Origin of the sequence: Streptomyces sp. NPDC086554, from assembly GCF_040686095.1 — a bacterium.
GTDB lineage: Bacteria > Actinomycetota > Actinomycetes > Streptomycetales > Streptomycetaceae > Streptomyces.
On record NZ_JBFBJK010000013.1, the window covers coordinates 170908 to 251964 of the forward strand.

General features: G+C 70.6%; 63 protein-coding genes and 1 tRNA gene (1 of these 64 only partly in view). 29 read left to right on the plus strand and 35 right to left on the minus strand.

Annotation, left to right across the window (positions count from 1 at the left end; all coding sequences use genetic code 11):
- The 3 genes in view from AB0O76_RS22965 to AB0O76_RS22975 are tightly spaced (each overlapping or abutting the next) and all read left to right on the plus strand, a layout consistent with a single transcriptional unit that may run on beyond the window.
- Positions 1-2545: the 3' portion of an amino acid adenylation domain-containing protein gene (locus AB0O76_RS22965; protein WP_365494237.1), read on the plus strand. It extends 1340 nt beyond the left edge of the window; only the last 2545 of its 3885 coding nucleotides appear in the window; its start codon lies beyond the left edge, outside the window; the stop codon is at positions 2543-2545.
- Positions 2542-2739 (plus strand): MbtH family NRPS accessory protein, encoded by a 198-nt coding sequence (locus AB0O76_RS22970; RefSeq protein ID WP_365494240.1) that lies wholly within the window; start codon positions 2542-2544, stop codon positions 2737-2739. The genes AB0O76_RS22965 and AB0O76_RS22970 overlap by 4 nt, the downstream gene beginning before the upstream one ends.
- On the plus strand, positions 2736-3377 hold the full coding sequence (locus tag AB0O76_RS22975) for a 4'-phosphopantetheinyl transferase superfamily protein (RefSeq protein WP_365494243.1): 642 nt from the start codon (positions 2736-2738) through the stop codon (positions 3375-3377). Before AB0O76_RS22970 ends, AB0O76_RS22975 begins: the two co-directional genes overlap by 4 nt.
- On the opposite strand, the gene fes is transcribed toward AB0O76_RS22975, so the two are convergent.
- Positions 3347-4624, minus strand: a complete 1278-nt coding sequence (fes, locus tag AB0O76_RS22980) for an enterochelin esterase (protein ID WP_365494246.1) — start codon at positions 4622-4624, stop codon at positions 3347-3349. The two genes, AB0O76_RS22975 and fes, sit on opposite strands and share 31 nt — an antisense overlap.
- Before the next feature lie 124 nt (positions 4625-4748).
- On the opposite strand from fes, the gene AB0O76_RS22985 reads away from it, so the two are divergent.
- Positions 4749-5588: a hypothetical protein gene (locus AB0O76_RS22985; RefSeq protein WP_365494249.1), complete on the plus strand. Its 840-nt coding sequence runs from the start codon at positions 4749-4751 to the stop codon at positions 5586-5588.
- Positions 5589-5600: 12 nt separating this feature from the next.
- On the opposite strand, the gene AB0O76_RS22990 is transcribed toward AB0O76_RS22985, so the two are convergent.
- The gene (locus tag AB0O76_RS22990; protein WP_365494251.1) at positions 5601-6056 is read right to left on the minus strand and encodes a MarR family transcriptional regulator; all 456 of its coding nucleotides are present in this window, start codon (positions 6054-6056) and stop codon (positions 5601-5603) included.
- A 103-nt stretch (positions 6057-6159) separates the two neighbouring features.
- On the opposite strand from AB0O76_RS22990, the gene AB0O76_RS22995 reads away from it, so the two are divergent.
- A complete protein-coding gene (locus tag AB0O76_RS22995) occupies positions 6160-6441 on the plus strand; it encodes a hypothetical protein (protein WP_365494253.1) in 282 nt (93 codons plus the stop codon).
- Between the two features lie 61 nt (positions 6442-6502).
- The gene (locus AB0O76_RS23000) at positions 6503-6637 is read left to right on the plus strand and encodes a hypothetical protein (RefSeq protein WP_365494256.1); all 135 of its coding nucleotides are present in this window, start codon (positions 6503-6505) and stop codon (positions 6635-6637) included.
- A 2-nt stretch (positions 6638-6639) separates the two neighbouring features.
- On the opposite strand, the gene AB0O76_RS23005 is transcribed toward AB0O76_RS23000, so the two are convergent.
- From AB0O76_RS23005 to AB0O76_RS23030, 6 genes are all read right to left on the minus strand, one after another.
- Positions 6640-6885, minus strand: a complete 246-nt coding sequence (locus AB0O76_RS23005) for a DUF6059 family protein (RefSeq protein ID WP_365494259.1) — start codon at positions 6883-6885, stop codon at positions 6640-6642.
- Between the two features lie 94 nt (positions 6886-6979).
- Positions 6980-8008, minus strand: coding sequence for a ketoacyl-ACP synthase III (locus AB0O76_RS23010; RefSeq protein ID WP_365494262.1), 1029 nt, complete (start codon positions 8006-8008; stop codon positions 6980-6982).
- Positions 8009-8045: 37 nt separating this feature from the next.
- Entirely contained in the window at positions 8046-8858 is an 813-nt protein-coding gene (locus AB0O76_RS23015) for an arylamine N-acetyltransferase (RefSeq protein WP_365494265.1), read from the minus strand.
- A gap of 39 nt (positions 8859-8897) precedes the next feature.
- The gene (locus tag AB0O76_RS23020; protein ID WP_365494268.1) at positions 8898-9707 is read right to left on the minus strand and encodes an arylamine N-acetyltransferase; all 810 of its coding nucleotides are present in this window, start codon (positions 9705-9707) and stop codon (positions 8898-8900) included.
- A gap of 6 nt (positions 9708-9713) precedes the next feature.
- Positions 9714-10712 carry an amidohydrolase family protein gene (locus tag AB0O76_RS23025; protein WP_365494271.1) on the minus strand — a complete coding sequence of 333 codons (999 nt, stop codon included), beginning with the start codon at positions 10710-10712 and terminating at the stop codon, positions 9714-9716.
- Positions 10713-10721: 9 nt separating this feature from the next.
- Positions 10722-11162, minus strand: a complete 441-nt coding sequence (locus AB0O76_RS23030) for a nuclear transport factor 2 family protein (protein WP_365494274.1) — start codon at positions 11160-11162, stop codon at positions 10722-10724.
- 205 nt (positions 11163-11367) lie between these two features.
- Here AB0O76_RS23030 and AB0O76_RS23035 point away from each other — a divergent pair, with 205 nt between their 5' ends.
- Together AB0O76_RS23035 and AB0O76_RS23040 are read left to right on the plus strand one after the other, a co-directional pair.
- Positions 11368-12048 carry an NAD(P)H-dependent oxidoreductase gene (locus AB0O76_RS23035; protein ID WP_365494276.1) on the plus strand — a complete coding sequence of 227 codons (681 nt, stop codon included), beginning with the start codon at positions 11368-11370 and terminating at the stop codon, positions 12046-12048.
- Between the two features lie 196 nt (positions 12049-12244).
- The gene (locus AB0O76_RS23040) at positions 12245-12946 is read left to right on the plus strand and encodes an SDR family oxidoreductase (protein WP_365494279.1); all 702 of its coding nucleotides are present in this window, start codon (positions 12245-12247) and stop codon (positions 12944-12946) included.
- A gap of 10 nt (positions 12947-12956) precedes the next feature.
- On the opposite strand, the gene AB0O76_RS23045 is transcribed toward AB0O76_RS23040, so the two are convergent.
- Both AB0O76_RS23045 and AB0O76_RS23050 read right to left on the minus strand, forming a co-directional pair.
- Positions 12957-13958 carry a ketoacyl-ACP synthase III gene (locus AB0O76_RS23045; protein WP_365494282.1) on the minus strand — a complete coding sequence of 334 codons (1002 nt, stop codon included), beginning with the start codon at positions 13956-13958 and terminating at the stop codon, positions 12957-12959.
- A 119-nt stretch (positions 13959-14077) separates the two neighbouring features.
- Positions 14078-14788, minus strand: a complete 711-nt coding sequence (locus AB0O76_RS23050) for a TetR/AcrR family transcriptional regulator (protein ID WP_365494285.1) — start codon at positions 14786-14788, stop codon at positions 14078-14080.
- A 119-nt stretch (positions 14789-14907) separates the two neighbouring features.
- Between AB0O76_RS23050 and AB0O76_RS23055 the strand changes: the two genes are divergently transcribed.
- The 6 genes from AB0O76_RS23055 to AB0O76_RS23080 all read left to right on the plus strand — a co-directional run bounded on the left by AB0O76_RS23055 (position 14908) and on the right by AB0O76_RS23080 (position 22154).
- Positions 14908-15552, plus strand: coding sequence for an NAD(P)H-binding protein (locus AB0O76_RS23055; RefSeq protein WP_365494288.1), 645 nt, complete (start codon positions 14908-14910; stop codon positions 15550-15552).
- Between the two features lie 548 nt (positions 15553-16100).
- Positions 16101-17267 carry a transposase gene (locus AB0O76_RS23060; protein ID WP_365494462.1) on the plus strand — a complete coding sequence of 389 codons (1167 nt, stop codon included), beginning with the start codon at positions 16101-16103 and terminating at the stop codon, positions 17265-17267.
- A 264-nt stretch (positions 17268-17531) separates the two neighbouring features.
- Positions 17532-18704, plus strand: coding sequence for a 3-deoxy-7-phosphoheptulonate synthase (locus AB0O76_RS23065; RefSeq protein WP_365494291.1), 1173 nt, complete (start codon positions 17532-17534; stop codon positions 18702-18704).
- Positions 18705-18784: 80 nt separating this feature from the next.
- Positions 18785-19555, plus strand: coding sequence for a 2,3-dihydro-2,3-dihydroxybenzoate dehydrogenase (locus AB0O76_RS23070; RefSeq protein ID WP_365494294.1), 771 nt, complete (start codon positions 18785-18787; stop codon positions 19553-19555).
- Between the two features lie 80 nt (positions 19556-19635).
- Positions 19636-20259: an isochorismatase family protein gene (locus tag AB0O76_RS23075; RefSeq protein ID WP_365494297.1), complete on the plus strand. Its 624-nt coding sequence runs from the start codon at positions 19636-19638 to the stop codon at positions 20257-20259.
- The gene (locus AB0O76_RS23080; RefSeq protein ID WP_365494300.1) at positions 20256-22154 is read left to right on the plus strand and encodes a chorismate-binding protein; all 1899 of its coding nucleotides are present in this window, start codon (positions 20256-20258) and stop codon (positions 22152-22154) included. Before AB0O76_RS23075 ends, AB0O76_RS23080 begins: the two co-directional genes overlap by 4 nt.
- Before the next feature lie 81 nt (positions 22155-22235).
- Here the strand turns inward: AB0O76_RS23080 and AB0O76_RS23085 are convergent, their stop codons facing one another.
- From AB0O76_RS23085 to AB0O76_RS23110, 6 genes are all read right to left on the minus strand, one after another.
- Positions 22236-23627: a lyase family protein gene (locus AB0O76_RS23085; protein WP_365494303.1), complete on the minus strand. Its 1392-nt coding sequence runs from the start codon at positions 23625-23627 to the stop codon at positions 22236-22238.
- Positions 23624-25600, minus strand: a complete 1977-nt coding sequence (locus AB0O76_RS23090) for an FAD/NAD(P)-binding protein (protein WP_365494306.1) — start codon at positions 25598-25600, stop codon at positions 23624-23626. Before AB0O76_RS23090 ends, AB0O76_RS23085 begins: the two co-directional genes overlap by 4 nt.
- Positions 25597-26787 (minus strand): FAD-dependent monooxygenase, encoded by a 1191-nt coding sequence (locus tag AB0O76_RS23095; RefSeq protein ID WP_365494309.1) that lies wholly within the window; start codon positions 26785-26787, stop codon positions 25597-25599. Before AB0O76_RS23095 ends, AB0O76_RS23090 begins: the two co-directional genes overlap by 4 nt.
- Before the next feature lie 8 nt (positions 26788-26795).
- A complete protein-coding gene (locus AB0O76_RS23100; RefSeq protein WP_365494312.1) occupies positions 26796-28367 on the minus strand; it encodes an AMP-binding protein in 1572 nt (523 codons plus the stop codon).
- A gap of 106 nt (positions 28368-28473) precedes the next feature.
- Complete coding sequence (locus tag AB0O76_RS23105) at positions 28474-29016, minus strand: SRPBCC family protein (protein ID WP_365494314.1); 543 nt, start codon at positions 29014-29016, stop codon at positions 28474-28476.
- Positions 29017-29087: 71 nt separating this feature from the next.
- Complete coding sequence (locus AB0O76_RS23110) at positions 29088-30074, minus strand: NADPH:quinone reductase (RefSeq protein WP_365494317.1); 987 nt, start codon at positions 30072-30074, stop codon at positions 29088-29090.
- Positions 30075-30158: 84 nt separating this feature from the next.
- On the opposite strand from AB0O76_RS23110, the gene AB0O76_RS23115 reads away from it, so the two are divergent.
- The gene (locus AB0O76_RS23115) at positions 30159-32000 is read left to right on the plus strand and encodes a non-ribosomal peptide synthetase (RefSeq protein WP_365494320.1); all 1842 of its coding nucleotides are present in this window, start codon (positions 30159-30161) and stop codon (positions 31998-32000) included.
- On the opposite strand, the gene AB0O76_RS23120 is transcribed toward AB0O76_RS23115, so the two are convergent.
- The 8 genes from AB0O76_RS23120 to AB0O76_RS23155 are packed head-to-tail and all read right to left on the minus strand — an operon-like array spanning position 31984 to position 47444.
- A complete protein-coding gene (locus AB0O76_RS23120; RefSeq protein ID WP_365494323.1) occupies positions 31984-33204 on the minus strand; it encodes a class I SAM-dependent methyltransferase in 1221 nt (406 codons plus the stop codon). The genes AB0O76_RS23115 and AB0O76_RS23120 overlap by 17 nt on opposite strands.
- Positions 33204-39200, minus strand: coding sequence for an amino acid adenylation domain-containing protein (locus AB0O76_RS23125; protein WP_365494326.1), 5997 nt, complete (start codon positions 39198-39200; stop codon positions 33204-33206). Before AB0O76_RS23125 ends, AB0O76_RS23120 begins: the two co-directional genes overlap by 1 nt.
- Complete coding sequence (locus tag AB0O76_RS23130; protein ID WP_365494329.1) at positions 39193-41121, minus strand: condensation domain-containing protein; 1929 nt, start codon at positions 41119-41121, stop codon at positions 39193-39195. The genes AB0O76_RS23125 and AB0O76_RS23130 overlap by 8 nt, the downstream gene beginning before the upstream one ends.
- A 5-nt stretch (positions 41122-41126) precedes the next feature.
- Positions 41127-42065, minus strand: a complete 939-nt coding sequence (locus AB0O76_RS23135) for a TauD/TfdA family dioxygenase (protein ID WP_365494332.1) — start codon at positions 42063-42065, stop codon at positions 41127-41129.
- 5 nt (positions 42066-42070) lie between these two features.
- The gene (locus tag AB0O76_RS23140) at positions 42071-42316 is read right to left on the minus strand and encodes a hypothetical protein (RefSeq protein WP_365494335.1); all 246 of its coding nucleotides are present in this window, start codon (positions 42314-42316) and stop codon (positions 42071-42073) included.
- Entirely contained in the window at positions 42313-42537 is a 225-nt protein-coding gene (locus tag AB0O76_RS23145) for an MbtH family NRPS accessory protein (protein WP_365494338.1), read from the minus strand. Before AB0O76_RS23145 ends, AB0O76_RS23140 begins: the two co-directional genes overlap by 4 nt.
- Positions 42538-46143: an amino acid adenylation domain-containing protein gene (locus AB0O76_RS23150; RefSeq protein WP_365494341.1), complete on the minus strand. Its 3606-nt coding sequence runs from the start codon at positions 46141-46143 to the stop codon at positions 42538-42540.
- Positions 46140-47444 carry an MFS transporter gene (locus AB0O76_RS23155; RefSeq protein ID WP_365494345.1) on the minus strand — a complete coding sequence of 435 codons (1305 nt, stop codon included), beginning with the start codon at positions 47442-47444 and terminating at the stop codon, positions 46140-46142. Before AB0O76_RS23155 ends, AB0O76_RS23150 begins: the two co-directional genes overlap by 4 nt.
- Before the next feature lie 329 nt (positions 47445-47773).
- Here AB0O76_RS23155 and AB0O76_RS23160 point away from each other — a divergent pair, with 329 nt between their 5' ends.
- The 8 genes from AB0O76_RS23160 to AB0O76_RS23195 all read left to right on the plus strand — a co-directional run bounded on the left by AB0O76_RS23160 (position 47774) and on the right by AB0O76_RS23195 (position 60436).
- Positions 47774-49102 carry a radical SAM protein gene (locus tag AB0O76_RS23160; RefSeq protein WP_365494348.1) on the plus strand — a complete coding sequence of 443 codons (1329 nt, stop codon included), beginning with the start codon at positions 47774-47776 and terminating at the stop codon, positions 49100-49102.
- Between the two features lie 31 nt (positions 49103-49133).
- Complete coding sequence (locus AB0O76_RS23165) at positions 49134-49949, plus strand: hypothetical protein (RefSeq protein ID WP_365494351.1); 816 nt, start codon at positions 49134-49136, stop codon at positions 49947-49949.
- Positions 49950-49954: 5 nt separating this feature from the next.
- Positions 49955-51811, plus strand: a complete 1857-nt coding sequence (locus AB0O76_RS23170; protein WP_365494354.1) for a radical SAM protein — start codon at positions 49955-49957, stop codon at positions 51809-51811.
- Positions 51808-52848, plus strand: coding sequence for a TauD/TfdA family dioxygenase (locus AB0O76_RS23175; protein WP_365494357.1), 1041 nt, complete (start codon positions 51808-51810; stop codon positions 52846-52848). The genes AB0O76_RS23170 and AB0O76_RS23175 overlap by 4 nt, the downstream gene beginning before the upstream one ends.
- A complete protein-coding gene (locus tag AB0O76_RS23180; protein ID WP_365494360.1) occupies positions 52845-56651 on the plus strand; it encodes an amino acid adenylation domain-containing protein in 3807 nt (1268 codons plus the stop codon). Before AB0O76_RS23175 ends, AB0O76_RS23180 begins: the two co-directional genes overlap by 4 nt.
- Entirely contained in the window at positions 56644-58515 is a 1872-nt protein-coding gene (locus AB0O76_RS23185; RefSeq protein WP_365494363.1) for a non-ribosomal peptide synthetase, read from the plus strand. Before AB0O76_RS23180 ends, AB0O76_RS23185 begins: the two co-directional genes overlap by 8 nt.
- A complete protein-coding gene (locus AB0O76_RS23190; protein ID WP_365494366.1) occupies positions 58512-59339 on the plus strand; it encodes a phytanoyl-CoA dioxygenase family protein in 828 nt (275 codons plus the stop codon). The genes AB0O76_RS23185 and AB0O76_RS23190 overlap by 4 nt, the downstream gene beginning before the upstream one ends.
- A 320-nt stretch (positions 59340-59659) precedes the next feature.
- The gene (locus tag AB0O76_RS23195) at positions 59660-60436 is read left to right on the plus strand and encodes a hypothetical protein (protein ID WP_365494369.1); all 777 of its coding nucleotides are present in this window, start codon (positions 59660-59662) and stop codon (positions 60434-60436) included.
- 79 nt (positions 60437-60515) lie between these two features.
- On the opposite strand, the gene AB0O76_RS23200 is transcribed toward AB0O76_RS23195, so the two are convergent.
- Positions 60516-60600: transfer RNA gene (locus tag AB0O76_RS23200), tRNA-Leu, on the minus strand.
- Positions 60601-60740: 140 nt separating this feature from the next.
- Here AB0O76_RS23200 and AB0O76_RS23205 point away from each other — a divergent pair.
- Positions 60741-62075 carry a DUF2254 domain-containing protein gene (locus AB0O76_RS23205; RefSeq protein WP_365494372.1) on the plus strand — a complete coding sequence of 445 codons (1335 nt, stop codon included), beginning with the start codon at positions 60741-60743 and terminating at the stop codon, positions 62073-62075.
- Positions 62076-62183: 108 nt separating this feature from the next.
- Here the strand turns inward: AB0O76_RS23205 and AB0O76_RS23210 are convergent, their stop codons facing one another.
- From AB0O76_RS23210 to sucC, 3 genes are all read right to left on the minus strand, one after another.
- Positions 62184-63737: an aldehyde dehydrogenase family protein gene (locus AB0O76_RS23210; RefSeq protein WP_365494375.1), complete on the minus strand. Its 1554-nt coding sequence runs from the start codon at positions 63735-63737 to the stop codon at positions 62184-62186.
- 133 nt (positions 63738-63870) lie between these two features.
- Positions 63871-64749, minus strand: a complete 879-nt coding sequence (sucD, locus tag AB0O76_RS23215; RefSeq protein ID WP_365494378.1) for a succinate--CoA ligase subunit alpha — start codon at positions 64747-64749, stop codon at positions 63871-63873.
- A gap of 11 nt (positions 64750-64760) precedes the next feature.
- Entirely contained in the window at positions 64761-65900 is a 1140-nt protein-coding gene (sucC, locus tag AB0O76_RS23220; protein ID WP_365494381.1) for an ADP-forming succinate--CoA ligase subunit beta, read from the minus strand.
- A 198-nt stretch (positions 65901-66098) separates the two neighbouring features.
- Between sucC and AB0O76_RS23225 the strand changes: the two genes are divergently transcribed.
- The 5 genes from AB0O76_RS23225 (at position 66099) to AB0O76_RS23245 (ending at position 74105) form a co-directional block, all read left to right on the plus strand.
- The gene (locus AB0O76_RS23225) at positions 66099-67796 is read left to right on the plus strand and encodes a thiamine pyrophosphate-binding protein (protein ID WP_365494384.1); all 1698 of its coding nucleotides are present in this window, start codon (positions 66099-66101) and stop codon (positions 67794-67796) included.
- Positions 67797-67806: 10 nt separating this feature from the next.
- Positions 67807-69039: a formyl-CoA transferase gene (gene frc / locus AB0O76_RS23230; RefSeq protein WP_365494387.1), complete on the plus strand. Its 1233-nt coding sequence runs from the start codon at positions 67807-67809 to the stop codon at positions 69037-69039.
- A 19-nt stretch (positions 69040-69058) separates the two neighbouring features.
- The gene (locus AB0O76_RS23235; RefSeq protein ID WP_365494465.1) at positions 69059-71203 is read left to right on the plus strand and encodes an acetate--CoA ligase family protein; all 2145 of its coding nucleotides are present in this window, start codon (positions 69059-69061) and stop codon (positions 71201-71203) included.
- A gap of 129 nt (positions 71204-71332) precedes the next feature.
- Positions 71333-72721, plus strand: coding sequence for an OFA family MFS transporter (locus AB0O76_RS23240; protein ID WP_365494390.1), 1389 nt, complete (start codon positions 71333-71335; stop codon positions 72719-72721).
- A 1-nt stretch (position 72722) separates the two neighbouring features.
- Positions 72723-74105: an OFA family MFS transporter gene (locus AB0O76_RS23245; protein ID WP_365494393.1), complete on the plus strand. Its 1383-nt coding sequence runs from the start codon at positions 72723-72725 to the stop codon at positions 74103-74105.
- A 69-nt stretch (positions 74106-74174) separates the two neighbouring features.
- On the opposite strand, the gene AB0O76_RS23250 is transcribed toward AB0O76_RS23245, so the two are convergent.
- The 7 genes from AB0O76_RS23250 to AB0O76_RS23280 all read right to left on the minus strand — a co-directional run bounded on the left by AB0O76_RS23250 (position 74175) and on the right by AB0O76_RS23280 (position 80819).
- Positions 74175-75212 carry a sugar phosphate isomerase/epimerase gene (locus tag AB0O76_RS23250; protein WP_365494396.1) on the minus strand — a complete coding sequence of 346 codons (1038 nt, stop codon included), beginning with the start codon at positions 75210-75212 and terminating at the stop codon, positions 74175-74177.
- Positions 75213-75378: 166 nt separating this feature from the next.
- Positions 75379-76761, minus strand: a complete 1383-nt coding sequence (locus AB0O76_RS23255; RefSeq protein ID WP_365494399.1) for a nucleotide pyrophosphatase/phosphodiesterase family protein — start codon at positions 76759-76761, stop codon at positions 75379-75381.
- Positions 76758-77927, minus strand: coding sequence for a metabolite traffic protein EboE (gene eboE, locus AB0O76_RS23260; protein WP_365494402.1), 1170 nt, complete (start codon positions 77925-77927; stop codon positions 76758-76760). The genes AB0O76_RS23255 and eboE overlap by 4 nt, the downstream gene beginning before the upstream one ends.
- A 3-nt stretch (positions 77928-77930) precedes the next feature.
- Positions 77931-78779: a TatD family hydrolase gene (locus AB0O76_RS23265; protein ID WP_365494405.1), complete on the minus strand. Its 849-nt coding sequence runs from the start codon at positions 78777-78779 to the stop codon at positions 77931-77933.
- Complete coding sequence (locus AB0O76_RS23270; protein WP_365494408.1) at positions 78779-79480, minus strand: EboA domain-containing protein; 702 nt, start codon at positions 79478-79480, stop codon at positions 78779-78781. Before AB0O76_RS23270 ends, AB0O76_RS23265 begins: the two co-directional genes overlap by 1 nt.
- On the minus strand, positions 79477-80442 hold the full coding sequence (locus tag AB0O76_RS23275) for a sugar phosphate isomerase/epimerase family protein (RefSeq protein ID WP_365494411.1): 966 nt from the start codon (positions 80440-80442) through the stop codon (positions 79477-79479). The genes AB0O76_RS23270 and AB0O76_RS23275 overlap by 4 nt, the downstream gene beginning before the upstream one ends.
- A complete protein-coding gene (locus AB0O76_RS23280; protein WP_365494414.1) occupies positions 80439-80819 on the minus strand; it encodes a hypothetical protein in 381 nt (126 codons plus the stop codon). Before AB0O76_RS23280 ends, AB0O76_RS23275 begins: the two co-directional genes overlap by 4 nt.
- Positions 80820-81057: the final 238 nt, after the last annotated feature.

The following is an 81057-nucleotide window of genomic DNA, read 5'->3' on the forward strand; positions in this document are numbered from 1 at the left end:
GGTGCCGCCCACCACCCTGATCGGCCCGATCGAGGCCCAGACGGTCCGCACCCCGGACGCCACCGCCCTCGTCTTCGGCGACCAGGAGCTGACCTACGCGGAGCTGAACGCCCGAGCGAACCGGCTCGCCCACCACCTGATCGAGATCGGCGTACGGCCCGGCGCGCTCGCCGCGGTGGCGGTGCCCCGCTCCCTCGACCTGGTGGTCACGCTCCTCGCCGTGCTCAAGGCGGGCGGCGCCTACCTGCCGCTCGACCCGGACTATCCGGCGGACCGCCTCGCGTACATGCTGGGCGACGCCGATCCCGCCTGCGTGATCGCGGACCGCGCCGACCGGGTGCCCGCTTCCGGCGTTCCGCTCGTCGCCCTCGACCGCCTGGACACGACGCCGTACGGGAGCTACGACCCGCCGCGCGCGCTCACCCCGCACCATCCGGCGTACGTCATCTACACCTCCGGCTCGACGGGCCGCCCCAAGGGCGTCGTGGTGCCGCACTCGGCGATCGACAACCGGCTGCGCTGGATGCAGCACGAGTACGAACTCGCCCCGGGTGACCGGGTGTTGCAGAAGACGCCGTCCGGTTTCGACGTGTCGGTGTGGGAGTTCTTCTGGGCGCTGCGGGTCGGCGCGACGCTGGTCGTCGCCGAGCCGGGCGGTCACAAGGATCCGGCGTATCTGGCCCGCGTGATCCGCGAACAGGCCGTCACCGTCTGCCACTTCGTGCCGTCGATGCTCCAGGTGTTCCTGTCCGAACCCGCCGCGGCGGACTGCTCGGGCCTGCGGCATGTCTTCTGCAGCGGCGAGGCGCTGCCGCGCGAGACGGTCCGCGACTTCGGGCGCGTCCTGGACGGCGTACCGCTGCACAATCTGTACGGTCCGACCGAGGCGGCCGTCGATGTGACGTACCACCCGTGCGCGACCGGCGCGACGGGCCCGGTGCCGATCGGCAAGCCGGTCTGGAACACCCGCCTTTACGTCCTGGACGCGGCGCTCCAGCCGTGCCCACCCGGCATCCAGGGCGAGTTGTTCCTCGCGGGCACCCAGCTGGCAGCTGAGTACCTGGGCCGGCCCGAGCTGACCGCGTCCCGTTTCGTCGCCGACCCCTACGGCCCGGCAGGCACCCGTATGTACCGCACGGGCGACCTGGCGCGCTGGACGGAGCACGGCGAGATCGAGTACCTGGGCCGCACCGACCACCAGGTGAAGCTGCGCGGCCTGCGCATCGAACTGGGCGAGATCGAGGCCGAGTTGGCCGGTGATCCGGCGGTGAGCGCGGCCAGTGTCCTGGTCCGCGAGGACCGTCCCGGCGACCAGCGGCTCGTCGGGTACGTCACGGCCGACGGGTCCGGAGTCCCCGACCCCGAGGCGCTGCGCATCCGTCTCGCCCGGACGCTGCCGGACTACATGGTGCCGGGCGCGATCGTGGTCCTCGACGACTTCCCGCTCAGCCCGAACGGCAAGCTGGACCGGCGCGCGCTGCCCGCCCCCGCCTTCGAGGGGTCCGCCGATGGCGGCCGGGTGCCGAGCGGCCACCGCGAGGAGACCCTCACCCGGCTTTTCGCGGAGATCCTCGGCGTGCCCCAACTGGGCGTGGACGACGTGTTCTTCGACCTTGGCGGCACCTCGCTGCTCGCGGCCCGGCTCGTCGCCAGGGTCCGCGACACGCTGGGCACCGAGCTCACCATCGGCACGCTCTTCCAGGCGCAGACCCCGGCGGCGCTCGCCGCCCTCCTGGACGCGGACGGCGGCGAGGCCGATCACGCCCTGGACGTGCTGCTCCCGCTGCGCGCGGGCGGCGACCGCACCCCGCTGTTCGCGTTCCACCCCGCGGGCGGCATCAGCTGGTGCTACTCGGGTCTGCTCTCGCGGCTCGATCCGGGCCAGCCGGTGTACGGGCTGCAGGCGCACGGACTGCACGGCGAGGGACAACTCCCGTCCTCGATGGAGGAGATGGCGGCCGAGTACGTGGACGCCCTGCGCGGCGTGCAGCCGCAGGGCCCCTACCGGCTGCTCGGCTGGTCGGTGGGCGGCGTCCTGGCGCACACCGTCGCCGTCCAGCTCCAAGAGGCGGGCGAGCAGGTCGAGTTGCTCGCTCTGCTCGACGCCTATCCGTCGGACCAGTGGCGCGACTCGGCGGTCCCGGCCGAGGCGGACGCCCTGACGGCGCTGCTCCGGATGGCCGGTTACGACCGGACGGACGAGCTGACCCGCGACGACGTCCTCGCCACGCTGCACCGCGAGGGCAGCGCCCTGGCCGGTCTTCCCGACCGGACGCTCACCGCGGTGATCGACATCGTGGTCAACAACGCGCGCCTGATGCGCGAGCACGACCACCGGGCCTTCGACGGAGACGCGCTGTTCTTCACGGCGTCCGCGCCGCGCGCCGAGGACTGGCTGACGCGCGAGGCATGGGGGCCGTACATCAGTGGTGAGATCGACAACCACGATGTGGACTGTCTGCACCCGGAGTTGACCCAGCCGCGGCGTCTCGACGAGATCTGCGCCGTCCTCGCCACCCGCCTCAAGGAGCTGGATCACGCATGACGACCACATCCGGCCCCTTCGACGCGGCCGGTCCCGACGACGCCGCCGAGCCGACGCATCTGGTCCTGGAGAACGCGCTCGGCGAGCACTCCCTGTGGCCTGCGTTCCGGCCGGCCCCCGAGGGATGGCGGACGGTGTACGGCCCCGAGCCGTACGGCCGTTGCGTGGCCCACCTCCAGGATCCGCCCGCGTGACGGATCTCCACCTCGTACGCCCGGCCCCGCTCCCGGACACCGACGTCTCCGTACTCGATGCCCTCGATGTACTCGACGCCGAGGAGCGGCGCCGGGCGGCGGCGTTGCGGCGCCCCGCGGACCGTGAGGTGTACGTCGCGGCGCACACCGCGCTGCGGCAGCACCTCGGCAGGTATCTCTCGGTCGAACCGGCGGCGGTGGAGTTCGTGCGTCTGCCGTGCCCCGGATGCGGCGGCCCGCACGGCCGTCCCGTCGTGGCCGGGGGCGCGGGCCCGCACTTCTCGCTGTCGCACACGGGCGGCCTCGCCCTGCTCGCGTTCGCGGACCGCCCGGTCGGCGTCGACATCGAGCTGCTGCCCGCGGCGAGCACGGTGGACGACGTGGCGGCATCCCTGCACCCCCGGGAGCGGGCCGAACTGGCCGCGCTCCCGGCCCCGGAGCGGCCGCTCGCCTTCGCCCGCTGCTGGACCCGCAAGGAGGCGTGCCTCAAGGGAACGGGTGCGGGTCTCGCCGGTGACGGATTGACGGCACTCCTTGTGGGGACGGGGCCCGCGCCGACGCCGGTGCCTGGCTGGACGGTGAAGGACGTGGCCACCGTCCCCGAGGGCTACGCGGCGGCGGTCGCGGTCGCCGCCTGAGCACCCAGAAGACCCACGAGCCCGTCCGCCAACTCGGTGCGCCAGCACAGGTAGTCGTGCCCGCCGTTGTACTCGCGGTACACGGCGTCGTCGTACCCCTTCTCCCGCAGGGTGTCGCGCAGCCTGCGCACGGCAGGGAGTGCCACCCACTCCTGCTCACCGGCCGAGAGCCAGAACCGGACGGGCAGCCGCTCGCTCGCGGCGATGCGGCCGGTCAGCCACTCGGAGCTGTCGAGGTCGGGGCCGTCGGGCCACCAGAAGGACCCGGACTGGGCGAGGACCCGGCCGAAGCGTCCCGGCGCGGCGACGGCCGCGTAGGCGGCGGTGAGGCCGCCGAGGCTCTGGCCCGCGACGACGGTGCGCGCCGGGTCGTCGGTCAGCGGAAGGCGCCCGGCCGCCCAGGGCAGCAGTTCGCGCTCGAGGAACCCGACGAAGCGTTCGTTGCAGGCGAGTTCGGCCCAGCGCAGGTCCGAGTCCAGGGACTCGGGAAGCAGCGCGACCAGCGGCGGGATGCGGCCGTCCGCGATGAGGTTGTCCAGGAGCGCGGCGACATCGAGGCCCGGCTGCCACATCTCGCCGTCCGTCAGGACGAGAACGGGCAGATCATCGCCGCCGCCCGGCGGCTCGTACACATGCACAGGGCGCTCGTTGCCGAGCAGCTCGCTGCGGACGGTGTGGGTGCTCACGGTGCCGCGCGCGACGCCATCGCGCCGCTGCCAGTCGTCGCCGCGCGGGGCGCCCGGCAGCTCGACGTACGGGACCGGATCGCCGCCCCAACGCCGGGTCAGGGTCCGGGAGTTCAGCGGGTCGCCCTGCTGCAGGGCGCGCAGCCAGGCCCAGTACTCGCCCGGCTCCCGCGGCCCTCCGCCCTCGTCCACGCAGAGGGAGTACGTGGCCCGCCAGTCGGCGCGCATCCGGATCGACCAGTGCCAGATGTCGGTGCCCGGTACGCGCTCCATCAGATTGCGCGGGAGGTCACGCGGATCGACGATCTTGTTCGGCAGCACGAGGACTGCGCGCGTCGCCTCGCTCCCCCGCCAGAGGAAGGTCACCACGCGGTGGTCGGCATGGCCCTGTGGATCGGGCTCGACGATCGGCGCCCCGCCCGCCGCCCGCACGGCTCCCCAGAAGTCGCCCCGCTCCACGGCCCGCTCCACCCAGGCACTGGACGCGCGCTCGACGGGCCGCGGACGTGCGATGCGGGGCGGCCGGCGGGTGGTCCCGTCGGGGGGAGCGGTCAGCGGCATGGGGAGGCCTCCAGGAGTCGATAAGGGTGACCTTACTTGAGAGGTGCCGCCGCAGGTCGTCCGGGCTCCGGCGCCCGCGGCCGGCGGTCTTGAAGGGCCGCCCGGCCGCTGTACATTGCCGCTTATGTCGATACCGAACCCGCCGCAGCCGGGCCCGTACCAGCCGAACCCGAACCCGTACCAGCAGCCTCCGGGCGCGGTGTCGCCTCAGCCCTACGGCCAGCAGCCAGGCCCGTACGCCCAGCAGCCGGGCCCCTATGGCCAGCCGCCGGCTCCCGTGGGCGGCCCGCCGGCGTCTCCGGCCGGTCCGCGCAGACCGACGCCGGGGTGGGTCTGGGGGCTCGGGGGCGTCGTCGTGGCGTCGGCGCTGTGGGCGGGGGCGCTCTTCGCCACCGGCAACCTCGGCTCGGGCGGCGGCGATGCGGACTTCGCCGGTCACCAGTACACGAAGAACCTCTGCGACGCCACGAAGCTCAAGGCGTTCCAGAAGGAGTACGAGCTCGACACGGACTCCACCGCGACCACGCACTACGGCTCCCGGCAGAAGGGGCTCGACCAGAGCTACTGCAGCCACAAGCTCAAGGACCCGGAGGCGGACGCCGACTCGTACGCGAGCACGTACGTCTACTCCACCGCCCGGTGGCACAAGGCGACCGACCCGGCGGGCGAGTTCGCATCGGAGTGGAAGGCGTTCGAGGACCAGTCGCAGAAGACGTACGGCTACACGACGAAGGCCGTGAGCGGCATCGGCGACGAGGCGTACCTGGTGACCGAGAAGAGCGGCACGGACAAGGACTCCCTCACCAGCATGACGCTCGCCGTGCGCGAGGGCTGGTTCACGATCCAGATGCACTGGAGCTCCTACGGTGCCCCGGACGACAAGGCCACCCAGCCGACGGAGACCGAGGTCCGGAAGATGCTGGAGACCGACACGCGCACGGCGATGGAGACCCTCAAGAAGTAGGAAACTCCCGGCTCAAGGGCGCGGCCAGGGGTGCCCTTCGAGCCGCTCGATGTCGCCGTTGAAGCGCTGTAGGTAGTCGGCGAAGGCCGCCACGTCCTCCGGCGCCCAGTCGCTGAACACCTTCTCCAGGCCTCCGGTGTAATCGGCGCGGTCGGCGTCGAGTTGGTGCTCGCCCTCGGCGGAGATGCGGAACTTGCGGGCCAGGCCGCCGTCGGGGTCGGGGATGCGCTCGACGAGTCCGGCGCGCAGCATGGCCGCGGTCTGCCGGTTGAGGGTGGATGCGTCGAGGCCGAAGGCATCGCTGAGCTGGCCGATGGACATCGGGCCGTCCATCTGGATGCGGCTGAGCACGACGTACGCACTGCGGTCGAGGCGCCCGCCGGTGGCGCGCGTCCGGGGGTTGTACAGGTGCGAGTGCCGCCCGAGCAGCATGGTCTCGAACTCGACCCGGCCAACGGGCTTTTCCATGTGAGGCATCCTCCGACTCCCGGCGCTTTACAGGGCAGGGCTGCCCTCACCGGCCCTGCCGCACATGATGCATCGTACTCGGCGTATGCATGATGCATGTCATATGCATAGTGCACATCAGCGTGCGGGCCGGCTCCAGGGCGAACCGAGCCACGCGACCCGCGAGCGCTGTCGCGCGGACCGCGAACGCCTGGTCCGGCAGCCGATGATCGCCCTGCTCAATGAGGTCGCGGACGCCGACCCCCGGTACGAGGACTTCTCCGTCTGGCACTACCGCACCGACTCCTGGTGGTGGCAGCACCAGAGCGCGGTGATCCGGCTCGGCCGCAAGATCGAGATCGGTCTCCGGTTCGCCCTGGACGGCCTGCGGATCCAGGGCGCCTGAACGCCCCCACGCGGCTATCCGACGAACCACTCCCCGTACGAACCTGCTGCGCCACCGTTCGGTGATCGCCGCCCGTCCCCTCGGCTGCGAGGAGTGGCTGCACACCCCCGAGGCGGTCGACCGGGTCCTCTCGGCCGCCGCCGACCTGGACGCCCTGCTGATGTGGCTGGTCCGCCACGTGAAGCAAGCCGCCTGACATCACGAGGGCGCCGCACGGCGGCCGGTCGGCGGTGTGAGTTCCTGGGCCAGGGACCGCTCGACGTCGGTCAACGGCACGTCGGGGACCAGCCGTTCGGGGCCGCCCGCGGGCGGCGGGCTCAGCGGCGGGGGCAGGATCAGGCCGGGGCAGTGGATCGGCGGCACCATCTGTGTGGCGCCGTAGGCCACCAGGCTGCGCCAGGCCGCCTTGACGCAGCGACGTACGAAGAACCTCATGCGGTCCATCCCTTCGAGCGAGCCGGGTGAGAGTGGGCGCGCGACGGCCTGCCGCCCCCGGCCCGGCCGGCGCCCCGGTGGTGCCGGCCGGGCCGGGCCGCCATCAGGACAGCTCGGCGGCGAGCAGGTCCTCGGGCAGGCGGAAGCAGAGCGCGCCGTAGAGGAATCCGGCGCCGATCGCCCCGATGGCGAGCAGGTCCCCCTGCCGGGCGAGGCCGTCGTGGGCCACCCGCCAGAGCGAGGTCAGCGGCGAGACCGATGCCGTGTTGGCCAACGTGTCCGCGGTGATGGGGACACGCTTGAGGTCGGCGCCGACGGTGCGCGCGATCTGCCGCACCAGCTTGGCGCTCGCCTGGTGCAGGGCGAAGCCGTTCACGTCGTCGACCGTGACGCCGGCCGAAGACAGCGTCTCGTTCAGGGACTTCGGGAGCCGGGTCATCGCCTCCCGAAGCACCACGCTGCCGTCCATGTGCAGATACGGCGTCAGCGGTGTCGGGGTCGGGGATCCCGGCACCTCCTGGTTCAGGCGCCAGGGCGTGGCCATCCGGACGGCGTCCGAGTAGGTGTTGCCCAGGTCGTAGCTGAGCAGGCCGTCACGGCTTTCCGACTTGCGCAGCACGGCGGCCCCCGCGGCGTCGCCGAAGAAGATGCGCGTGACGCGGTCCTGCGGGTCGGTGCCGCCGGAGCCGCGCTCGGCGCAGACGATCAACGCCGTCTCCAGGCCCGGTTCCTGCAGCAGGTTCGCGGCCATGTACATCCCGTACACGGTGGACGCGCAGGCGTGCTGGGTGAGGTCGACGATGCGCGGAGTCGCTATCCCGAGGCGCTCGGCGATGGTCACCCCGAGCGAGGGCATGACCCAGTCCGGCGTCGTGCACGCCACGACGAGCACATCGATCGCGGCGGCCTGCACACTGGCCGTGGCCAGCGCCTTCTCAGCGGCCTCGACCGCGAGGTCGGCCACGGTCTCCTCGGGGTCGAGGAAGCGGCGCTCCTTGATTCCCGTCTTCTCCTCGATCCACTCGGGCGTGGTGTCGAGCGAAGCGCACAACTCCTTGTTGGTGACCACCCGTTCGGGCAGTGCCAGGGCGACACTGCGCGGACTGACCGGCGTGAGTTCCCATTTGGGCATGACGACCTCCAATTCCGGTGCTGCGGTGCCGCGGCACCTACTTCTCCTCGAACGCCATGCGTACGGAGGAACTGCGATGGGGGCTCGGTGTGGGCCGCTCGTCGAAGCTGATGCCGAACCACTCCTCGTAGGCGGCGAGGACGGCGGCGTCGTCGGCGAGCTTCTCGGTCGTCGTCTCCTTGCCCCTGGTGATCGAGAGGACGTCGTCCTTCAGGAGGACCCAGCCGTCGTCGAGGGGAAGCTGGCAGAACATGTTCTGCAGGAGCAGGGAGTCGGGGCTTGTCCGGTACCACCAGATGACCTGGTCGAAGTCCGAGAGGGTCACCGGGTCGTCGTAGAAGCGGTACAGCGGCTTTCCGTTGCACAGCACGTCGGTCGAGCGGTCGTCGACGGCACGGAGGGAGAACTCGCCGTGCGGATCGGGCTGCGCGTCGGCGGTGTCCATGGCCAGGGGGTACCTGCTGCCCTTGCCGAATCCGGTGTCGACGATCCAGCGCCGGCCGTCGATCTCCGCCGAGACGAGGAGGTGGTTGTACGGGGCCTTGAGCTCGCCGCCGATCCAGACCCGCCCGTGGTGCAGCCGCACCGAGTAGCCGAGGGTCTCCAGGAGATAGAAGAACGACGTGTTGATCTCGCCGCAGCCTCCGCCGCGGCGCTGGTGCACGATCTTGTCGACGACTCGCTTGTCCTTGTAGTGGACCTCTCGGCCGAGTTGGTAGTCGAGGCTCTCGAACGGCACGGACAGCACATGGCGTTCATGGAGGTGGCGCAGTGAGTCCAGGTCGGGGCGGTCCGGGCGCCTGGCCGAGATGCGCTCCAGGTAGGCGGTCGTCGTCGATTCGTCCAGCATGGCGATTCCCTTGGGCGAAGTGGGTGCGTCAGTCCTGCGTCAGTCCTGCTCGAAGGAGAAGCGGAGCTTGTTGTTGGTGTGCGGTCCCGGCACGGGCCGTTCGTCCATCTCGATGCCGAACCACTTCGCGTAGGCGGCCACGACGGCTGCGTCGTCGGGGAGCTTCTCCGTGGTCTTCTCCTCGCCCGTGGTGAGGGTCAACTCGTCGTCCCGCAGGCTGACCCAGCCGTTCTCCAGGGGCAGCGAGCAGAAGATGTTCTGCAGGAACGGGGAGCCGGGGCAGGTCCGGTACCACCACATCGTCTGGGCGAAGTCGCTCAGGTCGGCGGGCTCCTCGTAGAACACGTACTGGGGGACGCCGTTGCGCAGCACCTCGACGCTGCGGTGGTCCTTGCGCTCGGTGGAGAACACACCGTGCGGGTCGTCCCAGAGGTCGTCGGAGTCGACGAGGATGGGGTGCCGGTTTCCCTTGCCGAAACCGATGTCCGCGATCCACCGGACGCCGTCGATGGCGATGGTCATCATCATGTGGTGGTACGGCGGTGTGGAGAACCTGCCGAAGCGGATCCGCCCCTGATGCACCGTCACATCGAAGCCGAGCCCCTGGAGGAGCAGGTAGAAGCCGGCGTTGATCTCGTAGCACCCGCCGCCGCGGCGCTGGTGCACGATCTTGTCGATGACCCGCTCGTCCAGGTAGATGTCGGCGCCCGAGTGGTAGTCGAGGCTGTCGAACGGCACCGAGAGCACATGGCGTTCGTGCAGATGGCGCAGTGCGGCGGCGTCGAGACGCTTGGGGGCGTCGGCGGAAATGCGGTCCAGATAGGCCGATACGGTCCGCTCGTCGAGCACGATGTCTCACGCTTCCTTTCCGCTGAGCCTCGGGAAGAGTCCCTCGGCGTTTCGGTGGTCGAGAAGGAGCCGCTCCTCGGCGTCGAACTTCCCGTGCGCCAGCACACCGTGGCCGGTGCCGAGGGTGTACGCCTCGGGCATGAGCGGGAAGTCGGAGCCGACCAGGATCCGGCTCGCGGGGGCGAACGAACGCAGGGCCGCCAGGGCGTGTGCGTCACCGGTCATCGCGATGTCGACGTACAGCCGCTGCAGCGAGCGCATGGGGTCCTCGGGCAGCCGCTCGGCGAGCGCCGGGCTGATGAGCCCTCCGGAGGCGAGCCGTCCCGCGTAGGAGGGGACGCCGCCCCCGCCGTGCGGCAGGATCACCGCGAGATCCGGGTACCTCTCGAGCGTCTGGTTGTACAGGAGTTGGGCGGCGACCCGGACCGTCTCGAAGGGGAACTCGTACCACGGTGCCGGCAGGTCCGGCAGCGGCCGGGCGCCGGCCGGCGGCAGCGTGGGATGGACGAACAGCGGCTTCTTCCGGCGCGCCGCCTCCTCGAAGAGCGGGTCCATCGCGGGGTCCCCGACGTACTGACCGCCGTAGTTGCTGACCAGGCCCACACCGTCGAGGCCGAGCACATCGGCGGCGTACGTGAACTCCTCGAGCGCCACGTCCATGTACGGAAAGGGAAGCACGGCAAATGCGCCGAACCTGCCGGGATGGTCGGCGACCAGACCGGCGAGGTATTCATTGACGCGGCGCGCGAATTCCGCGGCCGGTTTGGCCTCGAGATGGCCCGGAACTCCCGGCCAGACGCTCACCACGGCGGACCGAATTCCATGGCGGTCCATCATGGTGAGGCTGGCATCGACATCCCACGTCGGCTTGTCGATTCCGGGCAGCACGACCGGAATTCCCATGGCCGTGAGTTCATCGTGGTAGAAGTCCGGGAGGATGTGGTGGTGTACGTCGATGGCGCGCCGCCACGGCTTCCCGGTGGGTGCCTGAGTGTCGTCCCGCATGCCCGGCCCTCAGGCCTTGCTCGTGCCGGACGGGTTGCTGATCAAGCAGCGCCAGACTCCGTCGGCGCCACGTCGTGCGATGTCGGCGGCCGTGCCCTCGATCCGGACGTGCTTGCCGTCGGGGCCTGTGCCCTCGTGCACATAGTCGATGATCATCAGGGCCGTGTCGCCGACCGTGTAGGCGTGCCGCACCTTCAGGCTGATGGGAAGGCGGTGGGCGAGCGTCTCCTCGCCCGTGTCCCAGAGTTCGTCGCCGGCCTGGAATTTACCGGGGGAAAGGACGCGCATGGCCTGCGGGTCGAAAAGCATCCGCAGGATCTCGAGATTGCCGGCGTTGAATGCCTCCGCGAATGCACCGGGGAGTTGCATGAGGTCCGTCGGAAGTTCCGTCGGAAGTTCCGTCGGAAGGCCGGCCGGAAGGTCGGTCGCCTGATCGGTTGAATTCACCATGGCCGACAGCACACTGGCAGCACGGGAGGCCGCTCAACTCGGCACCCGCCAGTTTGTCAGGTCGCCGTCGTCATCGTGAGGATCGCATTGCACACCTGACGAAGTGTGCGGCCTCCGGCTATGCACACCCGTCGCGCGGAACTCATGATGCCGCACATACCGATCATGCCCTGGTGATCGAAAAGACGAGTGGCGAGGAGTACCCGTGACCAAGGTAGCCATCATCTTCCATTCCCGGAGCGGCAACGTCTTCCAGCTGGCGGCCGCGGCCGCCGCTGCGGCCGAGAAGGCGGGCGCCGAGCCGAAGTTGCTCAAGTTCGGCGAGCTTCCGGACCCGATGGTGCTGGACAACGACGCGTACAACGACCTGGAGACCGCGACCGCCGACATCCCGGTGGCCACGCTGGAGGACCTGCTGTGGGCTGACGCCATCATGATCGGCACCCCGGTCCACTTCGGCCTTCCGGCCCCGCAGTTGATGAACTTCATCGACCACTCGGGCCCGGTCGCCATCCCCGGCATGCTGGTGAACAAGGCCGTCACCGTGTTCGCATCGGGGTCCGCGGCGCACGCGGGCGCGCAGACGGCGATCCTCGCCGTGCACAACGCGCTGTGCCACTGGGGTTCGCTCATCGTGCCGAACGGATCGAGCGTGGAGATCCTGGGCTCGGAGCACAACGGCTCGCCGTACGGCACATGCAGCATCTCGCGGCACCTGGCGAACCATGTGCACGAGGACAACATCAAGGCGATCGAGTACCAGACCCAGCGGGTCGTGGAGGTCGCCACCGCCTACCAGATCGGGCTCAAGCAGACGGAGTCCGCCATCGACTACGTCAGCCTCGAGGACCTCGCCAGGAAGTTCCCGCACCTGTCGATGGACTGAGCAACGGCGGCACACCGACCGCGGAAAGCCCCACGACGACCGGCCCGGACGGGCCGGTCGTCACGCATGCCCGCACCCTTTCCTCCCGCGAACTCCCGCCCCTGCGTGGTACGTTGATCTGGTACCCGAACGTTGTACGAGTGATCGATCACTGTCCGTGCGAGGCATCCCCCACCGCCTTCCGCAGGAGGAAACCGTGAAGCTGGTCATCTTCGGCGCCAACGGCCCGACCGGCAGACTGGCCACAGAACAGGCACTCACCGAAGGGCACACCGTCACGGCCGTCACTCGCCGCCCCGACGCATTCCCGCTGAGCGACGCCCGGTTGGAGGTCGCGGGCGCGGACGTCCACGACGCCGCGGCGGTGGACCGTCTGGTGGCCGGGCAGGACGCCGTCGTCTCCGCGCTCGGGCTTCCGTACACGAAAGAGCCCGTGACCGTCTATTCCGACGGCATGACGAACATGATCAAGGCCATGGACTTCCACGGCGTCCGGCGCCTCGTCTGCGTCAGCTCGATCGGCGTCACCCCCGAGCACGCGCCGGGCGAGTCCTTCACCTTCCGCAAAGTGATCGCGCCCATGCTCCTGAAGATGGGCCGCACCCTCTACGAGGACATGGGCCGCATGGAGGACCTCGTGCGCGCCAGCGGCCTCGACTGGACGATCATCCGCCCCGCCGGCCTCTTCGACACCACGGACCCGACCGAGTACATCGTCGGCAAGCCGCGCACGCCGGGCCGGTTCACCGCCCGCAAGGACCTCGCGGACGCGCTGGTGCGCTCGGCGGTCGACCACCGCGACGCCGGCGAGATCGTCGAGGTCATCACCACGCGTGGCGTGCCCAGTTACGCCAGTGTCTTCGTGAAGGAAGCCCTGCACATCGGCAACAAGCGCTGATCTCGTACGCTCAGTACGAGATCAGGTTCAGCCCCATCGACATGCCCCCGCCGAACGCCGCGAGGAGCACCAGGTCGCCGGACGCCACGGCGCCCGAGCGGCTGAGGTGGTCCAGGGTGATGGGCACCGACGCGGCACCGGTGTTGGCGTACCGGGTGACGGTGCTTGCCACCCGCTCCTCGGGGATGTCCAGACGCCGGGCGAGCGATTCCATGATCCGGCCGTTGGCCTGGTGCGGCACGAAGTGCGCTATGTCGCCGGGGTGTACGCCGTTGTCCGCGAGGAACTTCTGGATGCCGGGAACCACCACGCTGTCGATGAACTCGGTCACGCCGCGCCCGTCCATCGTGAAGTGGTGCAGCCCCTCGCGCAGCGTCTCCTCCGTCGTCGGCAGGCGGCTCCCCCCGGCGCGGACCTGGATGAGCTCACGTGCCGCGCCGAAGCCGTCGAGGCGCGTTGAGAGCAGCCGGGCAGGGGCGCCCGGGCCCAGAACGACGGCGCCCGCTCCGTCGCCGAACAGCAGGACGGTGCGCCGGTCGTTGGGGTCGAGGATCCGTGAGTAGACGTCGGCACCGACGACCACCGCGTAGCCCTCGTCGGCGCCCGCCATCAGCCGTTCGGTCACCGACAGCGCGAAAGTGAAGCCGCTGCACACGGTGTTGACGTCAAAGGCCGCGGTTCCGTGCCCGGCCCCGAGCTCGTCCGCGACCACGGACGCCGTCGGCGGCTGCGGGTAGTCGGGCGTGGAGGTGGCCACGACGACGGCACCCAGCTCGGATGCGCTGATGCCGGCCTGCTCGAGAGCCTGCCGGGCGGCGGCGACGGCGAGGTCCGATGTCGCCTCCTCCGGCTTGGCCCAACGCCGTTCGCGGATCATCGTCTTGCGCCAGATCGCCTCCTCGGACACCCCGATCAGGTCGCTGATGTCCTTGTTGTCGATGACACGGCTCGGCACATAGGAGCCCGTGCCGAGGATGCCGGGACTCCCGGTGACCGCACCACATGTGATCATGATCTGCTCCGTAGTCGTCCTGATGTCACACATCAGAACAGTCGGCGCTCGCGCCACGGTCCAGCGGAACTTTACGGATCTGTCAGGTGGGGGGCCGCCGAGCGATCAATTTCAGCTGATCATGGAGTGCGGTCGATCTGCGCCTGGAGCCCGTCGAGGGCATACCGCAGACCGAGGTGGAAGTTCTGCTCCCAGTCGTCGTCGAGCAGGTACTCGTGGCCCGCCAGCGTCGGATAGGAGTCGCGGTGCCGACGCAACTGCTCCTGGGCCGCGACCCGTTCGCTGTCGGACCAGCACAGGCTCGACTGACTGGCGGTGGATCCCTGGAGGTGGCTGTAGAGCAGCCAGCACGCGGCCGTGACCGCCTTGCCCCGGAAGCCGACGCGCACCAGGGAGGCCTGCAGGAACTCCATCCAGGCGAGGAAGTTCGGTCCGATCGCGGGCCGTTGACGCAGCGGCAGGGCCGCCGACCAGGGGTGGCGCAGGAGCATGGACCGGCAGTCGGTCAGGAGCGCGACGATGTCCTCGCGCCAGTCCCCGGAGTCGTTGTCGGGCAGCGATGTCTCGCCAAAGATGGCATCGATCGCGAGGTCGATCACGTCACCCTTGGTCTTGATGTGCCAATACAGCGTCGTGGTGCCGACGCCGAGACGCTCTGCGAGGTGACGCATGGTCAACCGGTCCATGCCCTCCTCGTCGAGGAGCGCGACCGCCCCCTCGGTGATGCGCTCCAGGGTCAGCGGCGGCACCGAGCGCGGGACCGGCGGGCGCAGCCAGACGCTGCTCGCGACGTCCGCACCGGTCGAATTGTTCCCCCGTGGCTTGTTCACGACGATGCCACCAGCCTTTCCGGCTCTCGTGCTCTCTGCCCGGCCATGGTAGTACGTTGATCTATGTGATCGAGCGTTGTACCGGCACTGGAACAGTGTTCGGGCAGGAGGAGGAGAGTGTGAAGCTCGTGGTGCTCGGCGCCAACGGAGCCACTGGACGTCTGGTCGTCGCGATGGCCGTTGCGGCGGGCCACTCGGTGACGGCCATCGCCCGGCGGCCCCGGGAGTTCCCGTTCTTCGACCGGGAACTGCAGGTGGCCGAGGTCGACGTGCGGGACGCGGAAGCGTTGGACTGGGTCGTGGCGGGCCATGACGCGGTCGTCTCGGTCATCGGCGTACCCCCGACCAGGAGACCCGTCACCGTCTACTCGGAGAGCGCCGGCAACATCGTCAACTCCATGACCGCGCACGGGATGCGGCGCCTGGTGTGCGTCAGCTCCGCGGGCCTCGACCGGGCCGCGAGATCCACCAGGGCGCTGTCGCGCAGGGAGGCGCACCGCCGCGTCTTCCAGGCGCGGATGCTCGGCGTGCACCGGGACATGGGGCGCATGGAGAGCATCGTCCGGAGCAGCACGCTCGACTGGACGATCGTGCGGCCAGGGCGCCTCTGGGGCGCGGGCCGCACGGACTACCGGACCTCCCCGCACGCCCTGCCCGGCGCCCGTACGTCCCGCGGGGACCTCGCCGACGTTCTCCTGCGTCAGACGGCGCAGGACGGCCGGGCGGGCAGGACCGTGTACGTGTCCTCCGGCGAGCGCCGCTGAGTCGCCGTCAGTACGTCGCCAGGCCCGCCCTGAAGTCGCATTCCCGGGGATCGCCCTGATTCTTTCGGGTCGGCTGTGTCTTCTGCATTGTCCGGCGCTTTTGTGGTGCCGGTGTCCGACTCCGGGAGAGTGAAGCACCCGTGAAATGTCGTCAACGTGGCCGATAATAGTCCGTCACGTTCGACGGTATGCCCCTGTTCCCGACGGTGCGTTCTGCCTCTTCAGTGGTTGAGGTGACAGATGTCAATCACAACCGTGGAGGAATGCTCCGAGGCGCCATAACATCATGTCCGCTTTGGCGAGTTTTGCGGCCGCCGAGGGGAGGGGGGCGAGCTCGGACAAGTGGTGGCGTGGGTCGCACGCGACTAATGCGCGTCGCCACGAAGGTGCACAGGGAAACGGCACGAGCCATTAGAGGGCATTTGCATGCCTGACGGGAGTCGTATGTTCGGGGGTATCCTGTGACTGCAGCGCCTTTGCCGCTGACCACCACACAAACGGGCACAAGGGGAGCGAATAGATTCCTTGACGAAAGCGTCAGCGACGATGTGCTCCAGGAAATTTCAAAATCCCTTTTTGCGTCGCTACCCCGCACCGATCAGCGCAATAAGGGCGTTGCGTATGTGAAGGGCCTACTGAAGGTCACCGGACGTAAATCCATCAGGAACATCGCGAATCTCGTGGGCGGTCGGGCGACCGATCAGAGTTTGCATCACTTCATCAGCGAATCGACCTGGGACTGGATGCCGGTGCGCCAGGCCCTGTCCCGGTATCTGGTGCCGCGCCTCCCCGTGGAGGCCTGGGTGGTGCAGAACACGGTGATCCGCAAGGCGGGCCAGCACTCCGTCGGCGTCGACCGCCGGTTCGTCCCGGCCGAGGGCCGTGTCCTCAACGCCCAGCAGGCGGTCAGTGTCTGGGCCGCGTCGGGCGGGCGCAGCAGCCCGGTCGACTGGGGCCTCCATCTGCCCCGGGTGTGGATCGACGACGGATCACGCCGCAGCCGCGCCTCCATACCGGACACCGCCGAGGAGGAGCCGCTGACCGACCGGGCCGCCAACCTGTGCGTCGACATGATGACGGAGTGGGCCATGCCGGTACGCCCGGTGGTCCTGGACGCACGCGCCATGTACGTCCCGACCATCGTGAACCGGCTCGGCCGGCGGGGCATCCCCATGATGGCGCGCATCGACGAGTCGGTGCCGCTGGTCGTCACCGACCCGGCGCTGACCGGTCACCACGGCTCCGCGAAGATGCAGGCGTGGGAGGTGGCACGGGCGTCCAACGGCTACCGGCATCCCGTGCGTTGGCACCAGCCCGGCGTGAGCGGCGGCTTATGGACCGGGCAGCTGGCCACCGTGACGGTGAAGCTGCCCTCGGGGCGACCGGGCATCCTGCGGTCGGGAACGGGACGGCCGCTGACCCTGGTCGCCCTGTCCAGGCGGGGCCGGCCGCAGGATGTGCCGCAGCTGTGGCTCACCGATCTGACGCGCGTCAAGCCGTCCGTGCTGCTCACGCTGTGCACGCTGCTCGACCGCGTCGAGGACGACTACCTGCAGGTGTCCAAGGCCGTGGGCATCGAGGACTACGTGGGCCGGTCGTTCGAGGGCTGGCACCGGCACATGACCCTGGCATCGGCCGCGCACGCGATCACCGTGCTCGCCGCGGCGGCCGCTTCGGCCGGGCAGGGGGCGACCGGGGCACAGCTCGGCACCTGACGAAGTGCTGAGCGGCGTGTTGTCGCGTTCCTGGCGCCCATAACAGGATCAGTGCCATCGCAGGATCAGCTCCATCGAACGATCCGTTGCATCACAGCATGCCGGGGGCGTCGGCACCCCCGCTCCGTGACCCGCCCGTGGCGGCCGGAGCGGGGGCGGTGTCCACGCCCCGGCCAGGCCCGCGCACGGCGCTCCGTGCTGCCGCGTCCTCCCACCCATCCGCGTGACACATCTGCGCACCGGTCATCCCCTCAGGAGAGATCAGTGGACAACCCCGTGCTCGAATTCGGATCGAAGCAGGCCGGCCAGCAGCCGCGGTGGGACGACGAGGAGGCCGTACGACGGGTACGGCAGCGGCTCCGGGACGCTCCCGGCCTGGTCGGATCCGACGACGTACACGCACTGCGTTCGGCCCTCGCCGAAGTCGCCTCCGGCGCCGCCCATGTGGTGCAGGCGGGCGACTGCGCGGAGGATCCCGCCGAGTGCACCGCGGCCCATGTCGCCCGCAAGGTGGGCCTGATCGACCTGCTCGCGGACGAGATGAAGGCGGCCACGCACCGCCCGGTGGTCCGCGTGGGCAGGATGGCGGGGCAGTTCGGCAAGCCCCGATCGAAGCCGACGGAATGGGTCGGTGACGTGGAACTCCCGGTCTACCGGGGGCACTTGGTCAATGGGCCTGAGCCGAATGTGGGGGCCAGACGGCCGGATCCGCTGCGCATGGAGCGGTGCTACCGCGCGTCCGGCGAGGTGCTGCGTCACCTCGGTTGGCACCACGGTCCGGAGGAGTTACCCGCCGAGCCGCCCGTCTGGACCAGCCACGAGGCACTCGTACTCGACTACGAAGTGCCCTTGCTGCGTACGGATCCCACGGGCGCGCTCCATCTGTCCTCCACGCACTGGCCGTGGATCGGCGACCGCACCCGTCAGGTCGACGGGGCCCATGTCGCCCTGCTCTCCGCCGTGGCCAACCCCGTCGCCTGCAAGGTCGGCCCGGGCATGACCGCCGGTGAACTGCTCGCGCTGTGCGAGCGGTTGGACCCGGACCGGGTGCCGGGCAGGCTCACCCTGATCGCCCGGATGGGCGCGCAGCTCGCCGCCCGGGGTCTTCCGCCGCTGGTGTCGGCGGTGCGCGCCGCCGGGCACCCCGTCATCTGGCTGTGCGACCCCATGCACGCCAACACCGTCACCACCCCGGCCGGACGCAAGACCCGCTATGTGGAGTGGATCGCGCAGGAGGTACGGGGCTTCCGGGCCGCGGTCAGGGCGGCCGGCGGTGTCGCCGGCGGGCTGCACCTGGAGACCACGCCGGACGACGTGACCGAATGCGCCCCGAATCCGTCCGCCGCCGATCAGGTGCACGAGACGTACACGAGTCTGTGCGACCCGCGGCTCCGCCCGGATCAGGCGGTGTCCGTCGTCGCGGCCTGGCAGCCCTAGGCCCCAGGCCCAAGGCCCACGGCCCACGGCCCACGGCCCACGGCGGGAGCCAACAACCCTACGGACCAAGGAGAATTCACATGGAGGGAAAAGTCGCTCTGGTCACCGGAGCAGCGGGAGGGATCGGCAGCGCGGTGGCCCGTGCGCTCGCCGAGGACGGTATGGCGGTGGCCGCCGTGGACCGGGACGCCGAAGGGCTCGACAACGTCGTGCGGAAGCTGACCGCCGACGGGCTTGTCGCCGAGGCGTTCCCGGCCGACATCACGGATCGGGCCGAGGTCGACCGGATGGTCGACGCGGTCGAACGACGCCTTGGACCGCTTGACCACCTCGTCAACACCGCGGGCGTGCTCCGGCTCGGCGAAGCACGCCGGCTGTCCGCCGCCGACTGGGAGGGCACCTTCGCGGTCAACACCACCGGCGTATTCCACATGTCGCAGGCGGTCGTCAACCGGATGGTGCCGCGCCGTCAGGGCTCCATCGTCACGGTGGCGTCCAACGCGGCCGGCACCGCACGCACCCACATGGCCGCCTACTCGGCGTCCAAGGCCGCCGCCACCATGTTCACCAAGTGCCTCGGCCTCGAGGTCGCCGAGCACGGGATCCGCTGCAATCTGGTGGCCCCCGGCTCCACCGACACCCCGATGCTGACCTCGATGTGGCACGACGAGAGCGGGCCGCGCGGCACCCTCGACGGCAAGCCCGACGAGTACCGCCTAGGGATTCCGCTCCGCAAGCTGGCCCGGCCCGACGACATCGCCGACGCCGTCGTCTTCCTGCTCTCCGACCGGGCAGCGCACATCACCCTGCACAGCCTCACGGTCGACGGCGGCGCCACGCTCGGCGTGTAGGCCGCAGGACACCGACCGCACGTACGCGCCCGCACGCGCACCCGCACCCGCTGGTCCCGCCCATGTTCGAAAGGATCTCCATGACCGGCCTGCCCCTCATAGAACCCTACGAGCTGCCGAGCACCGGCGAGCTGCCCGAGGCCCTCGCACCGTGGACCGCCGAGCCGGACCGCGCGGTGCTCCTTGTGCACGACATGCAGGAGTACTTCCTCCGCCCGCTCCCCCAGCGCTTGCGGCAGCCGCTGGTGGACAACAACGCCCAGCTGCGCGAGAACTGCGCCTCGCTCGGCGTGCGCGTCGCGTACACGGCGCAGCCTGGCGACATGAGCGACGCCGACCGCGGGCTCCTCAAGGACTTCTGGGGCCCGGGCATGCGGGGGGACTCCGAACACCGCGCCGTCACCGAGGAGTTGGCGCCCGGTCCCGACGACTGGGTGTTCACCAAGTGGCGTTACAGCGCCTTCTTCCGCTCGGACCTCCTGGAGCGGATGCGCGCCCAGGGGCGCGACCAGCTGATCCTGTGCGGCGTCTACGCCCACCTGGGCGTCCTGATGACCGCGGTCGACGCGTTCTGCAACGACATCGAGACGTTCCTGGTGGCCGACGCGGTCGCCGACTTCTCGGCCGGGCGCCACCAGTTGGCCCTCGACTACGCGGCACGCTCCTGCGCCGTCGTCACCACGGTGAAGGAGGTCCTCGCATGACATCCGGCGCGTTCGACAAGGTGCTGGCGGCGCAGCCGCCGCCCTTCGCCCTGATCCAGCGTTCGACGCCGGACGGCGAGGCCAGGATCGACGTGCTGCTCGGCGAGGTCGACGCCTGGCCCGAGCTCGACGCGATCCCGCTCCCTGAGGAGCCGTCCGACGGCACGTCGGGCGGCACCTCCGACGGCACCAGTGCCCGGCACGACGTGCTGGCCCTCGTGCCCTACCGCCAGATCCGCGAACGCGGCTTCGCGGGCGTCGACGACGGCGCCCCGCTGCTCGCGCTGCGCGTGACCGAACAGGACACGGTGCCCCTCGCCGATGCGCTGGCCCACCTCCCCCGGGTGCCGACGGACCTCGTGGACGGCCGCTTCGTGCCGGACGACGGGACGTACGCCGCCACGGTGCGCGACGTGCTCGCCAACGAGATCGGCACGGGAGAGGGCGCGAACTTCGTCATCCGGCGCTCGTACCGGGCCCGGATCCGCGACTACACACTGCGCAGCGCGCTGTCCTTCTTCCGCAACCTCCTGGGGACCGAGTCCGGCGCCTACTGGACGTACGTCGTGCACACCGGCACGCGCACCTTCGTCGGCGCTTCCCCGGAGCGGCACGTCAGCCTCAAGGACGGCACGGCGGTGATGAATCCGATCAGCGGGACGTACCGCTATCCGCCCGCCGGGCCCGCGCTGCCCGGGGTCCTCGAGTTCCTCGCGGACGAGAAGGAGACCGACGAGCTGTACATGGTCCTCGACGAAGAGCTGAAGATGATGGCCCGCATCTGCGAGGACGGCGGCCGGGTCGTGGGCCCCTACCTGAAGGAGATGACCCGCCTCGCGCACACCGAGTACTTCATCGAGGGACGCAGCGACCGCGACCCGCGGGAAATCCTGCGCGAGACGCTGCTCGCCCCCACGGTCACCGGGAGTCCCCTGGAGAGCGCCTGCCGGGTGATCGAGCGGTACGAGCCCGAGGGGCGCGGCTACTACAGCGGTGTCCTCGCGCTCATCGGCAGGGACGAGCGGGACGCCCGCACCCTGGACTCCGCCATCCTCATCCGCACCGCCGAGATAGCCGGCGACGGGCAGCTCGACATCGGGGTCGGCGCGACGCTGGTGCGCCACTCCGACCCGGCCGCCGAGGCGGCGGAGACACGGGCGAAGGCGGCCGGTCTTCTCGCCGCCCTGGAGGGCGGGCGCACCTCCGGGTACGCCGAGCACCCCCACGTCCGTACGGCGCTCGCCGAACGCAACGCGTCGATCGCCCGCTTCTGGCTCGACGGGCGCGGTGCGCAGGTGCCCCGGCTGCCCGCCCTGGACGGGGCGAAGGTCCTGGTCGTCGATGCCGAGGACACCTTCACCGCGATGCTCGGCCACCAACTGGCCGCCCTGGGGCTTTCCGTGACGGTGCGCAGGTTCGACGAGGAGCACTCCTTCGACGCGTACGACTTCGTCCTCCTCGGACCGGGGCCCGGCGATCCGCGGGCCGACGGACATCCCAAGGTCGAACGGTTGCGCGCGGCCGTCGACACGCTCCTTGCCGAGCGCCGTCCGTTCCTCGCCGTCTGCTTCAGCCACCAAGTGCTGTGCACGCGGCTCGGGTTCGACCTGTTCCGCAGGGACACCCCGAACCAGGGCACGCAGCGGGAGATCGATCTCTTCGGTGCGCGGGAGTCGGTCGGCTTCTACAACACGTTCGAGGCCCGGTGGAACGAGGACAAGACGGAGTGCGCGGGCGTGGGGCAGGTAGAGCTGAGCCGGGACCGCGAGACCGGCGAGGTGTACGCGCTGCGCGGGCCGCACTTCGCCTCCGTGCAGTTCCACGCGGAGTCGGTGCTCACCCAGGAGGGCGAGCGGATCCTCGCCGAACTGCTTACCCACGTCGCCGAAGGGTGAGGAGCGAGGGGCACGGGGAGGACGGCGCGCGACACGGCCGGCCGGGTGGACGACCCGGCCGGCCGTTTTCTTTGCGTTCCGTCAGGAAGCGGGAGGGGCCGCGGCCCGCAGCGCCCGGTCGACGAGCGGCCCCGCGGCTCCGGTGTACCCGGTGGGGTCGCACAGCTCCGCGAGTTCCCCGGCGCCGAGCCCCAGGCCGGGTACGGCACCGAGGACATCGGCCAGCGTCCTGCCGCTCCCCTCGGCCGCACGGGACGCCTCGTCGAGCAGCCGCCTCGCCTCCGCCGCGCCCCGCAGAGGTGCGAGGGCGGCGGCGACGCGCTCGGCGACGATCCGGGAGCCGGTGAGACCCAGGTTCTCCCGCATCCGCCGGGGACTCACCCGCAGGCCACGGGCGAGCTCCACCGCCGTGTGGGCGGAACCGCCGGTCAGGCGGAGGCATTCGCGCAGCAGTTGCCACTCCGCGTGCCAGGCGCCCGCGGAACGTTCGTCCTCCGAGAGCAGACACTGCGTCAGACCCGTTGCGATGGGCGGGACTTGGAGAGCCGCGCTGCGCAGCAGCGTGGCCAGGACCGGGTTGCGCTTGTGGGGCATGGCCGACGACACACCCCGTCCCGGCCCGCCCGGCTCGGCGACCTCGGCGACCTCGGTCCTGGCCAGGGACTGCACATCGACCGCGATCTTCCCCAGCGCCCCGGCGGTGAACGCGAGGGCCGCGCCCAGGTCGGCCATCGGCGTCCGCAGGGCGTGCCAGGGCAGCACCGGCCCGGCGAGCCCCGTCTCGTCGGCGAACGCCTCGATCAGCCGGGCGGGATAGGCGTCGGCGGCAGGTCCGCCGAGCCGGGCCGCGGCCAGATAGCCGGCCAGGGTTCCCGCGGCGCCGCCGAGCGCCACGGGCAGGGACGCGTCCACGACGGCGAGGCGCTGATCGGCGTCGAGGACCAACTGACGCCAGCCCGCGGCCTTCAGGCCGAACGTCGTCGGCACCGCGTGCAGGGCCAGGGTGCGTCCCGCCATCGGGGTGTCGCGGTGCTCGGCCGCGTGGCGTGCCAGGGCATCGGCCGTCTCCGCGAGGTCCGACCGGATCAGCCGCAGGGTGCGCCGGGCCACCAGCATCGCGCCCGTGTCGAAGACGTCCTGGCTGGTGGACCCACGGTGCACGAACTCGGCCGCCGTCGGGGCGTCGGCCTTGACCGCGTCGGTCAGTGCCCGCACCAGGCCGACCACGGGGTTGGCGGTCTCCCGGGCCCCGACCGCGATCGCCCGCAGGTCGAGCCGCTCGGCCCGGGCGGCCCGGGTGATCGCCTCGGCCGCGGAGTGCGGGACCGCGCCGAGCCGGGCCTGGGCCCTGGCAAGCGCAGCCTCGGCGTCCAGCATGGCCTGCAACCAGGCCGTGTCGGACACCGCGGCCTCGGCCGGTGTGCCCGCCCGGACCGGGGAAAGGAGTCCGGCGTCGACGAGTGCGTCGGTCATACGATGACTCCCATGAGAGACGTGTCCCCTTCCCGAAGGGCCACGGGCCGCTGCTCCGGGGCCTGTCGGGCCGGGGCGAGGGACAGCACGGCGCGCGCGATGGCGTCGGCGTCCCCCAGGGTCACCGAGTCGACGCCGGGCCGGACGCCGGCGGCCGTCACCCAGTGCACCGATTCGGTGGGGACGCCGTAGGCGAACCGCCGCGGGTGCGGGCGACCCTGTCCGTCGACGACCCGGCACGGCCGCTCGGTGACGGCGAGGCCGCCGGTCTCGTGGCTGACCCCGCAGTCGCCGTCGATGCGGTAGGGGCTGCACTGCTCGGTGATCAGCAGATGCCGCAGCAGCGGATCGGCGGTGCGGCGTACGTCGGGCAGGGGCAGCCGCGCCTCGATGAGATGCCGGGACCGCACCTGCTCTCCGGGGACGAACGACGACTGCGCGACGAAGGCCCCTTCTTCGGTGTCGATCCATATCTGCGTGCCGGGTCCGGTGAGTTCCACGACGCCCGCCTCGATCAGCGCGGCCATCTCCTCGATCCGGGAGACCGGCGGGCCGATGGAGAGGAAGGCGTTGAGCGGCGTGTACCAGGCCTCCAGTTCGTTCAGATGGGATCCGCCCTCTAGGCCTCCGTGGTCGACCACGAGACGTACCTCGTTGCGCAGGTCCCGCAGCACGTCGAGGGCGGCCTTCAGCGGGCTGCTCACGTTCCCGGTCCGCGCCTCCCGTGCGTCCTGCCGCAGATACGCGAGCAGCCAGCTGTGGAACTGCTCGCGGTCGGCGAAGTCGTGCCCGAGCCAGGGCCTGGCCAGGCGGTCCCAGTCCCAGCGGTCGTCGGGGCCGATGGCGTGCTCGTCCAGGAGCGCCGCCCGGCGCGGTGGCGACGCCGCAAGGTAGCGCGAGACGAACGGCTCGGGATCGTCGCCCCGCGAGGTCAGCAGCGTCCCGTAGTAGACGCCTTCCACCTCCGCGGCGATCAGCGGCCACACGTCCGCCTCGAAGTGCACGCGCTCGCCCTCCTGGGCCCGCCCGCGCAGCCGGGCGATCACCGGTGGGGTGAGGAGCCGGGGGGTGTGGCGGCCGTACGCGCCCTTCTCGTTCTGTCCGCGCGCGTGGTAGGGAACCCCGCGGCGCGAACTGGCGTACAGCTTCGGTTCCCGGCCCGAAGGACGGTAGACGAGACGGTCATCGGCTCGTTCGAAGACGCCGCCGCGTCCGATGGTGAACAGGGCCATGTAGTCGAAGAAGTTGAGGCCGAGCCCGCGCAGCAGCACCGGCTCGCCGGGTGCGGCGAACTCCGTGTCCACGTCGGCGGGGTTGGCCGGAGTGACGTAGGTGAGGTGGTGGATGCGCGCCAGACTGGCGGTGCGTTCTTGACGGGCCGTCAACTGCGCAGGAAGGTGACCGAGCGCAAGGACCACGGCATCCAGGTCGTGGATGCGCGTGCCGTCCGCGAGCCGGACGCCCTGCGGTCCGCCGGGCGTACCGCTGGTGTCCGCCATCGCCACGGCCCGCGAGCGGTGCACCCGGACGGTGACGTGCTCGGGAGCGCGGGCGGCCACCCGCCGGAAGGAGTCCCGCAGATACTGTCCGTACAGGGCGCGGGTGGGATAGGAGTCGGGGCCGAGCGCGCGTGCCTCGGCGAGGATCTGCTCGTCGTACGTGCCCGGTTCGCCCCAGCGGGCCACGCCGTCGGCCCACTCGTACAGGCTCGGCCCCGGCTCGATGGGCCCCTCGATCCGGGTGTCGTCGTCGGTGAACACGGTGATCTGCGAGGCCACGGTGTTGGTGAGCAGGTGGTGCGACTGGTCCGTCCGCCAGACCGCGCCGGCGCCGGGGGCTGCCGGATCGACGACATGCACGGTCACCGACGCCTGCGACGGTGCCTTGCGCTCGTTGGCGCACAGCCGTTCCAGGACGCACAGACCCCGGGGTCCTGCCCCGACGATGCACACTTCGACCTGTCCGCCGCTCATGCCCGCACGCCCCGGGCGCCGGAGTCGGTGGTTCCGTGCATCCACGCGACGTGGTCGTGCAGTTCCGTCGCGGACATGGCGGACAGCATCGCGTTCCTCGCTCTCGCTTCGGGCCCTGCGGGGTGCCACAGGCGGGTGCTCGCCCGGGCGGCGAGCGTGATCCGTGCGGTGCGTTCACGCCGCTCGGCGGCGTACTTCTCGAATCGTTCGCCGATCGCGTCCGCATGGGCGTCGAGCAGGTCGCCGATGAGCACGGCGTCCTCCAGTGCCTGGCAGGCGCCCTGGGCGGCGTAGTGCAGCATCGGATGGGCGGCGTCGCCGAGCAGCGCGACCCGTCCGTCGGTCCAGCGGTCCACCGGATCGCGGTCGACGAGCGACCACGACTTCCAGTCCTCGCCCAGGGCCAGGAGCCGTCGGGCCGTGTCGCCGAGTCCGGCGAACGCGCTGTGCACCTCCGGCGCCGCCACCGGTACTCCGGCGAATGCCTCGGTGACCCCGTTCTCGATGCTCGGGGCGAGGTTGAGGTAGCGGCCGCCGGCGATCGCGTAGTGCACGAAGTGCCGTCCGGGGCCTGCCCACCAGGTGACGGCGTTCCACCGCAGCTCCTCGGGGACCCGCTCCATCGGGACCACCGTCCGGTACACGGTGATGCCCACGACGCGCGGTTCGCCGTCGCCGACGAGCTGCCCGCGGATCGCCGACCTGATGCCGTCGGCCCCGATCACCGCGTCACCGGTGACCCGTGTCCCGTCCGCGAGCAGGGCGGTCGCGCTCGCGTCGTCCTGGCGGTAGCCGGTGACCTGGCTCGCGGATCGCAGTTCGACCGCGCCCGAGCGGCGGCAGGCCTCAAGGAGCAGCCGGTACAGCTCGCCGCGGTGGACGACGACGTACGGGCTGCCGAACCGGCGGCGGTACTCGCCGGTGAGCGGCATGCTCGTCACATGCTCGCCGGACACCCCGTCCATGAACCGCAGTTCGTCGATGTGCACCGCGCAGTCGCGCACGGCATCGCCGACACCGAGTCGGTCCAGCGCGTGCAGGCCGTTGGGGGCCAGCTGGATCCCGGCGCCGATCTCGGCGAAGTCGGCGGAGCGTTCCAGTACGACCGCGCGGTGCCCGCGCCGGGCGACGGCGACGGCCGCGGCGAGGCCGCCGATACCGCCCCCGACGATGATCATCCTCGCCATGTCTGCCTCTATTCGGCCTGGGCGGCTGCCGTCAGCAGCTTCGCCAGTTCGAGACGCTTGATCTTCGTGGTCGCGGTCTGCGGCAGGTCCGCGAGCCGCCAGTGCACCGGGTCGGCCATCGCGGGAAGACCGGCCGCGGCCCTGCGCCACTCGGCGAGGCCCACGGGCTCGTCGTCCTTGGTGCACACCACGGGTACGGCGGCGCCGTCCTCGCTCGGCACGATGATCACCTCGGAGAGCCGGTCCAGCTTCGCGAGGAGGGCGTCTTCGGCCGCGAGGGTCGAGCCGAAGCCGGGGATCAGGTCGACCTCGCGGTCGAGCAGATGGAGGCAGCCCCGCTTGGTCCGGTAGCCCACGTCGCCCATCCGCCACCAGCCGTCGCTCAACTGCCGTGCGTAGCGCTCGGATTCACCCAGGTACGTCATGATGCGCCCGTCGCTGCGCACCTCGATGTGGCCGGGGTTCTGCTCCGACGGCGGCTGTCCGTCGCGGCTGACCACGCGGACGTCGGTCATCCCGGGGAAGGGCACGCCGACGCAGCGCCCGTCGTCGTCCGGCCGGTGCCGCCTGGTGAAGGCACGCACGACCGTGGGACCCACCTCGCTCTGCCCGTACAGCTGGCCGAACAGCGGTGCCCTGCGCCGCGATGCGCGGAGCAGCCGGTGGACGGTGCGCGGGTGGATGGCGTCGAAGGTGCTGCTGAACAGCTTGACGTTGGCGAGCGGCCCCCGCGGGTCGTCCGCCAACTCCTCCCAGCGCATGAAGGAGTTGGGGTGGGCCTCCAGGATGCCCGGGCGGAGCTGGACGAAGAGGTCGGCGGCCCGCTTCTGGTCGGAGTCGTTGAGTACGACGATGGGGAAGCCGTTGAGCAGGGAGATGGCAAGGGCGGTGAACAGCCGCGAGTGCACGAAGGAGACATGCATCGCGATGGTCTCGGGCTTGCGGATGACGGCCGCGATCGCCATCCGCTGCGGACGGTAGCGCGCCTGCAGGGTGCGTCCGGTGTGCACGGCCAGCTTGGGCACTCCGGTCGTGCCGGAGGTGTGGGTGATCAGCGTGGGGTGGTCGGGCGGCATGGTGACCGGATCGACGCGCCGGGCCCCCGCGAAGCGGGCGAGTTCGACGGCGCGTTCGTGCCGGCCGGAGGCGAGCAGCACGCTCTGGGCGAGGTCGAAGACCGAGTCGGGAAGTTCAAGGTCCAACTTCGCGCCGTCGGTGAGGAGATGGGGCCGATCGGCCCGGCGGACCAGCTCGGCGACCGTGGCGCCGTCGAGCTTGGGAGAGAGCAGCACCGGCACCGCGCCGATCCGGGCGGCGGCGCAGGCGAGCAGGGTGATGTCGAAGCTGTCGGACTTGTGGATCACGACCCGTTCGCCGGGGCGTACCTTGGCCGCCCAGAGCCGGGATGCCTGTTCCGCGACCAGGTCCGCCATTTCCGCGACGGTCGCGCGGCGGCCGAGGTCCGGTGCCACGTCCAGGTCGTGGTCGAAGATCATGACGTTCGTGGGATGCCGGGACGCGGCACGGTCGAAGAGCGTCCCCAGTCTGATTCCACGGTTCGCTATGCGCTGCAGCAGCATGGTGTGTGCACCCTCTCGCGGTCGCTGCGGAGAACTCAGGAGGTTCGGATTCCGGAACCTCCCAGGGGGGCGGGGGTTCCGGGCCTTTCGTCGTGCGGCGTACCGGTCAGCCGGCCTCGATGACCTTCTTGACGCGCTGCAGGGTGGCGGCCATGTCTGCGTCCAACTTGGCCGACCAGTCGCCGAAGAACCGCTGCCGCTGGGTGGCGTCCATGTCGGCGGTGATGCCGCGGATGCCTTCGGTGGGCTCTCCCATCCGGAAGTGGTGCACCAGGACGCAGCCTTGGCCCGCGGCCTCGATGTCGAAGGCCCAGACGCTGTCCTGGCGACGGCCCGCCTTGTCGCGCATCGCCCAGCGGAAGGTGCTCCCGGGTTCGGCGGCGACGACCTCCGCCTCGGTGGTCCAGTTGCCGCGTACGACGGGCGCCCAGGCGACCACGTCCTCGGGGCGGTGGTTCTCTCCCCGGAAGACCGCCCCCACGGTGGCGGCCTGCCCGGAGATCCAGCGTCCGCCGGTGCACTCGGTGCTCCACGCGCCGCAGCGCGGCAGGTCGCTGACGACCGCGTACGCTGCGGCCGCCGACGCGGCGACCTCGGTCCGGACAGTGATCTGGAAGAGCGTGGCGGGTTCGACTTCGGAATTCGTCATGGCCGGAAGCCTGGCCAGCGGAGCCGAGACGGGTCAACGACGGTCGTTCGGGTCCGTCAAGTCGGCCGTTCTCAGAGCAGCCGGTCCGGCAGCAGCACGACGCGCCTGCCGTTCAACTCCCCCTGTTCCAGGCGTTTGTGGGCCTCTCGCGCAGTGCTCAGCGGCCGCTCTTCGACCGCTCGGGCGCGCAATCGCCCGGCCACCATCAACCGGTTGAGGGTACGTGCCGCTTCGGCGAGTTCGGCGGTGGTGGCGCGCGAGATGACGAAGCCGGTGACGGTGCCGTCCTTGAGGTAGAGCGGCCCTACGGGGAGCACCGGGCGGGACCGGAGTCCTGCCAGGAGCACGATGCGGCCGCGGAAGGCGAGCAGATCGACGGCGGCGGTCATGTCGTTGTGGCCCGAGGTGTCGACGATCAGGTCGACGCCGTGCGGCGACAGGCCCCGGACGCGCTCGGGGAGCCGGGGATCGCGGTAGTCGAGCACCGCCGTCGCGCCGAGCCGCTGACAGTGCTCCTCGTCCTCGGGCCGGGCCGCGGCGAACACCCGCGCACCGGCTTCGGCGGCGAGGGCGACCAGCGCGCTGCCCACGTTCCCGGCGGCTCCCGCGACGAGCACGGTCTCGCCGGGCCTCAGCCGCCCGTGGGTGAACAGTGCCAGGTAGCCGGTGGCCGACGGATGGAGCACGGCCGCCGCGTCGGTGGGCCGTACGCCGTCCGGCAGGTGATACAGCCGGTCCACGGGCACCACGGCCCGCTCGGCTGCGGCGCCCTGCCTGCCCTCGTGGCCGAGGCTGTTGCACCAGACGCGGTCCCCCACGGCGAAGCCCGTCGCACCGGGCCCCACCGAGGCGACGGTGCCCACGAGGTCACGGCCGATCACGAAGGGGAAGGTCACCCCCGTTCGCCAGGTGCCGGCCCTGATGAAGGTGTCCACCGGATTGACGGTGGTGGCAAGGGTGTCGACCAGGACGTCTGTCGGCCCCGGCACCGGGGGCGGCAGTTCGCCGTGGCGGATGGCGTCGGGCGGCCCGAAATCGTCTATGTACGCTGCCTGCATGCGCCGCATGGTGACACCGTGAACGGCTGTCGCGCCGGGGTCGCCGGGTCACTTTGTCACCACGCAGGAACGGGAGTTGGAGCGGTGGACCAGGAATCGGCACGGAACGACGGGCGTCTCCCCTCCGTATACGACCGGTTTGCCGGGCAGGCACGGGAGCGGCCCGACTCCCCGGCCGTCATCCAGGGCGACGCCCGGATCAGTTATGGCGAACTGCACGCCAGAGTCGTCCAGTTGTCGGGGGAACTCCTGGAGCGTGGAGTCGGTCCGGAGCAGGCGGTCGGGCTGCTCGCGGGCCGTTCGCCCGGCCTCGTCGTCGGTCTCCTCGCCGTCCTCCGGGCAGGCGGCGCGTACGTGCCGCTGGGCATCGATCTCCCTCCGGAGCGGCTGGCGTTCATGGTGCGCGACACGTCCATGAAACTCGCCGTCACCGACACCGAGCACCGACACCTCCTGGCGGACACATCCATACGGACCGTGCCTCTCCGCCCAGGCCCCCGGCGCGCGACGAGCACCTCTCCGCAGCCGGAGGCGCCGGATCCCGCACGTCTCGCCTATGTGCTGTACACCTCCGGCTCCACCGGACGCCCCAAGGGCGTGGCGGTGGAACACTCCGGCCTGTCGAACTACGTCCGCTGGACGGTGTCCGAGTTCTCCGAAGGACGTCCCGCCGACGCGTATCTGCACACCCCGCTCAGCTTCGACTTCTCCCTGACGAGCTTCTTCCTGCCACTCGTCACCGGCGGCACACTCCACCTCGCCCCGGAGCACCAGGAACCCGAGGATCTCGCCGCGGCCATCCAGAACCCGGCCTTCGACCTGGTACGCCTGACCCCCTCGCACATCGAGATGCTCACGGCCCGGCTCGGCGACCGGCGAGGGCTGCGCGGACCGCGACAGTTCGTCGTCGGCGGTGAGGTGCTGCGCGCACGCCAACTCACGACCCTGCGGCGGCTGTTCCCGGACTCGGTCGTCTACAACCACTACGGACCGACGGAGACCGTGGTGGGCCGCTGCTTCCTCCGGCTCGACGAGACCGCCGGGTTCCACATCGAGGAGTACGCGCCGGACGACCCGCTGCCGATCGGCCACCCCATTCCGCACACGCGCCTGACCGTGGACGACACCGATGAGGAGCAAGCAGCCCAAGGCGTAGGCGAGTTGGTCATCAGCGGGGCGGGCGTCGCCCGCGGCTATCTCAACCTTCCCGAAGCCACCGCCCGCGCGTTCAGTGCGCTGCCCGACGGCGAGGGGCGCGGCTACCGCACGGGAGATCTCGTACGCCTTGATCCGCAGGGCCGCCCGGTCGTCGTGGGCCGGACCGACGGACAGGTGAAGATCCGCGGCCATCGCGTGGAACTCGCGGAAATCGAGGCGCTGTTGTGCGCGATGGACGGCGTACGCGCGGCGGCGGTGGTGAAGGCCCGCGAGCCGCGGAGCGTGCTTGCCGCCTTCGTCGTCCTGGACGGGAGCGGCTTCTCGGGACTCGACTCGGGGCGTCTGCGGGCGGGACTCGAGGCTTCCCTCCCGCCGTACATGGTTCCTCAGCACTTCTCGGCCCTGGACCAACTGCCGCTCACCCGACACGGCAAGCTCGACCGCGTCCTCCTTCAGGACCTGTTCGAGAGGGAGACCCGGGCGCATTCCGGTCGTGCGAAAGCAGAAGTGGAAGCGGAAACGGAACCCGACGGCGGCGGGCCGGGAGAGGTGCTGCGCAGGGTGTGCGCCCTGTGCGAGCGCGTTCTCGGCGTACGCGACGTCCGAGCCGGTGACAACTTCGTGGACCTGGGCGGGGATTCGATCGCGGCGATCAGGCTGGCCACCGCCTGCAGGCGCGAGGGAATCACCGTACGCAGCATCCGTTTCCTCACGGCGGACAGCCTCGCGGACGTGTTCGGCGGGACACCGGTCAGCGACGCGCGCTGAGCAGGAACATCTGACCGGAGACCGTCGGATCGTGTGCCGCGCGGTCCCGGTCGAGATCCGCGAGACGGGCCAGGTGGTCGGCGTTCGTCCCTGCCGCGCCGGCGCCCGTCACCAACCAGTCGGGGACCGTGCAGAACGGTGTGGTGCGCACATCGCCGAAGCCCGCCGCCGCGCACTGCGCGCGCAGCGCCTCCCGCTCGGTCAACTGCCCCCGCAGCTGGGCCATTTCTGCCGGGGAGTAGAAGGACAGGAACGTCTGGAAGCGGCACGCGGGATCCCATGCGCTCACCACCAGGAGCCCGCCGGGCCGCAGCGTACGGAACGCCTCGGCGAGGAAGCGCTCGCGCTGGGCGGCGGACAGGTGGTTGACCGTGCCCATCATGCAGGTGACGAGGTCGAAGGAGCCGTCGCCGAAGGGCATCGCCGTGCCGTCCGCGACGGCGAACCGGCCCGCCGCCCACTGCTCGTCCACGCAGATGCGGACACCCGCGTCGCTGAGGTCGATGCCGTACGACTGTACGCCGAACCGGTCAAGGACCTGCGGGTAGCGCAAGGTGCCGCTGCCGACGTCGAGCGAGGTGCCCACGGCGGAGACATCCCCGACTGCGGTGAGCAGTTGAACCAGTTCGAGGCGCTTCTTGACGCTGTCGTGCAGGCCGGTGTGGTCGAACTGGACGTAGAACAACGCGTCGTATGCCGCGATCCGGGAGTCGGAGTTCCCGAGCAGACCACGCGCCTCCAGATCCCTGACGAGCGTCTCGGAGGGCGAAGGGGCCGCGTCCGGGGCGCTCGGGACGGCGCGCATCCGGCTTTCCTCGTGGTGCTTCCAGGCGTCCTCGTACGTGGCGTCCCAGGCGAGCAGCGTCTCGAAGCGGTCGGCAGCCTCTGCATGGCGGCCCTGCTCCTGCAGAGCCCGTGCGCTGTCGTACAGCAGGCTTTTGTCGTCCTCGCCGGGACCGCTCAGCGCGGCCTGTTCGTAGGCGATGGCCGCGGCGGATTCCGCCCCGAGACCCTGGAAGCACTCACCGGCCAAGTGCAGTGCTCGGGCCCGAAGTTGAGCGTCCCCGGCAGCCGTCTGGAGCAGCCCGATCGCCGCCCGGTACTCCCCTGTCGCGGCCAGCGCCCGGCCCGCGTCGAACGCGGCCCGAGGATCATCGGGGAGCGCAAGGGCGTCGTCCTTGTACGTCCAGAGCGTCTTCATCATCAGGCGGGCTCCGTCCCCGGGTCGTCGGTCAGAGCCTTGAGGGCTCGCTCGAAGTCGTCGAGCAGCTTCGTCATGGTCGACTCCTCGAACAGCTCGGTGCTGTACTCCAGGAAACCGGTGATCTCCCCGTCCGCGTCGGACGCGCCGTTTCCGTCCCGCACCGCCTGGCTCTCCTGCAGGACGAGCGCCAGGTCGGATCTGGTGGTGTCGAGGCCGACCGGGAACGGTGTGATCCGCAGCCCGGGCAGTTCGATGCCGGACCGTCCCGGCGTGTTGTTCAGCACGAGCTTGGTCTGGAACAGCGGGCTGTGCCGACGGCTGCGCGGCGGGTTGAGTGCCTGGACGACACGTTCGAAGGGCACGTCCTGGTGGCTGAGCGCTTCGAGCACCGTGCCGTGGACGCGAGAAAGGAGCTCTCGCCGGGTCGGCCTGCCCGCGAGGTCGACGCGCAGCGCCAGCTGGTTGACGAAGAAGCCGAGCATCTCCTGCGTCTCCGCCGCGGTCCGGCCCGCGACATCGGTGCCGACGGTCACCTCCCGCTCGCCCGTGTGGGCGCACAGGGCCACGCCGAGGGCGGTGAGCAGCACGGCGAACGGAGTGGCGCCGGACGTCCGGCACAGCCGCCGGATGTCGCCGACGGTCTCCGCCGGGATCGACACCGGGAGCAGCCTGCCGCTGCCGGTCGGCCGGACGGGCCGTCGGTGATCGGTGGCCAGTAGGGGAAGGTGCGTGACCCCGGCCAACTTGCCTTTCCAGTAGGCCAGTTGTGCGTCCATGTGGCCTTCGTCGAGCAGTCTCCGCTGCCATACGGCGTAGTCGGCGTACTGGACCTGCGGCGTGGCCGGTTCGGGCTCGCGTCCCTCGGCGAAGGCCTCGTAGAGCGCGGCGAAGTCGGCGTTGAAGAGCCCCAACGACCAGCCGTCGTGCACGATGTGATGCAGCGACAGCAACAGGACGTGGTCTTCCGGGGCGAGGCGCACCAGGTGGGCGCGCACGACCGGCCCTTCGGCCAGGTCGAAGGGCCTGCGGTACTCCTCCCGTACCAGCCGCGTCAGTTCGGCTTCCCGTGCGGTCCGGGGCAGGGCGGTGAGGTCGAGCAGCGGGAAGGGCACCGGCTCGGGCGGCCGGATCTCCTGCCGGGGCTCGCCGTCGGGCGCGGTGATCAGGGTCCGCAGCACCTCGTGCCGGGCGACGAGCGCGTCGAGCGCCCGGGACAGCGCGCCGGGGTCGAGCGGACCGAGGATCCGGTCGAAGACCGGCACGTTGTACCGGGGATCCCCCGGGTTCAACTGGTCCATGAACCACAGGCGTTCCTGGGCGCACGAGGCCGGAAGGACCCCCTCGCGGGGCACGGCGGTCAGGGGCGGCGGCACGGCGTCCGCTTCGGGTTCCCGCAGCGCGTCTACGCAGGCGGCGAGATCGGCCAGGGTCCTGTGGTCGAACGGGGCGCGCGCCGGCAGGGCGACGTCCAGGCGCTTGCGCAGGCGGAAGACGACCTGGAGGGTGAGCAGCGAGTGCCCGCCGAGACCGAAGAAGTCGTCGTCGGGCGTGACGTCACCGCAGTCGAGCAGCTCGCGCCAGATGTCGGCGACCACCTGTTCGGTACCGGTGAGTTCCCGGGCGGCCACTCCCCATACGGCCCGCTCCACGACCGCGGGATCCGCCGCGAGTCGGCGCAGCTGGGTGCGGTCGGCCTTCCCGTTCGAGGTGAGCGGGAGCTCGGGCAGCGGGACGTAGTGGGCCGGAAGGAGGGGTTCGGGCAGCCAGCGCCGTACGTGCGTGTCGATGTCCGGAATGGTGACGGCGCAGGCGCGGCGCCAGTGCGGGTCGTTGGTGTGCCGCCGTGCGTCGAACAGCTCGGCGGGCGGCGCGGCAGAGCGGTGCGTGGCGGCGGCCGTCAGGGACACGGAGGGGGCGTCGGCGCCCGCATCGCGGCGCACCAGGACGACGTCGTACACACCGTCGGACCGCCCTTCGAGCCAGCTCAGTTCCACCTCGTACCCGCACTGATCCGCCAGGTCCCACCAGTCCTCCGGGGCGCGGCCGTGCGGGGGCAGGACGCTGGCCCTGGCCCGGAGTTCACCCACGGAGGAGGAAGGCGCACGGTCCTCGATGAGGTCGCGCAGGGCGAGCGCCGCGCCGAGCCGGGCGTTGGGTACGCCGGTGAGGCTGAGCCGCTCGGGGCGCTCCCGCTCGATGAGGCGCAGGAGCTCGTCCGGCGCGAGGGGCGAGGTGGCCCAGTCGAGCACCGAGCCACCGTGCTCAGGCTCGGCCACCTCGGGCACCTCGGGCTCCTCCGAGCCGACGGTCAGGACGACGTCGTACCGATAGTGGTTGAGCTCGTTGTCATGGCGGCCGCGCTTGGGCAGGACACGGACCTGCGCGACCCGGGCCCAGCGAGCCGCGAGTTCCCTGAACAGCCGGGGATCGACGCACAGTTCCGGGTCGAGGGCGCTCTGGCGGCGGATCCTGGAGCGCAGTTCGGCGATGCGCATGTTCGCCGGGGCCCGGTGTGCCTGGACGGAGGTGTGGAACAGGTCGAGCAGCGGCAGGCTGCGCAGATCGCCGAGGAAGACGTGGCCGCCGTCGGGCACCGCGTCGACGGCCTGCCGGAGCACGTCGAGGAGGTAGTCGGCCGACGGGAAGTACTGGACCACCGAGTTGAGCACCACCGTGTCGGGTACCGGGGCGCCCGCCTCCGGGGTGAAGCTCTGGTGGGCGGGGGCCGTGCGGACCTCGACCCGGCCGGGCGGGAGGTCCATGGCGGCCACCGTGTCCTGTACGTACGCGACGGCGGGGGCGGAGAGGTCGGTGGCCCGGTAACTCCGGCACGCGGAGGCCATGTTGAGCAGGATCATGCCGGTGCCGCTGCCGATCTCCAGGACGTTGCGGGGCCGCAGGGCGCCGATGCGGTGGAGCGTGTCGTCAAGCCAGGCGCGCATCTGAGCCTCGTCCAGGGGCCGACCGGTGTAACTGCTGAGCCAGCCCGCCAAGTTGAAGGAGGCGTCGCGGTCGGCGGGCAGATCGCCGTAGGTGGTCTCGTAGAGCCGGCGCCATTCCTCGACGCGGTCGCCGTCCCAGTTCCGGTCGCTCCTCGACCCGTCCCGCAGGCGGACGAAGGCGACGATCCGTTCGTCGCCGGGCGCGCGGCTCACCACCTCGACGGCGCATTGCCGCACTTCCGGGTGGCTGCGCACCGCGGCCTCGACCTCGGCGGGTTCGAGCCGGTGTCCCCGCACCTTGACCTGTTCGTCCCGGCGGCCCAGGTACTCCAACTCGCCGCTGGGCAAGAGCCGGACCAGGTCGCCCGTCCGGTACAGCCTGGCGCCCGGGACGGTGCCGAAGGGGTCGGGCACGAAGCGTTCGGCGGTGAGCGCAGGACGTCCCCAGTAGCCCTGGCCCACTCCGGCCCCACCGACGCACGCCTCGCCCGGCACACCGACCGGCACCGGGCGCAGCGCCTCGTCCAGGACATGGACGCGCACGTTGGCGATCGGCCTGCCGATCGGCACCGGGCCGCCGCCGTCCGCCTGTGGTCCGCCGCCGTCCGCCTGTGGGCCGCTCCCCGCATCGAAGGCGGTACAGGCCACGGCCGTCTCGGTGGGCCCGTACTCGTTGATGATCCGGACCGCGGGGGTGCCCGCGCGCAGCGCGGACAGGGCGTCCTCGTGCAGGGCCTCCCCGCCGAGGATGGCCGTCCGGGCGGGCAGGGCGAGCGGTGCGCCGTCGGCGGACTGCTCTATGAGCCTCAGGTGCGAGGGCGTCAGTTTCACGAAGCTCAGGTCGGCGGCGTTCGACAGGAGGCCGCGCAGTGCGGCGTCGGGGGTGTCGTCGGCGGTCGGTGCCGGGAGCAGCACGCGCTGCCCGGCGAGCAGCGGCGCGAAGATGCTCGTCACGGTCAGGTCGAAGGCGAGCGGCGAGTGCACGGGCACACCCGTCCCCGCGGCGGCTTTGTAGTAATCCTTCGCCCACAGCAGGTAGTTAACGATGTTGCGGTGGGTGAGCATGGCCGCCTTGGGGCGGCCGGTGGAGCCCGAGGTGAACATGAGGTAGATCAGGTCGTCCGCCGACACGCGGACATCGAGGGCGGCCGATGGCCGGCGCGCGATCGCGTCGGCTTCGGCGGCCGTCCTGACGACTCGGGCGCCTGCCGGGTCCACTTCCACAGGCAGGGCGTCGGAGACCACAAGGACGGTGGCCTCGCTGTCGGCGAGCATGGCGTTCGTCCGGGACGGCGGATGCGTGCGGTCGAGCGGCACGTAGGCGGCGCCGGTCTTGATGATCGCGAGGAGCGCGGTCACGGTCTGGGGTCCGTGGTCCATCAGCACGGCCACCGCGGTGCCGGTCCTGGCGCCCGCGTCCCGCAGATGGTGGGCGAGCCGGTTCGCCGCCCTGTCGAGTTCTCCGTACGTCACGGTGTGGTCCGCGCGGGACACCGCGACGGCGTCGGGTGTGCGGGACGCCTGGGCCGCCACCAGTTCGTGCAGGGGGGTCGCGCAGGATTCGGTGCCGGTGTCGTTCCACTCGCTCACGATCCGCCGCAGTTCGCGGGCGGACAGCACCGGCAGGGCAGAGAGGCGCCGGTCGGGGTCGGTGGCGACGGCACGGAGCAGTTCGCTGAGGGAGTCGCAGATGCGGCCGACGGTGGCGGCGTCGAAGAGGTCGGTGGCGTAGTCGACCAGGCAGTCGAGTCCTTCGTCGGTCTCGAGGATGTTGAAGTCGAGGTCGAAGCGGGACGACTCGGTCTCCGTGTCGAGCAGCGCCACCGTCAGGCCGGACGGGTCACCGGTGACGGCGGGCGTGTTGTGCAGGGTGAAATTCACCTGGTACAGCGGGTTGCGCGCGAGGTCGCGCTCGGGGAACAGGCGCTGGGCGATCAGGTCCACGGGGACGTCCTGGTGGTCGTGCGCCTCCAGGCAGGTCCGGCGCACCCGGGCCAGGTGTTCCGCGAAGGTGGGCTCGTCGTCGAGGCGCACCCGGAACAGCACCGAGTTGGCGAAGAAGCCCACCAGGTCGTGCAGTTCGCTCTGCCGCCGGTTGGCGACGGCCCCGCCGATGAGCAGGTCGCCCTGACCGCTGTAGCGGTACAGCACGGTGGCGAGCGCGGCGAGCAGCGTCATGTGCAGGGTCGCCCCGTGCCGCACGCCCAACTCGCGCAAGGACTCGGTCAGTTCGGTGTCGACCACGAAATGGTGGGTGGCGCCCCGGTGACTCTGCACGGGTGGCCGGGGCCGGTCGGTGGGCAGGTCGAGCCGGTCGGGGGCACCGCTGAGGTGCGTCTCCCAGTAGGCCAGTTGGCGCGCGACCTCCTCGCCGTCCTCGCAGGCCGACTGCCAGCGTGCGTATCCGCCGTACTGCACGGGCAGGGGCGGCAGCGGGCTCGGCAGGCCGATCGAGAACGCTTCGTACAGAGTGGTCAGTTCGCGGCCCAGGACGGCGAGGGACCAGCCGTCCACGATGACGTGGTGGAACACCGAGAGGAGCACCGACTCCTCGGCGGAAAGACGCAGCAGCCGGAACCGCACGGGTGGGGCGTCCGCCAGGTCGAAGGGGATGCCGTGCTCGGCCGCGATGAGGCGGTCCGCCTCGGCGGCACGCCGTGCGGGCGGGAGTCCGCGCAGGTCGACGACGGTCAGCTGGACCCGTGCGGCGGCCCGGACGCGCTGCACGGGGACGCCGTCGACCAGTGGGAAGACGGTGCGCAGGATCTCGTGCCGGGCGGTGATCTCGTTCAGGCACCGGTGGAGCACGGCCGGGTCGAGGCGGCCGGTGAGCCGGAAGGGGTTCACGCTGGTGTAGCCGGAGTTCTCCGGCTGCAGCGCGCCCAGGAAGAGGATGCGGCGCTGCGCCGATGACACCGGTGCGTCACCGTCGGCAGGCCCTGCGAACAGGCTCAGCGGCGGAGTGATGCCGTGTTCGCGCAGCTGTCTGAGCAGTTCCGTGCGCTGCTTCGCGGTGAGGTTCTGTATCCGCTCGGCGAGTCCGGCTTCAGGCATGGTCCCCCTGTCGCTCCAAGGCGTCCACGAGCGCGCTCAGTTCATCCACTTCCGCACCGGCCCCTGCGGTGTCCGAGGCGGCGGCGATCGCATCGCCGAGGCCTGCGGGAGTGGGCTGCCGGAAGAACGCCTCGAGGGTTACATCGGCGCCGTAGCGCTCCTGTACGTGGGTGATGAGCACCGTCGCGAGCAGCGAATGGCCGCCGCACTGAAAGAAGTTGTCGTGCCGTCCGATGCCGGTGCAGCCAAGCAACTCCTCCCACAATGCGGCCAGTTCACGCTCTATGGGGCCGACGGGCGCGGAGTTGTCGGGCGGCTCCGGTACAGGGGCAGGGACAGCGTCCGGCGAGGGCGCGGCCGTGAGGCGGCCGTCTCCGCCTGACCGCACCGCGACACCGGTGGGCCGGGCGGGACCATCAGGAGTGTCCCGGCGGAAGAGTTCACCGACGGCTCCGGGCGGCGCGGGGTGACCGTAGGGGTCGCGGACGGTCAGCACTGCGTCGGCGGGCAGTTGCGCGAGGGCCGCCTCCCCGCGCAGCCCATCCGGCAGGACGTCCGGGGTGTACGGGCGTTCCTCGGCCAGCGGGATGTCCCGCAGGGCGCGGTCGGGCCGGTCGGCAAGATCCCGCAGTGCCCGCTGCCAGGCATGCCCCAGGGCTGCGACGGTGTCCTGGTCCCACAGCTCGGTCGCGTAGTCCAGGGCCGCCGACAACCGACCGGCCCTGTTCGTCACGGTGCACACCAGGTCGAAGGTGGTGACGCTGGTGGCCGCCTCGCGCATCCGGATGCGCAGCCCCGGTACGGACAGGTCGTCGTCCTGCTCGGCGATCATCTGGAACACGATCTGAAACAGCGGGTTCCTGTTGGCCCGTCGGGATCCGCCGTGCGCGGCGACCAATCGCTCGAAGGGTAATTCCTGGTGGTCGTAGGCGTCGTGGCAGGTCTCGGCGGTGGCTCGCAGCACGTCACGCAGCGTGTGGTCGTCGCGGACCGTGGTCCGCAGCACCACCATGTTCACGAAGGAACCGATCACGTTCTGCGTCTCGGGGCGGGCCCGGCCGGATGTGGTGCCGCCCACGGTGAGGTCGGCCTGACCGCTGTAGCGGTGCAGCGCGACATAGAAGCCGGCGAGCAGCGCCATGAAGAGGCTCGCCCCCTCCTCTCGGCACAGGGCGCTCAGCCGTCCCGCGAGCCGGTCGTCGAGCGGGACGGAGAGCTCCCGGCCCTGGTAGGAGAGCTGTTCAGGGCGCGGACGGTCGGTGGGCAGGGGCAGTTCGGGCAGGTCGCGAATGCGCTCGCGCCAGTGGGCGAGGAGCCGGTCGTGGGTGCCGGTCGCCTCGGCGCGCTGCTGCCAGGCGGCGAAATCGGCGTACTGCAAAGGCAGTTCGGGCAGTTCCTCGGGAGTTCCGGTGGCGTGGGCCCGGTACAGCGAAGAGAGCTCACGCAGAAGCAGGTCCAACGACCAGGCGTCGGCCACGATGTGATGCAGTGTTACCAACAGGACGGCCCGCTGGTCGGTGAGCCTGATCAGCGTGGTCCGCAGCAGGGGTACACGCCGCAGGTCAAAGGGTTCGGCGGCCTCCTGCCGGGCCAGGTCGGCGACCAGCTCCTGCTCGTCCACCGGGGCGTCCCGCCCGAGGAGGTTCCGCAGATCGACGATGCGCAACTCGGGCTCATGGTCGGTGACGATCTGCTGCAGCTGCCCCTCGTGGACACGGAAGCAGGTGCGCAGGCTCTCGTGACGGCGCACACATCCGCGCACCGCCGCGTCCAGGGCCACGGGGTCGAGGTCACCGGTCAGGTCGAGGACACGGGCGACCGTGAACACCCCTGTCCGATGGGCCAGTTCGTCGAGGAAGTACATCCTCGCCTGGGCGTACGACGCGTCGCTCACCAGGGCGGACACCGTTCGTCCCGTCATGCCGGTCACCTCCGCCCGGTCGTCGCGAGCGCCTCGGCCATGGCGACGGCGATCGTGCGGGGGCGGGTGAAGGGTTCCCTGCCGTGCGCGGTGAGCATGTTGTCGATGACCAGGACGTCGTCACGGGACCAGTCGAACCGCGTGGCCGCCGTTCGGTAGCAGTCGCGTACATGCGCCATGACGTCGTCGGGGATGTCCGCGCCGTCACCGAAGTAGCTCTGGTTGGGGAGGTCTTCCTCGCCGAACAGTTCGAGCATGCCCTCGCGGTTCTCCGGCGACAGGGTCGAGATGTGGAAGATCGCCGCGTGGTTGAACCACACCTCCTCCCCCGTCTCCGGGTGCCGGTGGACGGCATCGCGCACCGAGGACGTACGCAGGCCGCCGTCCGCACGCCACTCGGCGATGACGCCGTTGGCCGCGCAGAACCGCTCCACCTGCGCGCGGTCGTCGGTGTCGTAGACCTCCTGCCAGCTCAGCCCGAACTCGGAGCCGAAGTTGCGCACCACCTTCCAGCCGCGCCGCTCGAACTCCTCGCGCACGGCGGGGTCGAGGGCGCGCAGCACCTGGCGTGTGTCCGACAGCGGGGTCGCGCCCCGGCCGCCCGGTGGCTCGACGCAGTAGAAGTACAGGCTCATCGGCCAGGACACGCGGTAGGAGTTCTCATTGTGGAAGAAGATCTCTTCGTGCGGCGGGTAGTCGGTCGAGGTGTACACCCGGCCCTTGATGGTGCTGCGCGGCGACGACCGTTCCTCGTAGGGCAGCGGGGCCTCGCCGGACAGTTCCCGGACGGCGGACTCGAATCCGTCGACGCCGCCGACCGTGAAGCCGCGAAGCAGCACGGCGCCGTCGGTGCGCAGCCGCTGCCGTATCCCGGCGCGGTCCCTGCCGATCCGGCCGAGGATTTCCTCGCCCTCAAGGGCCTCGATGACGTGGGGCAGCTGCACGGCCGTCACTTCCGTCCTGCGGGCGGCTCGAACCGCAGCGCATCGGCGCAGAAGGCATGCCACTGCGGCGTCGCCGCGTCCCACAGCACCCCTTGGTCGGCCTGCACCGGGTGGCGTACGACGGCCAGGTCCTCGCGCAGATACACCACGGTGTCGTCGGGCAGTTCGCGCTGCTCCCCCGCCGCGGCTTCGGCCCAGCCGGCGAAGCCGCGCACGTCTCCGAGGAGACAGCCCAGGTAGTACGGCGTCATCCAGCGGCCTCCCGCTCGATCCGGCGGCGCAGGCTCAGCGGCCGCATGTCGGTCCAGACGGTCTCGATGTGCGCCAGGCACTCCTCGCGCGATCCGCTGTGCCCGGTGTCCTCCCAGCCGGCCGGCAGCGGCTGATCGGCGGGCCAGATCGAGTACTGCTCCTCGTGATTGACGACGACCCGGTATTCGGCCGGGTCGCCGCCGTGCGGTCCAGTCGTCACTCAACCCTCCTCGTACGCGATGCGTTTGCGGGCGACCGGGACGATCCGGTCGAGCGCGCCAGGTTTTCGGTCCGTACTGCCGTGTGCGGCGGCATCGGCGAGCAACTGCTCGACCAGCGGGGCGAGGCGGGCCACCGTCGGAGCCCGGAAGAAGGCCCGTACGGTGATGTCCACGCCCCAGGTGTCGTGCGCGGCGGCGATCACCCGCATCACCATCAGCGAGTCACCGCCGTGGCTGAAGAAGTCGTCGTTGACGCCGATGTCCGCGCGCCGCAGCACGCCGCGCCACAGATCGAGCAGGGTGTGCTCGACCGGGGTTCGGGCGGGCCTGCCGGTGCCGGGCGGCGCGACCTCGGCGCCGCCCGCACGGGGCAGCGCGGCGCGGTCCAGCTTGCCGTTCGGGGTGAGCGGTAGCTCGGGGAGCAGCACCAGGCGGTCGGGCAGCATGTACAGCGGCAGGTGCTCGCGCACCACGGCGTGCCAGTCCACGCCTTCCTGCCCCGCACTCGGTACGAGGTAGGCGTGGACGCGCCTCGTGTCCTGCTCCTCCTCGGTGAGGACGACGGCGTCCCGAATGCTGGGTGAGCGGCGGAACGCGGCCTCGATCTCGCCGAGTTCGACGCGGTAGCCGCGCACCTTGAGCTGGTGGTCGCGGCGGCCGAGGAACTCGATGCGCAGGCCGTGCGGCCCGTGCCGGTAGCGGCCGCGGTCGCCCGTCCGGTACATCCGCGCGCCGGGCCGGGTGGCGAAGGGGTGCGGCACGAAGGCGTCCGCGGTGCGTCCGGGGGCGCCGAGATAGCCGCGGGTGAGGCTGGGGCCCGCTATGTACAGGGTGCCGGGCACGCCCGGTGGCACAAGGCGCATCCGGTCGTCGAGGAGATAGGCCTCGGTGCCGGGCAGCGGGGTGCCGATGAGCACGGACCGGGTGTCCGTGTCCTCGGCGCCGACGGTGAAGTAGGTGCTGTCGATGGTGCCTTCGGTCAGGCCGTAGCAGTTGACGACATCCGTGGCCGGTCCGCACAGTCGGCGGATCCGCTCGAGCTCGTCGGCGGGGAAGGTGTCGGAGCCGACGATGAGCAGCTTGAGGAAGGCCAGGTCCTGGCCGCTCTCGGCGATGTGCGCGGCCAGCGTGCGCAGCACCGTGGGCACGAAGTCGGCCACATCGACGCCCTCGTCGCGCATCAGGCGAAGGAGCCGGGCCGGAAGGAGCAGCGTTTCGCGGGGGCAGACCACGAGGGTCGCGCCGGAGCCCATGCAGCGGACGAGCTCGCCGAGGTAGCCGTCGAAGCTGAAGTTGGCCATCTGCAGATGGCTGCGGATCCGTCCGCGCAGCGCGAAGGCGTGCTCCCACGCGAGCTGGATGCGCCGCAGCGAACCGTGCGTGGCCATGACGCCTTTCGGGCGCCCGGTCGAGCCCGACGTATACATGACATAGCAGAGGCTGTCGGGGCCGAGCCGCCGCTCGGGCCGGGTGCCCGGGAAGTGCCCGGGGGCGGCGCCGTCCGGGCCGGCGACCACGCTGCGTACGGGATCACCGGCCAGGTCGGTGACGAGCCCCTCCTGCGTGACCACCACCCCCACCCCGGCGTCGGCGACGATCATCGCGCGGCGGGCGGCGGGGCTGTCGAGGTCCAGCGGCACATGGGCGGCGCCCGCCTTCCACACGGCGAGGACGGCGACGACGCTCTCGGCGGAGCGCTCCATGTAGATGCCGACGCGGGACCCGGGTGTGACGCCCTCGCCGCGCAGCCGGTGAGCCAACCGGTTGGCGGCGCGGTCGAGTTCGCCGTAGCTGAGCCGGGTGCCGCCGTGCACAAGCGCGGGCGCGTCCGGCGTCCGCTCGGCCCACTGCTCGAACACGTCGAGGACGCAGTCATCGGCGGGCGCGACCGTGGCGCCCGTCGCGGCGTCGAGCAGCAGCGCGCGTTCCTCGGGGCCGATGGCACCGATGAGCCCGACGGGCTGCTCGGGGTCGAGGGTCATGTCGTCCAGGACGGACTGCCACAGGCCCAGCAGCCCGTCGATGGTCTCGGCCCGGTAGAGATCGCTGTCGTACTGGGCGAGTACGTCGGTCTGCCCCTCCTCGGCGAACACGTCGACGGTCAGGTCGAACTTGGCGACGCCGATCTCCACCTCCTCGGCGCGGGCGGTCAGGCCTCCGGGTCCCCTGCGGGTGGAGGGCGTACCGATGTACTGGAAGGTGACACCGAAGAACTGGCTGTCCCCCTCGGCGCGTTCGGTGCCGAGCGCCGAGACGATGTCCTGGAAGGCGACCTCCTGGTGCTCGTACGCGCCCAGGCAGGTCTCCCGCACCCGGGCAAGGGCCTGCCGCACGGTCGGGTCGCCGGACAGGTCGGTGCGCAGGGCGAGCATGTTGAGGAAGGGCCCGATCAGCAGGTCGGCGTCGACCTCCTCCCGCAGGGCGCTCGGCGTGCCGACCAGGACGTCGTCCTGGTCCAGGTGGCGCGAGAGCGTGATCGCGAAAGCGGTCAGCAACACCATGAACGGAGTGACGCGCTCAGCTCGCGCCAACTTCCCGACACGGCTCATCAGTTCGGGATCGAGCGTCCGGCGCGCGGCGGCAGCGGGCGGGGTGAACCGTTCGGGAGGTGTGCGGTCCGGGGGCAGCCGCCGGGCGTCGCTGATCCCGGACAACCGCTCGCGCCAGTAGGACAGTTCCGCTTCGTATACGGGGTCACCCTCGCGCAGGTGCCGACGCCGGGCGACGAGATCGGCGTACTGCGCGGGCAGCGGGGCGAGGTCCGGGGCGCGGAACTCGGCCTGGGCGGCGACGAGTTCGAGGAACTCGTCGAGGAAGACCTGCCGGGACCAGCCGTCACAGATGATGTGATGCCAGTTGAGCAGCAAGGTGTGGTCGTCGTCGGCCGAGCGCAGCAGCACCGTGCGGATCAGCGGGCCGGTCTCCAGATCGAAGGGGCGCCGGGCGTGCTCCTCGGCGAGGCGGTGAGCCTCGGCGGCACGGAGCTCAGGGTGCAGCCCGGTCAGGTCGATCAGTGCGGTGGTCACCGGCCGTACGGGCCCGACGCACACCCGTGGGACGCCGCCGTCGGCCGGGAAGCGGGCGCGCAGGACGTCGTGCCTGCGGACGATCTCGCCCACGGCACGGGCGGCCGCGTCGGGGTCGAGCGGTCCGCTGAGACGGATCGCCGAGCACGCGTTGTACAGCGCGGTGCCGGGGTGCATCCGGTCCAGGAACCAGAAGCGCTCCTGGACCGAGGACAGCGGGCCGCCGCCGGACGACGCATCCTCGCCGGGCAGCGCATCCCCGCCGGACCGCGCGCCTCCGCCGGACAGCCGTTCCTCGTCCGAGGACTGCGCGCCTCCGCCAAACGGCGCGTCCTCGCCGGACACCGCAAGCCCGCCGGACAACCGCTCCTCGTCCGAGGACAACGCCCCTCCACCAAACGACGCATCCTCGCCAGACACCGCAGCCCCGCCGGACGACCGTTCCTCGTCCGAGGACAACGCCCCTCCACCGGACACCGCAAGCCCGCCGGACAACCGCTCCTCGTCCGAGGACAACGCGTCTCCGCCGGACCGCGCGGGCCCGGACACGTGCCGAGTGCCGTCGGTGCCGAAGCTCATGCGACCTCTCCTGCCGGGCGGTCGGCTGCGTGGGGACCGGCTTGGGGCCGGGTGATGCCGGTCAGCGTCCCGGTCAGTGCGATGGCCAGAACGATGACCCCGATGACGAGACAGACCGTGGTGACGCCGGCTCCGGCGGCGGCCGCGGTGGTGATGGCCGCGCCGATCGGCCCCAGCGCCGTATGGATGGTCCAGAACGAGGACGTGACCCGGCCGAGGAGATGGCTGGGAGTCACCTCCTGACGCAGTGACATGGAGGAGATGCCGGCGATGCCGGTGCACATCAGGGTGACCGTCATCAGCACGGCGATCACCGGGACGCTCCCGGACAGGCCGATCCCGGCGACGGCGAAGCCCGCAAGCGAGAACGCACTGATCCAGGCCACGCCGAACCCGAGCCGTTTGCGTACGCGGGCGACCGCCGCGGAGGCGATGAACGAGCCGACGGTACCGGCCGTCAGCACCCAGCCGACCGTGGTGTCCGGGTGGCCGAGCTCGTCCTTGACCAGGTAGATGACGAGGTCGGTCAGGCCGTAGATGAGGAAGGTGATCAGCGAGAGGAGCAGCGTCAGCGGCCGCAGCACGGGGTGTGCCCACAAGAACTTCGCCCCGGCCAGGAACTCGCCCCGGATGCTGCCGTGTTGGGGGGTGTCGGACCGCCGTGGCCTGCCGTCGAACTTGACGAGCAGAACGCCGAGCGCGGAGACGGCGAACGTCGCGGAGTCGATGCCGATCGCGGCGGCCGGACCCGCGGACGAGGCCACGAAGCCCGCGAGCGCGGGTCCGGCGACGCTGGCGACCGCGTACGTCGCGTACAGATGGCCGTTGGCCTTGGTGATCTGGTCCGGCTGGACGATGGCGGGCACCACGGTGACATAGGTGACCTGGAAGAGCATCGAGAAGCAGCCCGCGATGGGGACGACGGTATAGATCAGCCAGAGCGGTGACGCGAAGATCCATGCCAGCGGGATCACCAGGTAGAGCAGACAGCGCGCCCCGTCGGCGAGCATGAGGAGCCGTCTGCGGTCGAAGCGGTCGGCGATGACGCCGGCGAACAGGCCGGTAAGGATCGACGCGACACCGGTGAGCCCGGTGACGAGGCCCATCTGGAGGACCGAACCCGTGGTGTGAAGGACGAGCAGCGGCAACGCGACATACGAGAAGGAGTCACCGAGCGCGGAAAGAGTCTGAACGCCTAAGAAGATTCGGTATGCGGGGTTGCTCCATAAAGAGGGCGAACCACCCCCCGTACCCGTCGGCCGTGCCTGATCCTGGTCCTCGGACAGTTCACCTGACGGCACGGGTTCCCCCTATCCAGATCCGCCGATGGGCAGTACACCACACGCCCCAGAGGGCGTCAAGGACCCCTCGCGCAACATGTCTTGATTCAACTTCTTGACGTCAATCTAACCTGCATGCTAGAAATTCGATTTCGCTTGGATCGTCTGTGCGCAGCCCCAGTCCCCTCTTCCTTGGAGAGAAATTGCGGGTCGCTTTTGTGCATACCCCCATGTCTACCGTCCCTATTGCGCAGCGCAAAGATTTCTGGCGGAACTTCGACATCCAATACCATGCGGCACATCCAGGGCTCGACCACATGAGAAAGAACATGTGGGAGCTTCCACATTGGATGCATTGGCTGGGCGGAGTGCTCGTCGCGCACGGCTACAACGACATCGACGTGGTCGACCTGTACACCGACCCGAACACGTTCACGCGACCGGGACAGCTGGCCGTGGACGCCGTCGAGTCGGCGTTGCGCGAGCATCCGGCAGATGTCTTCCTCTTCTCGCCGATGACCGTGAACCTCTGCTTCGCGTACGAGATCTCGGACGCCGTGAAGCGGATCCATCCCGCGGCCGCCGTCGTGTACGGCGGCGTCGTCGCCACGCCGCTCGCGCACGAGGTGGCCGCCCACCCGAGCGTCGACTACGTCGTGGTCGAGCGCGGCGAGCAGGCCCTGCCCGCGCTCCTCGACGCCCTGGCCGACGGAAGCGACGTCTCCGGCGTGGGCAACCTGGTGCACCAGCGGCCCGACGGCACCACCGCGCGGACGACGCACCGCTATCGGGACCTGCACCCGTCCGAGATCCCCTTTCCCAAGGTGGACCTTTTCCCTGCGAGTACCGGCGAAGACATCCGCTATTTACGCCAGGTCTACGCTCTGGGCTGCCCCTACAAGTGCACGTTCTGCACCATCCAGACCATCGGCCAGCGCCCCGACTATTTCCCACTGGACCGCGTCCTCGAAGAGATCCGCGCCTATCGGGCCCGGTACGGACGCCGCCACAACATCTACTGGGGCGACGAAACCTTCACCCTGCACCCGGACCACACCCTCGAACTCCTTGAACTCCTGGAAAAAGAGGGTGACATCAATTACGACTGCCAGACCCGGCTGAATTGTCTGACCGATGACCGCATCTTGCGCAAACTGAAGAGCAGCGGCTGCCAATGGGTCGAAATAGGCCTGGAGACCGCCTCGCAGGAAAGCCATGAGACGCATAAGCATCACATGAAGTTGAGCGCGACCAGGGAAACCCTCAAGAAGGTCAGGGACGCCGGGCTCGCCGCCTGCTCCTTCACCGTGAATGGCTTTCCCGACCAGAGCCCCGACGACATGCGGCGCAGCATCGACTGGGTGTGCCAACTGCTCGACGAGGACTTGCTGCAGGCGACGTATCTCTTCGGCCTCGTGCCGTACCCGGGAAGCGCCATGTTCGAGACTCCTGAGCGTTTCGGGATGAAGCTTCTCCACCGCGACTTCAGCCTCTACCACGAGGACCTGCCGCCCGTCTTCACCACCGACAAGGCCACCCCGGACCAGGTGTACGACGTGTTCCTGGAGGGTCAGGAGCTGTTCGCGCAAGCCATGGACAAGACGCCGTACTTCGGTTCCGCGCCGACCCCCGGCACCGCCGACGAGTACGGCACCTTCTGGGCCGATGCTCACGTATAGCCTTCCGCGGCCTCGGACAGACGGGAGCACCATGACTTCTTCTCGATGGCAGGTACTGCGGGACGGCGACGCGGGCCTGATCCTCACGGTGGCCTTCGACGCCGGACGCGGGGATGCCCGGTTCGCCGACCTGGCGTCCTTCCTCGACGGGCGCCGCGTACTGGAGGGCGTACCGAGGCGGAGCACGGTCGCGGACCTCGTGGAGCACGGGGCCGGGGAGTACGTGACGCCCTGGCTGGCGGAGATCAAGGAGCGCGGGCAGCCGGTGCGGGCCGTGCTCGGGCACTGCGCGGGGAGCGGACTCGCCCGCGAACTGGCCGACCGGTTAAGGATGTTGGGGCTCGGCACGCCGTCCCTCCTCACTTTCGATCCGATCGTGGCCGAAAGCCGCACCCTGGGCGAGGAGTACCGCACCGCTGTGCGCACCCTCGCCGCCCAGCTCTCCCCGCAGGACCTCGAGACCGCCCTCGCGGCCGCCCAACCCTGCGATGCCGAACCCTCGGCGACCGGCGCGGCCGTTCTGCCGCTCGCCGAGGCGCTGGAAGCGGCCTACCGGACGGCGGTGGCCGCCGCCTGCAGCCGGCTCTCCGTCGCCCCCGCGGTGCAACAGCAGCTCTCCGACCGCTTCTCCCACTACCTCGCCTACCTCGCCGCGGCGGCCTGGACGCACGCCGGTGAGCCGCCGCCGGACGCGCCGCCCGCGACGACCGTCCTGTCCGCCACCGGTGGCGTCGGCACCAGCGGCGCCGACCCGCGCGGCACGATCACCCGCTTCGGCGCGGACCGGACCCGCCTCCTCGCGGACCCCGAAGTCGCGGCGTACGTCTCCCGTGTGACGGGCGGGTGACGCTCATGGACCCCGCACCGATCGCCGTTCCGGAGGCGCTTGCGCAGAGTGTGCGCAAGGCGCGCGCCGACCGAATAGACCGTGAGCTGTACGAGGAGGAGAAGCTCTGGCGCTGGCACCCCGGTGACGGCGAGGACCCCCGCACCGTCTCGCAGGAGGCACTGCGCCGCGAGACCGCCCTTGAACACGAGATCGACGCCCGCATCGGCCCGACCGCGGCCGGGCCCGAAGACCCGCGCCGTGACGCGGAGCGGAGGCGCATCAAGTACTTCCCGGTCCTCTTCGTCAGCGCCCCGCACATCGAGGAAGGCGCGACCGGAGCCTTCCCCGGTATGCCGACGCCGCTGCTCTACGCGACCTGCGTCCTCGACCGGATGCTGCGCATCGACGAGTTCCCCGGCGCACGCGTCCCCGACGTCGTGGCCGTCCTCAACCCGCCCGCCTACTCCGCCGCCTTCGAGCAGGAACTCGTCGCCTGTCTGCGCGAGCACCGCCCTGTCGTGGTCGGCATCAGCAACCTCTCCGAGGGCCACCACTTCGCCCTGCGCATCGCGGCGACGGTCAAGAAGGAGTGCCCGCAGGCCATCGTCCTGCTCGGCGGCCAGCACGAGGACGCCGTGAACCCGGACGCCTACCGGGCGGCCTCGCGCCGCGTGGCCGACATGAGCGGCCGCCGCCAGGCGAGCCACGACGACTTCCGGATCGGCGCGGAGGAACTCGGCCGGCTCACCGCACTGCAGACCTTCGCCCGCCCCGAGGAACGGGAGCTCATGGACGTCGTGTTCGCGGGGGACTCCGCGTTCGCGCTGCCCGAGGTGCTCAAGGTGGTGGCGGACTGCCTGCCCGCCGACGCCGAGACCGTCAAGAAGCGCATGCTCGCCGAGCCGGACCGCTTCGCCGAACTGCCGGGCGTGGGCAGCCTGTTCATCTACGACTGGAACGCGCAGCGCATCGAGTCGATGCCGCTCAGCGGCGTCCCGATCGACGGCGACCGGCTCCCGTACATCGACGTGACCCGGATGACGCACGAGAACCGTTTCCCTGTCTTCGGGCATCGCCGAACCGCGCAGATCATGGCGTGCCTTGGATGCAAGTACGCGTGCTCCTTCTGCCACGAGTCCGCCGACGCGTTCCTCTATGAGCAGCCCAAGATCCGCCAGCGGTCTCCGCAGCACGTCATCGGCGAGATCCGGCTCCGCATCGACCAGGGCTTCGAGGCGGTGTTCTTCGACGACAGCACCTTCACCCAGAACCCCCGCTGGCTGACCGAGTTCCTGACCCTCCTCGAGGGCCTCGCCGCCGAGCACGGCACCTTCGAATGGGGCTGCCAGACCACCGTCAACGACGTGGACCGCGATCTCCTGCGGCGCATGGCAGGGGCGGGCTGCAGCTATGTGTACTTCGGCGTCGAATCGGCCGAACCCGACGCCGTACGCGTCCAGAAGGTCCGCCAGCTGCTTCTGGTGTCCGAGGGCGACTGGACCGAGCGCTTCCGGGACGTGGCCCACTGGTGCCGCGAGGCCGGGATCCGGGTCGGTACGTCCTTGCAGTTCGGCCTCGGGGAAACGCCCGAACAGCGGCTGCTCACGCTCGACCTCATCGCCGAACTGCACCGGGAGGGCTGCATCCCCGACGGCTGCGTCGCCCTCAACGTCAACAGCCCCTACCCCGGCACCCGTCAATGGCTCCAGATGCTCCAGTCGGGCGCCGCGCTGCCCGACTACCGCGAGAAGCTGGTGCGCCACCCGGCCTTCGAGACCGCCCATCAGTTCTCCGCGATCACCGGCAAGGACGTCGAAGCCCTGTATCTGCTCGCCGCCGACCGCCTCGGGCGGGCGCTGCACCAGGAGGAGCCCGCGTGACGAATCCACCGCGCGGGGGGATGCCGGGCCCGGCAGGACTCCGGCAGGTCGTTCCCGCCCAGGTCAGCTTCACCTCCGACTCGCTCGTCAGCCATGCGCCGCTCGCGACTCCGGGCGAACCGCCCCTGGTCGTCCGGCCGACCGCCGCAGGCGTCGACGTCGCGGCCTGGGCCGCCAACGCGCGTACCTGGCTCGACGAGACCCTCGACAACCACGGCGCCGTACTGCTCCGAGGGTTCTCGGTCACCACCACACACGACCTGGAACCCCTCGCCGCCGCGCTCGTCGACGAGTTGTACCGCGACAACGGCGAGCATCCCCGGGCCTCGCTGAGCGGCAGCATCTCATCGCCGGTGTTCTTCCCGCCGGAGGAGAAACTGCTGTGGCACACCGAGAACTCCTTCAACGACACCGGACCCGCCCGCATCATGTTCTGCTGCGCGCGGCCCGCCGCCTCCGGTGGCGAGACCCCGATCGTCGACAGCCGGCAGGTCTTCCGGCGGCTCGACGCGGACCTTCGGTCCGAGTTCCTGGCCAAGGGCGTGATGTACGTCCGCCATTACGGGACAGGGCTCGGCCTCGACTGGCGTGAGGTACTGCGCACCGACGACCGGCGCGAGGCCGAGGCGCGCTGTACCGAGCAGGGTCTGCGCTCCGCCTGGGACGGTGACCGCCTGCGTACCGAGGCGGTACGTCCTGCCGCCGTCCGGCACCCGAGAACCGGCGTGTGGTCCTGGATCAATCAGGCCCAGCACTGGCACCCTGCCTGCCTGGACCCCGCGACAAGGGCGGCGCTCGAAGCCACCCACACCCCGGACACGCTGCCGAGGCAGTGCCATTTCGGCGACGGATCCCCCATCCCCGACGAGGCGATGGCCGAGATATGCCGGGTGTACGCCGAGCTCGAAGTCTGCTTCCCCTGGGAGAGGGGCGACGTCCTGGTGCTCGACAACATCCTGGTCGCCCATGCCCGCAACCCCTTCAGCGGACCACGCGAACTCCTGGTGGCCATGGGCGACATGGTGCGGTTCGCATGACGGGGGTCGAGGGATTCCGGCTGTCGTTCCAGCAGCAGCGCATCTGGCAGGCGTACGAGTCCTCCTCCCCCGGATGGGCACAGGCACTGCTCCACATCGACGGCGCCCTCGATCCGGACCGTCTTGCCGACGCACTGCGCACGGTCACCGACCGCCATGGAGCGCTGCGGGCGCGGTACCGCCGGGTGCCGGGGGCGAACACCGCGCTCGCGGACATCGGCCGGGAGGGCGGTGCGAACGTCGAGTGGACGGCACAGGACGTGCGGGCGCTGCCCGACGGGGACATCCCCGGGCAACTGGACGCCGCGGCGCGGTCCGAGCGTCTGCGCCCGGCGGGCATCGACGGTGCCGCCCCGCTGCGCGCACGGCTGCTCAGGCTCTCCGACCAGCGCCACGCCCTGCTGATCACGACCTCGGGTCTGTCCACGGACAGCCTGACCCTGCGCCGCCTCGTGGCCGAGCTCGCCCTCGCCTACGACGGGCGTTCACCGGACGCCGCGCCTCTGCAATACATCCAGTACGCGCAATGGCAGTTCGAGCAGGATGCTGCCGGGCCGGTGGCCGGGAGCGACGCCCAACCTGCGCACGGTGCTCCTGTGGACCTGCCTCTACGGCAGGCCGAGGCGCTCACCGGGCCCGCCGTCACCCGCCTGAACCGCACCGTGCCGCTCCCGCTGGCGCGGGCCGTGCGGGAATGCGCGAAGCAGCATGGCGTCACGACCGAAGTCGTCCTGCTCACCTGCCTGTTGACTCTCCTGCGCAGGATCACCGACCGATCCCACGTCACCGTCGCGACCGCCCTCCCAGGACGCCCGTACGACGAACTGAGCGACTGCGCCGGTCACTTCACCCACTGGTCGCCGATCCGCACCGGGCCGGACGCGGCCGCCACCTTCTCCGGTCTCCTGGCCCAGGTCCAGGACGAACGGACGAACTCCGAGCGTGCCGCCGAGCGCATACCGGCGTCGTACGCCACCGACCCGACCGACTGGACAGCCGCGTACGAAGCGAAGGATGAGGCACCTGCCGAGCATGCCGACGGCGTCACCTTCACCTTGGCCTGGGACGACATCGAGGCCGAGCCGTGTGCGGTGAAACTCGAGAGCATCACGGGCGACGACTCGCTGCGCCTGGTGTGGCGCTACCGCGATGGCGAGTTCCCCGCCGACTACGTGCGGAGCCTCGCCGGGCAGTACCTGACCCTGCTGGAAGGGGCCGTCGCCGCCCCGTCGGCCCCGCTCGACACCATCGGCCTGCTCGACGAGCACAGCCGCCACATCGTGCGGACCGCAGCCGACCACGGCCGTGACACCCGGCAGACGCCGTCGTGCCTGCACCAGATCATCGAGCGTCAGGCCCGGCAATCGCCGGACGCCGTCGCCGTCGCGGACCCTGCGGCCCGGCTGACCTACCGGGAACTGGACGAGCAGGCCGACCAAGTGGCCCTGGCGCTGCGGCAGTACGGCGTCGGACCGGACCAACCGGTGGCGATAGCCATCGGGCACACCCGTCACCTTCTGGTGGCGATGCTGGGCGTACTCAAGGCGGGCGGCGCCTATCTGCCGCTCGATCCGGACCTACCGCCGACCCGGACCACGGACATGCTGGCGCGCTCGGGGTGCTCCCTGATCCTCACCGGCCCCGACACGGCGCAGGACCGGTTCGGCGCGATCCGCTGCCTGAACGTGGACGGACTGCGGGCGACGGAGCAACCGGTCGGCCCACAGCCCGAGGTGACACCGGAGAACCTCGCCTACATCTTGTTCACCAGCGGCTCCACGGGCGTTCCCAAGGGCGTGATGCTGCCCCACCGCGCCCTCTCCAACTACGTGCTCTGGGCGGCCCGGACGTACGGACACGAGGAGGGGACGGGGGCCATGGTGCACTCTTCCGTGGCCTTCGACCTGACGGTGACGAGCCTGTTCGTGCCCCTGGTCAGCGGGCGTACGGTGCACCTGGATCCGGCCTGGCGCAATGTCTTCGACCTCACCGGTGAACTGGGCCGACGCACCGGCCTCGACCTGCTCAAACTGACGCCCTCGCACCTGAACGTGATCAACCACGCGCTCGATCCCGATGCCACCTCCACAGTCACGCGCTCCCTCGTCCTGGGCGGCGAGAACCTCTCCTGGGAGCACATCGCACCGTGGCGCGAGCACGCGGCGCCCCCACGGATCTTCAACGAGTACGGCCCTACGGAGACCGCGGTGGGATGCGCCGTCCACGAGATCACGGCCGATGATCCCGCGGTCGGCGACGTACCGATCGGCCGCCCTGTGGACGGCAGCGACATCTACATCCTGGACAGCCGCCTGGCCCCGGTGCCGGTCGGGGCGCTCGGCGAGATCTGCGTGGGCGGCATCGGCCTGGCGCGCGGCTACGTCGGCGATCCGGCCGGGTCGGCGGAACGCTTCGTACCGCATCCCTTCTCCGACGAACCCGGGCAACGGCTCTACCGGACCGGTGACATCGGCTACTGCGCCCCCGACGGGACGCTGCACTGCCTCGGCCGCCGGGACGAGCAGATCAAGGTGCGTGGCGTCCGTGTGGAGCCGGCCGAGGTGGAGCGGGCGCTGCTCGGACACCCGTCCGTCCGCGAGGCGGCCGTGGTGCTCGGGCCGGGCGGTTCGGAGGGTACGGACGGTGCGGAGGGTGCGGGCGGTGCGGACGGCGGCCGGCTCACCGCGTTCCTCTCGGCCGCGGCCACGGGAGCGGTCGCGCCGTCGGAACTGCGCGGCCATCTCGCCGAGCGTCTGCCGTCCGTCATGGTCCCCGCCTCGTACGTCTGGCTCGACGGGCTGCCCCTCACGGCGAACGGCAAGATCGATCGCGACGCGCTGCTCGCGGCCGACACCCCGCGAGACGCTCGCGCGCAGACGTCCGCCCCGCCTCAGGACGCTCTGGAAGCGAAGGTCGCGGCCGTCTTCGCGGACCTGCTCGGGCTCCCCTCCGTCGGTGTGGACGACGTCTTCTTCGACCTCGGCGGCCACTCGATCCTGGCGGTGCGGCTGATCGCGAGGATCAACGCCGCGTTCTCCGCGGAACTGCCGGTGTCGGTGCTGTTCGAGGAGACAGAGGCTGTCGACGGGCCACCGGTCGATCCTGCGACCCCGAGGGCGCTGGCCGCGTTGCTCCGCGGTACCGACGGAGCAGACGGCGGCGAGCGTTCCCTCATCACGCTCCAGAGCCGGGGCGAGGGGACGCCGCTGTTCTGCATCCCCGGTGGCGGGGATGCCATCGGCTTCCGGAATCTCGCCGGTGGGTCCGTGCTGCTGCGTCCGCTGTACGCCGTGCACGACGGGGCTCCGCAGGGGGCGGAGGCCGATCCGGAGGTCGATGTCGAGGCTCTGGCGGAGCGTCACCTCGCCGTGGTCCGAGGAGCCCGGCCGCACGGCCCGTACCTTCTGATGGGCTGGTCGATGGGCGGCCTCGTCGCCTTGGAGATGGCCCAGCGACTCACCCGGCTCGGGGAGCAGGTCGCCATGCTGGTCCTTGTCGACAGCTACCTGGCCGACCAGCTCCCGGCCGACACCGGATCGGGGCCTGGCGACGCCTACACCCGCGCGGCCCGACGGTACCGTCCGGCACCGTACGCCGGTCCGACGGCTCTGTTGCAGGCGCAGGAGAGCGACCCCGGGATGCGGGCTGCGGCAGGCGCGGCCTGGGCGGAGCTGTGTCCGGCACTCTCACCGCCACGCGTGATCGCCGGTGACCACTACTCCATGCTGGACGAGCCGTTCGTGGCCGCACTGGCAGCGGAAATGGAGAAGACACTTCAGGAGACGGACATTCCCCATGCCTGACGAAGCCCGCGCCACACCACCCCCGCCGACACCCTCGCCAACGGGGACAGTGCTGCAGTACTTCGACGACACACGCCGCACGTCACCCGAACTGCCCGCGGTGGAATACCGGGGACGCCAACTGTCGTACGAGCAACTCGGGTGCGCCGCAGACACGTTGGCCGCCCACCTGCAGGGCCTCTCCGTCGCCGGCACGGTCGTCGGTATCCGCACCGACCGGTCGTTCCGGCTCCCGATCGCCATCCTGGCCGCGCTGCGGGCCGGCGCCGCGTACATGCCGCTGGATCACGCCTACCCCGAGGCGCGCCTCGACTTCATGATGCGGGACAGCGGAATGCGCGTACTGCTCACGCACCGCACGCCCAAGGGACTGCCACCCGTGCCGTCCGGGACGCGGGTCGTGCTGCTCGACGACGACATACCCAGCGCCGGCGACGGGCAGCTGCCCCTCACCGCCACCGCCGACGATCTCGCGTACGTCATCTACACATCGGGATCCACGGGCACTCCCAAGGGCGTCGCCATGCCGCACGGCCCGCTGCGCAACCTGATCTCCTGGCAGCGTGAGACCTTCACATCCGGGGTCGGATCCCGAACTCTCCAGTTCGCGGCGGCGAGCTTCGACGTCCACTTCGAGGAGATGTTCAGCACGTGGGGCACCGGCGGCTGCCTCGTACTGATCGACGAGGAGATACGCCGGGACTCCCACCGGCTCCTGCGCTTCCTGGACGAGCAGCGGGTGCACCGCGTGTTCATGCCGTTCGTGGCCCTGCAGGCCCTCGCCCACACGGCCCAGGACGTGGGCCGCCATCCGCGCTCGCTCCAAGAGGTCGTCTGCGGGGGCGAGCAGCTCTACATCACTCCCGCCGTGCGGCGGTTCTTCGACGCTCTTCCGGGCGTCGCGCTGCACAACCAGTACGGCCCGTCGGAGACGCACAACGTGACGGCCCTGCGGCTGTCCGGCGACCCCGCGTCCTGGCCGGAGCGCGCCCCCATCGGCCGGTCCATCGACGCCGCGCGCGTGCGGGTTCTGGACGGAGACGGCGCCCCGGTCCCGGCCGGAGTCACCGGTGAGATCGTCATCGGCGGGCCGGTGCTCGCCCGTGGCTACCTCAACCGCCCCGGACTGACCGCGGAGCGTTTCACGCCCGATCCGCTGGGACCGCCGGGATCGCGGGTGTACCGGACCGGGGACGCGGGCCGGGTCGACGACCAGGGACGGATCCACTTCCTCGGCCGCGACGACGGGCAGGTGAAGATCCACGGATACCGCGTGGAGCTCGGCGAGATCGAGTCGGCGGTCAGGGCACTGCCGGAAGCGGCCGACGCCGCGGTCGTGGTGAACGAGAGCCGCACGGCGGGCAAGCGCCTCGTCGCCTATGTCGTGGGACGGTCGCCGCTGCCGGACGACCTCCGGGACCGGCTCGGCGAGACCCTGCCCGAGTACATGCTGCCGGTGGCGTTCGTCCCGGTGGACCGGCTGCCTCTCACGCCCAGCGGCAAGCTCGACCGCCAGGCCCTGGCCACCCGCGAGTTGACGGTCACGGGCAGGGCGGGCAGCGGCGTCGGCCCGGCCGAGGACGGGGTGCAGCGTGATCTCACGCTGCTGTGGGAGCACGTCCTCGACGCGAAGGACATCGCGCTCAACGACAACTTCTTCCAGCTGGGCGGCACTTCACTGCTGGCCGCGGTGCTGATCTCCCGGATCAACGAGCGCTTCGGTGCGTACGCGGACCTGGAGACGTTCATCTCGCGGCCGACGATCTCCGCGATGGCCGAGTGGATCGGCGAGCAGTCGGGCATCCAGGAGCAGCCGGACACACCCCGACCCATGTCCCAACAACCGGTGAGGCTGGATTCGTGATCGAAACCGACGACGGACATCTGGCAGAGCTGATCGCGGAGTACGAGGAGAACGGCTGGTGCCACTCGCCGTTCCGGTTCACCGGCCCCGCGGTGAGCCTGCTCCGCGACAGCCTGGACGCCATCTGCCGCCGAGGCGGTCCTGAGGTGGTCCACGAGCCGGACAGCACGGCGGTCCGCGCGGTGCACGGCTGCCACGAGTTCGACGAGGCGTACGCGGCGCTCGTACGCCACCCTTATCTCCTGGCCCTTGCCGAAGCGCTGACCGGGACGCCGGTGTACGTCTACCAGTTCAAGGTGAATCTGAAGCAGGCCAGGGAGGGCCAGGCCTGGCCCTGGCACCAGGACTTCGCCTTCTGGAACGCGGAGGACGGCCTGCCGACGCCCGCGGCGGTCACGCTCGCCGTACCGCTGGACGACGTCCACGAGGGCAATGGTCCGCTGATGCTCATCCCCGGCTCTCACCACGTGGGATATCTCGGCCCCGGCAAGATCACGCGGGGCGACAGCGGGGACTGGCGCAAGAACTTCGCGGCGGATCCCGAGCACGTCATGGACGACGCCCGCGCCCAGGAACTGATCGGGACCTTCGGCAGCACCCGGGCGACCGGCCCGGCGGGCACGATCCAGGCCTTCCACCCGAACATCGTGCACTCCTCGTCGGACAACACCTCGCCGGACCGGCGGGCACTCCTTATGGTGTCGTACAACTCCATCGACAACGCCCCGCCCCATCCGACCCGCCCCGAATTCCTGGTGGGCCGGAACACGGACCAGCTGAAGCCGCGGTGGGACGACCACCTCCCGCTCGAACGCGTCCCGTAGGGGCGCTTCCCGTCAACGGCGGCCTGAAGGCGGCCCGCAGCAGGCATCAACCCCGGCGGGCAGACCGCGCTCGCCGAGCGGATCGCCGAGGTCTGGCGCTCGCAGCAGGGCACACGCCCGGCCGTCTCGGAGGCGACGCTCGCGGTGGCGACCGAGCACGAGTCGGTGCGCATGGCCCCGGCCGCGGTCTGCACGGTGTTCACCGACCCCACGAGCAACGCCGTGCTGACCCGGGACACCGACACCGGGCGCGGGCGAGCAGCGTCATCGGCCACGGCTGGGAGGGCGAGGACGGGTTCCGCTTCAAGGAACTGCTCGCCGTGACGTGCCACGCGATGCCGTGGATCTACGCCGAACTGCCGGGCGGGGACCCGGTCCGTGAAGGCCTGCCCGAGGTGGCCGCGCTGCTGCGCGAACGCCTTGCCCACCCGGAGATGCTCCTGGACACCCGGGGATGCTCACTGCGCGCCTTGACCGTGGCGGACCTGGCACCGAGCTTCCCCGGCGCCCATGAGTACCGAGAGGCCCGCACCCCCCTCGATCACCCCACGCTCGACGACGGGCTCACCGTGATCGCGGAGGGCGGCATCGACCGGCGGGGCGCCCGCGAGTCGCCGGGCATCTACTTCCGGCCGGCCCAGTACGGCAAGGACGAGCGTTCACAGCGCCTGGATTCCGCCGTCGACCGCGAGGGATCCCTCCTCTCCCTCGTACGTTGGCTGCGTGGCCCCGAGTGCCGCCGCCTGGAGGAAAGGATCAGCTCCGGGGCGCTGCCGCCCGGCAGCTACGAAACGGACCCGCGCGCCTCGGCCCCCGACACCGTGGCCAAGGCCGCCGCCGATCTTGGCCTCGATACCGACGCCGCGACCCTCTACCTCCAGCTACTCGCGCTGCCCGCACCAACCGACCGCAACATCCGCCGCTGGAACGACTGGACGCCCGCCCGGCACAAGGCGGCCGCCGCCCGACTGGAAACCTGGAAGGCAGACCTGCTCGGCGCCGGTCTTTCTCCCGACCGCGAGCAGGTGCTCACCAGCCCCACCACCGGCCCACTACCCGAACTGTTCGCCCGGGCCTGGCAGTCCCGGCCACGCTGACGAAGGCGCCGCCCTGGCGGCCGCCAACGCAAACGGTGCTGGCCGAGAGTCGGCCAGCACCGGATGCTGTACTGCTGCGTGTCCGAGGGGGGACTTGAACCCCCACGCCCGATAAAGGGCACTAGCACCTCAAGCTAGCGCGTCTGCCATTCCGCCACCCGGACTAGGTGTTTGCCGTTCGCGTGGTGTTCCCCGCGGCGACATGGACAACAATACCAAGCTTTCGGAGTGCCTTTCACCTGCGTATCCGCCGGTCGGCAGGCGGATGCCCGGCACCCCGTTCCGCCGCATCTACAGTCTCACCATGAGTGACGGGATGATTACTGGAGTGCTGGGTGACGTGAAGGTGCGGCGGCCCCGGCTGCTGTCCCCGTTGCGCGAGCATCTGCGGGACACCATGTGGTTTGCGCCGACCGCCGGCCTGGTGGGCGCCATGGTGCTGTGGTGGGTGGCGGCCGAGCTGGACACCCACATCGTGACGGCGGCGAAGGACGCCGAGGACTACGAAACCGTCGAGTCCCTGATGTCGATCGCCGAGGACGCGAAGGCGGTGATCAGCACCATCGGCTCGGCGATGATGACGTTCATCGGTGTCGTCTTCAGCATCTCGCTGGTGGCCGTGCAGATGGCGAGCGGGCAGTTCAGTCCGCGCGTGGTGCGGCTGTACGTCAGGTCGCGGATCACCAAGATCACGCTGACCGTCTTCCTGGCGACGTTCCTCTTCTCCCTGATGACGCTGACGTCGTTCGACAGCGAGACCGACCCACGGAAGCTGACGACCGTCCCGCTGATCGAGTCCGTCCTGGCGATGGTGATGGTGCTGCTGAGCCTTCTGCTGTTCGTCGCCTACGTGAACGGGACGCTCCGCATGATGCGGATCAGCTTCGTGATCGACCGGATCGCGCGGGAGTCGTTCCGGGTGGCGGTGAAGCACCCGACCGAGGGCGCGGTGGACGGCGAACGTCTCGGCCCGGAGACCGCGCGGATCACCCACCGCGGGCGAGCGGGGGTGCTACGGGACGTGCACATCGCCCGGGTCGTGCGTGCGGCGCGACGGCAGGGCGTCGTGCTGCGGCTCGTCCCGCGCATCGGCGACTTCATGGTGCCGGGGACCCCGGTGTTCACGGTCCACGGCGGGGCAGCGCCCTCCCCACGCGCGTTGCGGTACACCGTCTCGGTGGGCGTGGAACGCACCTTCCACCAGGACCTCGGCTTCGGGCTTCGCCAACTCGCCGACATCGCGCTGCGGGCGCTTTCACCCGCGGTGAACGATCCGACCACCGCCGTGCAGGCCCTCGACCGCATCGTCCAGTTCCTCGCGTCGGTGGCCCGGTATCCGCTGGGCGCCCTGCGCCACCGTGACCGGCGCGGGGCGGTGCGCCTGGTGCAGCCGGTGCCGGACTGGACCGCTCTGGTGGACCTCGGGTTCGCCGAGATCCGTGGCTGCGCGATCGGCAATCCGCAGGTCACGCGCCGCATGCTGGCCGGCCTCGACGATCTGCTGCGCCTTGCACCCGAGGAGCGCCGCGAGCCCCTCCTTCGCCACCGCGAGCTGCTCGCGCAGGCGGTGGACCGCACGGTCCCGGAGTCGGCGGACCGCGCGTTCGCCCTGCTCCCCGACCGGCAGGGAATCGGCTAGTCGACCGACTCCCCACCGGCGGTGCCCTCACGCCGCCACAGAGCAGAGGAATTGCAGCTCAGGGCTCAGGGCTTCAGAGCTCAGGACTAAGGGCTAAGGACTCAGAGCTCAGGCCATGAGGTGATAGCTGGGGAAGTTCCCCGGCGGTCGCTCCATCGCCGGGCCATGGGTGACCGCCCGCACCAGAAGCTCGCCTCCGACGAACGCGCCGCGCCACGACGCGCCGAACCCGCCGAACAACTCCTCCCGGTCACCGCGCGAACGAGGCTTCCCACGGCCCGTCTTGAACGCCCGGATCTGCGGCGCGAGCCGTTCGTAGGTCTCCGGCTCGTCGGTCGACACGGTGGCGACCAACGCTCCGTTCGACGCGTTCATGGCAGCGAGCAGCTCCGCTTCCGTGTCGACCAGGACGATGGTGTCGACCGGGCCGAACGGCTCCGCGTGGTGCAGCGGCGAGGACGGTGGCGGGTTGAGGAGCGTGACGGGGTGCAGGTACGCGTCCGTGTCCTGCCCCGGCAGGAAGCGGTCGGCCGCGGGCGCGCCGCGGTACAGCGGCACGGCACCCCGGTCGATGGCCTCCGCCACCTGGTCGGAGAGTTCCTTGGCCTTGGCGGCGTTGATGAGCGGGCCGAAGTCCAGCTGCGGGAAGGGGTCTTCGGCATGCTCGACCGCCAGCGGGTGGCCGACGCGGACGGTGCGCACGGCCGGGAGGTAGGCGGCGAGGAACTGGTCGAAGAGGCCTCGCTGGACGACGAAGCGCGGATACGCCGTGCAGCGCTGCTTGCCGTAGTCGAAGAGCTTGGGGACGACGGCGGTGAGCGCGTCCCAGTCGCTGTAGTTCCAGATGCCCCAGGTGTTGAGTCCTTCCTGTTCGAGGATGTGCCGCTTGCCGAGATCGGCGACGGCCGTGGCGACGGCCGCGCCGGTGTCCCGCCCGCCGACGAAGGAGACACAGCCGATCTCCGGTGCACGCACCAGCGCTTCGGACAGCTCTCCCCCGCTGCCGCTCACGAGGGTGACGGGAATCCCTTCGCGGGCGGCGAGCGCGCAGGCCAGGGTCAGACAGGCGACGCCGCCATCGGTCGGGGTCTTGGCGATGACCGCGTTGCCCGCGAGTGCCTGTACCAACACTGCATGAACGAGCACGCTCATCGGGTAGTTCCAGCTCGCGATGTTGGACACCGGACCGTCGAGCGGAGTCCGGCCCTCGATCATCGGCTCGATGCCGTCGACGTACCAGCGCACGCCGTCGATGGCCCGGTCGACGTCGGCCTGCGCGAGGCGCCATGGCTTGCCGATCTCCCAGACGAGGAGGAGGGCGAGCAGTTCGCGGTGCTGGGTGAGGGCGTCGAGGGTGGCGGCGACGCGGGCGCGGCGTTCCTCCAACGGGAGGTGGCGCCAGGCCCGGTGCTGGTCGAGCGAGGCGCGTACGGCCTGGTGGGCCGTGGCGGCGTCGAGGCGCGGCGGGCCCGCGATGGGGCTGCCGTCGACGGGGCTCGTGGCGGGCAGCGCGCGGCCGTCCGCCTGCCAGCTGCCGTTCCACAGGTTCAGGACGTGGTCGCCGCGGAAGGCCTCGGGTGCGACGGCGAGGCAGCGCTGCCAGGCATCGGCCCAGGACGTACCGGCCTTGAGGACGAGTGGGGTGGTGAGGGTGGGTGCCATTCGGGGTTCTCCGCTCACGGTGCACAGATCGGGGCGGGAGGTGCATGGCTCGTACGGGAACGCTCAGTTCGCGGTCCGCGTGCGTTTGGTGGGGGACGGTAGTGGAGTGAGGGCCGGCCACCTATGAGTGACGTCACGCCCCGAGCCGGTCGAGAACGAGACGGGCGGTCTCCGTCGGCGTGGCGCCGACCCGCACACCGGCGGCCTCGAGCGCTTCCTGCTTCGCCTTCGCGGTGCCCGAGGATCCCGAGACGATCGCGCCCGCGTGCCCCATGGTCTTGCCTTCGGGTGCGGTGAAGCCGGCGATGTAAGCGACGACGGGTTTGGTGACGGCGCGCTGGATGTAAGCGGCCGCGCGTTCCTCGGCGTCGCCGCCGATCTCGCCGATGAGGACGATGAGTTCGGTGTCGGGGTCGTCTTCGAAGGCGGCGAGGCAGTCGATGTGCGTGGTGCCGATGACGGGGTCACCGCCGATGCCCACGCATGTCGAGAAGCCGATGTCGCGCAGCTCGTACATGAGTTGGTAGGTGAGGGTGCCGGATTTCGACACCAGGCCGACGCGTCCGGGTTTGGTGATGTCGGCGGGGATGATGCCCGCGTTGGCCTGCCCGAAGGTGATGAGGCCGGGGCAGTTGGGGCCGATGACGCGGGTGCCGCGCTCCTTCGCGTACGCGTGGAAGGCGACCGCGTCGTGCACGGGGATGCCTTCGGTGATGACGACGGCGAGTCCGATGCCGGCGTCGGCGGCCTCGGTGACCGCGGCCTTGGAGAAGGCGGGCGGCACGAAGACGACGGTGACGTCGGCGCCGGTGGCCTCGATGCCGTCGCGGACGGAGCCGAAGACGGGGACGGCGCGGTCGTCGAAGTCGACGGTGCGGCCCGCCTTGCGGGGGTTGACGCCGCCCACGACGTCCGTGCCTGCGGCGAGCATCCGCCGGGTGTGCTTCATGCCCTCGGCGCCGGTCATGCCCTGGACGAGGACCTTGCTCTCCTTGGTGAGATAGATCGCCATGTCCGGTCTCCTTAGGCTGCGTCGGCTCGGGTCGCGAGGTCGGCGGCGCGGCGTGCGGCGCCGTCCATGGTGGTGGCCTGCTGGACCAGGGGGTGGGCGCGCTCGTCGAGGATGGCGCGGCCGCGTGCGGCGTTGTTGCCGTCGAGGCGGACCACGAGTGGCTTGGTCAACTGCACCGATTCCAGGGCCTGGACGATGCCGTCGGCGACCGCGTCGCACGCGGTGATGCCGCCGAAGACGTTGACGAAGACGGACTTGACCGCGGGGTCGGACAGGATCACGGAGAGACCGTCGGCCATGATCTGGGCGGAGGCGCCGCCTCCGATGTCGAGGAAGTTCGCGGGGCGCGCGCCACAGCCCGCGACCACGTCGAGGGTGGACATGACCAGGCCCGCGCCGTTGCCGATGATGCCGACCTCGCCGTCGAGCTTCACGTAGTTGAGGCCCTTGGCCGCGGCCGCCGACTCCAAGGGGTCGTCGTGCGCGGAGTCGTCGGTGCCCCAGCGCGCCTGACGGAAGCGCGCGTTGTCGTCCAGGGTGACCTTGCCGTCGAGGGCGAGGATGTCCCCTTGGGCGGTGCGCACGAGGGGGTTCACCTCTACGAGGAGCGCGTCCTCGCGGATGAGTACCTGCCACAGCTTCACGAGTACGTCGGCTGCCTCCGTGGGGAGTCCGGCCGCGGCGGCGATGTCGGCCGCCTTCGCCTCGTCCACGCCTTCCGCCGGGTCGATCTCCATGCGCGCGACGGCCTCCGGCCTGCTGGCAGCCACCTCCTCGATCTCCATGCCGCCCTCGGCGGACGCGATGGCGAGGAAGCGGCCCGCGGCGCGGTCCAGCACGTACGAGACGTAGAACTCTCTGTCGATCTCGACGGGTTGGGCCACCATCACCTTGTGCACGGTGTGGCCCTTGATGTCCATGCCGATGATCTGTCGCGCCGTGATCTCGGCCGCGGCGGCGTCCGAGGCCATCTTCACGCCGCCCGCCTTGCCGCGCCCTCCGGTCTTCACCTGGGCCTTGACGACGACGTGGCCGCCGAGTCGTTCGGCCCCCGCGCGTGCCTCTTTCGCCGTGTCGGCGACTTCGGCATCCGGCACCAAGATGCCGTATTCCTCGAAGAGTTCCCTTGCCTGGTACTCGAACAGGTCCATTCCGGCTCCTGACGCCGTGTCGTTCCGGGGAGCGACCCCCGGACCCGAAAAGTGCCGCACGCCCCCTGGACACCACCCACCGGATGCGGGATAACAAGCTTCATACAGTATTCGTCGACTGTATGCAATCTCCCGCGAGAGCACCTACGAGCAGCGTGTGAGCGCTCCAACTCCCCTACGAAGGGACAGGACTTCGCCATGCCCGACGGCAGCAGCGACACCAACCAGGCCCCCCAGATCTCCGGTGGGCACCTGGTCGCCAAGGCACTCAAAGCGGAGGGTGTGGAGGTCATCTACACCCTGTGCGGCGGCCACATCATCGACATCTACGACGGCTGCGTCGACGAGGGCATCGATGTCGTCGACGTACGCCACGAGCAGGTCGCCGCCCACGCGGCCGACGGGTACGCACGCCTCACGGGCAAGCCCGGGTGTGCCGTGGTGACCGCAGGCCCGGGGACGACGGACGCCGTCACGGGCGTCGCGAACGCCTTCCGCGCCGAGTCCCCGATGCTGCTGATCGGCGGCCAAGGGGCGCACACCCAGCACAAGATGGGGTCCCTCCAGGACCTTCCGCACGTCGACATGATGACGCCGATCACCAAGTTCGCCGCGACCGTGCCGGACACGGCGCGCGCCGCCGACATGGTGTCCATGGCGTTCCGGGAGTGCTACCACGGCGCTCCGGGACCGTCCTTCCTGGAGATACCGCGCGATGTGCTCGACGCCAAGGTGCCGGTGGACAAGGCCCGGGTCCCGCAGGCCGGGCAGTACCGCGCCTCGACCCGCTCGGCCGGTGACCCCGAGGCGATCGAGAAGCTCGCCGACCTGCTCGTGCACGCCGAGAAGCCCGCGATCCTGCTCGGCAGCCAGGTGTGGACGACGCGCGGCACGGAGTCGGCCATCGAGCTCGTACGCACTCTGAACGTGCCCGCCTACATGAACGGCGCGGGGCGCGGCACGCTGCCGCCCGGCGACCCGCATCACTTCCAGCTGTCGCGGCGGTACGCCTTCTCCAACGCCGACCTCATCGCCATCGTGGGAACGCCGTTCGACTTCCGCATGGGCTACGGCAAGCGGCTCTCGCAGGACGCGACCGTCGTACAGATTGATCTCGACTACCGCACCGTCGGCAAGAACAGGGACATCGACCTCGGCATCGTGGGCGACGCGGGACTGATCCTGAAATCGGTCACCGAAGCGGCGTCCGGCCGCGTCAACGGAGGCGCGTCCAAGCGCAAAGAGTGGATCGACGAGCTGCGGGCCGCCGAACAGACGGCGATCGAGAAGCGGCTGCCGAACCTCCGCTCCGACGCCTCGCCCATCCACCCGTACCGCCTCGTCAGCGAAATCAACGACTTCCTTACCGAAGACTCGATCTACATCGGCGACGGCGGCGACATCGTCACCTTCTCCGGGCAGGTCGTGCAGCCCAAGTCGCCGGGCCACTGGATGGACCCCGGACCGCTCGGCACGCTCGGCGTCGGCATCCCCTTCGTGCTCGCCGCCAAGCAGGCGCGGCCCGACAAGGAGGTGGTGGCCCTCTTCGGAGACGGCGCCTTCTCACTGACCGGGTGGGACTTCGAGACGCTCGTCCGCTACAACCTGCCCTTCGTCGGGATCGTCGGCAACAACTCCTCGATGAACCAGATCCGTTACGGCCAGAAGGCCAAGTACGGCGAGGAGCGCGAGCGCGTCGGCAACACCCTCGGAGACGTCCACTACGACAAGTTCGCCCAGATGCTGGGCGGCTACGGCGAAGAGGTCCGCGACCCGGCCGACATCGGCCCCGCGCTCCGGCGGGCGCGCGAGTCCGGCAAGCCCTCGCTGATCAACGTATGGGTCGATCCGGACGCGTACGCCCCCGGAACCATGAACCAGACCATGTACAAGTGAGGAGCCCGCGATGACGACCAAGGCTCTTGAGGGCGTACGCGTCCTCGACATGACGCACGTCCAGTCCGGGCCCTCCGCCACCCAGCTGCTCGCCTGGCTCGGCGCGGACGTGGTGAAGCTGGAGGCACCCACCGGGGACATCACGCGCAAGCAGCTGCGCGACCTCCCGGATGTCGACTCGCTGTACTTCACGATGCTCAACTGCAACAAGCGGAGCATCACCCTCAACACCAAGACCGAGCGCGGCAAGGAGCTCCTCACGGAGCTGATCCGCCGCTCCGATGTGATGGTCGAGAACTTCGGTCCTGGCGCCGTGGACCGGATGGGCTTCACATGGGAGCGCATCCAGGAGATCAACCCGCGGATCGTCTACGCCTCGATCAAGGGCTTCGGAGACGGCCCCTACACCAACTTCAAGGCCTACGAAGTGGTCGCCCAGGCGATGGGCGGCTCCATGTCGACCACCGGCTTCGAGGACGGCCCGCCGCTCGCCACGGGCGCCCAGATCGGTGACTCCGGGACCGGCATCCATGCCGTCGCCGGCATTCTCGCCGCCCTCTTCCAGAGGGAGAACACCGGTCGCGGGCAGCGCGTGAACGTGGCCATGCAGCACGCCGTGCTCAACCTGTGCCGGGTGAAGCTGCGCGATCAGCAGCGCCTGGAGCACGGGCCGCTCGCCGAGTACCCGAACGAGGACTTCGGGGACGAGGTGCCGCGCTCCGGCAACGCGAGCGGCGGCGGGCAGCCGGGGTGGGCCGTCAAGTGCGCCCCAGGTGGCCCCAACGACTACGTGTACGTGATCGTGCAGCCCGTCGGCTGGCAGCCCCTCACCGAGCTCATAGGACGCCCCGAGCTGGCCGAGGACGCCGAGTGGGCGACTCCGGATGCGCGCCTTCCCAAGCTCGGCAAAATGTTCCAGCTGATCGAGGAGTGGTCGTCGACGCTCCCCAAGTGGGAGGTCCTCGAGCGGCTCAACGCCCACAACATCCCGTGCGGCCCGATCCTCTCCACCAAGGAGATCATCGAGGACGCCTCGCTGGCCGCGAACGAGATGGTCGTCGAGGTCGCGCATCCGCAGCGGGGCTCCTTCACCACCGTCGGCTCCCCGCTGAAGCTGTCCGACTCCCCCGTGGACGTGATCAGTTCGCCGCTCCTGGGTGAGCACAACGCCGAGGTGTTCGTCGGGGAGCTCGGCCTCGGCGACGAGGAACTGCGCCTGCTCAAGTCGAACGGAGTGATCTGAATTGATGGCCGAAGACTCGATGGCCGAGGACCGCGCACCGACGGTGCGGGCACTGCTCGACTCGGTGCGCGCCGAGGGCCGTACGTCGCTGACGGCGCCGGAGGGCAAGATCCTTGCGGACGCGTACGGGATCGCCGTGCCGGGCGAGGAGCTGGCGGCGGACGTGGACGAGGCGGTGGCGCACGCGGCCCGCTTCGACGGGCCCGTAGTCATGAAGATCGTCTCCCCCGACATCCTGCACAAGACCGACGCGGGCGGCGTCGTCGTCGGTGTGGAGGGCGCCGCCGACGTACGGGCCGCCTTCTGCGAGATCGTCGCGAACGCGCGCGCCTACGCGCCGACAGCCCGCATCGATGGCGTACAGGTCCAGGAGCTGCTGCCGCCCGGCCAGGAAGTGATCGTCGGGGCGGTGACCGATCCGACGTTCGGGAAGGTCGTCGCATTCGGACTCGGCGGGGTACTGGTCGAGGTCCTCAAGGACGTCACGTTCCGCCTCGCGCCCGTCGACGCGGACGAGGCGGCCTCGATGTTCGACTCGATCAGGGCCGCCGAGATCCTGCGCGGCGTGCGGGGCGCCCCCGCCGTGGACCGGTGGGCGCTCGCCGAGCAGATCCGCCGGGTCTCCCAACTGGTCACCGACTTCCCGGAGATCGCCGAGGTGGACCTCAACCCGGTGATCGCCACCCCGGAGGGCGCGATCGCCGCGGACATCCGCGTCATCCTCTCCGAGGGGGTGCCAAAGGCGCGGCGCACATACACGCGCGCGCAGATGCTCACATCGATGCGGCGGCTGATGCAGCCGCGCTCGGTCGCCGTGATCGGCGCCTCCAACGAGCAGGGCAAGATCGGCAATTCGGTGATGCGCAACCTCATCGACGGCGGCTTCTCCGGAGAGATCCATCCGGTGAACCCCAAGGCCGATGACATCTTGGGCCGCAAGGCGTACAAGAGTGTCACGGACGTTCCCGGTGAGGTGGATGTGGCGGTCTTCGCGATCCCCGCCAAGTTCGTGGCGGCAGCCTTGGAGGAGGTGGGCCGCAAGCGCATCCCCAACGCGGTCCTGATTCCCTCCGGGTTCGCCGAGACCGGTGAACACGCCCTCCAGGAGGAGATCGTTGAGATCGGCGAGCGGCACGGTGTGCGGCTGCTCGGCCCGAACATCTACGGCTACTACTCGACGTGGCAGGACCTGTGCGCCACGTTCTGCACGCCCTACGACGTCAAGGGCGGCGTCGCCCTGACGAGCCAGTCGGGCGGCATCGGAATGGCGATCCTCGGCTTCGCGCGCACTACGAAGACAGGCGTTTCGGCGATCGTCGGGCTCGGCAACAAGTCGGACCTGGACGAGGACGACCTGCTCACCTGGTTCGGCGAGGACCCCAACACCCGGTGCATCGCCATGCACTTGGAGGACCTCAAGGACGGCCGCGCCTTCGTGGAGGCCGCGCGGGCGACCGTCCCCAAGAAGCCGGTCGTGGTCCTGAAGGCCGGCCGCACGGCCGCCGGGGCGAAGGCCGCCGGATCGCACACGGGCGCGCTCGCGGGCGACGACGCCGTGTACGACGACATTCTCAGGCAGGCGGGCGTCATCCGCGCCCCCGGTCTCAACGAAATGCTGGAGTACGCGCGCGCGTTGCCGGTGCTTCCCACCCCGCAGGGCGACAACATCGTGATCATCACGGGGGCGGGCGGCTCGGGCGTGCTGCTCTCCGACGCGGTGACCGACAACGGACTGCGGCTGATGGAGATCCCGGACGACCTGGACGCGGCCTTCAAGGCGTTCATCCCGCCCTTCGGGGCGGCCGGCAACCCCGTGGACATCACCGGTGGCGAGCCCCCTTCGACGTACGAGGCGACGATCAGGCTGGGTCTGGAGGACCCGCGCATCCATGCGCTCGTCCTCGGCTACTGGCACACCATCGTCACGCCTCCCATGGTCTTCGCCGAGCTGACGGCCCGCGTGGTCGCGGAGTTCCGCGAGCGCGGCATCGAGAAGCCCGTAGTGGCGTCTCTGGCGGGCGATGTCGAGGTGGAGGAGGCCTGCCAGTACCTCTTCGAGCGGGGCGTCGTGGCGTACCCGTACACGACCGAGAAGCCGGTGGCCGCACTCGGTGCGAAGTACCGCTGGGCGCGGGCCGCCGGGCTGCTCGGAGGTGGTCGATGAGGGGGTGAGTCGAGGGCTGCGGGCGGCCGGCGGCGCGCGCCGGCCGCCCCGGAACCCGCGCGCGCACGAAAGGAATTGGACAGGGGGCGCTGGCCAGGGTCTTTTCGACGCAAGGGGTGCTAAAGCGACATGACAACAACTGACATCCAGACACCCGTCCCGTACCGGGAGGTGACGGACGCCAACGGCCGCATGTACCGGCTCGGCGAGACCGACGTCGACATCATGGGCCGCAAACGCAAGTGGATGGTCATCCTGCCGTGGGTGGGCATGATGGGCATCAGCTCGGCCGAATACGCGTTCGCCTCGGCCGAGGACACCCTGCACACCGCGCATTCCTGGAGCAGCCTGCACATCTTCTGGATGCTGGGCGTCTGGGTCTTCTTCCAGGCCGCGGTGGCCTTCCCTGCGGGCAAACTCCGCGAGAGCGGGAAGCTCCCGGCCCGCTGGGCGATGATGCTCGGCGCGGCCGGCACGCTGCTCGGCTATCTGTCCCTGGCGTTCGCGCCGCATGTGGTGGTCGCCTACATCGGCTTCGGCATGTTCAGCGGCATGGGCGCCGGCATGGTGTACGCGACCTGCGTGAACATGGTCGGCAAGTGGTATCCGGAACGGAAAGGCGGCAAGACCGGCTTCGTCAACGGCGGATTCGCCTACGGTTCGGTGCCGTTCGTCTTCATCTTCACCGGCTACATGGACCTGACGAACTTCCGCTGGGTACTGGTGTCCGTCGGCCTCTTCCTGGCGGCGATGGTCGCCGTGGCGGGCTACTTCTTCCAGGACCCGCCGAAGAACTGGTGGCCCGTGGACGTGGACCCGCTGCGTCCGCCGGACGACCCACGGGCCCGCAGGGCCCTGAAGATGAACCCGCCCGCCGTGCGGCAATACACCCCCAGGGAGGCCTGGGAGACCGGACGCGTCGCGCTGATGTGGTTCTGCCTGCTGTGCACATCGGGCGTGAACATCTTCGGCATCGCGTTCCAGGTGGACATCGGGGAGGAGGCCGGATTCGCCGGCGGAATCGTCGCCACCGCCATGTCTCTGAAGGCCATCGTCAACGGCACCGGCCGAGGTGTCATCGGCTGGCTCTCGGACCGCTACGGACGCAAGCGATGCCTGATCTTCGTCTGCATCGTCCTCGGCCTGTCCCAGTACGGCATCTTGTGGTCCGCGGACATCAAGAGCCTCCCGTTGTTCCTGGTCTTCTCCAGCATCTCCGGATTCGGCGGAGGCGCCATCTTCCCGATGTTCGCGGCCATGACGGCCGACTACTTCGGAGAGAACAACAACGCCTCCAACTACGGCCTTGTCTACAGCTCCAAGCTGGTCTCCGGGCTCCTCGGCTCCGGCATGGGTTCCCTGGTGGTGAGCCACTGGGGCCACACGGGGGCGTTCACCCTGGCCGGGTCCATCTCCCTGTTCGCCGGCTTCATCGCGCTCTTCCTGTCCCAGCCGGGCAGGCCCAAGTCCAAGAAGATCGACCCCAATCCGCAACCTCTCGGTGAGGAGATGGCCTGATATGACGGCGGAGCCCATCGCCGCGAAAAACGCGCAGGGCAGCCCGGGCAGCACTGACGCGTCGTACCAAGAAGTCACGGACGAACGCGGGCGCGTGTACCGCGTCGGCGAGAGCGACCGGGAGATCCTCGGCCGACCCCGCTGGACGATGGTGGTGCTCCCCTGGGTGGCCATGCTCGCCATCAGCGTCTTCGAGTACGCCTACGGGGCCGCGGAGGACACCCTCTCCGCGGCCCACCACTGGACCTCGTCGAACACCTTCTGGGTGCTCAGTGTCTGGATCTTCTTCCAGGCGGCCGTCTCCTTCCCGGCCGGGAAACTGCGCGAGAAAGGAATCCTGACCAGCAGAGCGGCGATGCTGACGGGCTCCGTCCTCTCCCTCCTGGGCTTCGTCAGCCTCAGCCACGCGCCGAACGTGGCGGCGGCCATGGCGGGCTTCGGTTTCCTGGGCGGCGTCGGCTCCGGATTGATCTATTCGACCTGCGTGAACATGGTCGGCAAGTGGTATCCGGAACGGCGCGGCGGCAAGACGGGCTTCGTCAACGGCGGATTCGCCTACGGAGCCGTGCCGTTCATCTTCCTGTTCTCCTACGGCTTCGACACGTCGAACTACCGGACCGTCCTCGACCTGGTCGGCTTCTACGTACTCGCCGTGACGCTGGTGGCGGGGCTCTTCTTCAAGGACCCGCCGAAGAACTGGTGGCCGTCGGACGTCGACCCGCTGCGGCGGGACGGCGACAGGCGTACGGCGGTCGCGCTGGCCAAGAACCCGCCGGCGGTACGGCAGTTCACTCCTGGGGAGGCCCTGCGGACCGGAGTCGTCCCGCTGATGTGGGTGTGCATGCTGTGCTGCGCGGGCGTCTCGATCTTCGGGATCTCCTTCCAGGTGCCGTTCGCGAAGGAGATGGGCTTCGGTCCGCTCATCGCGGCGTCGTCGATGGGCGTGATGTCGGTGATCAACGGCACGGGGCGCGGCGTCGTGGGCTGGCTCTCGGACCGGCTCGGCCGACAGCCGACCCTGACCTACGTCTGCCTGGTGCTGGCGGTGGCGCAGTTCGGCGTGCTGTGGGCGGGCGAGATGCGCAACCAGCCGCTGTTCCTGGTCTTCGCGTTCCTGTCCGGCTTCGCGGGCGGCGCCTTCTATCCGCTGTTCGCTGCCCTCGTACCGGACTACTTCGGAGAGAACAACAACGCCTCCAACTACGGCATGGTCTACAGCGCCAAGCTGGTCAGCGGTCTCTTCGGCGGCGGGATGGGCGCGATGGTCGTGGCCTCGTGGGGATACGTCGGCGCCTATACGACGGCCGGTGTGGTCTCTCTGGTCGCGGCGGGACTCTCCTTGTTGCTGCGACAGCCTGGGCACGCGCGCGTGGCGACGCTCTAGTACGCGTCGTACGGCTCAGCGGCCGGCCCGTGCACCTGGTGCACGGGCCGGCCGCCGCCGTGTCCGGGGTCAGTCGCCGCAGCGCAGCGAGTGCAGGTGCTCGCTGGACTTGCGGGCGAAGGCGTAGGACTCGACCGGGTTGTCGTGCTCGGTCTGCCAGTGGTGGTAGCGGCGGCCTTCATGGGTCCGCGCGGTCACCTTGGAGAGGAACTTCTTGTAGTCGATGTCGCCGTCCCCGACGTCCACCATGCGGTAGCCGTCGCGTGCGGTCTCGTCCCGTATGCCGTCCTTGACGTGGAACAGCGGGTAGCGGTGCGGCTGCTTGAGTACGTAGTCGAGCGGCTCGAAGGGCGCCGGCGTGCCGTCCGGCCGCTTGCCGAAGCGGAACTGGCCCGCGAACGCCCAGTAGATGTCCATCTCCAGATAGACGAAGTCAGGGTCGGTCTCCGCGAGCAGCACGTCGTAGAGGCGCACGTTCGGCTTGTCGGTGGCGAAGGAGAACTCCTCGGCGTGGTTGTGCTGGTAGAACTTCATGCCGCGCTTGCGGGCCGCTTCTCCGTACGTGTTGAAGTCCTCTGCGGCACGCTTCCATCCGTCGACGGTCGAGCCGTAGCGGAAGGGTCCCGACGCGGTGCCGATGTGCTTGAGGCCCAGTGCCTCGGCGTCGTCGAGGACCTTGGTGAGGTTCTGCGCGAAGGTGTAGGCGTTGGGGTTGTTGTCGTCGTAGTAGCCGACGTGGCTGCCGATGGGGTGCAGACCGTGATCGCGCGCCAGCTGCTTCAGCTGGGCCAGGGTGATGGCGCCTGCTGCGCCCTGGGTGTATCCGGCGAACTCGACCTCGTCGTATCCGTACTTCTCCAACTCGGCGAAGACGGCGGCGAATCCGAGAGTGGAGACCTTGTCGCGCAGGCTGTAGAGCTGGATGCCGAGGCGGCCGGGGGGCAGGACGGGTCGGTGGCGGCCCTGCTCCGCAGCGGTGGCGGGGGCAGCCGTGGCGGCTGTGCCGATCAGGGCCGCGGCGGTGGCGCCCGCGGCCACACCGAGCACGCCGCGTCTGCTGAGTCTGTGGGCCAGTTCGGGGTCGGCGGGGGTGTGCTTGCGGCTCATGAGGTTCTCCCGGGATCGAGTCAGGAATGGCTGGGTCAGGAATGGCTGAGTCAGGGATGGGTTCGATTTCCGGCTCGGGGAACGATCAGGGTCGGACCCTGATGGCACGGGCCGAGCCGTCTGGTTCAGTGGAGATCAAGCTGAACTCGGCGGCGCGGTGCACGGCTCAGTGCAGGCCGGCGAGGTCGAGCAACAGCGATTTCACATCGGTGGCCGCGACACGGCCGCTTACGGCGCGGGGGGTGGAGCACAGAATGAGCGGTCCCGAATCGAGGTCCTCGCTCGCGGGGAGGCGGCCATGGCTGCCGCGAATAGGTGACGGGTCCAGGGGCACGACCGCCATGCGGTAGCGCATGCCGAGCTTCTTGCGGGCCAGGGCGCCCGCGGCCTTGACGCGGACGTAGGGGTCCTCGGGGTCCATGAAGAGCTCGGCAGGGTCGTAGCCGGGTTTGCGGTGGATCTCGACGAGCTGCGCGAAGTCAGGCGCAAGGTTGTCGTCGAGCCAGTAGTAGTACGTGAACCAGGCATCCGGCTCCGCGACGGCGACGAGTTCGCCGGAGCGCGGGTGGTCCAGGTGATGCGCCTTCTTGCCCTCGTCGTCGAGGAGTTGCTCGATGCCGGGGAGGTCGGCGAGCGCCTGGCGGGTGGCTTCCATGTCCTCGGGCCTGCGCACATAGACGTGGGCGATCTGGTGGTCGGCGACGGCGAAGGCGCGGGATGCCATCGGGTCGAGGTACTCCATGCCGTCCTGGGTGTGCACTTCGAGGAGGCCGGCGCGGCGCAGGGCTCGGTTGATGTCGACGGGACGGCTCACGCGGGTGATGCCGTACTCGGACAGCGCGACGACGGTGCGGCCTTCGGCCTTCGCGTCGTCGAGAAGGGGGGCGATGGTCTGGTCGAGATCGGCGGCGGCCTGGTGGGAGCGCGGGTCGTCGGGGCCGTAGCGCTGCAGGTCGTAGTCGAGGTGGGGGAGGTAGCACAGGGCCAGGTCGGGGTGGCGGGTGTCGATGATGTGGCGGGTGGCATCGGTGATCCAGCGGCTGGAGACGATGTCCGCGCCGGGGCCCCAGAAGTGGAAGAGGGGGAACGTACCGAATTTCTCGGTGAGTTCGTCGTGCAGGGCCGGGGGGCGCGTGTAGCAGTCGGGTTCCTTGCGGCCGTCGGCGTAGTAGACAGGACGGGGGGTGATGGTGATGTCGGTGTCGGCGCCCATGGCGTACCACCAGCAGATATTGGCGACGGTGTAGCCGGGGTGCGCGCGACGGGCGGCGTCCCAGAGTTTGCCGCCGGCGACGAGGCCGTTGTGCTGGCGCCACAGCAGTACGTCGCCGAGCTCGCGGAAGTACCAGCCGTTGCCGACGATGCCGTGCTCGGCGGGGGTGGTGCCGGTGAGGAAGGTGGACTGGGCCGCGCAGGTGACGGCGGGCAGGACGGTGCCGAGCGTGGCCCGTGAGCCGGACCTGCCCAGGGCTTTGAGGTGTGGCATGTGGTCGAGGAGGCGTGGGGTGAGGCCGACGACGTCCAGGACGAGGAGAGGTGTGGGGCTCATGGGAGTTCCTTGAGGCCGAGGTCCGTCAGGAGGTCGCGGGCGAGGGTGAGCTCGGCGGCGATGCCGTCGGCGAGCTGAGGTCGGGAGCGGGGGCGCAGCTCGGGTGGCAGCGCCTGCCAGGTGTAGGTCTCGACCTCGAGGTGGCGGGTGCGGGGGTGCGGTCCGCCGACGAGGTGCGTGAGCGTGTCCTTCAGGACGGGGAGTGTGGAGGTGAGAGGCGGCGCGGGGGCGGCGTGCAGGGGGACGTGGAAGTGGGCGCGCCAGGGGGCTGTGTCGGGCAGGGCGTCGCCGGCGAGGGCCTCGCCGAGGTCGTCGGTGCCGCGCAGGCCGGCGGGTGCGCGGGTGCGGGTCTGGTGCAGGAAGCGGGGCTCGTCGAAGGCGGCGAGGGCTGCGCGGACTTGGGCGAGATGGGGGTGTTCGGCATGCAGGGCGGCGGAGAGCTGGGACTTGACGACGGGGATGCCCGCGGCGGCGAGGGCGTCGAGTGCGGCCCGGGGTTCTTCGAAGGAGGTGGCCAGGTGACAGGTGTCGACACAGACACCGATGCGGTCGTGACCGACCGCGGTGAGCGGGGCGATCGCGTCGCTCGTGGTCTCCACGGTGCAGCCCGGTTCAGGTTCCAGGCCGATGCGGATAGACCGGCCGGTCAACTCGTCGAGCGCGTCCAGGCGTTGGGCGAGCGCGGTGAGGGCGGCGCGGGCCGCATCGGCGTGGACGGGGTCGAAGGGGGTGCGCCAGGCGAGGGGAAGGGTGGAGATGGTGCCTTCGGTGACGTCGTCCGGCAGCAGGGCGGCGAGCAGGCGGGCCAGGTCGGTGGTGTGGGAGAGCCGCTCGGGATCGGTCCAGTCCGGCTTGTACACGCGGTACTTGACCTCTTCGGCACCGAAGCCTTCATACGGGAATCCGTTGAGGGTGACGACCTCCAGGCCGTGCCGGTCGAGTTCGGTGCGCAGGCCGCGGAGGGCTGCGGGGTCGGTGACCAGTGCGTGCGCGGCGTCCTTGGCGAGCCACAGGCCGATGCCCAGGCGGTCCCTGCCGAGGCGTTTGCGTACGGGTTCGCAGTGGTCGCGGAGTTGCGCGAGGACGCCGTCGAGGGTCTCGGCGGGGTGGACGTTGGTGCAGTACGCGAGGTGGACGACGCTGCCGTCGGGGTGCCGGAAGCGCATGGCTCACGCCCCGCCGCGGAGGATGGAGTTGCCTTCGTGGGTGGCGTCGGTGTCCGTGACATCGAGGGCGAGGCGGCCGCTGAGTCCGTAGAAGGCGACCGGGTTGCGCCAGAGGACCAGGTCGACGTCGTCCTCGCTGAACCCGGCCTTGTGCATCGCGTCGGCCACCTTGCGGGTCTTGAGCGGGTCGCTCTTTCCCCAGTCGGCGGCCGAGTTGACCAGGACCCGCTCGGTCCCGTGCTCGTGCAGGATCGCCACCATCCGGTCCTCGTCCATCTTGGTGTCGGGATAGACGGAGAACCCGAGCCAGCAGCCGCTGTCCTTGGCCTCCTTGACCGTGGTCTCGTTGAGATGGTCGATGAGGACCCGCTCCAGGGGCAGCGCGGACTCCCGGACGACGTCGAGGGTGCGGCGCAGGCCGGCCAGCTTGTCGCGGTGCGGGGTGTGGACGAGCGCGGGCAGCTCGTGGTCGGCGGCCAGCTGGAGCTGTGCCGTGAGCGCGGCGTCCTCTGCGCGGGTCATGGAGTCATAGCCGATCTCGCCGACGGCGACGACGTTGTCCTTGACGAGATACCGGGGCAGCGCGTCGAGGACCGGGGTGCAGCGGGGGTCGTTCGCCTCCTTGGGGTTGAGGGCGATCGTGCAGTGGTGGGCGATGCCGTACTGGGCGGCGCGGAAGGGTTCCCAGCCCAGGAGGGAGTCGAAGTAGTCGAAGAAGGAGGCGGGTGAGGTGCGGGGCTGGCCCAGCCAGAAGGCCGGCTCGACGACGGCGCGGACGCCAGCGGCGTACATGGCCTGGTAGTCGTCGGTGGTCCGGGACGTCATGTGGATGTGGGGGTCGAAGATGCGCATCAGGACTCCTGCTCCTCGCCGGTCGAAGGGGTCGCGGGGGCCGGGGGCGTCGCGGGGGATGACGGGTCCGCTGCGGCGGAGGGCGCCGTAGGGGCGGTCAGGGCCAGGACGCGGTGCAGATCGCCGGGGACGGGGCGGCCTGCGGCGGTGCGTTCGCCCGCGTAGTCGCCGAGCATGCGGGCGAGCTCGGCGTCGGCGTGGGCGCGGCGCGGGAGGTCGGCGACGGCGTCCACGGGGACACCGGTGAACAGGCACTTAAGGACCGCGTGGCGCCAGTGGTGCGGGGCGAGGTGCCGGGCAGCGTACGGCCCGACCGCCGCGGCGACGAGCCGGGTGTCGTTGGTGCGCAGGGCGTCCTCGACCAGGGGCAGGGCTTCGGGGCCCGGCACCAGGTGGGGCAGGGCGTGCAGGACGGCGCGGCGCTCGGCGGCGGTGCCCTGTTCGTAGACGCGGGTGAGCGTGGCCGGGTCCGCGTCGGCGGCGTGCAGGAGGAGTACGCGGGCGGCGTCCGCGTGCTCCTGGCCGCAGCGTCGGCCGGCCTCGGCGAAGCGCAACTCCCATACGGGGGCGGCACCTCGGTCCGGTTGGCCGTGGCGGGCGGCGGCCTCCGCGGTGGCCTGGTCGAGCCAGGCCCGGGCGGCGCCATCGAGGTCGGCGTCGAGGCGGCTGCGGAGGTCGGCGATGGCGGGGGCATCGGTCACGGAGTTCCTCCTCTGGCTGGGGTGCGGGCGGGGGCGCTCTGGGGCGGAGCGCCTTTTCGACCCGGGGCGCGGATTCCTTCGGCGGCCCGGTGCAGGAACTCGATGGAGTGGGAGGCGAGTTGGGGGCCCGCGTGGGAGTGGCGGGGCAGTTCGACGACGGTGAGGCCTTGATAGCCGGTGGCGGCGAGGGCTTCGAGAACGGGCGGGAAGTCGATCTCCCCGTCCCCGAACGGGAGGTGTTCGTGGACACCGCGGCGCATGTCCTCGATCTGGACGTGCCGTAGCCAGGGCGCGGCGGCGCGTACGCAGTCGGCGGGAGGGAGCGGTTCGAGGCACTGGCAGTGGCCGATGTCGAGGGTGAGGCCCAGGGGCTCGGGGTCGCCGAGTTCGTGGCGGAGGCGGTGGAAGTCGGCGAGTGTGGAGAGGAGGTGGCCGGGTTCGGGTTCGATGGCCAGGGGCACGGCGGCGCCGGACGCGGCGTCCAGGACAGGTCCGAGCGATTCGGCGAGGCGCTGCCAGGCGGTGTCGTCGGTGGTTCCCTCGGGGGTGATGCCGCTGAGGCAGTGCACGGCGTGGGCGCCGAGGTCGGCGGCGACCTGGACGGCGCGGATCAGCAGGCGGACGCGGGCCGCCCGTGCGTCCGGGTCGGGGTCCAGGAGCGAGGGGCCGTGCTTGCGGCGCGGGTCGAGCACGTAGCGGGCGCCCGTCTCGATCGTCGCCGTAAGACCGAACCGCTCCAGGCCGCGGGCCACGCGGCGGCTGCGGGCGGCGAGGTCGGGGGCGAGGGGGTCGAGGTGCATGTGGTCGAGGGTCAGCCCGACGCCGACGTATCCGAGGTCGGCGAGGAGACCGAGGGCGTCGTCGAGCCGGAGATCGGTCAGCCCGTTGGTGCCGTACCCGAACCGCAGGGGTGCCACGGTCCCGCTCGGCGGCGTGGCCCGCCGGTCCGCTGCTCCGGTCACGTGACACTCACCTTCCGGCCGAACCGGCGGGCCGCCGGGGCGAGGGCCGCGGTCAGCAGGGCGGTACCGAGGGCGCCCGCGCGGGCGGAGAGTGCGGCTTGGAGCGGGATCATGGCTCGGATGCCGCCGCCGACGGCTCGTTGGGTGAGCTGGGGTGATGGGTTGAGCGCGGCATGGAAGAGGGGGCGGGCGGCGGTGACGGCGTAGGTGGCCGCGAGGGCGGCCTGCGCCGCGGCGCGGGTGCCGGTGCGCCACGCGCCGGGTGCCGCGTACACCCCGTTCGCCCTGCTAGCCCCGCCCGCGCCGCTACGCCCGCTCGGCCCGTTGACCCCGCTTGCCCCGTTGACCGCGTTCACCGCACCGGCCACGCTCGTCACGCTCGCGGCCCCCGCCGCGAGCCTCGACAGCCCTGTGCTGCGGGTGCTGGTGAGCCACGCCCCTGGTGTCGAATCAGCCCCACGGTCCGCCGGCGCCGCGTGCCGTGCGGCGCCGGCGCCCCCCCCCCAGGCACCGGGGGTCGGCAGCTCCGCCAAGGAGCCGGGGGGCGCCCGCTCCGCCGGGGAGCCCGGCCGGGCGCCGGGGGGTGGGGGCCGGCGGCCGGGGGGGGGGTTTTGG

Bases quoted from the DNA above. Each gene is read 5' to 3' on its own strand.
- AB0O76_RS23170 (WP_365494354.1), top strand. From the start codon at position 49,955: ATGGACCCCGCACCGATCGCCGTTCCGGAGGCGCTTGCGCAGAGTGTG.
- AB0O76_RS23130 (WP_365494329.1), bottom strand. From the start codon at position 41,121: ATGACGGGACGAACGGTGTCCGCCCTGGTGAGCGACGCGTCGTACGCC.
- AB0O76_RS23160 (WP_365494348.1), top strand. From the start codon at position 47,774: ATGCATTGGCTGGGCGGAGTGCTCGTCGCGCACGGCTACAACGACATC.
- AB0O76_RS23030 (WP_365494274.1), bottom strand. From the start codon at position 11,162: ATGGTGAATTCAACCGATCAGGCGACCGACCTTCCGGCCGGCCTTCCG.
- AB0O76_RS22970 (WP_365494240.1), top strand. From the start codon at position 2,542: ATGACGACCACATCCGGCCCCTTCGACGCGGCCGGTCCCGACGACGCC.
- AB0O76_RS23025 (WP_365494271.1), bottom strand. From the start codon at position 10,712: ATGCGGGACGACACTCAGGCACCCACCGGGAAGCCGTGGCGGCGCGCC.
- AB0O76_RS23090 (WP_365494306.1), bottom strand. From the start codon at position 25,600: ATGAGCGGCGGACAGGTCGAAGTGTGCATCGTCGGGGCAGGACCCCGG.
- AB0O76_RS23250 (WP_365494396.1), bottom strand. From the start codon at position 75,212: ATGAGCCGCAAGCACACCCCCGCCGACCCCGAACTGGCCCACAGACTC.
- sucD (WP_365494378.1), bottom strand. From the start codon at position 64,749: ATGGCGATCTATCTCACCAAGGAGAGCAAGGTCCTCGTCCAGGGCATG.
- AB0O76_RS22990 (WP_365494251.1), bottom strand. From the start codon at position 6,056: ATGGAAAAGCCCGTTGGCCGGGTCGAGTTCGAGACCATGCTGCTCGGG.
- frc (WP_365494387.1), top strand. From the start codon at position 67,807: ATGACGACCAAGGCTCTTGAGGGCGTACGCGTCCTCGACATGACGCAC.
- AB0O76_RS23225 (WP_365494384.1), top strand. From the start codon at position 66,099: ATGCCCGACGGCAGCAGCGACACCAACCAGGCCCCCCAGATCTCCGGT.
- AB0O76_RS23205 (WP_365494372.1), top strand. From the start codon at position 60,741: ATGAGTGACGGGATGATTACTGGAGTGCTGGGTGACGTGAAGGTGCGG.
- AB0O76_RS23180 (WP_365494360.1), top strand. From the start codon at position 52,845: ATGACGGGGGTCGAGGGATTCCGGCTGTCGTTCCAGCAGCAGCGCATC.
- AB0O76_RS23265 (WP_365494405.1), bottom strand. From the start codon at position 78,779: ATGCGCATCTTCGACCCCCACATCCACATGACGTCCCGGACCACCGAC.
- AB0O76_RS23185 (WP_365494363.1), top strand. From the start codon at position 56,644: ATGCCTGACGAAGCCCGCGCCACACCACCCCCGCCGACACCCTCGCCA.
- AB0O76_RS23235 (WP_365494465.1), top strand. From the start codon at position 69,059: ATGGCCGAGGACCGCGCACCGACGGTGCGGGCACTGCTCGACTCGGTG.
- AB0O76_RS23070 (WP_365494294.1), top strand. From the start codon at position 18,785: ATGGAGGGAAAAGTCGCTCTGGTCACCGGAGCAGCGGGAGGGATCGGC.
- AB0O76_RS23140 (WP_365494335.1), bottom strand. From the start codon at position 42,316: ATGACGCCGTACTACCTGGGCTGTCTCCTCGGAGACGTGCGCGGCTTC.
- AB0O76_RS23005 (WP_365494259.1), bottom strand. From the start codon at position 6,885: ATGGACCGCATGAGGTTCTTCGTACGTCGCTGCGTCAAGGCGGCCTGG.
- AB0O76_RS22985 (WP_365494249.1), top strand. From the start codon at position 4,749: ATGTCGATACCGAACCCGCCGCAGCCGGGCCCGTACCAGCCGAACCCG.
- AB0O76_RS23210 (WP_365494375.1), bottom strand. From the start codon at position 63,737: ATGGCACCCACCCTCACCACCCCACTCGTCCTCAAGGCCGGTACGTCC.
- AB0O76_RS23015 (WP_365494265.1), bottom strand. From the start codon at position 8,858: ATGCTGGACGAATCGACGACGACCGCCTACCTGGAGCGCATCTCGGCC.
- AB0O76_RS23165 (WP_365494351.1), top strand. From the start codon at position 49,134: ATGACTTCTTCTCGATGGCAGGTACTGCGGGACGGCGACGCGGGCCTG.
- AB0O76_RS23085 (WP_365494303.1), bottom strand. From the start codon at position 23,627: ATGACCGACGCACTCGTCGACGCCGGACTCCTTTCCCCGGTCCGGGCG.
- AB0O76_RS23150 (WP_365494341.1), bottom strand. From the start codon at position 46,143: ATGAGCTTCGGCACCGACGGCACTCGGCACGTGTCCGGGCCCGCGCGG.
- fes (WP_365494246.1), bottom strand. From the start codon at position 4,624: ATGCCGCTGACCGCTCCCCCCGACGGGACCACCCGCCGGCCGCCCCGC.
- AB0O76_RS23045 (WP_365494282.1), bottom strand. From the start codon at position 13,958: ATGATCACATGTGGTGCGGTCACCGGGAGTCCCGGCATCCTCGGCACG.
- AB0O76_RS23095 (WP_365494309.1), bottom strand. From the start codon at position 26,787: ATGGCGAGGATGATCATCGTCGGGGGCGGTATCGGCGGCCTCGCCGCG.
- AB0O76_RS23100 (WP_365494312.1), bottom strand. From the start codon at position 28,367: ATGCTGCTGCAGCGCATAGCGAACCGTGGAATCAGACTGGGGACGCTC.
- AB0O76_RS22995 (WP_365494253.1), top strand. From the start codon at position 6,160: ATGCATAGTGCACATCAGCGTGCGGGCCGGCTCCAGGGCGAACCGAGC.
- AB0O76_RS23125 (WP_365494326.1), bottom strand. From the start codon at position 39,200: ATGCCTGAAGCCGGACTCGCCGAGCGGATACAGAACCTCACCGCGAAG.
- AB0O76_RS23240 (WP_365494390.1), top strand. From the start codon at position 71,333: ATGACAACAACTGACATCCAGACACCCGTCCCGTACCGGGAGGTGACG.
- AB0O76_RS23255 (WP_365494399.1), bottom strand. From the start codon at position 76,761: ATGAGCCCCACACCTCTCCTCGTCCTGGACGTCGTCGGCCTCACCCCA.
- sucC (WP_365494381.1), bottom strand. From the start codon at position 65,900: ATGGACCTGTTCGAGTACCAGGCAAGGGAACTCTTCGAGGAATACGGC.
- eboE (WP_365494402.1), bottom strand. From the start codon at position 77,927: ATGCGCTTCCGGCACCCCGACGGCAGCGTCGTCCACCTCGCGTACTGC.
- AB0O76_RS23080 (WP_365494300.1), top strand. From the start codon at position 20,256: ATGACATCCGGCGCGTTCGACAAGGTGCTGGCGGCGCAGCCGCCGCCC.
- AB0O76_RS23245 (WP_365494393.1), top strand. From the start codon at position 72,723: ATGACGGCGGAGCCCATCGCCGCGAAAAACGCGCAGGGCAGCCCGGGC.
- AB0O76_RS23105 (WP_365494314.1), bottom strand. From the start codon at position 29,016: ATGACGAATTCCGAAGTCGAACCCGCCACGCTCTTCCAGATCACTGTC.
- AB0O76_RS23120 (WP_365494323.1), bottom strand. From the start codon at position 33,204: ATGATGAAGACGCTCTGGACGTACAAGGACGACGCCCTTGCGCTCCCC.
- AB0O76_RS23110 (WP_365494317.1), bottom strand. From the start codon at position 30,074: ATGCAGGCAGCGTACATAGACGATTTCGGGCCGCCCGACGCCATCCGC.
- AB0O76_RS23075 (WP_365494297.1), top strand. From the start codon at position 19,636: ATGACCGGCCTGCCCCTCATAGAACCCTACGAGCTGCCGAGCACCGGC.
- AB0O76_RS23010 (WP_365494262.1), bottom strand. From the start codon at position 8,008: ATGCCCAAATGGGAACTCACGCCGGTCAGTCCGCGCAGTGTCGCCCTG.